At 68.2% G+C, this 113,994-nt stretch carries 96 protein-coding genes and 3 pseudogenes (2 of these 99 cut by a window edge); 50 read left to right on the top strand and 49 right to left on the bottom strand.

Annotation, left to right across the window (positions count from 1 at the left end; all coding sequences use genetic code 11):
• Positions 1–477: the 5' portion of a LysR family transcriptional regulator gene (locus BAU06_RS15795; protein WP_066351570.1), read on the bottom strand. 435 nt of this gene lie to the left of the window's left edge; only the first 477 of its 912 coding nucleotides appear in the window; it begins with the start codon at positions 475–477; its stop codon lies off the left edge, out of view.
• A gap of 174 nt (positions 478–651) precedes the next feature.
• Here BAU06_RS15795 and BAU06_RS15790 point away from each other — a divergent pair, with 174 nt between their 5' ends.
• Positions 652–1,737, top strand: coding sequence for a tartrate dehydrogenase (locus BAU06_RS15790; protein ID WP_066351562.1), 1,086 nt, complete (start codon positions 652–654; stop codon positions 1,735–1,737).
• 42 nt (positions 1,738–1,779) lie between these two features.
• Here BAU06_RS15790 and BAU06_RS15785 read toward each other — a convergent pair whose 3' ends face one another.
• Positions 1,780–2,421 (bottom strand): TetR/AcrR family transcriptional regulator, encoded by a 642-nt coding sequence (locus BAU06_RS15785; protein WP_066351557.1) that lies wholly within the window; start codon positions 2,419–2,421, stop codon positions 1,780–1,782.
• A gap of 149 nt (positions 2,422–2,570) precedes the next feature.
• Here BAU06_RS15785 and BAU06_RS15780 point away from each other — a divergent pair, with 149 nt between their 5' ends.
• Entirely contained in the window at positions 2,571–3,446 is an 876-nt protein-coding gene (locus tag BAU06_RS15780) for an NAD(P)-dependent oxidoreductase (protein ID WP_066351546.1), read from the top strand.
• Between the two features lie 34 nt (positions 3,447–3,480).
• On the opposite strand, the gene BAU06_RS15775 is transcribed toward BAU06_RS15780, so the two are convergent.
• Entirely contained in the window at positions 3,481–4,821 is a 1,341-nt protein-coding gene (locus BAU06_RS15775; protein WP_066351540.1) for an aminotransferase-like domain-containing protein, read from the bottom strand.
• Between the two features lie 139 nt (positions 4,822–4,960).
• Between BAU06_RS15775 and BAU06_RS15770 the strand changes: the two genes are divergently transcribed.
• From BAU06_RS15770 to BAU06_RS15750, 5 genes are all read left to right on the top strand, one after another.
• The gene (locus BAU06_RS15770) at positions 4,961–5,488 is read left to right on the top strand and encodes a PaaI family thioesterase (RefSeq protein ID WP_231933885.1); all 528 of its coding nucleotides are present in this window, start codon (positions 4,961–4,963) and stop codon (positions 5,486–5,488) included.
• Between the two features lie 107 nt (positions 5,489–5,595).
• The gene (locus tag BAU06_RS15765) at positions 5,596–6,186 is read left to right on the top strand and encodes a TetR/AcrR family transcriptional regulator (RefSeq protein ID WP_066351537.1); all 591 of its coding nucleotides are present in this window, start codon (positions 5,596–5,598) and stop codon (positions 6,184–6,186) included.
• Positions 6,187–6,341: 155 nt separating this feature from the next.
• Positions 6,342–6,593, top strand: a complete 252-nt coding sequence (locus BAU06_RS26910; RefSeq protein ID WP_066351532.1) for a molybdopterin-binding protein — start codon at positions 6,342–6,344, stop codon at positions 6,591–6,593.
• 64 nt (positions 6,594–6,657) lie between these two features.
• Entirely contained in the window at positions 6,658–7,254 is a 597-nt protein-coding gene (locus BAU06_RS15755; protein WP_066351529.1) for a hypothetical protein, read from the top strand.
• Positions 7,255–7,376: 122 nt separating this feature from the next.
• Positions 7,377–7,748 (top strand): tRNA-binding protein, encoded by a 372-nt coding sequence (locus tag BAU06_RS15750; RefSeq protein ID WP_066351527.1) that lies wholly within the window; start codon positions 7,377–7,379, stop codon positions 7,746–7,748.
• 18 nt (positions 7,749–7,766) lie between these two features.
• Here the strand turns inward: BAU06_RS15750 and BAU06_RS15745 are convergent, their stop codons facing one another.
• The gene (locus BAU06_RS15745; RefSeq protein WP_066351525.1) at positions 7,767–8,465 is read right to left on the bottom strand and encodes a TetR/AcrR family transcriptional regulator; all 699 of its coding nucleotides are present in this window, start codon (positions 8,463–8,465) and stop codon (positions 7,767–7,769) included.
• Between the two features lie 126 nt (positions 8,466–8,591).
• On the opposite strand from BAU06_RS15745, the gene BAU06_RS15740 reads away from it, so the two are divergent.
• Entirely contained in the window at positions 8,592–9,257 is a 666-nt protein-coding gene (locus tag BAU06_RS15740; protein WP_066351509.1) for an O-methyltransferase, read from the top strand.
• 142 nt (positions 9,258–9,399) lie between these two features.
• Positions 9,400–10,383, top strand: coding sequence for a Bug family tripartite tricarboxylate transporter substrate binding protein (locus BAU06_RS15735; RefSeq protein WP_066351508.1), 984 nt, complete (start codon positions 9,400–9,402; stop codon positions 10,381–10,383).
• 14 nt (positions 10,384–10,397) lie between these two features.
• On the opposite strand, the pseudogene BAU06_RS15730 reads toward BAU06_RS15735, so the two are convergent.
• From BAU06_RS15730 to BAU06_RS15715, 4 genes and pseudogenes are all read right to left on the bottom strand, one after another.
• A pseudogene (locus BAU06_RS15730) lies at positions 10,398–10,661 on the bottom strand (SDR family oxidoreductase); the annotation flags it as partial.
• Between the two features lie 93 nt (positions 10,662–10,754).
• Positions 10,755–11,153: pseudogene (locus BAU06_RS15725) on the bottom strand (peroxiredoxin-like family protein); the annotation flags it as partial.
• Positions 11,154–11,346: 193 nt separating this feature from the next.
• On the bottom strand, positions 11,347–12,246 hold the full coding sequence (locus BAU06_RS15720) for an SDR family oxidoreductase (protein ID WP_066351505.1): 900 nt from the start codon (positions 12,244–12,246) through the stop codon (positions 11,347–11,349).
• A gap of 50 nt (positions 12,247–12,296) precedes the next feature.
• Positions 12,297–13,031: an SDR family oxidoreductase gene (locus BAU06_RS15715; RefSeq protein ID WP_066351502.1), complete on the bottom strand. Its 735-nt coding sequence runs from the start codon at positions 13,029–13,031 to the stop codon at positions 12,297–12,299.
• A 118-nt stretch (positions 13,032–13,149) separates the two neighbouring features.
• On the opposite strand from BAU06_RS15715, the gene BAU06_RS15710 reads away from it, so the two are divergent.
• Together BAU06_RS15710 and BAU06_RS15705 are read left to right on the top strand one after the other, a co-directional pair.
• Complete coding sequence (locus tag BAU06_RS15710; protein WP_066351499.1) at positions 13,150–14,052, top strand: LysR family transcriptional regulator; 903 nt, start codon at positions 13,150–13,152, stop codon at positions 14,050–14,052.
• Between the two features lie 232 nt (positions 14,053–14,284).
• A complete protein-coding gene (locus BAU06_RS15705) occupies positions 14,285–15,241 on the top strand; it encodes an alpha/beta fold hydrolase (RefSeq protein ID WP_066351496.1) in 957 nt (318 codons plus the stop codon).
• Between the two features lie 25 nt (positions 15,242–15,266).
• On the opposite strand, the gene BAU06_RS15700 is transcribed toward BAU06_RS15705, so the two are convergent.
• The 3 genes from BAU06_RS15700 to BAU06_RS15690 all read right to left on the bottom strand — a co-directional run bounded on the left by BAU06_RS15700 (position 15,267) and on the right by BAU06_RS15690 (position 17,972).
• Entirely contained in the window at positions 15,267–16,220 is a 954-nt protein-coding gene (locus BAU06_RS15700; protein WP_066351492.1) for an SDR family oxidoreductase, read from the bottom strand.
• Between the two features lie 73 nt (positions 16,221–16,293).
• Positions 16,294–17,211, bottom strand: coding sequence for a LysR family transcriptional regulator (locus tag BAU06_RS15695; protein ID WP_335617487.1), 918 nt, complete (start codon positions 17,209–17,211; stop codon positions 16,294–16,296).
• Between the two features lie 77 nt (positions 17,212–17,288).
• Positions 17,289–17,972, bottom strand: a complete 684-nt coding sequence (locus BAU06_RS15690; RefSeq protein WP_082993719.1) for a TetR/AcrR family transcriptional regulator — start codon at positions 17,970–17,972, stop codon at positions 17,289–17,291.
• 108 nt (positions 17,973–18,080) lie between these two features.
• Here BAU06_RS15690 and BAU06_RS15685 point away from each other — a divergent pair, with 108 nt between their 5' ends.
• Positions 18,081–19,355, top strand: coding sequence for a glycosyltransferase (locus tag BAU06_RS15685; protein WP_066351475.1), 1,275 nt, complete (start codon positions 18,081–18,083; stop codon positions 19,353–19,355).
• On the opposite strand, the gene BAU06_RS15680 is transcribed toward BAU06_RS15685, so the two are convergent.
• On the bottom strand, positions 19,337–20,233 hold the full coding sequence (locus BAU06_RS15680; RefSeq protein WP_066351472.1) for an AraC family transcriptional regulator: 897 nt from the start codon (positions 20,231–20,233) through the stop codon (positions 19,337–19,339). The genes BAU06_RS15685 and BAU06_RS15680 overlap by 19 nt on opposite strands.
• 98 nt (positions 20,234–20,331) lie before the next feature.
• Here BAU06_RS15680 and BAU06_RS15675 point away from each other — a divergent pair, with 98 nt between their 5' ends.
• Positions 20,332–21,096, top strand: a complete 765-nt coding sequence (locus BAU06_RS15675) for an SDR family oxidoreductase (protein ID WP_066351468.1) — start codon at positions 20,332–20,334, stop codon at positions 21,094–21,096.
• A gap of 56 nt (positions 21,097–21,152) precedes the next feature.
• Here the strand turns inward: BAU06_RS15675 and BAU06_RS15670 are convergent, their stop codons facing one another.
• Both BAU06_RS15670 and BAU06_RS15665 read right to left on the bottom strand, forming a co-directional pair.
• A complete protein-coding gene (locus BAU06_RS15670) occupies positions 21,153–21,623 on the bottom strand; it encodes an SRPBCC family protein (protein ID WP_066351465.1) in 471 nt (156 codons plus the stop codon).
• Positions 21,616–21,948, bottom strand: a complete 333-nt coding sequence (locus tag BAU06_RS15665) for an ArsR/SmtB family transcription factor (RefSeq protein ID WP_066351462.1) — start codon at positions 21,946–21,948, stop codon at positions 21,616–21,618. Before BAU06_RS15665 ends, BAU06_RS15670 begins: the two co-directional genes overlap by 8 nt.
• 114 nt (positions 21,949–22,062) lie before the next feature.
• On the opposite strand from BAU06_RS15665, the gene BAU06_RS15660 reads away from it, so the two are divergent.
• Entirely contained in the window at positions 22,063–22,641 is a 579-nt protein-coding gene (locus BAU06_RS15660; protein WP_066351451.1) for a TetR/AcrR family transcriptional regulator, read from the top strand.
• Between the two features lie 107 nt (positions 22,642–22,748).
• Complete coding sequence (locus BAU06_RS15655; protein WP_066351442.1) at positions 22,749–23,624, top strand: SDR family NAD(P)-dependent oxidoreductase; 876 nt, start codon at positions 22,749–22,751, stop codon at positions 23,622–23,624.
• A 75-nt stretch (positions 23,625–23,699) separates the two neighbouring features.
• Here BAU06_RS15655 and BAU06_RS15650 read toward each other — a convergent pair whose 3' ends face one another.
• The gene (locus tag BAU06_RS15650) at positions 23,700–24,572 is read right to left on the bottom strand and encodes an aldo/keto reductase family oxidoreductase (RefSeq protein WP_066351433.1); all 873 of its coding nucleotides are present in this window, start codon (positions 24,570–24,572) and stop codon (positions 23,700–23,702) included.
• A 98-nt stretch (positions 24,573–24,670) separates the two neighbouring features.
• Here BAU06_RS15650 and BAU06_RS15645 point away from each other — a divergent pair, with 98 nt between their 5' ends.
• The gene (locus BAU06_RS15645; protein WP_066351426.1) at positions 24,671–25,573 is read left to right on the top strand and encodes a LysR family transcriptional regulator; all 903 of its coding nucleotides are present in this window, start codon (positions 24,671–24,673) and stop codon (positions 25,571–25,573) included.
• A gap of 42 nt (positions 25,574–25,615) precedes the next feature.
• Here BAU06_RS15645 and BAU06_RS15640 read toward each other — a convergent pair whose 3' ends face one another.
• Positions 25,616–26,545 carry a LysR family transcriptional regulator gene (locus BAU06_RS15640; protein ID WP_066351420.1) on the bottom strand — a complete coding sequence of 310 codons (930 nt, stop codon included), beginning with the start codon at positions 26,543–26,545 and terminating at the stop codon, positions 25,616–25,618.
• A 191-nt stretch (positions 26,546–26,736) separates the two neighbouring features.
• Here BAU06_RS15640 and BAU06_RS15635 point away from each other — a divergent pair, with 191 nt between their 5' ends.
• On the top strand, positions 26,737–28,032 hold the full coding sequence (locus BAU06_RS15635; protein WP_066359145.1) for a YbfB/YjiJ family MFS transporter: 1,296 nt from the start codon (positions 26,737–26,739) through the stop codon (positions 28,030–28,032).
• A gap of 9 nt (positions 28,033–28,041) precedes the next feature.
• Here the strand turns inward: BAU06_RS15635 and BAU06_RS15630 are convergent, their stop codons facing one another.
• Positions 28,042–28,824, bottom strand: a complete 783-nt coding sequence (locus tag BAU06_RS15630) for an AraC family transcriptional regulator (RefSeq protein ID WP_066351406.1) — start codon at positions 28,822–28,824, stop codon at positions 28,042–28,044.
• Positions 28,825–28,958: 134 nt separating this feature from the next.
• Here BAU06_RS15630 and BAU06_RS15625 point away from each other — a divergent pair, with 134 nt between their 5' ends.
• Entirely contained in the window at positions 28,959–30,161 is a 1,203-nt protein-coding gene (locus tag BAU06_RS15625) for an MFS transporter (RefSeq protein WP_066351397.1), read from the top strand.
• A gap of 45 nt (positions 30,162–30,206) precedes the next feature.
• On the opposite strand, the gene msrA is transcribed toward BAU06_RS15625, so the two are convergent.
• A complete protein-coding gene (gene msrA / locus BAU06_RS15620) occupies positions 30,207–30,725 on the bottom strand; it encodes a peptide-methionine (S)-S-oxide reductase MsrA (RefSeq protein ID WP_066351391.1) in 519 nt (172 codons plus the stop codon).
• Positions 30,722–31,171 carry a peptide-methionine (R)-S-oxide reductase MsrB gene (gene msrB, locus BAU06_RS15615; protein WP_066351385.1) on the bottom strand — a complete coding sequence of 150 codons (450 nt, stop codon included), beginning with the start codon at positions 31,169–31,171 and terminating at the stop codon, positions 30,722–30,724. The genes msrA and msrB overlap by 4 nt, the downstream gene beginning before the upstream one ends.
• Before the next feature lie 425 nt (positions 31,172–31,596).
• Here msrB and BAU06_RS15610 point away from each other — a divergent pair, with 425 nt between their 5' ends.
• The gene (locus BAU06_RS15610; protein ID WP_066351374.1) at positions 31,597–32,421 is read left to right on the top strand and encodes an alpha/beta fold hydrolase; all 825 of its coding nucleotides are present in this window, start codon (positions 31,597–31,599) and stop codon (positions 32,419–32,421) included.
• 52 nt (positions 32,422–32,473) lie between these two features.
• Here BAU06_RS15610 and BAU06_RS15605 read toward each other — a convergent pair whose 3' ends face one another.
• Together BAU06_RS15605 and BAU06_RS15600 are read right to left on the bottom strand one after the other, a co-directional pair.
• Positions 32,474–33,058, bottom strand: coding sequence for a DNA-3-methyladenine glycosylase I (locus tag BAU06_RS15605; RefSeq protein ID WP_066351365.1), 585 nt, complete (start codon positions 33,056–33,058; stop codon positions 32,474–32,476).
• A 75-nt stretch (positions 33,059–33,133) separates the two neighbouring features.
• Complete coding sequence (locus tag BAU06_RS15600; RefSeq protein ID WP_066351356.1) at positions 33,134–33,388, bottom strand: hypothetical protein; 255 nt, start codon at positions 33,386–33,388, stop codon at positions 33,134–33,136.
• 260 nt (positions 33,389–33,648) lie between these two features.
• Between BAU06_RS15600 and BAU06_RS15595 the strand changes: the two genes are divergently transcribed.
• From BAU06_RS15595 to BAU06_RS15585, 3 genes are all read left to right on the top strand, one after another.
• Positions 33,649–35,094 (top strand): MFS transporter, encoded by a 1,446-nt coding sequence (locus BAU06_RS15595; RefSeq protein ID WP_066351345.1) that lies wholly within the window; start codon positions 33,649–33,651, stop codon positions 35,092–35,094.
• Between the two features lie 219 nt (positions 35,095–35,313).
• A complete protein-coding gene (locus BAU06_RS15590) occupies positions 35,314–35,868 on the top strand; it encodes a DUF4232 domain-containing protein (protein WP_066351339.1) in 555 nt (184 codons plus the stop codon).
• Positions 35,869–35,938: 70 nt separating this feature from the next.
• Positions 35,939–36,895 (top strand): tripartite tricarboxylate transporter substrate binding protein, encoded by a 957-nt coding sequence (locus BAU06_RS15585; protein ID WP_231933884.1) that lies wholly within the window; start codon positions 35,939–35,941, stop codon positions 36,893–36,895.
• Here the strand turns inward: BAU06_RS15585 and pdxR are convergent, their stop codons facing one another.
• Positions 36,896–38,311, bottom strand: a complete 1,416-nt coding sequence (gene pdxR / locus BAU06_RS15580) for a MocR-like pyridoxine biosynthesis transcription factor PdxR (protein WP_066359143.1) — start codon at positions 38,309–38,311, stop codon at positions 36,896–36,898.
• A 149-nt stretch (positions 38,312–38,460) separates the two neighbouring features.
• Between pdxR and BAU06_RS15575 the strand changes: the two genes are divergently transcribed.
• From BAU06_RS15575 to BAU06_RS15550, 6 genes are all read left to right on the top strand, one after another.
• Positions 38,461–39,564: an ABC transporter ATP-binding protein gene (locus tag BAU06_RS15575; RefSeq protein WP_066351324.1), complete on the top strand. Its 1,104-nt coding sequence runs from the start codon at positions 38,461–38,463 to the stop codon at positions 39,562–39,564.
• Positions 39,564–40,667: an ABC transporter ATP-binding protein gene (locus BAU06_RS15570; RefSeq protein ID WP_066351319.1), complete on the top strand. Its 1,104-nt coding sequence runs from the start codon at positions 39,564–39,566 to the stop codon at positions 40,665–40,667. Before BAU06_RS15575 ends, BAU06_RS15570 begins: the two co-directional genes overlap by 1 nt.
• On the top strand, positions 40,664–41,554 hold the full coding sequence (locus BAU06_RS15565; RefSeq protein ID WP_066351307.1) for a carbohydrate ABC transporter permease: 891 nt from the start codon (positions 40,664–40,666) through the stop codon (positions 41,552–41,554). The genes BAU06_RS15570 and BAU06_RS15565 overlap by 4 nt, the downstream gene beginning before the upstream one ends.
• On the top strand, positions 41,547–42,359 hold the full coding sequence (locus tag BAU06_RS15560) for a carbohydrate ABC transporter permease (protein ID WP_066351298.1): 813 nt from the start codon (positions 41,547–41,549) through the stop codon (positions 42,357–42,359). The genes BAU06_RS15565 and BAU06_RS15560 overlap by 8 nt, the downstream gene beginning before the upstream one ends.
• Positions 42,360–42,369: 10 nt before the next feature.
• A complete protein-coding gene (locus BAU06_RS15555) occupies positions 42,370–42,678 on the top strand; it encodes a DUF2160 domain-containing protein (RefSeq protein ID WP_066351285.1) in 309 nt (102 codons plus the stop codon).
• A gap of 126 nt (positions 42,679–42,804) precedes the next feature.
• A complete protein-coding gene (locus tag BAU06_RS15550) occupies positions 42,805–44,535 on the top strand; it encodes an ABC transporter substrate-binding protein (protein ID WP_066351278.1) in 1,731 nt (576 codons plus the stop codon).
• A gap of 160 nt (positions 44,536–44,695) precedes the next feature.
• Here the strand turns inward: BAU06_RS15550 and BAU06_RS15545 are convergent.
• Both BAU06_RS15545 and BAU06_RS15540 read right to left on the bottom strand, forming a co-directional pair.
• Positions 44,696–46,144: pseudogene (locus tag BAU06_RS15545) on the bottom strand (short-chain fatty acid transporter).
• A 73-nt stretch (positions 46,145–46,217) separates the two neighbouring features.
• On the bottom strand, positions 46,218–49,658 hold the full coding sequence (locus tag BAU06_RS15540; RefSeq protein ID WP_066351263.1) for a molybdopterin-dependent oxidoreductase: 3,441 nt from the start codon (positions 49,656–49,658) through the stop codon (positions 46,218–46,220).
• 174 nt (positions 49,659–49,832) lie between these two features.
• Between BAU06_RS15540 and BAU06_RS15535 the strand changes: the two genes are divergently transcribed.
• Positions 49,833–50,744, top strand: a complete 912-nt coding sequence (locus BAU06_RS15535; RefSeq protein WP_066351256.1) for a LysR family transcriptional regulator — start codon at positions 49,833–49,835, stop codon at positions 50,742–50,744.
• 12 nt (positions 50,745–50,756) lie between these two features.
• Here the strand turns inward: BAU06_RS15535 and BAU06_RS15530 are convergent, their stop codons facing one another.
• Positions 50,757–51,860 (bottom strand): mandelate racemase/muconate lactonizing enzyme family protein, encoded by a 1,104-nt coding sequence (locus tag BAU06_RS15530; RefSeq protein ID WP_066351246.1) that lies wholly within the window; start codon positions 51,858–51,860, stop codon positions 50,757–50,759.
• A gap of 232 nt (positions 51,861–52,092) precedes the next feature.
• Between BAU06_RS15530 and BAU06_RS15525 the strand changes: the two genes are divergently transcribed.
• From BAU06_RS15525 to BAU06_RS15510, 4 genes are read left to right on the top strand one after another with little or no spacing between them, the layout of a single operon-like run.
• Positions 52,093–52,896, top strand: coding sequence for an SDR family NAD(P)-dependent oxidoreductase (locus BAU06_RS15525; protein ID WP_197509312.1), 804 nt, complete (start codon positions 52,093–52,095; stop codon positions 52,894–52,896).
• A gap of 6 nt (positions 52,897–52,902) precedes the next feature.
• Positions 52,903–55,077: an alpha-ketoacid dehydrogenase subunit alpha/beta gene (locus tag BAU06_RS15520; protein ID WP_066351242.1), complete on the top strand. Its 2,175-nt coding sequence runs from the start codon at positions 52,903–52,905 to the stop codon at positions 55,075–55,077.
• Positions 55,077–56,345, top strand: coding sequence for a 2-oxo acid dehydrogenase subunit E2 (locus BAU06_RS27220; RefSeq protein ID WP_066351233.1), 1,269 nt, complete (start codon positions 55,077–55,079; stop codon positions 56,343–56,345). The genes BAU06_RS15520 and BAU06_RS27220 overlap by 1 nt, the downstream gene beginning before the upstream one ends.
• Positions 56,346–56,392: 47 nt before the next feature.
• A complete protein-coding gene (locus BAU06_RS15510) occupies positions 56,393–57,100 on the top strand; it encodes a FadR/GntR family transcriptional regulator (RefSeq protein WP_197509310.1) in 708 nt (235 codons plus the stop codon).
• Positions 57,101–57,131: 31 nt separating this feature from the next.
• Here BAU06_RS15510 and BAU06_RS15505 read toward each other — a convergent pair whose 3' ends face one another.
• The 5 genes from BAU06_RS15505 to BAU06_RS15485 all read right to left on the bottom strand — a co-directional run bounded on the left by BAU06_RS15505 (position 57,132) and on the right by BAU06_RS15485 (position 62,800).
• Positions 57,132–57,962: an SDR family oxidoreductase gene (locus BAU06_RS15505; RefSeq protein WP_082988268.1), complete on the bottom strand. Its 831-nt coding sequence runs from the start codon at positions 57,960–57,962 to the stop codon at positions 57,132–57,134.
• A gap of 64 nt (positions 57,963–58,026) precedes the next feature.
• On the bottom strand, positions 58,027–58,731 hold the full coding sequence (locus BAU06_RS15500; RefSeq protein ID WP_066351226.1) for an ABC transporter ATP-binding protein: 705 nt from the start codon (positions 58,729–58,731) through the stop codon (positions 58,027–58,029).
• A complete protein-coding gene (locus BAU06_RS15495; RefSeq protein ID WP_066351218.1) occupies positions 58,724–60,616 on the bottom strand; it encodes a branched-chain amino acid ABC transporter ATP-binding protein/permease in 1,893 nt (630 codons plus the stop codon). The genes BAU06_RS15500 and BAU06_RS15495 overlap by 8 nt, the downstream gene beginning before the upstream one ends.
• Before the next feature lie 13 nt (positions 60,617–60,629).
• A complete protein-coding gene (locus tag BAU06_RS15490; RefSeq protein WP_066351209.1) occupies positions 60,630–61,496 on the bottom strand; it encodes a branched-chain amino acid ABC transporter permease in 867 nt (288 codons plus the stop codon).
• A gap of 101 nt (positions 61,497–61,597) precedes the next feature.
• Positions 61,598–62,800 (bottom strand): ABC transporter substrate-binding protein, encoded by a 1,203-nt coding sequence (locus BAU06_RS15485; protein WP_066351200.1) that lies wholly within the window; start codon positions 62,798–62,800, stop codon positions 61,598–61,600.
• A gap of 188 nt (positions 62,801–62,988) precedes the next feature.
• On the opposite strand from BAU06_RS15485, the gene BAU06_RS15480 reads away from it, so the two are divergent.
• The 3 genes from BAU06_RS15480 to kce all read left to right on the top strand — a co-directional run bounded on the left by BAU06_RS15480 (position 62,989) and on the right by kce (position 65,720).
• A complete protein-coding gene (locus tag BAU06_RS15480) occupies positions 62,989–63,771 on the top strand; it encodes an SDR family oxidoreductase (RefSeq protein WP_066351194.1) in 783 nt (260 codons plus the stop codon).
• 79 nt (positions 63,772–63,850) lie between these two features.
• Positions 63,851–64,792: a 3-hydroxyacyl-CoA dehydrogenase gene (locus BAU06_RS15475; RefSeq protein WP_066351189.1), complete on the top strand. Its 942-nt coding sequence runs from the start codon at positions 63,851–63,853 to the stop codon at positions 64,790–64,792.
• Entirely contained in the window at positions 64,785–65,720 is a 936-nt protein-coding gene (gene kce, locus BAU06_RS15470; protein WP_066351183.1) for a 3,5-dioxohexanoate:acetyl-CoA acetone transferase, read from the top strand. The genes BAU06_RS15475 and kce overlap by 8 nt, the downstream gene beginning before the upstream one ends.
• A gap of 1,545 nt (positions 65,721–67,265) precedes the next feature.
• Here the strand turns inward: kce and BAU06_RS15465 are convergent.
• Positions 67,266–67,970 carry a GntR family transcriptional regulator gene (locus BAU06_RS15465; RefSeq protein WP_066351174.1) on the bottom strand — a complete coding sequence of 235 codons (705 nt, stop codon included), beginning with the start codon at positions 67,968–67,970 and terminating at the stop codon, positions 67,266–67,268.
• A 133-nt stretch (positions 67,971–68,103) separates the two neighbouring features.
• On the opposite strand from BAU06_RS15465, the gene BAU06_RS15460 reads away from it, so the two are divergent.
• The 4 genes from BAU06_RS15460 (at position 68,104) to BAU06_RS15445 (ending at position 72,619) form a co-directional block, all read left to right on the top strand.
• Positions 68,104–68,991 (top strand): transketolase, encoded by an 888-nt coding sequence (locus BAU06_RS15460; RefSeq protein ID WP_066351172.1) that lies wholly within the window; start codon positions 68,104–68,106, stop codon positions 68,989–68,991.
• A 56-nt stretch (positions 68,992–69,047) separates the two neighbouring features.
• Positions 69,048–70,049 (top strand): transketolase family protein, encoded by a 1,002-nt coding sequence (locus tag BAU06_RS15455; protein ID WP_066359130.1) that lies wholly within the window; start codon positions 69,048–69,050, stop codon positions 70,047–70,049.
• Positions 70,046–70,846, top strand: coding sequence for a shikimate dehydrogenase family protein (locus BAU06_RS15450; protein ID WP_066351170.1), 801 nt, complete (start codon positions 70,046–70,048; stop codon positions 70,844–70,846). Before BAU06_RS15455 ends, BAU06_RS15450 begins: the two co-directional genes overlap by 4 nt.
• Positions 70,847–71,020: 174 nt before the next feature.
• Positions 71,021–72,619 carry a GMC family oxidoreductase gene (locus BAU06_RS15445; RefSeq protein ID WP_066351167.1) on the top strand — a complete coding sequence of 533 codons (1,599 nt, stop codon included), beginning with the start codon at positions 71,021–71,023 and terminating at the stop codon, positions 72,617–72,619.
• A gap of 77 nt (positions 72,620–72,696) precedes the next feature.
• Here BAU06_RS15445 and BAU06_RS15440 read toward each other — a convergent pair whose 3' ends face one another.
• A complete protein-coding gene (locus BAU06_RS15440; protein WP_066351164.1) occupies positions 72,697–72,927 on the bottom strand; it encodes a hypothetical protein in 231 nt (76 codons plus the stop codon).
• Positions 72,928–73,507: 580 nt separating this feature from the next.
• Between BAU06_RS15440 and BAU06_RS15435 the strand changes: the two genes are divergently transcribed.
• The 3 genes from BAU06_RS15435 to BAU06_RS15425 are packed head-to-tail and all read left to right on the top strand — an operon-like array spanning position 73,508 to position 77,802.
• Positions 73,508–74,242 carry an ABC transporter ATP-binding protein gene (locus BAU06_RS15435; RefSeq protein ID WP_082993717.1) on the top strand — a complete coding sequence of 245 codons (735 nt, stop codon included), beginning with the start codon at positions 73,508–73,510 and terminating at the stop codon, positions 74,240–74,242.
• A gap of 13 nt (positions 74,243–74,255) precedes the next feature.
• Positions 74,256–76,730 (top strand): FtsX-like permease family protein, encoded by a 2,475-nt coding sequence (locus BAU06_RS15430; protein ID WP_066359127.1) that lies wholly within the window; start codon positions 74,256–74,258, stop codon positions 76,728–76,730.
• A complete protein-coding gene (locus BAU06_RS15425; protein ID WP_066351162.1) occupies positions 76,720–77,802 on the top strand; it encodes a lipocalin-like domain-containing protein in 1,083 nt (360 codons plus the stop codon). The genes BAU06_RS15430 and BAU06_RS15425 overlap by 11 nt, the downstream gene beginning before the upstream one ends.
• Positions 77,803–77,905: 103 nt before the next feature.
• Here BAU06_RS15425 and BAU06_RS15420 read toward each other — a convergent pair whose 3' ends face one another.
• The 5 genes from BAU06_RS15420 to BAU06_RS15400 form a co-directional block, all read right to left on the bottom strand.
• Positions 77,906–78,952 carry a Bug family tripartite tricarboxylate transporter substrate binding protein gene (locus BAU06_RS15420; RefSeq protein ID WP_082993716.1) on the bottom strand — a complete coding sequence of 349 codons (1,047 nt, stop codon included), beginning with the start codon at positions 78,950–78,952 and terminating at the stop codon, positions 77,906–77,908.
• 48 nt (positions 78,953–79,000) lie between these two features.
• Complete coding sequence (locus BAU06_RS15415) at positions 79,001–79,684, bottom strand: DUF4286 family protein (RefSeq protein WP_156770248.1); 684 nt, start codon at positions 79,682–79,684, stop codon at positions 79,001–79,003.
• A 15-nt stretch (positions 79,685–79,699) separates the two neighbouring features.
• The gene (locus BAU06_RS15410; protein WP_066351152.1) at positions 79,700–80,677 is read right to left on the bottom strand and encodes a Bug family tripartite tricarboxylate transporter substrate binding protein; all 978 of its coding nucleotides are present in this window, start codon (positions 80,675–80,677) and stop codon (positions 79,700–79,702) included.
• A gap of 89 nt (positions 80,678–80,766) precedes the next feature.
• The gene (locus BAU06_RS15405; RefSeq protein WP_066351145.1) at positions 80,767–82,191 is read right to left on the bottom strand and encodes an MmgE/PrpD family protein; all 1,425 of its coding nucleotides are present in this window, start codon (positions 82,189–82,191) and stop codon (positions 80,767–80,769) included.
• A gap of 5 nt (positions 82,192–82,196) precedes the next feature.
• Positions 82,197–82,967 (bottom strand): SDR family oxidoreductase, encoded by a 771-nt coding sequence (locus BAU06_RS15400; protein WP_066351140.1) that lies wholly within the window; start codon positions 82,965–82,967, stop codon positions 82,197–82,199.
• Between the two features lie 221 nt (positions 82,968–83,188).
• Between BAU06_RS15400 and BAU06_RS15395 the strand changes: the two genes are divergently transcribed.
• Entirely contained in the window at positions 83,189–83,992 is an 804-nt protein-coding gene (locus tag BAU06_RS15395) for an IclR family transcriptional regulator (RefSeq protein WP_066351136.1), read from the top strand.
• A gap of 12 nt (positions 83,993–84,004) precedes the next feature.
• Here the strand turns inward: BAU06_RS15395 and BAU06_RS15390 are convergent, their stop codons facing one another.
• Positions 84,005–84,778, bottom strand: a complete 774-nt coding sequence (locus tag BAU06_RS15390; RefSeq protein ID WP_066351126.1) for an AraC family transcriptional regulator — start codon at positions 84,776–84,778, stop codon at positions 84,005–84,007.
• Positions 84,779–84,968: 190 nt separating this feature from the next.
• Here BAU06_RS15390 and BAU06_RS15385 point away from each other — a divergent pair, with 190 nt between their 5' ends.
• The 6 genes from BAU06_RS15385 to ypfH all read left to right on the top strand — a co-directional run bounded on the left by BAU06_RS15385 (position 84,969) and on the right by ypfH (position 94,419).
• Positions 84,969–85,940: a Bug family tripartite tricarboxylate transporter substrate binding protein gene (locus tag BAU06_RS15385; RefSeq protein ID WP_066351123.1), complete on the top strand. Its 972-nt coding sequence runs from the start codon at positions 84,969–84,971 to the stop codon at positions 85,938–85,940.
• Positions 85,933–86,844 carry a PhzF family phenazine biosynthesis protein gene (locus BAU06_RS15380; protein WP_335617486.1) on the top strand — a complete coding sequence of 304 codons (912 nt, stop codon included), beginning with the start codon at positions 85,933–85,935 and terminating at the stop codon, positions 86,842–86,844. The genes BAU06_RS15385 and BAU06_RS15380 overlap by 8 nt, the downstream gene beginning before the upstream one ends.
• 21 nt (positions 86,845–86,865) lie before the next feature.
• The gene (locus tag BAU06_RS15375; protein ID WP_066351118.1) at positions 86,866–89,658 is read left to right on the top strand and encodes a hypothetical protein; all 2,793 of its coding nucleotides are present in this window, start codon (positions 86,866–86,868) and stop codon (positions 89,656–89,658) included.
• Between the two features lie 213 nt (positions 89,659–89,871).
• Positions 89,872–92,487, top strand: a complete 2,616-nt coding sequence (locus tag BAU06_RS15370; RefSeq protein WP_156770246.1) for a hypothetical protein — start codon at positions 89,872–89,874, stop codon at positions 92,485–92,487.
• 150 nt (positions 92,488–92,637) lie between these two features.
• Positions 92,638–93,651: a zinc-binding alcohol dehydrogenase family protein gene (locus tag BAU06_RS15365; protein WP_066351108.1), complete on the top strand. Its 1,014-nt coding sequence runs from the start codon at positions 92,638–92,640 to the stop codon at positions 93,649–93,651.
• Between the two features lie 66 nt (positions 93,652–93,717).
• Positions 93,718–94,419 (top strand): esterase, encoded by a 702-nt coding sequence (ypfH, locus tag BAU06_RS15360; protein ID WP_066351104.1) that lies wholly within the window; start codon positions 93,718–93,720, stop codon positions 94,417–94,419.
• Between the two features lie 69 nt (positions 94,420–94,488).
• Here the strand turns inward: ypfH and BAU06_RS15355 are convergent, their stop codons facing one another.
• From BAU06_RS15355 to treS, 11 genes are all read right to left on the bottom strand, one after another.
• Positions 94,489–95,943, bottom strand: coding sequence for an efflux transporter outer membrane subunit (locus BAU06_RS15355; RefSeq protein ID WP_066359121.1), 1,455 nt, complete (start codon positions 95,941–95,943; stop codon positions 94,489–94,491).
• A 10-nt stretch (positions 95,944–95,953) separates the two neighbouring features.
• Entirely contained in the window at positions 95,954–96,913 is a 960-nt protein-coding gene (locus BAU06_RS15350) for an efflux RND transporter periplasmic adaptor subunit (protein WP_066351101.1), read from the bottom strand.
• Positions 96,910–97,128 (bottom strand): DUF1656 domain-containing protein, encoded by a 219-nt coding sequence (locus tag BAU06_RS15345; RefSeq protein ID WP_066351095.1) that lies wholly within the window; start codon positions 97,126–97,128, stop codon positions 96,910–96,912. Before BAU06_RS15345 ends, BAU06_RS15350 begins: the two co-directional genes overlap by 4 nt.
• Positions 97,125–99,194, bottom strand: a complete 2,070-nt coding sequence (locus tag BAU06_RS15340) for an FUSC family protein (protein ID WP_066351091.1) — start codon at positions 99,192–99,194, stop codon at positions 97,125–97,127. Before BAU06_RS15340 ends, BAU06_RS15345 begins: the two co-directional genes overlap by 4 nt.
• Entirely contained in the window at positions 99,191–99,673 is a 483-nt protein-coding gene (locus BAU06_RS15335; RefSeq protein ID WP_066351088.1) for a MarR family winged helix-turn-helix transcriptional regulator, read from the bottom strand. Before BAU06_RS15335 ends, BAU06_RS15340 begins: the two co-directional genes overlap by 4 nt.
• A 303-nt stretch (positions 99,674–99,976) precedes the next feature.
• A complete protein-coding gene (treY, locus tag BAU06_RS15330) occupies positions 99,977–102,670 on the bottom strand; it encodes a malto-oligosyltrehalose synthase (protein ID WP_066351086.1) in 2,694 nt (897 codons plus the stop codon).
• Positions 102,667–104,799 (bottom strand): 4-alpha-glucanotransferase, encoded by a 2,133-nt coding sequence (gene malQ / locus BAU06_RS15325; protein WP_066351083.1) that lies wholly within the window; start codon positions 104,797–104,799, stop codon positions 102,667–102,669. The genes treY and malQ overlap by 4 nt, the downstream gene beginning before the upstream one ends.
• A complete protein-coding gene (gene treZ, locus BAU06_RS15320; RefSeq protein WP_082993714.1) occupies positions 104,796–106,637 on the bottom strand; it encodes a malto-oligosyltrehalose trehalohydrolase in 1,842 nt (613 codons plus the stop codon). Before treZ ends, malQ begins: the two co-directional genes overlap by 4 nt.
• The gene (glgX, locus tag BAU06_RS15315; RefSeq protein ID WP_066351079.1) at positions 106,634–108,742 is read right to left on the bottom strand and encodes a glycogen debranching protein GlgX; all 2,109 of its coding nucleotides are present in this window, start codon (positions 108,740–108,742) and stop codon (positions 106,634–106,636) included. Before glgX ends, treZ begins: the two co-directional genes overlap by 4 nt.
• A 7-nt stretch (positions 108,743–108,749) precedes the next feature.
• The gene (glgB, locus tag BAU06_RS15310; RefSeq protein WP_066351073.1) at positions 108,750–110,963 is read right to left on the bottom strand and encodes a 1,4-alpha-glucan branching protein GlgB; all 2,214 of its coding nucleotides are present in this window, start codon (positions 110,961–110,963) and stop codon (positions 108,750–108,752) included.
• Positions 110,964–110,976: 13 nt separating this feature from the next.
• On the bottom strand, positions 110,977–113,994 hold the 3' portion of the coding sequence (treS, locus tag BAU06_RS15305) for a maltose alpha-D-glucosyltransferase (RefSeq protein WP_066351068.1). The gene runs 330 nt beyond the window's last position; the window shows 3,018 of its 3,348 coding nt (coding positions 331–3,348); its start codon lies off the right edge, out of view — the gene reads right to left on this strand; its stop codon occupies positions 110,977–110,979.

Here is a 113,994-nt window from a genome sequence, read left to right as displayed (position 1 = left end):
CGCGATCAGGGTGGGCTCGCTGACGACGCCCACGCGGATGTCCAGGTCGAAGCCTTCTTCCAGCAGGTCCACCGGCCGGTCCAGGAATTCCAGCTGTACCTGTAACGTGGGATAGCGCTGGGCCAGTTCGGAGACGGCCGGGGCCACATGGTTGCGGCCGAAACCGGTGCTGGTGCAGATGCGCAGCAGGCCGCGCGGCGTGGTACGGGACGTGGACACGGCTTCTGTCATTTCTTCCACGTCTTCCAGGATGCGCTGCGTCCATTGGAATACCGCTTCGCCGTGATCCGTGACGGTAATGCGCCGGGTGCTGCGATGGAGCAGCCTGGTCTGCATCACGCCTTCCAGGATGGCGATGCGCTTGCTGACGTAGGCGGGCGAAACGCCCAGCTCCGTGGCCGAGGCCGCGAAGCTGCGCTTGCGCACGACCATGCAGAACAGGCGCAGATCCTCCAGCAGGGGCAGGTTTGTAGTCATGGCCGGGACGTCATCCGGGGGCTGTCGCGGCAGAAAGCGTCCCCGCTGTTCACGATTAGTGTTTTGTCTGTTCACGCCGGGGCCGGTGATGGCCGGCGCCGGCGGTTTTATTCTGCCGGGCACGACACATCTTTGATCCGGCGCGCTTCCCGCGCGCGTTCAGCGAGAGGATACATGAACAAGCATAGAATCGCCGCCATACCGGGAGACGGGATCGGCAAGGAAGTGATGCCCGAGGGCAAGCGGGTGGTGGACGCCGTGGCGCGCCGCATGGGCATCGGCATCGAGTGGGTGGACATCGACTGGGCCAGCTGCGACTACTACGCGAAGCACGGCACCATGATGCCGGACGACTGGTTCGAGCAGTTGCGGGGTTGCGACGCCATTTACTTCGGAGCGGTGGGCTGGCCCGAGACGGTGCCGGACCACATCTCGCTGTGGGGCTCGCTGTTGAAGTTCCGCCGCCATTTCGACGAGTACGTGAACCTGCGCCCGGTGCGCCTGATGCCGGGCGTCCCCGCGCCGCTGGCGGGCCGCAAGCCGGGCGATATCGACTTCTACGTCGTGCGGGAAAACACCGAAGGGGAGTATTCCTCGGTGGGCGGCCGCATGTTCGAAGGCACCGACCAGGAGTTCGTCGTCCAGGAATCGATCTTCACCCGCCGCGGCACCGACCGCATCCTGAAATACGCGTTCGAACTGGCCCGCAGCCGGCCGAAGAAACACCTGACGTCGGCGACCAAGTCCAACGGCATTTCGATCAGCATGCCGTTCTGGGACGAGCGCGTCGAGGCCATGGCCAAGCACTATCCGGATGTGCGCCACGACAAGTACCACATCGACATCCTGACGGCGCGGTTCGTCCTCAGTCCCGAGCGCTTCGACGTGGTGGTAGCCTCCAACCTGTTCGGCGATATCCTGTCCGACCTGGGGCCGGCCTGCACGGGCACCATAGGCATCGCGCCATCGGCCAACCTGAATCCCGAACGCAAATTCCCCTCGCTTTTCGAGCCGGTGCATGGCTCGGCGCCCGACATCTATGGCAGGAACATCGCCAACCCCATCGGCATGATCTGGTCCGGAGCAATGATGCTGGATTTCCTTGGCGACGGCCAGGGCAAGTACCGCGATGCGCACGACGCCATCGTCCGGGCCATCGAGAAAAGCCTGGTGGATGGCGATGTGACGCCGGATCTGGGCGGCAAGGCGTCCACGACCGAGGCCGGCATGGCCATCGCCAAGGCGGTGGAGCAGGGCTGACGCCTCACCCCAGCCTGCGGGATGCGCGCCCAGCCGGGACGGTCAGGCCTGCCGCGGTTTGCGCCCGGATGGGCGCGCCGCGGCCCCGTCCCATAGGCGCATTGCCTGCGAGATGGCGGCATCCATGGCGGCCAGGCCCACGCCGTCCCGCGCCAGTGTGGAAAGTCCCAGCAGGAAGCTGTTGAACAGGGTGGCAAGGGCGGCCACGTCGGTGTCCGCCGGCAAGGCGCCTTCGGCCACCCCGCGTTCGATGCAGGCCTTGATGCCCGTGCGCGTCCGCGCGCGCGAGCGAGCTAGCGGTGCGGTGACCGCGGCGAATTCCGGCGAAGGCGCGCTCATCGTGCCCAGTGCCACCATGCAGCCCTTGGGATGCCTGGGGTCGCATTGCATGCGGGCCGAGCGGCGCAGGGTGGTTTCCAATGCCTGGCGCGGCGGCAAGGTCTTGTCCCACAGGGAGTCGGTCACCTTGGCATGGGTGGACAAGTAACGCTCGGCGCATTCCTGGAATAGCGCCGCCTTGGATCCGAAAGCGGCATAAAAACTGGGCGAGGAGATGCCCCCGCCGATCGCCGCCTTGAGCTGGCTCAGCGAAGTCGACTCATAGCCCTGTTCCCAGAACAGGCGCAATGCCTGCTCGATGGCCGCGTCACGGTCGAAGGTGCGCGGCCTGCCCATTTGCGCCATGCGATGTTCCCTTTGCCTGTACATACATACCGGTCGATATATAAATTATTGACGAGCGCAGCGCGCCCGTCTACATTTGTACTGGTCGATATATATATGGGGCCTGGGAATGTCGCCCGGACGTAAGTGCCCCACACAGGGAGAGGACTATGGAAATCGGATTGATCGGCCTGGGCGCCATGGGTCGGGCGATGGCGGCCAACCTGGTGAAGGCCGGGCATGATGTCAAATGCTGGAACCGCTCCGGCGGCGAAGTCGCCGGCGTGGCGATGGTGGCATCCCCGGACCAGGCATTCCAGGCCGATGCCGTTTTGACCATGCTGTCGGACGATGCGGCGATCCGCGGCGTGCTGCTCGATGGCGGCGCGCTGCGGCAGGCGCGCCAGGGGGTGGTGCACGTGGTCAGTTCGACGATCTCGGTCGCCTTTTCCGAGGAATTGCTCGAGCACCATCGCAAAGCGGGCATTGCCTATGTCGCCGCGCCGGTATTGGGACGGCCTGATGTGGCGGCGCAGGGCGAGTTGAACATCCTTGCGGCCGGAGAAGCGCCAGCGCTGGCGCGCCTGCAGCCGCTATTCGACGCGATAGGCAGGCGCACTTGGCTGCTCGGCGAGCATCCTCCCGGCGCGCACGCGGCCAAGATCGCCTGCAACATGATGATCGCCATGGCCATCGAAGCCATGGCCGAGGCGGTGTCGCTGACCGATGCCCACGGCGTGCGGCGCGCCGATTTCTTCGAATTGATCCTGGGCACCTTGTTCGGCAGCCGTTCGTACCAGGTCTATTCGGCCCTGATCGAACAGGGCAAGTACGAGCCGGGCTTCAAGGCCTCCCTGGGCCTGAAGGATCTGCGCCTTGCACGCGAAGCGGCGCGGGGCTTGCAGGGGCCCTTGCCCATGCTCGCCGCGGTACATGAGCAAATGCGGCTGGCGGTGGAGGACGGTGGCGCGGACCGGGATTGGTCCATCATGGCCGACTTCACGCTGCGCACGACGGGCAAGCCGGAGCGTCGTCAGGCCGGGTGATTTCGCGGGCCTGGCGGGGCGGCCGATATTCCGGCTATATCGGATACATCTCTATCGTCGACCGGACCTCGGCCAGTACGGCGGGCAATCGATCCAGGGGTACCGAGCTCAGGCCCAGCCGCAGGGCCTGGGGCGCATGTCGTGTCGTCGCGTACGCTTCGGCCTTGGAAACCGCGATGTGGCGTTCGGACAGTGCCATGGCGATGCGGTCCATGCGCAGGTCCGGAGGCAGCCGTAGCCAGACGAACGGCCCGCTGGGATGGGCGGTCAGGTCCATGCCGGCGAATGCCTTGCGCGCGATGGCCTGGCGCAGGCGCGCGCCGCGCCGGTGCTCGGACTCCAGCCGTTGCACCGTGCCATCCTGCATCCACCGCGTCGCCATGGCGGTGACCAGGCTCGGCATGCTCCAGAAGCTGGCGCGGATCCGCGCCTTGATGCGCAGCGCCAGGGTCTCCGGGGCCAGTACGTAGCCGAATCGCAGGCCGCTGGCCACGCTCTTGGACAGGCTGGAGACGTAGACCGTGCGTTCGGGCGCCAGCGCCACCAGGGGCGGCGACGCCGTGCCGGCAAGGTAGGCGTACGAGGCGTCTTCGATCAGCATGCAATCGTATCGTCGCGCGATGGCCACCAGCCGCTCGCGCTGGCTGGCGTCCAGCACCCAGCCCAGGGGATTGTGCAGCGTAGGCATGGCATAGATGGCGCGTATCCGGTGACGCAGGCACAGCGCTTCCAGCGCATCCAGGTCGGGCCCGCCGGGGGAGGCGGGGATGGGCCTGAGCGCCAGGTCCCGTGCCTGGGCCAGCATCTTGAAGCCTGGGTACGTCAGGGCATCGGCGGCCACCGTGTCGTGGGCGCGCAGCCATGCACCGGCGGCGATGTCCAGGCCCTGCTGGGCGCCGTTGACCAGGAAGACGCGGGATGCCGTCGCCTGTATGCCGCGTTCCCTGGCCAGGAAGTCCGCCACGATTTGTCTTTCATGCCGCCGTCCGCCGGGCGGTTGCTGATGCATCAGCGCGGCCAGGTCGCCGGATCCGGCCAGCTCGCGCAGCATCGCCCGCAGCAGGTCCGCCTGCCCCGGCCAGGTGGGATGGTTGAAGGACAGGTCCGCCGCATCGGCGCTCAGCCGGGCCTCGTCGCCGCTGTCCCATTCGCGGTGCGCAGGCCGGTCGCGGACGAAGGTGCCGCGGCCGGTTTCACCGATGACCAGGCCCGTGGCCTTGAGCCGCGCGTAAACCTTGCTGGCCGAGGCGATGGCGATGCCGTGGCGGGCGGCAAGCTGGCGGTGTGTGGGCAAGGCCGTGCCCGGCGGCAGCTTGCCGCTGCGGATATCGGCGGCGATCCGGTCGATGACCTGGGATAGCGGTGAGGATGCCATGGACTGTATCTAGGACAATTTTTTGATTGTTCTACTTTAGGCGGTTAGCCTGCGCGCAGGAAGGCCTGGCCGGATCCATCCATCGTCCCGGCCATGTCCGATGGCCCTTTCCCGTGCAAATGAACATGGACCCTGAAACATGAACCCTGCGACCGAGCGGCATCACCCGGCCCCGGCGGCCATGACCGAAGCCGTCGAGCACTTGCCGGTATTGGAGTATCTGCGGCGCCAGCTCGAGGGCACGCTGGACGCAGACGCGACGACCCATATGCGCTATCCCACCGCCATCTCGCGGTTGCTGGACTTTCGTATCGTTGCAATCGGCGAGGCCATGGCCGCCGTCGAACTGGACGCGGACGCGGCGCGCCACGGTAACCAGCAGGGCACGGTCCACGGGGGAATGCTGTGCGAACTGGCGGATGCCGCCATCGGTACCGCGCATTCCACGCTGATACGGCAGGGCGAAAGCTTCACCAGCATCGACTTGAAAGCCACTTTCCTTCGTCCCGTCTGGCAAGCGCGCTTGCGGGCCCATGCCTGGGCCGAGCACCGTGGCCGGACGATCAGCCACTACCGGTGCGACATCCAGCGCGAAGACGGCAAGCTGGTGGCGACCATCGCCAGCGCCGTGCTGACCTTGAGCGGCGAGCAGGCGCGTGGGCGGTGAGTCCTTGCGGCGATACGGGACGGACCGGGCGTGACGCACAAGGCTGTCCATGATCGGCGGCCTGCCGGCGCTTGACGGGCAACCTACTAGTTGGTAGTCTAGCTGCCATGGCAACCTCATCCAGCACCACCTACGACGAGATCCTGCGCTGCGCGCGCGGCCTCATCATTGCCGGCGGATATAACGGCTTCAGCTATGCCGACATTTCGGAAGTCGTGGGCATCCGCAAGGCCAGCATTCATCATCACTTTCCCAGCAAGGTGGATCTGGTCCGGACGCTGCTGGAGCGTTACCGCGAAGAAGCGGAAACCGGCATCGCCGCGCTGCAACGCTACCATCCCGATCCCGTGGACCAGTTGCGCGCCTATATCGGCTATTGGGCGCAGTGCATAGGCGATCCGACCAGCGCCTTCTGCGTGTGCGCCTTGCTTGCGAGCCAGATGCCGGTATTGCCGCCGGAGCTCGTGGTAGAGGTACGGGCGCATTTCCGCCGGCTGTCGGGATGGCTGGCCTCCGTGCTGGAAGAGGGCGCGAAACAGGGCAAGCTCGCGCTTTCGGACAACGCGGCCAACGAGGCCGAGGTCTTCATGGCCGCGGTACATGGCGCGATGCTGTCGGCGCGGGCATACGGCGACGAAAAAGTATTCACCGTGGTGACCGAGCCCTTGGTCCAAAGGTTGGCGATCGCGCGACACTGAAGCGCGGGCCGGGCATCCCCGCGGAAATCGGATGCCAGCTGTTTTCTATCGGCGGTAGCTACCGCCGCTTCCTGATCGGCTCTTGCGGGGCGCGCCGCGATGAGCCATTTATTTCGCGCCAACAAGCTACCTACTAGTAGGTACAAGGAGAGATCATGTCCCATCACGCCATGCGCGGCTTTCTTGCCGCCGCCGTCTCCAGCCTTTCATTGACCGTCGGGGCCGCTGCGCCGGCACACGCCGATGGCGCCAAGGCCGAACCGGTGCGGGTGCGGGTGGAACGGCTGGGCTACAAGCAGGCCAAGTACGTCGAGCGCATCGAGATCGTCGACAGTTTCGCCGGCCTGTGGGGCGGCAACGGCGGTTATTGGGAGGACCGGGGATACGAATGGTATGCCGGGATCTGAAGGAAAGGTCGGCGCCGCATCCCGCGCATGCGCCCGGATCATGTTGAACACGAAAGGAAATCCAATGACGGAACATCGTACGGGCTTCGCCCAGGGCGCCCAGGAGCAATGGCTCAGGTCCTATTACTTCCTCCGGGCCGCTTTTTCCGCGGTCTGGGTGGCCATCGCCTTCACGGCGGGCCGGCAGTCCCCCATGCTGGCGGCGGTCCTGCTGGTGCTGTATCCCGCCTGGGACGCGGCGGCCAATTTCCTGGATGCGGCGCGTAGCGGCGGACTGGGCCGGAACCGGGCGCAGGCGATCAATGTGGCGGTGAGCCTGGCCACCACCTTGGGGGTGATCGTGGCGCTGCGCATGAGCGTCAACGCCGTGCTCGCGGTCTTCGGCGCCTGGGCGATCCTGGCGGGACTGCTGCAGCTGGGTACGGCCATCGGCCGCTGGAAGCGCTTCGGCGCGCAATGGGCAATGATATTGAGCGGCGCCCAATCGGCCGTCGCCGGCACGCTGTTCATCGCGCTGTCTCGCACGCCGGTACCGCCATCCACCTCCATCGCCAAGGTGGCGGGCTATGCGGCGGTGGGCGCCGCGTACTTCCTGGTGTCGGCGATATGGCTCTTGGCGGGCGATATGCGGCGCAAGGCGGCCCGGCCGTCGATCCGCTAAACTGGCCGGCGTTTTGCTGGCCTTGGCCGGGGTTTCCATGGCGTGGCGAAGTGGCCCGTCCCCGGGCCGCGATATCGCTCCCTGGGCCGGCCATGCCAGCCGCCCATGGGAGAAATGACTGTATGCACGCCACGCACGCCTTGGATGCGCCCGCTGCCGCGCCGATCGCCTTTGACGATTTCCTAGCCGTCGATATCCGTGTCGGTACGGTCGTCGCCGCGGAGCCGTTTCCGGAGGCCAGGAAGCCGGCGCTGAAGCTGGTCATCGATTTCGGTCCCGCCATCGGGCGCAAGAAAAGCAGCGCGCAGATCACCGAGCATTATGAACCGCAGGCCTTGCTGGGCCGCCAGGTGGCCGCCGTGGTGAATTTCCCGCCGCGCCAGATAGGCAAGTTCATGTCCGAAGTGCTGACGCTCGGTTTCGCGGATTCGTCGGGGGCCGTCGTGTTGTTCCAACCCGATCGCCCCGTGCCCGACGGCAGCCGCCTTTTCTGACAGGGTCGCGACCGCGCGTTATTGCGCGGCCTGGGACCGGACCCGCGGCCGATTCCGGGACGAAGGGCGCCGGGCCGCCGGGTGGGACTCCGGCTCGATCTTGTCCACGTAGGCGCAGAACATATCTCCCATTGCATTCGCATAGGCCTTGATTTCCGCGGCGCTGCGCGGGCTGCCTGAGAAATGCTTGCCCACCTTGGCGAGCGTCGTCATGATCAAGTCGCCCGCCACCGTGCGGATGGCTCTCCGTGATTCCGGCAGGAGCTCCCGCATGAAAGCCTGCATGGCCTGCTTTCCGGATGCATGCGCCTGCCGCGCCTCCGGCGCATCCCGGTAAAGCGGCGCGGCATCGTGCAAGGCCATGCGCATCCGGGCCTCTTCGCATTCCGAGCGCAGGAAGGCGTGCACCAGGGCGCGCAAGCGCTGCCGCGGCGGCCGCCGGACATCGGCAAGAATGCCCAGCATCATTTCGGTGGTTTGCCGCCATTCGTCCAGCTGCAGGCGGAACAGGATCGCCGCCTTGTTGGGAAAGTACTGATACACCGATCCGACGCTGACGCCGGCCCGCTCGGCGATGCGCGCCGTGGTGAAGCGCGCGGCGCCTTCTTTCTCCAGAACCTGAGCCGCCGCCTGCAGGATGGCGGCGACGAGTTCGGTCGAACGGGCCTGTTGCGGCTGTTTTCGCGAGGAAATCCGCGGCGTTTGGCGATCGGTCATGGCGGTTGGAATGTAGGGAAAGAATGCGAATAGCGGATCGGGTCCCGTCGCCGTATTCTTGAATGCGACGGATTCGTCACATTCTAGATGAGCGCCACCGGGCGCTCCACTACGCGAGAGAACTGTATGTCCACACTGACCACCGCACCCCTGGCGCCCCTGCTGGACCGCCTGTTCAAGGAAACGGCGGACGGCTCCCCCTGGGAGCTTCCCGCATTCGCCGGGCTATCCGAAGACGCGATGCAGCGGCTGATGCATAGCAAGACCGGCTATATGGACTTCTATGGGAACCTGAAGGATTTCGGGCTTCCTGTCTCGCGCCAGACGGGCTTGCTGCTTTATATGCTGGCGCGCGCCACGCGGGCGCGCAGCATCGTCGAGTTCGGAACCTCCTTCGGTATCTCGACCCTGCATCTGGCCGCGGCCCTGCGCGACAACGGCGGCGGCAGGCTGATCACCAGCGAGTTCGAGCCGTCCAAGGTGGCGCGGGCACGCGACAATCTTGCCGCGGGCGGGCTGGACGAACTCGTGGAAATCCGTGTCGGCGATGCCTTGAAGACCCTGAGCGTCGATCTGCCTGCGTCCATCGACCTGCTGCTGCTGGACGGCGCCAAGGCCCTGTACGGCGACATCCTGGCAATGCTCGAAAGCCGGCTTCGGCCGGGTGCGCTGATCGTGGCGGACAACGCCGACTACAGCCCCGACTACCTGGCTCACGTGCGTTCGGTCGCCCATGGCTATCTGTCCGTGCCGTTCGGCGACGACGTGGAGCTTTCCATGCGGCTGGGTTGAGCAGGCGCCACCGCCAGGCAAGGGCATGGCGGTGGCGCCTGGCTCCGAAGATGATGTCACGGCATCCCGCGCCGCTGAAACGGGGCCTGTGCAATCGGGCGGATCGATGGTCTACTTGCTGCTCCGCTCGAGGAGACCAACAATGAAAAAACGCGACTTCCTGTCGTGCAGCCTGGGCGCGCTCGCGCTAGCCCTGGCTCCCGTTCCCGGCCTGGCGCAGGGCCAGGCTTTCCCGCCCTTCAAGACCGCCACCATCGTCGTGGGCTTCGCCGCGGGCGGCGCGTCGGATGCCGCCGCGCGCATCATCGCCAAGAAGCTTTCCGATGACCTGGGCATCAGCGTCGTCGTGGAGAACAAGCCTGGCGCGGGCGGGAATATCGCGCATCAGTACACAGCCCACCAGGCGCCGACCGATGGCAGCACGATACTGCTCGGCTCGGTGGGCCCCTTGGCCATCGCACCGCACTTCATGGCCTTGCAATACGACCCGGTCAAGGACCTGGCGCCCATCACCATGGGCGTGAACTTCCCGAATGTCCTGGTCATCCACAGCGGGCTGCCCATCAAGACATTCGCCGAGTTCATGGCATACGCCAAGGCCAATCCTGGCAAGATCGACTTCGCGTCGACCGGGCACGGGTCGGCGTCGCACATGGCGGGCGAGCTGTTGATCGACATGGCCAAGGTGGACATCGTTCATATCCCCTACAAGGGCGGCGCGCCGGCCTTCCAGGACCTGATGGGCGGCCGCGTGGCTGCCTATTTTTCCACGCTGGCCACCGCCCAGCCGGGCATCGATGCCGGCAAGCTCGTACCGCTGGCGACCACCGGCCTGAAACGCATGGCGGCCTTGCCCGACCTGCCTACGATCGCCGAGACCTATCCCGGCTACAACGCCACCAACTGGTACGCCTTCGTGGCTTCGTCCAAGGTTCCCGCGCCCATCCTGGACGCCTGGAACGCCGCGCTGGTGAAGGTACTGAAGTCGCCCGACGTCGTTGCGGCACTGGAAAAGCACGGCCTGCCGCCGGCGCCGGGTACGCGGCAGGAGCTGGCGGACGAGATCGCCCGCGAATCAGCCATGTGGGGCCGCGTCATCCGCGATCGGAATATCAAGCCGAGTTGACCCACCCGGGTGGGTCAGAACGGCACCCTGCCCAACGATGCACCGCCGTCGACGTGCAAGGTTTGTCCCGTCATAAACCCGGCGTCCTCCGACAGGAGGAACGCGATGGTCGCCGCGACTTCATCGGGCCTTCCGAACCGGCCCATTGGCACGCTGGCAAGATAGCGACGCTCGCCGTCGCCGCCGGGCGGGTTGTTCGCGCGGGACAATTCCGCTTCGGTGGGACCGGGAGAGACCGCGTTGACCGTGATGCCGCTATTCGCCAGCTCCAGCGCCCAGCCAGGTCGATGCCCTTGGTGGCGCCGGTAACGAGGAAAGTACGAGGCATGTGCTCCTTGGCCACCCTGCTCGGGCGGCCGGGCGAAGAGGCGTCAGGCGGCGCGGCCGCTGGCTTGGCGAATGGCGGGCAGCATCTCCGATGGCTCCGGGCGCCGGGTGTAGTCGGGGTTGACCTCGGCATAGACGATGGTGCGGTCCGGCGCGATCACGTAGCGGGCGGGCATCGGCAAGGTCCAGCTGGGATCGGCGTTGAAGGAGGGCAGGTCATTCTTCAATGACTTGTAGAGCTCGACCAGATAGTCCTGCAATTCGAAGCGAAGGCCGAAGGCGGCCGCGACCTCGTTGCGCGGGTCCGAAAGAATGGGAAAAGCCAAGGCGTTCTGACGTTGCGACTTGCGGCTGTTCGGCGCGGTCTGGGGCGAGATCGCCACCAGGCTGGCGCCCGCTTCCTGGATTGCCGGAAGGGCGGCCTGGAGAGCCTGCAGCTCCATGGCGCGGGCGTGCCCGTTTCAGCGGCGCGGAAGGCATACGCGCCGCGGTCCTCGCCCACATGGGCCTGACTATCGCGTCGGATTGGATGTTCGCGCCGGAACTGGAGGACGTCATGGTGCCCCGGGCCATGCGTCGGACGGGCCCGATGGACCAGTGAGCCCGCGTACCAGCGGATGGCCGGGACGGCCGGGCTCACGCGCCGGTCCGCGGGGCAAGCAGGTCGGCCAGGCCGATCTTGTGGAACATCTCGCGGCGCACGCGGTCCCCCACACGGAAGACCTCCTCGGCGCCGTCCTGCGCGGGGTCCACGTATACGCGGTAGGGGCGCTTGCCGAACGGCGCGTCGACGATGTCGGCGATGGCCTCGGCCACGGCCGCGGCATCGGCGTCGGCGGGCTGCAGCGCCGCCAGACCTTGCAAGGCCTGGTCGGCGACGCCGGCATAGGGCCCTTGTTCATAGGCCTGTTGCACCGCCCGGTCCGCGGGCGTACCGGAATGCGCGAAATGGTTGGTTCCCTTGGTGAAGGCGCCGGGAACGACGATGGATGTCTCGATGCCCCAGCGCGCGACTTCACTGGCGTACGAGACGGCCAGCGAGTCCATCGCGGCCTTGGCGGCGAAGTAGGGCGCCAGGAAGGGCGGCGTGCCGCCGCGTGCCGATGAAGAGGAAACCCACAGCAGCAGCCCGCGGCCCTGGCGGCGCATATGCGGCAGCGCCGCCCGGTTCAGGCGCTGGGTGGATAGCACATTGACGTCATAGAGCTGGGCATACTGTTGCGGGGTGAAGGCTTCGGCGGGGCCGAACACCATGTGCCCTGCATTGTGGACGATGACGTCCAGGCGGCCGTTGTCGGCGATGACCTTTTCCACGCCGGCTTGTACGGACGCATCGTCGGTGACATCGATGTCGGCCGTGCGCAGGTCGAGTCCATGCGCCTTGGAATAGGCCGCGATCTCGGCCACGCGGGGCGCATTCCGGCCGGTGGTCTCGCGCATGGATGCATAGACCGTGTGGCCGGCCCGGGCCAGCGCCTTGGCGGAGAGCAGGCCGAAGCCGCTCGATGCGCCGGTGATAAGAATGACTTCTTTCATGATGTGGCTCCTTGGAATGGGATGTCTGGCGGCTTGCGGGACCGCCGGTGTCAGCACATGCCGCCGTTGGCCCGCAGCACCTGGCCGTTGATCCATGCGCCGTCCGGGCCGGCCAGGAAGGCCACCACGCTGGCGATGTCTTCCGGCTGGCCGAGTCGCTCCAGCGGGTTCATCTTGGCCATGCGGTCGATCACTTCGGGACTTTTGCCGTGCAGGAACAGCTCGGTGGCCACCGGTCCCGGCGCGACGGCGTTGACGCTGATACCGCGGCCGCGCATCTCCTGCGCCAGCACCTGCGTCATTGCCTCCACCGCTGCCTTGGTGGCGACGTAAACCGCGTATCCCGGCAAGCGCACGCCAATCACGCTGGTGGAGAAATTGATGATGCGTCCGCCGTCGCGCACCTGGCGAGCGGCCTCGCGGCACACGTTGAACGTGCCTTTGACATTGATGGCCATGCTCTGGTCGAAAGCCTGGTCGTCGAAGCCGGCCAGAGGGGACAGCTTGAGGACGCCGGCGCAATTGACCACGACGTCGACGCCGCCGTAGGCCTTGCGCGCGGCGTCGAAGAGGGCGGCCACGGCCGCCGGGTCGGCGACGTCGGCCTGCACGGCGATGGCTTGGCCACCGTTCGCGACGATGCCGTCCACCACCTCCTGCGCGGCTCCTGCCTGGCCGGCGTAATTGACGACGACCTTGAAGCCCTCGCGGGCCAGGCGTAGTGCGGTCTCGGCGCCGATGCCGCGCGACGAGCCGGTGATGATTGCTACCTTTTCCTGGTTCATGGCCTTGCTCCTTGATGTCCGGCGCCAGATCGTCTGGCGTCTGGAGATACTGTAGGCCGGCCGATGGAATAAAAAAAATGAATTGTGGTAAGAGTCAGAATGACAAATAATATGTCTTATGGCATTCGACGGCAGGTTGCTAGGCGGCATAGGCGTGGTCTCGGCGGTGGTCGAGGCCGGCAGCTTCGCGCGTGCCGGCGAGGCCATCGGGCTGACGCAGCCGGCCGTCAGCCGTGCCGTCGCCCGGCTGGAGGAACGCGTCGGCATCCGCATCTTCCACCGCACGGCCCGGGCGATCTCGCTGACGGACGAAGGCCGGCGCTTCTACGAAGCGATGGCCCCTTTGCTTGCCGGCATCGAAGACGTCGTGGCGGATGCCAACCAGGCCAAGGCCCGGGTCAGGGGACGGTTGCGCATCAACGTCGACGGCACCTTCGGGCACTATGTGCTGGCGCCGCGCATCGGTGAATTCCTGGACCGTTTTCCCGAGCTTTCCGTGGAGGTCAGCGTGCGCGATCGCATGGGCGACCTCGTGGCCGACGGCTTCGACGTCGCGGTGCGTTTCGGCACGCCCGAGCCGTCTTCCTACCGGGCCCTGCTGCTGCTGCGGACGCGCGTCCTGACCTGCGCATCGCCGCAGTACATTGCGCGTCGTGGCGAACCCAGGCGGCCGGAGGACCTGGCAAAGGACCATCAATGCCTGCTTATCCGGGATCCGTCCACGGGACGTCCCTACGGCTGGGAATTCCATCGCGGCAAGCAGGTCGTGCCGCTGCATGCGGCGGGCCAGCTCATGGTCAACGATACGGGTTCCTTGCTGGGCGCCTGCCTGGGTGGCGCGGGCGTCGCGCAATTGCTGGAGCTTTATGCCAAGGACCTGGTCGCCAGCGGCAGGCTGGCGCTTCTGCTGCCCCAGTGGGCGGAGGAGACCTTTCCCCTGTATGCCTATCGCCACAACTCCAGCCTGGTGTCGGCCAAGGTACGCGCATTCCTGGATTTCGTCCGGGAACTGGCCACCTGAGCGCCGGCGCGGCGCGCGGCTTCGGCACCGAAGTCGGGGGGAGCGCATCGGCGCCGGGCCCACGCCGGTTATATCGATCCCATCGATAGGTCGTCCACGGTATTTTTCATTTCCGGTCAGATCCGTTCCCGCATAGCCTTACGTCGCCGCGAGTGACTGGCGGAACACGACGACACGGCCATTGCCGCCCGCGCGGCAAGCGCCACAAGACAAGGACGAAGGAGACGACACGATGGGATCGGAAAATCTGGCGCGCCGGCGCATGCTGAAGCAGTCCACGGTGCTGCTGGCCGCGTGCGCGGCGGCGCAAACAGTCCCCGCCCGCGCCTGGGCGGCGGCCGGCACGGACGCGGTGCGGGACGGCCCCAGGATGCGCACGATCACATCGTCGGCCAGCGACGCGGTGCGCCTGGCGGTGGTCGAGGCCGGCAATCCGGCGGGACCGTCCATCGTCTTCGTCCATGGCTTTTCGCAAAGCCACGAAAGCTGGATCAGGCAACTGCAGGACCCCGGTTTGCTGGAAAAGCACCACCTGGTCGCCTATGATTTGCGCGGCCACGGCAAGTCGGACAAGCCGCTGGCGCCGGAGGCCTATCGCGACCCGCGCAAGTGGGCGGATGACCTGAACTCGGTCGTGCGCGAGACCTGCCGTGACCGCCCCTGCGTGGTGGCCTGGTCGTACGGCGGCCGTGTCATCAACGACTATCTGGGCGTCTACGGCGATGCCGGGCTGCGTGCCATCAATTACGTCGCGGCCACGTCCACCGGCGACCGCAGTACGCTGGGCAGCGCCTACGGGCTGCTCGCGGACATGCTGTCCGACGATCCGGCCACGGCGCGACGAGGCACGGAAGCCTTCTTGCGTGCCTGCTTCGAGCGGCAGCCTTCGGCGACCGCCATGGCCGGGATGGTGCGCTACAACGACGAAACGCCGGTGGCCGTGCGCAAGCTGCTGGGCGGCCGGCCCGCCGACTACGATGCCGTCTTGCGGCAAGTGAAGGTGCCGGTGCTGGTCACGCACGGCGAGCACGACCGGATCTCCGCCGTCGCCATGAGCCGGTACACCGTCGGGAGGATTCCCCAGGCCAGGCTCTCGCTGTACCCGGACGCCGGCCATTCCACGTTTTACGAAGACGCGGCGCGCTTCAACGGCGAGTTGGCAGCATTCATGGGGGCGGTGCATCCCTGATGCCCCGTGCGCCGACGCGACCGGGCTAGAGCGCGCGCCACATCGCCAGCGCCGCCACGGCCAGGGCGCCCAGCTTGAGCAGTTTGCCCGGCCCGCGGACGCCCCGGCGGAAGCCACCGTCGATGGCATGGCCGGTGGAGGGCGCGAACAGGTTGCCGTCCCCCACGGGCGCGGGCTTGGCGGCCTTGAACGCGCCATCCATGACGCGCCGCGTGATGCCGGCGGACAGGTCCGGGGCGACGGTGTGCGCCAGGCGGGCCGGCCACGCCACACTGCCCAGCATGGTCGAGGGACGGGGACGCCGGGCCAGCGCCACCAGCGCCGCCGCGACCTCGCGCGGATCCAGCATGGGGGAAGCGGGCCGCAGATGCTTGCCCGAGTAATTCGCCCCGTGCCGCATGCCCGGCGTGTCGACGAAGGTGGGGTAGAGCTCGCATACCGCCACGTCCGGCACATCGGCGAGCTCGGCACGCAGCGATTCGGTAAAGCCGCGCAGGGCGAACTTGCTGGCGGCATAGGAGGCGGCGTAGGGCGTGGCGGTCCACCCGCCTATGGAGATCATATTGATCAGCACGCCGCGCCGCCGTTGCCGGAAATGCGGCAGCACGGCATGGCAGCCGTAAAGGTGTCCCAGCAGATTGGCCTCGATGACGCGCCGGTGCGCCTGCACGGGCACCTGGTCGAAGCGGCCCACCGCGCCCGTGCCGACATTGTTGATCCACACGTCGATGTGGCCGAACTCGCGGATCGCGGTGTCGGCGAGAGACCGTACCTGCTCCGGGTCGGTGACGTCGGTAGGCACCGCCAGCGCCGGCACCCCGGCATGGCGGCATGCGGCCGCGACGGCCTGCAGCGCCGGCGTGTCGCGGGCGGCAAGCACCAGGGTGGCGCCTTCCCGGGCGTAGGCCAGGGCGGTGCCATGGCCGATACCGCTGGACGCGCCGGTCAGGACGATGACGGAGCCGGAGATCGTTGGCATGGCGGTTTCCTTGTCGCGTATCCCGCGCGATCCGCGGGAGGACCCCTTGCCGCAACCCGCGTGCCCCGAACCGCTAGGGTCGGATCGCCGGATCGGCCGGGGACGGGTTCGCCAGGCCCTTCAATGCGCGATAGGCTTCGTTCAGGCCGCTGTGCAGACGCTTGTCGCGCCTTATGACGACAGCCAGTTTGCGGTATAGCCGGGGGCTGAGCGGGCGCGCCACGACATCGTGCCGCTGCGCCTGCCGGGGTACCGCCATGCCGGGCAGGATGGCGCAGCCCAGGCCGGCGGCGACCAGGCCCTTGATGGCTTCCACGCTGCCCAGCGACATCACGGGACGGAGATCGATGCCGCTTCGGCCGAACCACTCGTCGGCGATGCGGCGGGTGTTGCCGCCGGGCTCGAACAGCAGCACCGGCTTGCGGGACAGGGCCTCCGCCGTGATCCTGGCGGGCAAGGACATGCCGGCCGGCGCAAGGAGCAGGAACTCATCCTTGAGCACCGGCGTGACCTCCAGCGCGCGGCCGGCGGCGGGCATGGTCACCAGGCCGATGTCCAGCACGTTTTCCTCGATGCTCTTGACGATGTCCGGCGTGTTGCCGGTCGCGACGGTGATTTCCAGATTGGGGAACCGTTGCCGCAAGTCCTTCAGCAGGGGCGGAAGCAGGAAGATGCAGGCCGTGGCGCCCGTGCCCAGGCGCACCCGCCCGGTGGGCCCGTGGGCACGCCGGGCCACGGCCTGGACGGCCGCCGCCACGGCGCTTTCGACGCGCGCGGCGTGCGAGAGCAGGTCCGCGCCGGCGGCCGTCGGCCGTGTGCGGCGCCCGACCCGCTCGATCAGCGTGGCACCCAGGCTGCGCTCCAGCTGGCGGATCTGCAGGCTGACCGCCGGCTGGGAAATGTCCAGCCGTTCGGCGGCGGCCGAGAAGCTGCCATGTTCCACGACCAGCACGAAGGTGCGCAGGTAATCCAGGTTGATGTTCTTGGTCAAGATAAGCCTTATGCCTGGCATGGATGGGACAAGGGCGGTCGCCGCGCTCGGTGAATGCGGGCCGCCTTGCGCGGCGGTCACGCCTTTCGCGTACGCCGTGCCGTCTTGCTTCCGGTCGCGCCGGCGGCGGCCGGCCCCGGCGATTCCGGCCTGGCGCCGGCACCTTGCAGGAAAAGCCGGGTGATGGCGGCGAATTCCTTGCGCAGCGCCAGCCCTGGCCGGTGCAGCCACCTGAGCAACGCGCCCAGGTACAGATGATGATAGCTGGAGGCGAGCTGGTCGGCCGGGAAGTCCGTGCGAAGCTCGCCGGCCTGCTGGCCCGCGGCAATGAGCTGGCGCCAGACGATCGCGATATCGCCCGTCTGGCCGTCCCCAGGCCTGGGCTCGCTGCCGATGGCCAGGAACCGATGTTCGAGATAGGCCTTCAGATATGCGGGATGGGCCTCGCACCATTGCGCCGATGCGTCCAGGATGCAGGATACCCGGGACAGGAAGGTGCGGCGCTTGGCGATGTCGTCGCGCAGGCCGGCCAGATCGCGTTCCAGCTGCGCGTCCACCCAGTGTGCCAGCAACGCTTCCTTGGTGGGGAAGTGGTTGTACAGCGTGCGCTTGGCGACATCCGCCTGCGCGGCGATCTGTTCCATGGTCACGGATTCGTAGCCGCGCTCTTCGAACAGGCGCGCGCCGGTGGCCGACAAGTGCGCGAGCATCCACGCGCGTTTGCGGTCCCGGCGTCCGGGCTTATCCGTCAGGCTTGCCATGCCACCTTCTTTACTTGTAGTGTACGATGTGCAAAAGTATACGACGTATACGTTTGTTGGTGCTAGGTTCCGGTTGCGATTGCGTAGCAGATACGGCAAGGGCGTGCGATGAAAATCCTGGTGGTGACGTATGGAACGGAAGGCGACACGCGGCCCCTGGCCGCGCTGTGTCGCGGCTTGCGTGACGCGGGGCACGATGCCAGCCTGCTGGCGGACCGGTCGACGCTGGGCTCCGCCGCGGCGCTGGGCGTGCCCGCGCAGCCATTGTCCGGCGATATGCGCGCGGCCCTGGAGCCCGGCGCGGTGCTGTCTTCCGCCGTCGCGCGAAAGGCGGGCTTCAAGCGCACCGCGCAGGCATTGGCATGGATCGCCAATGCGCATACGCGGGATTGGATGCGGGAAGTCAAGGCGGCTTCGGAGGGCTGCGATGTCCTGGTCTTTTCCGGCCTGGCGGCCTTTGTCGGCGTGTCGGTTGCCGAATACCGCGGCATCAAGGCGATAGGCGCGGGCTTCATTCCCATCACGCCCACCAAGGCGTTTCCTTCGCCCTTCCTGCCGCCCGGCGCCTTGCCGCGCTGGTTGAACCGGCTCAGCCATCGATTCGCCAATGCCATGTTGTGGCGGGTTTTCCGCGACGCCACCAATGCCGCGCGCGCCGAGATCTGCGGGCTGCCGCCCCGGCGCGCGGTATGGACCGCGCATCCTATGCTCTATGGCGTATCGCCCAGCCTGGTGGGACGTCCCGCGGACTGGCCGGCCAACGCCCTGGCCTGCGGCCAATGGAAGATGGCCGATCCCTTATGGACGCCGCCGGCCGCCTTGCAGGCTTTCCTGGACGCTGGAGAGCCGCCCATGTATATCGGCTTCGGCAGCATGGCCGGATTCGATCCCGCCGAGATGGCATCGATGCTGATCGCCGCGGCGGGCGGCCGGCGTGTGCTGTTCTACCCGGGATGGAGCGGCATCGACGCCAGCGGCTTGCCGGGCAATTTCTTCGTCCTGGGCGATACGCCGCACGGCTGGCTTTTTCCGCGCACCTCGCTGGTCGTCCACCATGGGGGCGCGGGCACCACGCACTCGGCAGCGGCCGCGGGCGTACCGGCCGTGGTCGTGCCTTTCGCCGCGGACCAGTTCTTCTGGGCCGACAGGCTATGGCGCCTGGGCGTGGCGGCAAGGCCGCTGCCGGGCGCGCGCCTGAGCAGCGCGGGACTGGCGCGGGCCATTGCCTGCGCCGACGGCGCGGACGTAAAGGCGCGGGCCGGCGCGCTGGGACGGCGGATGGCGCGCGAGCAGGGCGTGGCGGACGCGGTCGCGACGATCGAGCGATGGGTAGCGACGGGTGACGGCGAAGACCCGCTGGGCGTTCAGCCCGCGCGGGCGTAGCGGCTCGGCGATACGCCGACGTGGCGGCTGAAGGCGGTGCTGAACGTGCCGGTCGATCCATAGCCGACCTGTTCCGCGATCGTGCCGATCGCGACGTCGCCCCTGCGCAACATATCCTTCGCGATGGCCATGCGCCACGCCAGCAGGTACTCCATCGGCGGCAATCCCACGGCGCGCCGGAAGCGTTCGAAGAAGGCGGAGCGCGATAGCGCGGCCTTTTTCGCGAGTTCCTGGATGGTCCAGGGGTGCGCGGGGGCGCCGTGTATCAGCCGCAGTGCCTTGGCCAGGCGGGAATCCGCCATGCCGCGAAGCAGGCCGACGGGCGCCGCGCTGCCGGCGGAGGAGCGCAGCGCTTCGATCAGCAGGATTTCCACGAGCCGCACCAGGACATGTTCACGGCCCGGACGCCGTGCCATCGATTCCTCCCTGAGCAATTGCACCAATGTGGATAATCTATCCACGCCGCGCACATGCAGCAGGGCAGGCAATAGCGATACCAGCAAGGCCGCATCGGGCGTATCGAACAGAAAGAACCCGCCCAGCATGCGGACGTCCGGCCGTCCGCCGCGCCGTCCGTGCCGGACCTCTCCTACCGGAGAAGGCGCGGTCTTCGGGTCGACGACGGTCGGCGTCGCCGGCTCGAATCCGCACATGGTGAAGCCCGGCGTCGCGGGCATCAGTACGAAGTCGCCCGACCGCAGCGTAATCGAGGGATGCGCGTCGACCTTGAGCAGGCAGCTGCCTTCCAGGACCGTACAGAAACTGGGCTCCCCGAACGCCGAATAGCGCACGCCCCATCGTCCAGCGCCGCTGATGAGTTTGCTGAATACGGTGCGCGGCCGCAGCAAGGTAATGATCGAGGATAGCGGATCGGCCACGGGTGGACTCTCGCAAAACAAATACGGACGAACGATTGTAGAGAGTCCGTCTGCCAGGGGCTATCGTTCTGCATCGACAAACGCTTGCGGAGAACCCATTGAAGACTGTCTTGATCACCGGCTGCTCGTCCGGCTATGGCGAGGCGATCGCCGCCTATTTCCACTCGCAGGACTGGAATGTGATCGCCACCATGCGCAGCCCGCGCGAGGACATTCCGCGATCGCCGCGGATGACGGTACTGCCCCTGGACGTGACGGATCCCGCCAGTATCGCGGCGGCGGTGCAAGCCTGCGGACCGGTCGATGTGCTGGTCAACAATGCCGGCATCGGCCTGTTCGGCGCTTTCGAGGCGACCCCGATGCGTATCGTGCGCGAAGTCTTCGAAACCAATACCTTCGGCACGATGGCGGTGACCCAGGCGCTGCTGCCGGGCTTCCGGGAACGCAAATCCGGTGCGATCGTCAACGTAACGTCGAGCGCGACCCTGGCGCCGTTTCCATTGGTGGCCGCCTATACGGCCAGCAAGACGGCCATCGAGGGCTTCAGCGCATCCCTCGCGCTGGAGCTGGAAGCGTTCAATATCCGCGTCAAGCTGGTCGAGCCCGGATATGCCCCGTCTACCCGATTCGCCGAGAACGGACAGGCCCGTATGCGGGGATTGGTCACCGAGCCCTATGCCCCGCTGGCGCAGGCTTGCTTTTCGTCGCTGGCCGAGGTCGGCGCGGTGACGCGCGAGATCGACGTGGCGCATGCGGTGTGGCGAGCGGCATCGGACCTATCGAAGGGCCTGCGGTTTCCCGCGGGCGCCGATGCGGTCGCGCTTGCCGCCGAGGATCGAAAGACATATGCCGCACCGGCGTAGCGGGAGCGATTCCCGCGCCATCGCGCCGGGCGCGGCATGGTCGATGGCGCGGCTCGTTAGCGAGCGGCGGACTTCGGATCGGGGTAGGGGTCCCTCAATACCGCCGAGCCGGTTTCCAGCAGCGATTTCAGGTTCGAGATGACCTTGGGCCAGCCGCCGGACACGGCCTCGATAAGCCTGGAAGGGTCACGCTCTATCGTATGCGTAATGGAAAGCTTGACCGCGTCCTCCACGGCTTCCAGCTCCATCGTGCACAGCGACGGGCCCTCGGCCTTGAGCTCCGGACGGAATTCGTTCTGCCAGCGTATCGCCAGGCGTCGTGGCGGATCGGCTTCGACGATTTCGCCCGCATCGAATACCCGGCCATCGCTGGACAGCAGCGTCCAGGGAGACCCCGCGGTCCATGCGCTTTCGCAATGCATGCCGAACCAGTACTGCTCCATGAAGGCCGGGTCGGTCAGCGCCGACCACAGTTTCTCGGGCGTGGTGCGGATATAGGCAACGTAGACAAAGGTGGATCTAGCCATCGGGTCTCTCCAGTCGTCGTTTGAGGTCCGAGATCGCCTTGAGACGCGGCTTCTCGAACTTGGCAATCCAGCGCTCGTAGATTTCCTGCAGCGGTACCGGATTGAGGAAATGCAGTTTTTCGCGGCCTTGCCGCTGCGTGGCGACCAGGTTGGCGGCCTCGAGCAGCGCCAGGTGCTGCGTGACGCCTTGCCGGCTCATGTCCAGGTGTGCGCATAGCTCGTTGAGCGTGCGGCCATCGTGGGCATGCAGCAGGTCCAGCAGCTTGCGGCGGCTGGGGTCGGCCAGGGCCTTGAAAAGCAGGTCGGTGTCGTGGGGCTCCGTCATCTCGAAAGGCAAGTAATCGCTTGCATGAATGATAGGCAAGCAATGGCTTGCATGTCAAGCGTGCGTTGCCGGATAGGGATATGATTGAGTAATCGCTCATTTATCGAGAGGCATATGGCACGTCCGCGCAGCGAGGACAAACGCGATGCGATCCTGGCCGGCGCCGCGCAGGCATTGGCGGCGGAGGGCGAGGCCGCGACGACGGCGCGGATCGCCCGGCTGGCCGGTGTCGCCGAAGGCACGATATTCACCTACTTCGACAGCAAGGATGTCCTGCTGAACGAGCTGTATGTCAGCCTGAAGGCGGGATTGCGCCAGGCGATGCTGGACGGATTCCCGCGCGGGGGCAGCCTGGAGCGCCGCGTCCGCCATGTCTGGGACGCCTATATCGGCTGGGGCCTGGCCAATCCGGACGGGCGCAAGGCCTTGCGGCAGCTGGATGTGAGCGGCCGTATCGATGCGCGGCATCGCGCCGCGGGCGCGGAAGGCTTCGGCGAAATCAGCGCCATGTTGCGCGAGCGCCTGGGCGCGCCCGGGGCCTTGCCCGAAGAAGAGGTCAAGGCCTTTCGCGGTGCGCTCTTCACGTCCCTGGCCGCCACGACGATGGAGTTCATCGCGCGAGACCCCGGCAGCGCCGAGGGATATCGGGAACAGGGTTTCCGGGCATTGTGGGCGGTATTGAAGGCGGGCTAGCCACGCACGGGGCTCGCAGTGGGCGCGGCGGATAGACTAATTAATGAGTGAGTAATCAACCATTTAATCACGGTCGCGTCACGCGGCCTTTTCGCAAGGAGTCGAGCATGTCGAAAGTCTGGCTGGTTACCGGGGCCGCGCGCGGCCTGGGCCGCTTCATCGGCGAGGCGGTATTGGAGGCGGGCCATCGTCTGGTCGCCGGGGTCCGCGATCCGTCGCGCCTGTCCGATCTGGCCGCACGCCATGGCGGTCGCATTCTTCCTGTCGTCCTCGATGTCCAGGACGAGACCGCGGCGCGGCAAGCCGTGAAGGCGGCCGTCGATGCGTACGGGCAGATCGATGTCCTGGTGAACAACGCCGGTTATGGCCATGCCCGGCCGTTCGAGCAAATGTCGTCCGAGGATTTCCGCGGCCAGATCGAGACCAATCTGTACGGGGTGGTCAACCTGACGCGCGCGGTGTTGCCGGTGATGCGGGCGCAGCGGCGCGGCCACATCTTCCAGGTGTCATCCGTGGGGGGGCGCACTTCTACGCCGGGACTGTCCGCCTATCAGGCGGCGAAGTGGGCCGTCGGCGGTTTCAGCGATGTCGTCGCCAAGGAAGTCGCGCATCTGGGGATCAAGGTCTGCACGCTGGAGCCTGGGGGCATGCGGACGGACTGGGCAAGCACGGCGCGGGGAACGACCGATGGCATCCTGCCGGATTACGAGCCGTCGGTCGGGCGCGTGCTGCAATTGCTTGCGGGCTACGCCGGCCAGGAAGTCGGAGATCCGGCCAAGATCGCCCGCTTGATACTCGACCTGTCGAACCGCGAGGATCTTCCTTTGCGCCTGTTGCTGGGCGGCGACGCGCTATACGTCTGCGAGCAGGCCGAGGCGGAGCGCGCGCGCGAGCTGGAGGCGTGGCGGCCGACCACGCTGTCCACCCACTTTCCCGGCGCGGGCCTGCCTGCCGGGCTGGACGCGCTGAAGCGTTTCAAATAACGCGCGTCGGTCCCGGACGGCGGCTGATGGCGGTTGCGATGGAATGCAGCCGCCTCTTCGGCGGCCCGGCCGACCCTAGCGCGTCGCCGCGACCGCGTTCAGCGCCGCCATCGCGTCGTCCGGAAGATGCAGGGTCGCGGCGGCGAGATTCTCGCGCAGGTGGCCAAGGGACGACGTGCCGGGAATCAGCAGGATGTTGGGCGCGCGCCGCAACAGCCAGGCCAGCGCCACCTGCATCGGCGTGGCGTCGAGGCCACGCGCGACATCCGTCAGGATGGACGATTGCAGCGGATTGAAGCCGCCCAGGGGGAAGAAGGGCACATAAGGGATGCCCGCGCGCGCCAGTTCGTCGATCAGCGCATCGTCATCGCGATGTGCCAGGTTGTACTGGTTCTGCACGCAGCCGACGTCGCAGATGCGCCGTGCTTCGGCGATCTGCGCGGCGGTGACGTTGCTCAGGCCGATGTGGCGCACCAGGCCTTGCCGTTGCAGTTCCGCCAGCGCGGCCAGCGGCGCTTCGATGGATCCTTCCGCGGGCCGGTGCACGTCGAACATGATGCGCAGGTTGACCACGTCCAGTACATCGAGTCCCAGGTTGCGCAGGTTATCGTGAACCGCCTGTGTCAGCGCTTCCGGCGAGAACGCCGGCAGCCATGCGCCTTTCTCGTCACGCCGGGCGCCCACCTTCGTGACGATGACCAGGTCTTCCGGATAGGGGGCCAGGGCTTCGCGGATCAACTGGTTGGTGATGTGGGGACCGTAGAAGTCGCTGGTGTCTATGTGGTTCACGCCCGAGGCCAGGGCCTCGCGCAGTACGGCCAGCGCCGCCTCGCGGTCCTTGGGGGGACCGAATACGCCGGGGCCGGCCAGCTGCATGGCGCCGTAGCCCAGCCGGTTGACGGTGCGGCCGGCCAGGGGATGGGCGCCGGCTTTGTCGATCTTGGACATGACGTAATCTCCTTGATGAATCATGCGGACAAGATAGCGGCTGGGGCCGCGCGCGATAATCCCATACAATCCGCACGGGTTGTGCGGAAAACAAAACAATGAAGGTCGACCTGAACGATTTGCATGCCTTCGCCGCGGTGGCGCGAGCCGGGGGTTTTCGCGACGCGGCGCGCCTGGGCGGCACCAGCGCCTCGCGCCTGAGCGAGGCCGTGCGGCGGCTGGAGGCCCAGGTGGGCGTCCGCTTGCTGCATCGGACCACGCGCAGCGTGGCGCCGACCGAAGCGGGCCAGGGTCTGTTGACCCGCCTGGCGCCAGCGCTGGCGGAGATGGAAGCCGCGCTGGATACGGTCAACCGGTTCCGCGACAGGCCGGCGGGCACGCTCAAGCTGAATGTGCCCATGAGCGCGGCGCGCCTGGTTTTGCCGGCCATCGTGCCGTCCTTCCTGGCCGCCTATCCCGATATCCAGCTGGAAGTGGTGGCCGAGGAAAGCTTTGTGGACGTGCTGGCGGCCGGCTGCGACGCGGGCATACGCTACGAGGAACGCCTGGAGCAGGACATGATCGCGGTGCCGATCGGACCGCGCGTGCAGCGCTTTGCCGCGGCGGCCGCGCCCGCCTATCTGGATCGCCATGGCCGGCCCCGGCATCCGCGCGAGCTCATGCGCCATGCCTGCCTGCGTGGCCGCTTCCCCAGCGGAGCGACGCCCGCGTGGGAGTTCGAGCGGGGTGGCGAGGTCGTGCGCATCGAACCCGGCGGGCCGCTGATCGTGCGTATCGGCGGCGCCGTGGACCTGGCCGTGGATGCGGCGATCGCCGGCACCGGCATCGTTTACCTGTTCGAGGATTGGCTGCGCCCGCATCTGGCAAGCGGCGCGCTGGAGCCCGTCCTGTCGTCGTGGTGGCCGAAGTTCTCCGGGCCCTTTCTTTATTACTCCGGAAGACGGCTGATGCCCGCGCCCTTGAAGGCCTTCGTCGATTTCATCAAAGCCCCGCCGCGCTGAAGGCTGTCGTCGATCGCATCAGAGCGCCGGCGCGCAGGCTGCTCAGGCGCGCTTGAGAGGCGCCAGCGTGGAAATGGGCACCGGCGCCCGGTCTTTTTCCGGGACGCGATGGAAGCGTCGCGCAATGTCCAGGAAGGCGGTCAGCGCGCTGGAGACGTAGCCATCCGTGCGGCGGATGAACAAGGTTTCCGCGCGCGCCTGTTCGCGCGGCAGGCGATGCAGCGCGATCCGTCCGGCCTCGAAAGCCGACTGGACCACGCCCCGGGGCAGCAAGGTCACGCCCACACCGGCGGCCGTGCAGCTGAGGATGGCATCGAGCGAGCCGAATTCCAGCGGCCGCGCGACGACGATGCCCATGCCGGCCAGCAGGGTTTCCAGGCGCTGCCGATAGGAGCAGCCGACATTGAAGACGACGGTTTTGAGGTCGGCGACCTTGGCAAGATCCTTCAAGGAGCGGATGGCGGGGCTGGTGGCCAGCACCAGTTCCTCGGTAAAGATGGTCTCCTGGTGGATGTCCGGGTGGTCGACCGGCCCGCTGACGAAGGCGCCGTCCAGCCGGCATTCCACGACGTCGCGCAGCAGGGCGGTGGTGGTGCCCGTGCCCAGCGATAGCGTGACCTGCGGGTAGGCGCGCGCGAACTCGATCAACAGCGGCGAAAGGCGCAACGCCGTGGTGGTTTCCAGGCCGCCCAGCGCCAGGGCGCCCGCGGGCGAGCCGTCGTCCCGGGCCGCCGCGCGCGCTTCGGCCAGCAGTTTGGCGATGCGGCCGACGAAAGGCAGCATGCGCTGTCCCGCGGGGGTGATCGTGACGCCACGCGCGTGGCGCTGGAAAAGCGGTACGCCCAGTTCGTCTTCCAGCGCGCGGATGCGGGCGGTGACATTGGACTGGACGGTATGCAGCTCGCTTGCTGCCTTGTTCATGCTGCCGTGCCTGGCGACGGCGGCAAGGGTTTTGAGATCGGCGACGTCCATGGTTCCCCCCGGAAAACGCGGCATGCCGGCGGGGCGGGCGATGGCCGCCCCGGACCAGTGGCACGCCGGCCAGCGTAGCACATATCACTAGGGCAGATATCCCGTATCTTGTTAATTCGCTTCTTCAGATAGCTGGCCAGGCGTACGCTTGAGTGCGTCAGGCAGACGAGGAGCGCATCATGGACAGGACCATGGACATCGACGGCGGCGAAACCATCAAGCAGGGTGCCGGCGCCCGCTGGGCGACGCTGGCCGGCTTTTGCGCCAGCCTGGTCGGCATCGGGTTGGCCCGTTTTGCCTATACGCCGCTGCTGCCCGCCATCGTCGGCGCGCATTGGTTCGAGGCCTCGGTGGCCGCCTACCTGGGCGCGGCCAATCTGGCGGGCTATCTGGCGGGCGCATTGCTGGGCCGCCCCATCGCGGCACGCTGGCCGGTCGCCGCCACCCTGCGGGCGATGATGGTACTGGCCACCGTCGCGTTCTTCGCCTGCGCCTACCCGCTTTCCTTTGCCTGGTTCTTCGCCTGGCGCTTCCTGGCCGGGCTGGCGGGGGGCGCGCTCATGGTGCTGGCGGCGCCTGCCGTGCTGCCGCTGGTGCCCGCGGCGCGGCGCGGGCTCGCGGGGGGCGTCATTTTCATGGGCGTTGGCGTCGGCGTAGCGGCCTCCGGCACGCTGGTGCCCCTGCTGCTGGCGCAAGGCCTGCGGGATGCCTGGCTGGGCCTGGGCGTCCTGTCCGTGGCCTTGACGGCGATCGCGTGGAAGGGCTGGCCCCGGGACGGGGCAGCCCCGCCAGCCCCTGCCGGGCAGGCGCGGCCGGCCCAGGCGCGGCCGGCTCAGGCGCGGCCGGCTGAGGCGCGGCCGGCCGAGGCGCGGCCCGCCGGGCCGCAAGCGGCCTCCCCGCGGCATCGGACGCCGCGCGTACCGGGGCTGCGGGCGCTGTACGTGGAATACGCCTTGAATGCCGCCGGCTGGGTCCCGCACATGATTTTCCTGGTGGACTTCGTCGCGCGCGGCCTGGGACAGGGCCTGCAGGCCGGCGCGCAATATTGGGTGCTCTTCGGTATCGGCGCCACGGTGGGGCCCGTGCTGGCCGGCGCGTTGGCCGACCGCACGGGTTTCGCGCGCGCCCTGCGGCTGGCCTTCACCTTGCAGGCGTGTGGCGTGCTGGTACCGGCGCTGGGCCTGGGCGCGGGCTGGCTGATGGCGTCCAGCGTGGTGGTGGGCGCTTTCGTGACGGGGACGGTGCCGCTGGTACTGGGACGCGTGCACGAGTTGCTGGCGCATCACCCCGCCCATCGCAATCCGGCCTGGCGGACGGCGACGGTGGGCTTCGCCCTGTTCCAGGCGCTGGCCGCCTATGCCTTGTCCTTCGTCTTCACCCGCAGCGGCGGCGACTATGGCTTGCTGTTCGTCATCGGCACGGGGGCGATGGTGCTGGCCCTGGCGATAGACCTGCTGGCGGGCAAGCGCGCGCGCGCCGCCGCGTGATGGCCGCCTTCATCCTATCGACGCGAAGTATTTGGCCGGCGGCTTGCCCAGCGACTTCTTGAACATGGTGATGAAGGCGGTGACGGACTCGTAGCCCAGTTCCTCGGCCACCCGCTGTACCGTGCGGCCCTCCGCCAGTTGCCGCAGCGCGACGATCAGGTGCAATTGCTGCCGCCAGCGGCCGAAGGTGAGTCCGGTTTCCTGCCGTACCAGCCTGGCCAGGGAGCGCTCGCTCATGGCGACTACCTCGCCCCATTGCGCCAGCGTGCGGCGGTCGGCCGGATTGTCCGATAGCATGGTGGCGATCCTGCGCATGCGCGGCTCGTCGGAGATCGGCAAGTGCAAGCGTTCCACGGGCATGGTGGCGAGTTCCTCCAGCAATACCGCCGCCTTGCGGCCGGTCGGGCTGTCGGCCAGGTAGTCGGCCGCCTGGTCCGCCATGTCCAGGATGAGGGCATGCACCAAGGGCGAGATCGCCAATGTGCAGCAGTCGGCCGGCAGCGGCGCGGCGCCCGGCTGCACATACAGGTAGCAGATTTGCGCGTTGGCGGTGGCGCGAATGCTATGGGGCATCATGCCCGGCACCCATACGGCATAGCGCGGCGGCACCATCCAGATCGCGCCGGAGACTTCGCAGGTGACGCCGCCTTTCATGGCCAGGATCAATTGCCCCTGGCGATGGTGGTGGATGGGGATCTCCGTACCGTGGTCCGCGGCCTGCAGATGCAGGCCGGTTACGGGCCCGGTGGCGAAGTCCAGGTTGAAGTCCAGGGGCAGGCTATCGAGCAGCATGGGGCCAGGGCCGGCAGGCGTGAAGCAACTTTGGCAGTTTTTAGATATTTGTTGGCATAGTAGCTAAATTCATATGCGGAAGATACGGGTAAGGTGACGACATTGCCATCTCTTCCTTATCGGTACTTCCTGCCATGTCTACACAAACGGCCCGCCTTCCCGTCGCAAGGCCACTCCTGCTCATCGCCGGGCTGCTGCTCATTGCGTGCACGCTGCGCGCGCCTGTCACCGGCGTCGCGCCGGTGCTGGACATGATCCAGTCGGCGTACGGGCTGACGCGCGCGCAGGCCGGCTTGCTGACGACGCTTCCCCTGGTCGCCTTCGGCGTGATTTCGCCGTTCGCCGCCTCCATCGCCCGCGCCTACGGTCTGGAGAGGACCTTGTTCGGCGCCTTGGTCCTGGTCATCGCGGGGATGGCGATCCGCTCCGTCGCACCCCTGTGGGGCTTGTTCGCGGGGACCTGCGTCATCGGTTCCGGCATCGCGATCGCCAATGTGCTGCTGCCCAGCCTGGTCAAGCGCGATTTTCCCCACAAGGTGCCCACCGTGACGGGTTTGTCCGCCTTGATGATGGGCGCCATCGCGGCCGGCGCCTCTGCCACCGCGGTGCCGCTGGCCGAGGCCTATGGCTGGCGCGCGGCGCTGGGCGCGCTCGCCGTGCTGCCCCTGGCCGCCATCGTCGCCTGGAGCGCGCAGCTCGGCGCGCATACCGCGCCGGCCAGGAGCACGGCGGCCATGCCGCATGGCGGCCGCGTCTGGCACTCCCCGATCGCCTGGCAGGTCACCTTGTACATGGGAATCAACTCCTTGCTGTACTACGTCCTGGTGGGATGGCTGCCCGCCATATTGATCGACCACGGGTATACCGCGGCGCAGGCGGGCTCGCTGCACGGATTGATGCAGCTGGCCTGCGCCTTGCCGGGACTGGTGCTGGGGTCCATTGTCAGCCGCATGAAAAACCAGGCGGCGATCTCGGCCGCGATGGGCGTGGCGATAGGCGTGTCCCTGGTCGGCTTCCTGTATGCCCCCGGCCTGGCGACGGTGTGGGCGGTGCTTTTCGGCGCCGGCTCGGGCAGCGCGATCATCCTGTCGCTGATGTTCATGAGCCTGCGCGTGGCCAATGCGCACCAGGCGGCGGCGCTGTCGGGCATGGCCCAGGGCGTCGGTTACCTGTTGGCGGCCTGCGGGCCCATCCTGGCCGGCATGGCGCACGACGTGGCCGGCAACTGGCATACGGTGATGGCCGGCGGCATTGTGCTGTCCGCGGTCATGGCGGTGTTCGGGGCGCTGGCGGGCCGGGCCAGGCAGATGGCTGCCCATGGCGGCCCATCCCGCTGAACACAGGAGCGGCCATGGGACAGGGGCCCATGGCCGCGATGCGCCTTAGTCGGCGCCGACGGGCTGCGAGCGCCGCGGCAGCTTCCAATTGGGGCGCACGAAATGGCAGGTATAGCCGTTCGGGATGCGTTCCAGATAGTCCTGGTGTTCCGGTTCGGCTTCCCAGAACGGACCGGCCTGGGCGACTTCGGTGACTACCTTGCCGGGCCACAGGCCTGACGCGTCCACGTCGGCGATCGTGTCTTCGGCCACGCGTTTCTGTTCGGGGCTGGTGTAGTAGATCGCCGAACGGTAGCTGGTGCCGATGTCGTTGCCCTGGCGGTTGCGCGTGGTGGGGTCGTGGATCTGGAAGAAGAATTCCAGCAGTTGCCGGTAGCTGGTCTTGTCCGGGTCGAAAATGATTTCGATCGCCTCGGCATGCGTGCCGTGGTTGCGGTAGGTGGCGTTGGGGACATCGCCGCCCGTGTATCCCACGCGCGTCGAGATGACGCCGTCGAAGCGGCGGATAAGGTCCTGCATCCCCCAGAAGCAGCCCCCGGCGAGTACAGCGCGTTCCTGGCTCATTGGATGTCCTCCACTTGATCGAGATAGGCGCCATAGCCTTCCGCTTCCATCCGGTCGCGCGGAATGAAGCGCAACGACGCCGAATTGATGCAATAGCGCAGGCCGCCGCGGTCGCGCGGCCCGTCCGGAAATACGTGGCCCAGGTGGCTGTCGCCATGCGTGGACCGGACTTCGGTACGGATCATGCCATGCGAGGTGTCGCGCAATTCGTTGATATTGGCGGGCTCTATGGGCTTGGTGAAGCTGGGCCAGCCGCAGCCGGATTCATACTTGTCGGACGAAGCGAACAGCGGTTCGCCGGATACGATGTCGACGTAGATGCCCGGTTCTTTGTTGTCCAGGTATTCCCCGGTGCCTGGCCGTTCGGTGGCGCTTTCCTGGGTGACCCGGTATTGCTCGGGCGTGAGCCGCGCGATGGCCTCCGGATCTTTGCGGTACATGGACATAGTTGCTCCTTGGACGAAGAAGGACCCTATAGGTGGGGCGGGGCCGGCGATATTCAAGGCGGCCGCCCGGGCGCTTTTCATGGCCGGAACGGGCGGCCACTCAGGAAGAAGTATATGTTTCCCCTACGCCCGGCGGGGCGATAACCCGCGCGCGGTCCCGGTTTCCCGGATGCCGGTCTTATCCCTAAGGTTGATCGCGGCGTTTGCGATGGACGATGCGGACCGCCGCGGTATACGCTGCAAGCGCCGGCCGTTCGGCCGGTATTCCCACCGTTGGTCCTGGCCGTGCGCGTCATGACCGTGACATCCTCGCGGTCGACGATGTCCCTTCGCCACGGCAGGGCGTCCGCCGTGTTCCGGGCGCCGCGCGATCCCTGCGTCCCGGCACTGTCCATGCATTCCCACTTAACCGAAGAGGGCTTCCGATGAGCACCATCAAGACGAAAGACGGCACCGAGATTTTCTACAAGGATTGGGGGACGGGCCAGCCCATCGTTTTCCATCACGGCTGGCCGCTCAGCGCGGACGACTGGGATGCGCAGATGCTGTTCTTCCTGCACAAGGGCTATCGGGTGATCGCGCACGACCGGCGCGGCCACGGCCGCTCTTCGCAGACCGCCACGGGCCATGAAATGGATACCTACGCCGCCGACGTCGCCGAACTGGCCGCGGCGCTGGACCTGCGCGACGCGATCCACGTGGGCCATTCGACCGGGGGCGGCGAAGTCACGCGCTACGTCGCGCGGCATGGAAAAGGCCGTGTCGCCAAGGCGGTGCTGATAGGCGCGGTACCGCCCGTCATGGTCAAAAGCGAGAAGAACCCGGGCGGCCTGCCGCTGGAAGTCTTCGACGGTTTTCGCCAGGCGCTGGCGGCCAACCGCGCCCAGTTCTTCCTGGACGTGCCCGGGGGCCCGTTCTATGGCTATAACCGCAGCGGCGCCAAGGTGTCGGAGGGCGTGATCCAGAATTGGTGGCGCCAGGGCATGATGGGCGCGGCCAACGCCCATTACGACTGCATCAAGGCCTTCTCGGAAACCGATTTCACCGAGGACCTGAAGCAGATCGACGTGCCGGTCCTGTTCATGCATGGCGATGACGACCAGATCGTGCCGTTCGAGGATTCGGCGCCGCTGGCGGCCAAGCTGGTGAAGCACGGCACGCTCAAGGTCTACAAGGGCTTTCCGCATGGCATGTGCACCACCCATGCGGACGTGATCAACGAGGACTTGCTGGCCTTCATCCGCGGCTGACCGGGTGTCCGCGGCGCGCTCGCCCCGAGCGAGCGCGCCGGCCGCGCGGTTTTCAGCGAGCGCGGCCGGCGGCGCGCAGGACCTGCGCGCGCCGGAAGCAATCGGCGGCATGGTCGTTGACCATGCCCACGGCCTGCATCCACGCGTAGACGATGGTCGGTCCGACGAACTTGAAGCCGCGGCGCTTCAGCTCCTTGGATATCCGCTCCGAAAGGGGCGACGTCGCCGCCCAGTTTTTGCCATCGTTCTGGATCGGCGCGCCGTCGGTGAAGGACCAGCAGAAGTCGCTGAAGCGCGTGCCCTGGTCCTGCATGTCCAGGTAGATGCGGGCGCCGGCGATGGTGGCCTGGATCTTGGCGCGCGCGCGGATGATGCCGGGGTTGGCCATGAGCCGTTCGATGTCCTTGTCGCCGTAGCGCGCCACGATGGCCGGATCGAAACCGGCGAACGCCTCGCGGAAGGCCTCGCGTTTGCGCAGGACGGTAATCCAGGACAGGCCGGCCTGGAAGCCTTCCAGCATCAGCATTTCCCACAGCATGCGGCTGTCGCGCTGCGGCACGCCCCATTCCTTGTCATGGTAGTCCCGCATCAGGGGATCGTCGGTGGCCCAGCTGCAGCGGTGGAGGGGCGTGGTCATGGCGTGGATCCGGATGAGATGACGCCGGATTGTAGTGGCGCCGGTCATGGATGCGCCGTCCGGTATCGGCCCGGCCTATTCCGTGGCGGGCGGGCGCGGCGCCAGCACGGCGCCATCGCGGCCATGGATCATGAGATCGCCGACCTGCGCGGCATCGGACGCCGCAACGGCCTGGGCAAGCGTGGGCGTGACGTAGCTTTCCAGCCAGTCGCCAACTGCCCCGGCCACCGCCGAGACCGACGGCAGCCAGTCCATCAGGCCGTCCTGGGGAGCGGGCCGCCCGGCGGGCGTGGGCAGCGCGGGCGATGCGCCAATAGAGGTGATGTTCATTGCGGAAACTCCTGCGGTAAACGAGCGAGTCGCGTGAGTGCGGCGCGTCGGGTGAAGGTTCCTGGCCGGGGAGTGCCATGCGGTGCGCCCGGCTCGGCGCGCGGACGCTGACGATGACCTGAAATGACGCGCTCGACCCTCTGCTCAGCAGGGGTTTGTCCCAGGTTTACTGCACCGCAAAATATACTGCGCTCCTCGCATTCATCACCTTATCGCGGCGCGTCCGTCCGTATTCCGGGGGCTGGCGCGCTCGCCGTGCCATGACCGCTCCCTCATCCAACGCGCAACTCGGCCGGGCAGGCCTGTACCTGCTGCTGGCCGGCCAGCTGCTGCCCATGATCGACTTCTCCATCGTCAACGTCGCGCTGGATGCGATGGCGCGATCGCTGCATGCCAGCGAGATGGAGCTGGAACTGATCGTCGCCATCTACGGGGTTGCCTTCGCCGTCTGCCTGGCGATGGGCGGACGCCTGGGCGACAACTACGGCCGCCGCCGCGTGTTCTGGTGGGGCGTGATGCTGTTTACCGTGGCGTCGGTGCTGTGCGGCCTGGCCGGACAGGTATGGGTGTTGCTCGTGGCGCGCGCGCTGCAGGGCGTGGCCGCCGCGCTGGCGGTGCCGCAGATACTGGCGACCATACACGTCAGCCTGCGGGGCCCGGAGCACTCACGGGCCCTGGGCCTGTACGGGGCGATCGGCGGGCTGGCTTTCGTGGTCGGGCAGGTCCTTGGCGGGCTGCTGGTGTCGCTGGACGTGGGCGGCCTGGGCTGGCGCAGCGTATTCCTGATCAACCTGCCCATCGGCCTGGTCGTCATGGCCTATGCGCGCCGGCTGTTGCCCGAGACGCGCGCGTCGCACCCGGCCCGCATCGACTGGCCGGGCACGTGGGTGCTGGCCATTGTGATCCTGTGCCTGCTGATTCCGGTTGCCCTGGGACCGGTGCTGCATTGGCCCTGGTCGTGCCGCATCATGCTGGGCGCCGTGCCCTTCCTGCTGTACGCGCTGTGGAAAATCGAGCTGCGGCAGGAACGCCGCAAGGCCTTCCCGCTGCTGCCGCCTTCGCTGCTGCGGCTTTCCAGTATCCGCTTCGGCGTTTGCATCGCCGTACTGTTTTTCTCCAGCTGGAGCGGCTTCATGTTCGCGATGGCGCTGACCCTGCAGGCCGGCGCCGGCATGTCGGCCTTGTCCTCGGGCAACACCTTCATCGCCATGGGCACCGCGTATTTCATCGGTTCCCTGGTCACCAGCCGCGCGGTGGCGCGTTTCGACAAGGCGCCGGTACTGATCGCCGGTTGCCTGATCCAGATGGCCGGCGTGCTGGCGCTGCTGTTCTCCTTCCGCGCGGTGTGGCCCGATCCCACCGTGTTCAACCTGATGGCGGCGACGGTGCCCATCGGCTTCGGCCAGGCGTTCATCGTGGGCTGCTTCTTCCGCATCGGGCTCTCGGAAGTCCCGCCCGAACATGCCGGCGCGGGCAGCGCGACGCTGTCCACGGTGCAGCAAAGCGCGCTGGGACTGGGACCCGCGATCTCGGGTTCGGTGCTGACGCATTTCCTGACCGAGCCGGGCGGCAATTATCTGCAAGGCGCCAGCGGCGTGCTCGCCATGGAGTTCATCGTGGTGGGCTTGCTTGTGCTCTGCACCTTCGCCTACGAATGGCGCCGCCGCGCCCGCCGGGCGATGCTGGCCGCGGCGGCGGGCGAGTAAGGCGAAGTCGTCCTTGCCGCGCGCCCCGGCCGGCCGTAATTTCATGGCACATAAGGTGTCCGGCGCGGCGGCGGTGCGCCGCGTCCGTGCATAATCCGGGGCAGCGGTCCTGCGTTCCCGGGTCCGTGGCGCGACCGGGCCCGGACACGGGCAAATACCGGGCCGCTGCAACCTGTTCCCGGGCAGTCCGTGTTTTCCGCATAGCAAGGCATTCAGGCAATGAACGAGATCATCCGCTTGCGGGCATCCGTCCTTCCGGTGCTCGGATCGATAGCCCTCGCGGCCACGGCCGTCCTGGGCCCGGCGGCCGCGCGGGCCGAGCCGGCCTGCGATCCGGCCCAGCTGTCCTTCGCCGTCGACCGGGAAGCGGGACAGTTCGATGGCATGTCGCATTCCGGGACGCTGCTGGTGCTGCGCAATCTGGGCCCGGATACCTGCACCGTGCCGGCGCGGCCGGAAGTCCGTTTCCTGGATGCCGGACGGCAGCCGCTGCCCGTGGTGGCGCAGGTGCCGCCCGGCATGCATCCGGGTCCCGTCATCCCGCCCGTCGCCGTGCCGGCCGGCGCGGAACTGACCAGCGAAGCGCGCTGGGTGTCCAGCGATGCCTATGGCGACGGCAATTGCGTCACGGTCGCCTATGCCACGCTGGCCATCGGGCCGCGCGGCTTCGAAGCGCCGTTGCGGACCCGCATGTGCGGTCCCGCCAACAAGTCTCCGACCTACGGCCTGACCTTGCTGCGCCGCGATCCCGTCTACCGTCCCGCGCCACGGTAGGGCAGGGCGCCCTCCCGCGATTTGCCATAATGCGGAATTCGCAAAACTGGCTACACAGGAGGGGGACATCGTGTTCAAACAACTGATCGCGGGTGCGGCATTGGCCGCGGCCGCCGCGGGCGCCCACGCCCAATATCCCGATCGCGCCATCCGCATGATCGTGCCGTTCCCGCCCGGGCAGGCGACGGACATCTTCGCCCGCGCGCTGGCGGAAAAACTGGGCGCGGAGCTCAAGCAGCCCATCATCGTCGATAACCGCGCCGGCGCCGGCAGCAATATCGGCATGGCGCAGGCGGCGCGCGCGCCGGCCGACGGCTACACGCTGGTCATCGCCGGCAGCGCGTCGGCGGTCAACCAGACGCTTTACAAAAAGCTGGACTACAGCCTGGCCAAGGACTACGCCCCCGTGACCGGCGTGTTTTCCGTGCCCTTGATGTTCCTGTCCAATCCCCAATCGGGCATCAAGACGCTGGGCGAGCTCGTGCAGCGGGCGAAGGCGCATCCGGGCGAACTGGCCTACGCCAGCGCCGGCGTGGGCGGGACCCAGCATCTGTCGGCCGAAATGTTCAAGGCGGCCGCCGGGATCGATATCCGCCACATTCCCTACAAGGGCAGCGGCCCGGCCCAGGCGGACTTCCTGGGCAATCAGGTGCCGCTGATGGTGGATTCCGTGACGGCGGGCTTGCCGCATGTGCAAAGCGGCAAGGCGATCGCGCTGGCGGTGACGACGGCCAAGCGCCTGCCCCAGCTGCCCGACGTGCCGACCATCGCGGAATCCGGCTATCCCGGCTTCGAGGCCATCGGCTGGGCGGCCGTGCTGGCGCCCAAGGACACGCCGGCGCCGGTGGTGGATTTTCTCAGCCAGCGCATCGGCGCGATCCTGAATTCGCCCGCCATGCAGGGCTATCTGCGCGAGCGCGGCGCCGAGCCGATGGCGATGACCCCCGCGCGGACCGCGGCCTTCATCGACGGCGAGATCGCCAAATGGGGCGCGGCGGTCAAGGCTTCCGGCGCGGAAGTGGACTGATCAGCCCTTGCCGTGGATCAGCCGCGCCAGCGTGCGGCAATCCGCTTCCACGGTCTGTTCCGACACGTTGCTGACGGCCAGCATCAGGCCGGGCCGGGCCGGCATCGAGACGTACCAGTTCGACAGCGCGCCGGGGGCCATGCCGTGGTCCAGCGCACGCCGGGCGATATCCGTATCGTCCGCGCCGTCGGGCAGGGCCAGGCGCACCGCCAGCCCGGCCATCGCGGGGCTGGCGTGCAAGGGCGAGCGCGCCAGGCAGGCCGTCAGGGCATCGCGGCGCGCGGCATACAGGCGCTTCATGCGGCGCAGGTGCCGCAGGTAGTGGCCCTGGGCGATGAACTCCGCCAGCGCCAGCTGGGGCGCCGAGGCCGGGGCGGGCGCCAGGCAGGCCGCCACTTCCGTGAAATGACGCGCCTTGGCGGCCGGCACGACGATGAATCCCAGCCGCAGCACCGGGCTCAGGGTTTTGCTGAACGTGCCGATATGCAGCACGCGGCCGGCATCGTCCAGCGCCGCCAGCGCGGGCGCGGCGCGGCCGCGTAGCTGCAGCTCGCTCAGGAAGTCGTCCTCCACGATCCATGCGCCCTGGCGTGCGGCCCAATCGAGCAGGGCGCGCCGGCGGGCGGGCGCCATGGTCACGCCAAGCGGCGCCTGCTGGCCGGGCGTGACCACCGCCAGCGCCGCCTCCGGCGCGGCGCGCACGCCTGCTTCCACATCCAATCCCTGCGCGTCGACCGGGACATGGACCAGGCGCATGCCTGCCAGCGCCAGGGCGCGCCGCGTCAAGGGAAAACCCGGGTCCTCCATCCAGGCCGCCTGCCCTTCCAGGCCCAGCGCGCGGATGACGAGGTTGAGCGCGCCGCTATAGCCGGTGGTGATCAGGATCTGCGCCGGCGAACACGCCAGTCCGCGCGCCAGCGCCAGGTAGGCGGCGATCTGTTCGCGAAGCCGTGCCTCGCCACGCGGATCGGGATAGCCCATGGGGCCGGCCGCCGTCTCCCGCGCCGCCTGGGCAAACAGCCGCGACCACACGGTGGCGGGAAAGGTGTCCTGCCCGGGCACGCCCATCTGGAACACCAGGGGTTTGGCGGAGAACCGCTGGATCAGGTCCGGCACGGGCGCGGTGTCGCCGGGAGAGGGCGGTGGCGGGGCCGGTATGCCATGGCGCGAAACGAAGGTCCCGGCCGCACCGGCGGGAACCAGCAACTGCTCGTCGATCAGGCGCTCGTAGGCCGCGCGCACGGTGCCGCGCGCCACGCCCAGCTGCGCGGCAAGGTCGCGCCAGGAGGGCAGGCGCGCGCCGGGCGCCAGCCGCCCTTCGCGGATGGCCTTGCCGATGGCGTTGTGGATTTGTCCGGCCAACGGCACGCGGGCGTCCCGGTCGATGGCGATCTGAAAGCGGTCGGAGGTATCCATGCCGCGATCGTACATAAAATCATCGGCCGCTTGATGACGGGCCTGTTCGCGACACATCGGCCCCGTGGCGTTGTCTTTCTTCCGCGCTTTCTGTACAAACGGAGAAAACAAGATGAAAGCCAACATGCAGCTTTTCGTCAGGAGACGCGATGCGGCTGATGCTGGAGGGCATTGAACGCCAGGCGGGATCACAAGTCCTGCTGTATCCGATGAGCCTTGCCCCGGAACCCGGGGCCATGACGGTGTTGTTGGGTGTGACCCAGGCGGGCAAGACGTCGCTGATGCGGGTCATGGCCGGGCTGGACCGCCCCAGCCGGGGCGCGGTAAAGGTCGATGGCGTGGACGTCACGCGGGTGCCGGTGCGGGACCGCAACGTGGCGATGGTGTACCAGCAGTTCATCAACTATCCGTCGATGAACGTTTTCGACAATATCGCCTCGCCATTGCGGCTGCGGCGCGTGCCGGGCGTGGAAGCCCGCGTGCGGGCGATGGCGGCCAGGCTGCATATCGAGCATCTGCTGGACCGCTATCCCGCCGAGCTCTCCGGCGGCCAGCAGCAGCGCGTGGCGCTGGCCCGTTCGCTGGTCAAGGACGCGCCGCTGATCCTGTTGGACGAGCCGCTGGTCAACCTGGACTACAAGCTGCGCGAGGCGCTGCGCGAAGAACTGACCGAGCTGTTCGAGCAAGGCGGTTCCACCGTGATCTATGCCACCACCGAGCCGGCCGAGGCCCTGCTGCTGGGCGGCCATACGGCGGTGCTGGACGCGGGCGAATTGCTGCAGGTCGGCCCCACGGCGGAAGTCTTCCATCGTCCGCGCTCCATCCGTGTCGCGCGGGTTTTCAGCGATCCGCCGATGAACCTGCTGCCCGCGCGGCGCGACGGGCAGGGCTTCGTGCTGGAAGACGGCCTGCGCGTGCCGCGGGTGTTGCCGGCCGCCGCCGATACCGGCGGCGCCATCACGGCCGGCCTGCGGGCCGGCGCGCTGCACCTGGATGCGCGGCCCGGCTGCGTGGCCGTGCGGGCCACGGTGCGCCTGGCCGAGATATCCGGCTCCGATACCTTCGTGCACACCAGCACGCCGGCGGGCAGCCTGGTGGCCCAGCTGACGGGCGTCCATCGTTTCGCCCTGGGCGAGACCGTCAGCCTGTATTTCGATCCCGCACAGACCTACGCCTTCGATGCGGCGGGAGACCTGCTGGCCGCGCCCGCGCATCGCGTGGCGGCCGCTTCGGCACGCGTGGGGGCACACTGATGGCGAGCATCGAGCTGGACCTGTCGCATTCCTATGTTGCCCATCCCGCCCGCGAAGAAGACTACGCCCTGCTGCCCTTGCAATACACCTTCCGGGACGGCGGCGCCTATGCGCTGCTCGGGCCATCCGGCTGCGGCAAGACGACACTGCTGAATTGCGTGTCCGGCCTGCTGCGGCCTTCCGGCGGCCACATTCTTTTCGACGGCCGCGACGTGACGCAACACAGCCCCCAGCAGCGCAACATCGCCCAGGTATTCCAGTTTCCCGTCGTCTACGACACCATGACGGTGGCCGAGAACCTGGCTTTTCCGCTGCGCAACCGCGGCGTGCCGCCGCAGCGCGTGCGCGAGCGGGTAGGGCGCATCGCCGAGATGCTCGAACTTTCCGCGGTGCTGGACCGGCGCGCCAGCGGGCTGGCGGCCGACGCCAAGCAGAAGATATCCCTGGGCCGGGGGCTGGTGCGCAGCGACGTCTCCGCCATCCTGTTCGACGAACCGCTGACCGTGATCGATCCGCACCTGAAGTGGGCGCTGCGGCGCAAGCTGAAGGAGATCCACCAGGAATTCAAGCTGACGCTGATCTACGTTACGCACGACCAGACCGAGGCCCTGACCTTCGCCGACCAGGTCGTCGTGATGTCGCGCGGCAAGGTGATGCAGGTGGGCACGGCCGACGACCTGTTCCTGCGGCCCGCCCATACCTTCGTCGGCCACTTCATCGGCTCGCCGGGGATGAACTTCCTGCCGGCGCGCTGGGAGCAAGGCAGCGTGCACGTCGGCACGCACGACCTGGGATGGACGCCGCCGGCGACGGAAAGCGCGGACGCCGCCGCCGCGCTGGCGGCCGCGGGAACCTTCACGCTGGGCATACGGCCTGAATTCGCCAGCCTGTGCGCGCCGCGGACGCCGGGCGCCTTGCCCGTCGCCGTCACCCGCATCCAGGACGTCGGCACCTATCTGCTGCTGACCGGCAATTTCGAAGGCCATCCCGTGCGGGCCCGGCTGCCGCTGGATAGCGACGCCGCGGCCGCCGGCACCACCGCGTGGCTTTCCGTGCTGAACGCGCATAGCTGCTTTTACCGCGACGAGGAGCTGATCCGATGAAGCCGATCAACCAGAAAGCCTGGCTGCTGGTCCTGCCGGTGGTGGTCTGCGTGGCGTTTTCCGCCATCCTGCCGCTGATGACCATCGTCAACTACTCGGTGCAGGACATCATCTCGCCGGAACGGCGCGTCTTCGTCGGCACGGAGTGGTTCGCCGCCGTGCTGCAGGATCCCGAGCTGCACAACGCGCTATGGCGGCAGATCGGCTTTTCCCTGGCGGTGCTGCTGGTGGAGATTCCCCTGGGCATCCTGCTGGCGCTGTGCATGCCGGCAAGGGGCTGGCAGGCCTCGGCCGTGCTGGTGGTGGTGGCCCTGTCGCTGCTGATTCCCTGGAACGTCGTGGGGACGATATGGCAGGTGTTCGGCCGCACCGATATCGGCCTGCTGGGCGCCACGCTGTCCTGGATGGGCTTCGACTACAACTACACGGGGGATGACCTGGACGCCTGGCTGACGGTACTCGTCATGGATGTCTGGCACTGGACGCCGCTGGTGGCGCTGCTGTGCTACGCCGGCTTGCGCGCCATTCCGCCCGCCTACTACCAGGCGGCCCGCATCGACGGCGCGTCGCGCATGGCGGTTTTCCGCTACATCGAACTGCCCAAGATGCGCGGCGTGCTGCTGATCGCGGTGCTGCTGCGCTTCATGGACAGCTTCATGATCTATACCGAGCCGTTTGTCCTGACCGGCGGCGGGCCCGGCAACGCGACCACCTTCCTGTCGCAATACCTGACGCAGAAGGCGGTGGGCCAGTTCGACCTGGGGCCGGCGGCGGCGTTCTCCATCGTCTACTTCCTGATCATTCTGCTGCTGTGCTTCATCCTGTATAACTGGATCCAGCGGGCCGGGACGTCCGGCGCCATGGATGAGGAGAACGCCCATGCGTGAAAAACCCATCGTCTGGCGCAGCGCCTTCCTGATCCTTTACCTGCTGTTCGCCATCCTGCCGCTGTACTGGATGCTGAACATGTCGTTCAAGACCAATACCGAAATCGTCGGCGCCCTGACGCTGTGGCCGCGCGAATTCACGCTGCGGCATTACCAGACCATCTTTACCGACCCGGCCTGGTATTCGGGCTACATCAATTCGCTGATCTATGTGGCCATCAACACGGCGATCTCGCTGGCCGTGGCGCTGCCGGCGGCCTATGCGTTCTCGCGCTACAGCTTCATCGGCGACAAGCATGTGTTCTTCTGGCTGTTGACCAACCGGATGACGCCGCCGGCCGTCTTCCTGCTGCCCTTCTTCCAGCTGTATACGTCGCTGGGCCTGATGGACACGCACATCGCGGTGGCGCTGGCGCACCTGGTGTTCAACGTGCCGCTGGCCGTGTGGATACTGGAAGGTTTCATGTCCGGCGTGCCGCGCGAGATCGACGAAACCGCCTATGTGGACGGCTATTCCTTTCCGCGGTTTTTCCTGACCATATTCCTGCCCCTGATCAAGGCCGGCGTGGGCGTGACGGCGTTCTTCTGCTTCATGTTCAGCTGGGTGGAGCTGCTGCTGGCGCGCACGCTGACCTCGGTGAACGCCAAGCCCATCGTGGCGACCATGACGCGCACCGTCTCGGCCGCGGGCATGGATTGGGGCGTGCTGGCCGCTGCCGGCGTGCTGACCATCGTGCCGGGCGCCATCGTGATCTGGTTCGTGCGCCGGTATATCGCCAAGGGCTTCGCCATGGGCCGGGTATAGGGGAAAGGCCATGTTCGACTGGATGGTATGGACGCTGCCCGTCGCCGTGTTCTTCGGCTGCGTGGTGTTGATGCTGGCCGGCATGACGGCGTGGGAGCTGCGTTCCCCGACGCGGTTGCGCAAGGGTTTCCTGCCCATCGCCACCACGCGGGGGGATCGCCTGTTCATCGGCCTGATGTGCGCGGCCTGGATAAATCTGGCTTTTGTGGGACTGGGCGAGCGTTTCATGCAGTGGTTTTCCCTGGATACGCCGCCGTCGGTATGGATCAGTTTCGTCGCGTCGATGCTGATCCTGGCGTGGATCATGCGCAAGGGCTGAGCGCGCGCCGCCCGGGCGGCCGCCTATCGCCGAAAGGGGAAGTACACGGTTTCGAGGACCACGGCCATCGCCTTCCCCGGCCGCGTCCGTAGCACGAAAGCGGGAAGGCTTATGAGGAGACAGGTCATGAAATTGCGTATGCGTGCCGTGGCGGCTGCCATTGCCCTGATTGGCCCGGCCGGCGCCTGGGCGGGGGAGCCCGAGGCGCAGAAATGGATCGATGCGGAATTCCAGCCGTCGACGCTGTCCAGGGACCAGCAAATGGCCGAGCTGAAGTGGTTCATCGACGCGGCGGCCAAGCTCAAGGCCAAGGGGATCAATGAAGTCAACGTGGTGTCCGAGACCATCACCACCCACGAGTACGAGTCCAAGACGCTGGCCCGGGCGTTCACGGAGATCACGGGCATCAAGGTCAACCACGACCTGATCCAGGAAGGCGACGTGGTCGAGAAGCTGCAGACATCCATGCAGTCGGGCAAGTCCATCTATGACGGCTGGATCTCCGACTCCGACCTGATCGGCACGCATTACCGCTATGGCGCCATCCTGCCGCTTTCCGACTACATGAACGGCCCGGGCAAGGAATACACCAATCCCGGCCTGGACCTGAAGGACTTCATCGGCGCGCGCTTTACCACCGCGCCGGACGGCAAGCTGTACCAGCTGCCGGACCAGCAGTTCGCCAACCTGTACTGGTTCCGCGCGGACTGGTTCGCGCGCAAGGACCTGCAGGACAAGTTCAAGGCCAAGTACGGCTACGAGCTGGGCGTGCCCACCAACTGGTCCGCCTACGAGGACATCGCCGATTTCTTCACCAATGACGTGAAGGAGCTGGACGGCAAGCGGGTGTACGGCCACATGGACTACGGCAAGAAAGACCCTTCGCTGGGCTGGCGCTTTACCGACGCGTGGCTGTCCATGGCCGGTACCGCGGACAAGGGCTTGCCCAACGGCATGCCGGTGGACGAATGGGGCATACGGGTGGCCGACGACAAATGCACGCCGGTAGGCGCATCGGTGGAGCGGGGCGGGGCGACCAACAGTCCCGCCGCGGTCTATGCCTTGACCAAGTACGTGGATTGGATGAAGAAGTACGCGCCGCAGCAGGCCACCGGCATGACTTTTTCGGAATCCGGGCCCGTGCCGGCGCAAGGACAGATCGCGCAGCAGATCTTCTGGTACACCGCCTTTACGGCCGATATGACCAAGAAAGGCCTGCCCGTGGTCAATGCGGACGGCACGCCCAAGTGGCGCATGGCGCCTTCCCCGTACGGCCCGTACTGGAAGGACGGCATGCAGAACGGCTACCAGGACGTGGGCTCGTGGACGTTCTTCAAGTCCACCGACCCCAACCGCATGGCGGCGGCCTGGCTGTACGCGCAGTTCGTCACGTCCAAGACGGTATCGCTGAAGAAGTCCATCACCGGCCTGACCTTTATCCGCGACAGCGACATCCACAGCGATTTCTTCACCAAGAACGCCAACAACTACGGCGGCCTGATCGAGTTCTACCGCAGCCCGGCACGCGTGGCCTGGACGCCCACCGGCACCAACGTTCCCGACTACCCCAAGTTGGCGCAGCTGTGGTGGAACAACATCGCCCAGGCCGTAACGGGCGAGAAAACGCCGCAGCAGGCCATGGATAGCCTGGCCAACGAAATGGATCAGGTCATGGCCCGCCTGCAGCGCGCCGGCATGGCCCAATGCGCGCCGAAGCTGAACCCGCGCAGCGATCCGGCGAAGTGGCTCTCGGACCAGCATGCGCCGTGGAAGAAGCTGGCCAACGAGAAGCCCAAGGGCGAGACCATCGCCTATGACAAGCTGCTGCAGGCCTGGAAGGAAGGCAAGGTGCGCTAGAACGGCAAGCGCGGCCGGGTGGCCGCGCGTGTCGACGCGGGAGGTCGGGGCGGGTCGGCCGCCAGGCCGGCCGGGCCATTGCCCCGGCGCCCGCGGGGCCCGGATTCCCCGGACCGCCGCGCCGTACGCGCGGCGGCCAGGCGCGGTGGCGCCATGCGGGTCAGGGCATGACCGGCGGTTTGTATTCCAGCGTCGCGGCCAGCGCCCACAGCATGACGAGGACGATGGGGGTGTGCACGACCAGCTGCGTGAAGGTGAAGCCCACCACGTCGCGGGCCCGCACGCCCAGTACGCCCAATAGCGGCAACATCCAGAACGGGTTGATCAGGTTGGGCAGCGCTTCGGCCGCGTTGTAGACCGTGACCGCCCAGCCCAGGTGCACATGCAGGTCGTTGGCGGCCTGCATCACATAGGGAGCCTCGATGATCCACTTGCCGCCGCCCGAAGGTACGAAAAAGCCCAGCACCGCCGAATAGACCCCCATCAGCGCGGGGAAGGAGGCGTGCGAGGACACCGAGACGAAGAACTCCGACAGCATGTGCGCCAGCGTGTGGCCATCCGCGCCGGCGGCCTTGGTCAGGATGTAGGCCACGCCGCCGTACAGCGGAAACTGGATCAGCACGCCGCCGACCGACGGTACGGATTTGGCGATGGCGTTCAGGAAGCTGCGCGGCCGCCAATGCAGCAGCATGCCCAGCATCAGGAACACGAAGTTGTAGGTGTTCAGGTTGGAGATCGCCAGGATGGGATCCTTGGTGGCGAACTCGTTGAAGATCCAGGTGGCGCCCAGGGCGACCAGCAGGATGGTCAGCAGCGGGCTGTATTCCAGCCAGTCGCCCGGACGGGAGGGCGGGTCCACCTTTTCGACGCTGGCGCCCAGGTCCACGCCCAGGTCTTCCGCCGTCACCGCTTTATCCCCGCGCGGCGCGGAGTAGAAAGCGACGATCATCGACGCGATGGTCAGCACCACCGCGATGGCGAAGGATTGCCACAGGAAAATGGTTTCCGTGAAGGGGATCACACCGGTGATCTTCAGCAGCGCGGGGGGCAGGCTGGCCGGGTTGGCCTGCAGCTGGGCCGCCGATGAGCTCAGCCCCAGGGCCCAGGTGGCGCCCATGCCCAGGTAGGCGGCCGCGCCGGCGGCGCGGTAATCCATGCGCAATTCCTTGCGCCGTGCCAGGGCCCGTACCAGCAGGCCGCTGAAGATCAGGCTGATGGCCTAGTTCAACAGGGACGCCAGGATGCTGATGAGCGCCACATAGCAGATGGCGCCGCGGCCCGTCCGGGGATGGCGCGCCAGCCAGGCGATGAGCCGGGCCGCCGGTGGCGACGCCGCGACGACGTAGCCGGAGATGGCCACGATGGCCATCTGCATCGTGAACGGTATCAATGTCCAGAAGCCGTCGCCGAAGGCCAGCCCGACGCTTTTGGCGGGCGCGCCGATGGCCATGGCGCCCAGCGCGACGACCACCACGGCGATGACCGCGAAGATATAGGCGTCGGGAAACCACTTCTCGGACCAGCGCGTGACCCCGGCCGCGATGCGCTCCAGCGCGCCTTCGTGCTCGGTGGACGCCGGATGCGTCTTCAGCACGGATTCTGCTTTCATTTTCTCTTCCCCTTGTCGAGTCTAGGCAAAAAAAAGCTACACGTTCATTCCTGGCGCGCGTCGGGACGGCGCCTCAGGCATCCAGGACCAGGTCGGTCGTGGGCACGGCCTGGCAAGTCAGGCACACCGTCGGGTCTTCCGGTTCCGCGCCATGCAGGTGGCGCACCTGGCCCTGTACGACGCGCACGGCGCAGCTTTCGCACTGGCCCACCCGGCAGCCGCTGGGCAGCGCCAGGCCCAGGCTTTCCGCGAAGGCCAGCACGCTGCCGCGCGTCGCGGACCAGGTGGCTTCCGTGCCCGAGCGCGCGAAGCGTACCGCGTATTGGCGCGACGGGTCCATATCGACGCGCGCCGGCGAGCGGAACACTTCGCTGAAGATGTCGAAGGCCGGTACCCCGCGCGCCAGCAGGCCGTCGGCGATGCCCTGCGTCATGGGCGCGGGGCCGCACAGATAGAAGCGCGCGCGCGCCTGGATCAATGTATCGGGCACGGCGTCGGCCGTGGCGAAGCGGCCGGCCGATCCGGCGATGCCGGGCGCATCGCTGTAGTAGTGCAGGACACGCAAGTCCGGCAGGCGGGTCGCCAGCTCCGCGATGCGGTCCGCGTAGGCGGTGCTGTCCGGGGTCCGGTTCGCGTAGTGCAGCCATACGGCTGGCATGGTTCTGCGGGAATCCAGCGACTGCGCCGCCAGCGTTTCCAGATAGGCCATGAAGGGCGTGATGCCGATGCCGCCGGCGAACAGGACCACCGGCTGCGGGCAACGCAGCGGCAGGACGAAGTTGCCGGAAGGCGCGCCCAGCTTCACGATATCGCCCACCCTCAGGCGGGTGTGCAGGTGGCCGGATATCCGGCCGCGCCATGCCGTGCCGTCCTGGGCCGTGCCCTGCTGGCGCCGCACCGCGATGGTGTAGCGCTCGCGCAGCGGGTCGTGCGCGGGGCCGACCAGGGAATACGCGCGCGTGGCGGGCAGCGCCGCCGGCGCGGCGCCGTCCGCCGGCGGCGGGTCCAGGTGCAGCGTGATGTGCTGGCCGGGCCGCGGGTCCGGCAGCCCCTTGCCGTCGACCGGCACGAAGGAAATTTCCAGCACGTCCTGGGTGCGCGGCGTGAGCGCGGCCACGCGGAAGGGCCGCGCGCCGGTCCAGGAACGTCGCGCGGGATCGCTGGCCGCATCGCGCGCGATATCGCAGGCGAAGGCGCGCATGGGTACCGATCCGCTGACGGGGTCCGCCGCATCGGCCGCGATCAGCGCGTTGTAGTTGCTGCTATCCGGTCCCTGTGCGGGATAGCCGTCCTGGCCCAGTTCGGGACAGGCCTGCCACCAGCCGTAGTCGGCGACCACGACATCCTCGCGCAGGTCCGGCTGCAGGTCGGCGACGAAGCGGGCCTGCCCCACGCGGGTGCGCACGCGTACCCAGTCGCCCTGGGCGATGCCGCGGCGGGCGGCCAGCGCGGGATGCAGGGCGATGCGGGGCAATGGATCGCGCTTGCGCAGGGAGACCAGCGAGCGATGCTGGCTATGGCAGTAATAGCCGCTCTTGGCGCTGGTCAGGATCAGCGGGTATGGCGCATCCGCGTCGCGCGGCGCTTCCCCCGCCTCGCGGTGGCCGGGCAGGGGGTCGTAGCCGTGGCGCAGCAACTGCTCCGAGTAAAGCTCGACACGGCGCGTTTCGGTGGCGAAGCCGGTGCGCGTGTACTTGCGGTCCTCGTGCACCAGGGGCACGCGCATGCCGCCTTCGGCGCGCCGCAGGTCGGCGACCGTGATGCCCAGCGGCGCCAGCATGTGGTTCCAGCCGCGCTCCAGGCTGCCGCCGAAGAAAGCGTCCGCCATGCCCAGGCGGCAGGCCAGGTCGAAGACGATGTCGTTGTCCGAGCGCGACTCGCCGCGCGGCTCCACCATGCGTGGCCGCAGCTGGATCTGTTCCTGGGCCTGCTGGCTGATCTCGAAGCCCACGCGCAGGCCTTCGCGCTCCCACGGGGTGTTGACCGGCAGCAGGATGTCGGCGTAGCTGGCCGACGGGGTTTCGAACATGTCGCAGTGCACGTGGAACTCCAGGGCCTGCAGGGCCGCCCGGCCCATCTCCACATCGCCCTGGGACACCAGGGGATTGGTACCGAAGGCCATCATGGCGCGCACGCGATAGGGCTGCGCGTCCAGGATGGCGCGATACATATCGCGCGCGGTGATCCATCCCTGCGCGGGCGGGCCCAGCGGACGCTGCTCCAGCCCCAACGCCTTGTCCCGCTGTGCCGGCGCGATCAAGTCCATGCCGTTGACCGCCGCGACCGGATGCCGCGGGTAGATGCGGTTTCCGCCCGGGGCGTCGAAACTTCCCGTCAGGGCGTAGAGCACCGCGACGGCGCGTTCGGTCTGCGTGGCGTTGCCTTGCTGGCCGATGCCGGTCCAGGCGTGATAGGCCACGCTGGGCGCCTCGGCGATGAGGCGCGCGGCCGCCTGCAACAGGTCGGCCGGCACGCCGGTGATGCCGGCGACGCGGTCGGGCGTGTAGGCGGCGCAACGCGCGGCCAGCGCCTGGAATACCGGGCGGCAGCGCACGCGCGTGCCGTCGCGCAGCGTGACGTCGTACTCGCCGCGCAGGGCGTAGCGCCCGCCGCCCTGACCGGCCGCGGGCAGGCGGGTGTCATAGGCCGTGGGCGCCTGCGCATGTTCGTCCCAGGCGGCATACAGGTCCGGGCCCGCGGCGGGCGCCATCGCCAGTTCGTCCATGCGCAGGAAACGGCCCGTGTCGGCGCGGACCAGCAGCGGGGCATTGGTCCACTCGCGCACGAAGGTGCCGTCATAGCCCCGCTGCTCGATCAGCAGATGTGCCAGTCCCAGGGCCAGCGCGGCATCCGTGCCGGGCCGCACCTGCAGCCAGACATCGGCCTGGGCGGCCAGCGCCGTGCGGCGCGGATCCACCACGAGCAGCCGCGCGCCGGCCGCGCGGCCGGTGCCGACGGCATGGGCCTGCGCCAGCCAGGTATTGGCCGGGTTGTGGCCCCACAGCATGATGAGCCCGCTGTTGGCATAGTCGGCCGCCGGCATGCCGACACCGAAGGTGAAGGCGTGGGCGTAGTCCTTGTGCCAGTTGCAGATCTCGGTGGCGTAGCAGATGTTGGGGCTGCCGAAGCCGCGCACGAATCGCTCGATCCAGTCGATGCTGTCCGAGAGCGGCGTGCCGCTGGGCGTGGTCACGCCGAAGGCGACGGCTTCGGGGCCGCTCTCGCGCCGGACGGCGTCGAGCCGCGTGGCGATCTCGGCCAGGGCTTCGTCCCAGCCTATGCGGCGCCAGCCGGGATCGCCGCCGTCCTTGGGCCGGGTGCGGCGCATCGGATACAGCACCCGATGGGGGTTATGCACCAGTTCGGGCGCCGCGCGGCCTTTCATGCACATCGCCTGGCCGGTGGGGTGGGCAGGGTCTGGCGACACGCGAACCAGCATGTCGTCCTGGACGATATTGCGCGTGCCGCAGCGGGAGCGGCAAAGCGTGCAATAACCGCGTTTTTCCTTGAACAAGACATCCCCGTACTGTGTGTCGTGAACGTGGCGCAGAGTCTAGGACGCGGCCGACAATATTGCTAATATAAATTTTTGAAAACGCAATATATAAAAAATCGATTTTGATTGCCCGGCGCGGGTTCGCGCACGGCAGATTCCCGCTACCCATGGCGGCCATGTGAAGGACACGGCATGCAGATCACTCTCCGGCAGTTCGAATACTTCCTGGCGCTGGCCGAGACCGGGCAAGTCTCCAAGGCGGCGCTGCGCTGCAATGTGTCGCAGTCCTCGGTCACCATCGCCTTGCGCAACCTGGAGCAGAGCGTGGGCATGCCGCTGTTCGAACGGCATGCCAAGGGGCTGCGGCTGACGGAAGCGGGGGAGCGTTTCGCGCGTCACGCGCATAACGTGACGGGCGCTTTCACCCGCGCGATGGAGGACATGCGGGCCGAGCGCGACGAGTTGCGCGGCCATCTGCGCCTGGGCGTGACGGAGACCATCTCGGCCTACCTGATGCCGGCGGTCATCTCGGCGGTCGGGCAGCGCTTTCCGAATCTACGGCTGGATGTCATCGAACGCGACCGCGCCGATGTGGAGCAAGATCTGCTGGAGGGCCGCCTGGACCTGGCGCTGGCCATCGTCTCGAATCTGACGCGATTCGACGAGCTGCAATACGACACGATGCTGAAGTCGCCGCGCCGCTTGTGGACGCATCCCGACCATCCCCTGCAGCATGCGCCCAAGGTCAGCCTGGCCGATGTGGCGCAAGCCGACTATGTGCTGCTGGACATGGACGAACACATCGAAACGGTGGGCAAGTACTGGGGCCGCCGTGGGCTGCGGCCCCGCGTGCGCTTCCAGAGCCGCTCGCCGGAGGCCGTGCGCAGCCTGGTCGCGCTGCAGCAGGGCGTGACCATATTGTCGGACCTGGTGTACCGGCCGTGGTCCCTGGAAGGGCGGCGCATCCTGCGCCGAGACCTGGTCGATGACGTGCCGACGATGGATATCGGCCTGGTCTGGCCCAGGCGCGGCGGACTGGCGAAAGGGGGGCAGGCCTTGATCGCGTTCCTGCGCGCGTCCATCAAGGGACTGTCCCATGTTTGAGCCTTGACGGCTTCAGCAGTGCTGCGTGCGGTGCACCTGGTGGCGCGCCAGCTTGTCCCAATCCCAATCTATGCCCAGCCCCGGCTCGGCCGACGGAATGGCTCGGCCGCCCTCCACGCGCATGCCCGTGCCGGTGACCATATCGAGCTGCGGTATGTATTCCAGCCACCGGCTGTTGGGCACGGCGCAGCACAGGCCGACGTGGATTTCCATCAGGAAGTGCGGGCACACCGGGACGTTATAGGCCTCGGCCATATGCGCCACCTTCAGCCACGGGGTGATGCCGCCTATGCGGCCCACATCGACCTGCACGATGGTGCACGCGCCGCTTTGCAGGTAGTCCTTGAATTGCGAAACGCTGTACAGGGATTCGCCGATGGCGATGGGCACCGTGGTCGATGCGCAAAGGCGGCGGTGCGCGTCGACATCGTCGGCATGGATGGGTTCCTCGAACCAGGCGATGTCCAGCGCCTCGAAGCAGCGGGCGCGCCGTATCGCCTCGGCCAGGTTGAAGCCCTGGTTGGCGTCGGTCATGACTTCCCAACCGGGCCCGACCGCGTCGCGCACCGCGGACAGGCGCTCCATGTCCTCGGCTACGTGCGGCCGCCCCACCTTGATCTTGGTCCCGCCGAAGCCCGCCTCTTGCGCCCGCAAGGCCTCTTCGACCAGTTGCGCTTCATCCAGGTGCAGCCAGCCGCCTTCGGTGTAGTACATCGGAATGGCGTCCTTGGCGCCGCCGGCCAGCCGGTGCAAGGGCAGGGCGGCACGGCGCGCGCGCAGGTCCCACAGGGCCGTGTCGATGGCCGCCAGCGCGATGGAAGTGATCGCGCCCACGGTGGTGGCGTGTACGCGGAAGAACAGGTCGCGCCAGAGCATTTCGATGTCGTCGGCCTCGCGCCCCATCAGCATCGGCGCGAGGTGGTCGTCCAGCAGCCGCACGACCGATGAACCGCCGGTGCCTATCGTGTAGCTGTAGCCGGTGCCGACCATGCCATCGGCGTCGCGGATGCGCACCATGGGGGTCTCCTGGCATTCGAAACTCTGGACGGCATCCGTGCGCTTGACCTTGGGGGGCAGGTTGACGAGCAATACCTCTACGGAAACGATGGCGGCCATGCGTGCTCCTGTGTGGGTTGGCGGTGGGCGGAACAGCGGACTGCGTTGCACTGCGGGTCGCTCATTATGGGCTTGGCCGGCGATGCGCGGCACCCTGACGCGCATGCGGAAGTCGGGATATTCATAGGGGTTATTACCTAGTTGTAAGGCAACTTGATAAGCAGATAGGATGCCCTTGCGCCTGCATCGCGCATCGGCGACGCACCGCCCATAACCACAATCAGGAGACACCATGGCCGGTAACGATCCGGCGCAGCCCGCGATGTATCCCGGGTTGCGCGGCAAGGTGGTGATGTGTACCGGCGCGGCCCAGGGCATCGGGCGCGCCATGCTGGATGCCTACGCGCGGCACGGCTGCCCGCTAGCCCTGCTCGACGTCAGCGCCGACGGCCTGGCGGCCGCGCGGGCGCAGTTGCAGGCGCGCTATCCCGATGTCCCGACGCTGTGCCTGCAGGCATCCGTGCGGGACGACGCCGCGGTCGAGAAGGCATATGCCGCGGCGCGCGATCGTTTCGGGCGCGTCGATATCTCGCTGAACAATGCCGGCATCTCGATGAACAAGCCCTCGCTGGAACTCAGCGGCGAAGAATGGCGGCGCGCCATCGATATCGACCTGACCGGCGTGTTCTATTGCTGCCAGTCGGCCGGCCGCATCATGGCGGAACAAGGCGGCGGCGTCATCGTGAATACCGCTTCGATGTACGGCGTGGTCGCCGCGCCGGAACGCGCCGCCTATTGCGCGGCCAAGGCGGGCGTGATCGCACTGACCAAATCGCTGGCCGTGGAATGGGCGCCGCTGGGCATCCGCGTCAACGCGCTGTGCCCGGGCTATATCCGCACGGCGCTGGTCGACGAGCTGATCGGCCGCGGCGCCCTGGATGCCGGGCGCATCGCGGCGCGCGCGCCCATGGGCAGGCTGGGCACCCCGGAAGAAATGGCCGAGGTGGCGCTTTTCCTGGCATCCGATGCCGCGCGCTATACGACCGGGCACGCGATGCTCGCGGATGGCGGGTGGACCGCCAATGGTTATCTTTGAACCGCCATGCCGAATATTCAGATACTAGCCTCGCACGCGCCCTGGGTATCGCTGGCCGCCACGGACGAGGACTGGGCGCGGGCCGATCCCGTCCTGCTGGGTACGCTGCTCTCGCACTGCCACCTGATACGCGGCTTCGAGGAAGCCGTGCTGGAACTGGCCGGCGAAGGGCTGGTGCACGGCCCCGCGCATTCCAGCATCGGCCAGGAGGGCGGCGCCGCCGGCTCCATCGTGGGACTGCGCGCCGACGATGGGGTGAGCGGCTCGCATCGCGGCCATCACCAGTTCCTGTCCAAGTCCCTGGCTTATCTGTGCCCGGACGGCATGGACCCGGTGGCGGACATCGCGCCGGCGGTGCAGGCGCTATTGCAGCGCACGCTGGCGGAGATCCTCGGCCTGGCGCAGGGGTTCTGCAAGGGCCGGGGCGGCTCCATGCACCTGCGCTGGCCCGAGGCCGGCGCGCTGGGTACCAATGCGATCGTCGGCGGCGGCGTGCCCATGGCGGCCGGACAGGCCTGGGCCCATCGGCGCGCGGGCGGCGATGCCGTCATGGTGACCTATTTCGGCGATGGCGCGGTCAACATCGGGTCCGTGCTGGAGACCATGAACCTGGCGGCGGCGTGGAAGCTGCCGCTATGCTTTTTCGTCGAGAACAACCGCTATGCGGTCGCCACCGGCGTGGAGGAAATCACCGCCGAGCCGCGCCTGTCCGCGCGCGGACAGGCCTTTAATATTCCCAGCTGGCATGTGGATGGCATGGATCCGCTGGCGGTGCACCTGGCGATGCAGGCGGCCCTGGCGCATATGCGCGCCGGCAAGGGGCCGACGCTGATCGAGGCCGACGTCTATCGCTATTTCCACCAGAACGGGCCGTTTCCCGGCAGCGCCTTCGGCTATCGCGACAAGGAAGAGGAAAAAGCCTGGCGCGAACGCGATCCCCTGGATCTGCTGGCGCGGCGCATGACGGAGCGGGGCCTGTTGACGCAGGCGCACATCGACGCCCTGCGCGATCGCGTGGCGCGTGCCATGCGGACCGCGGTGGACGCGCTGGTGGAATCCGACACCGGCGCGGGCCCCGGCAAGCGCCGGATACGGCCGGGCTTGTGGCCGTCCGCGGATTTCCGCGATGTCGGGATCCTGGGCGACCTGGCCGGGATGGGGGACGGCGGCGAATTCCACGGCGAGACGGTGCCGCGCAAATTCGTCGACGTGGTGGCCGACGTCATGGATCGCCGCATGGCGCTCGACGACGCCATCGTCGTCATGGGCGAGGACGTGCACCGGCTCAAGGGCGGAACCAATGGCGCGACCCGCGGGCTGGCGCAGCGGTATCCGGGCCGCTGCCTGGGCACGCCCATCAGCGAAAACGCCTTCGTCGGACTGGCCGGCGGCATCGCCCTGGACGGGCGCTACAAGCCGGTGGTGGAGTTCATGTACCCGGACTTCATGTGGGTGGCGGCCGACCAGGTATTCAACCAGATCGGCAAGGTGCGCCATATGTTCGGCGGCGACGATGCCGTGCCGCTGGTACTGCGCACCAAGGTGGCGATGGGCACGGGCTATGGTTCCCAGCATTCCATGGATCCGGCCGGCATCTTCGCCACGTGTCCGGGCTGGCGCATTGTCGCGCCCTCCGACCCTTGCGACTATGTGGGCCTGATGAACGCGGCCCTGCGCTGCAAGGATCCCGTGCTGGTGATCGAGCACGTGGATCTGTACAACACGACCGCGCCGGCGCCGCGCGACGACCTGGATTTCGTGCTGCCGGTGGGGCGCGCGGCGCTGCGGCGCACGGGATCCGCGTTGACGGTGATCGCCTACTTGTCCATGGTCGGCCATGCGATGGAAGCCCTGGACACGCTCGGTCTGGACGCCGATCTGGTGGACCTGCGCTGGCTGGACCGCGCCAGCCTGGACTGGGACACCGTGGGGGCCAGCATACGCAAAACGAACAATGTCCTGATCGTGGAGCAGGGCGCCCGGGGGACTTCCTACGGCGGCTGGCTGGCCGACGAAATCCAGCGGCGCTATTTCGACTGGCTGGACCAGCCCGTGCAACGCGTGACCGGCGGCCTGGCCGCGCCCAGCATCTCCAAGGTCCTCGAACGGGCCGCGATCGCCCGCACGGACGAAGTGGTGGCGGGATTGCGCGAAGTGCTGCGCAACAAGGGGGAAGCCTGATGGCGACGATGGTGTGCATGCCCGCGGTATCGGCCAACGCGCCGGACGCCGTGCTGGTGGAGTGGACGGTGCGCGAAGGCGATGCGGTGCGGGCGGGCGATAGCCTGGGCGGCATTGAAACCGACAAGGCCATGGTCGACCTGGAGGCCGAGCACGACGGCGTGGTGGGCAGACTCCTGGTGGCGCCGGGAAGCCGGGTGGCCGTCGGCGCGCCGCTGGCCCTGCTGCTGCGGCAGGGGGAAACGGCGGAGGATATCGCGGACGCCGCGCGGCGGGCCGACGCGGCGGCGGTCGCCGGTGGGGATGCCGCCGCGATCGCCGGTGACGATGTGGCGGTGTCCTTCGATGCGGATACGCCGGCGGTCGGCAACGGCGATGCCGCGACATCCGCGGGTGGAAACGCCGCGCCCGGCGCGCGCCGGTTCGCCAGTCCGGTGGCGCGGCGGCTCGCGGCCGAAAACGGCCTGGCGCTCGCCACCCTGGCCGGATCGGGTCCGCAGGGCCGTATCGTCAAGCGGGATGTGGAGCAGGCGATGGAGGCGGCCAGCGGCGCGCCGCCCATCGCGACCGAAGACGGTGGATCATCCCCCGCCTACGAGGTCCTGCCGCACAGCTCGATGCGGCGTGCCATTGCCCGCCGCGTGGCCGCGAGCAAGAGCACCATCCCGCATTTCTATCTGCGCGGCCAGTGCCGCGCCGATGCGCTGCTGGGACTGCGCGAACAGCTCAAGACCGTCGTGCCGGGACGGGTGTCCATCAACGATCTGGCGGTACGCGCGGCCGCCTGCGCCTTGCGCGACGTGCCGGACATGAATGTGACCTGGACGGCGGACGCCCTGCGGCGCTATCGCCACGCCGATATCGCCGTTGCCGTCGCCACGCCGAACGGCCTGGTCACGCCCATCGTGCGCGGCGCGGACCAGCTGGGCGTGGCCGCCATCAGCGGCACGATGACCGCCTTGATCGAGCGCGCGCGCGCCGGCCGGCTGGCGCCCGCCGAATACGAGGGCGGCAGCTTCGGCATCAGCAATCTGGGCATGCTGGGGGTGGTGGATTTTGCCGCCATCATCAATCCGCCGCAGTCGGCCATGCTGGCGATCGGCGCCGTCGCCCGCGAAGCCGTCGTGGAAGCGGATACGATACGGGTCGCGTCCGTCATGCGATACACGCTGGCGGTCGACCATCGCGCCATCGACGGCGAACTGGCCGCGCGGTGGCTGGCGCGCTTTACGTGGTACCTGGAACATCCGGTTGCCATGCTGGTCTGAACACAATATCCATGCAGCACGTTCCCATTCCGCCTTGTATTGATACCTTGGACGAACAGCCCATCCTGCGCGGCGAGGGCCTGGCCGCGGGCGTGGCGCAGCGCCTGCGGCATGCCATCGAGCGGCGCGACATCGCCGCGGCGGGCAACCGGCTGCCGTCCGAAGCGGCGCTGGCCAAGGCCTATGGCGTCAGCCGGCCGGTCATCCGCGAAGCCATGTCCTTGTTGAAATCCGAGGGGCTGGTGATCTCGCACCAGGGGCGGGGACAGTTCGTCAACCCGCAGGGCAGCAATGTCTTCCGGCTGGAGCCTCCGCCCGATTCGGAAGAGGGCTTGAGCGAACTGTTCGAGTTCCTGCTGGCGGTGGAGGTTCCCGCCACGCGGCTGGCCGCCCAGCGGCGCAGCCCGGCCGAACTGGACGCCATACGCGGCGCCTACCAGCGCCTGTACCAGGCCACCCGCGACCTGGGCGACGGCACCGATGAAGACGAAGCCTTCCACCGCGCCATCGTGCAGGCCAGCCACAACCAGTATTTCATCGCCTTCGCGGGCTTTCTCGATACGCGCGTGCGGCGGCTGATCCGCACGGCGCGCAAGAACACGCGTAACCGCTCCATGGAGCTGGTGTGGCAGGTGCAGCGCGAGCATGAGGCCATACTGCGCGCCATCGAGGACGGCGACCCGGAACGCGCCAGCACGGCGGCCGCCGCGCACCTGAATAACGCGGCGGCCCGGCTGGTGTTGTACCGTCAATAAAGGCGGGCGGCCATGCGCGCGCCGCACGGCATCAGGTCATCAGCCACCCGCCGGCGATATCTATCGTCTGTCCCGTGATGAAGCGCGCCTGGTCCGAGACCAGGAAGACGCAGGCATCGGCGACTTCCTCCGGCGTGCCCAGGCGACGCAGGGCGGTGACGCCCGCCACCGCGTCGTTGACCGCCTGCGGCACCGTCTTCAGCAGCGGCGTGGCGATGCGTCCGGGCGCCAGGGCGTTGACGGTGATGCCATACTCGCCCAGCTCGCCCGCCCAATGTCGGGTCAGGCCGATCAGGCCGGCCTTGGTGGCGGCGTAGTGGCCGGCGACGATGTCGCAATAGGCCTTGCCCGCGACGGACGACATATTCACGATACGGCCCCAGCCCTGCGCCATCATGTGCGGCGCCGCCAGCCGCGTCAGGTAGAACGCCGCGTTCAGGTTGACCCGCATCACCATGTCCCATTCATCGGGCGGCATCTCCCAGACCTTCAGCGCACGTCCGGCGGTCTTGGGGGAGATGCCGGCATTGTTCACCAGGATGTCGGCGCCCCCCAGCGCGGCGGCGAGTGTGCGGTAGGCCGCTTCGCAGGCGGCGTAGTCCTGGATATCGGCCTGGACGAAGTGGACGGCATGGCCGGCTTGCGAAAGGCGTCTTTGCAACGCGGCGCCCGCCTGGGCGTCGCGGTCGACCAGGCCCACCTTGGCGCCGGCGTCCACCAAGGCCTGCACGATGGCGGCGCCGATGCCCCCCGCGGCGCCGGTGACGATGGCCGTTTTGCCGGCGATGCGCGCGCCGGGGCCGAACGCCCGGCGGTCGCCCGGGGATGATGCATCGGGGGAACTCTGCGATGGCTGCGACATGGCCCGTATCCTGTGTATGCGGGTTCCGTACAACGACACGGCCCGCTCGTTGCCCGCCGGCTTTTCAATGGCCCAGGTAGGCCTTTTTCACGTGCGGGTTGTTCAGCAGTTCCTCGCCGGTGCCGGCCAGTACGATGCCGCCGTTCTCCAGCACGTAGCCGCGATCGGCCAGGCGCAGGGTACGGAAGACGTTCTGCTCCACCAGCAGCACCGTGACGCCGTGCGCCGTAATGCCGCGGATGATGTCGAACATCTGCTGTACAAGCAGCGGCGACAGGCCCAGCGACGGCTCGTCGAACATCAATAGCCTGGGATTCGCCATCAGCCCGCGCGCGATGGCCACCATCTGCTGTTCGCCGCCGGACAGCGAGCCGGCATACTGGCCCAGGCGCTGCTTGACGCGCGGAAAGATCTCCAGCACCTCGTCCATCTTGCGCCGCACCTGCGCCCGCGCCGCTCGCTTGTAGGAGCCCATCAGCAGGTTGTCGCGCACCGTGAAATGCGGGAAGAGCTGGCGCCCTTCGGGCACCATGGTAATGCCGGCATCGACGATGTCGTAGGGCGTGCGGTGGGTCAGCGGCCGGCCTTCGAACTCGATGCTGCCGCCCTGGCAGGGGATGATGCCGCACAGGGTTTTCAGCGTGGTCGTCTTGCCCGCGCCATTGGCGCCGATCAGCGTCACGATCTCGCCGGCGCGCACCTCGAAATCCAGCCCGTTCAGCACCTGGGTCTTGCCGTAGCCGGCGCGCAGCTGCGATACCTTAAGCATCCTGGTACTCCTTGCCCAGATAGGCCTCGATGACGGCGGGGTCCTCCACGACCTCGCGCGGCGCGCCGCTGACCAGCACGCTGCCCTCGTTGATCACGATGATGCGGTCGGACAAGGCCATGGTCGCGCGCATCATGTGCTCGATCAGCAGGATAGAGACCCCGCTGTCCCGTATGCCCCGGATCAGCTGGATGGCGATCTCGATGTCGGTGGGATTCAGGCCCGCCATGACCTCGTCCAGCAGCAGGATGCGCGGCCGCGTCGCCAGCGCGCGGGCGACCTCCAGGCGTTTCATGCCGCCCACGGTCAGATTGCGCGCCTCGGTATGCAGGAAGCGGGTCAGGTGGGTACGCTCGGCCACCTCGCGCGCCACGTGTTCGGCTTCGTCGTGGTCCCGCGTATTGATGTAGGCGCCCAGCATGATGTTCTCCAGCACGCTCAGGCCCGTAAAGGGCTGGGCGATCTGGAAGGTGCGCCCCAGGCCCGCATGGGCGAATTCGTCGGGCGTGTCGCAGCTTGCCCAGGCGCCGTGGGCATCGCGCAGGCGTACGCTGCCGCTGTCGGGCGACAGGAAGCCCGACAGCAGGTTGAAGACGGTCGTCTTGCCGGCGCCGTTCGGCCCGATGATGCCCAGGATCTCATGCTCATGCAGCGTCAGGGAGACGTCATTGGTGGCGCGCAAGCCGCCAAAGCTCTTGTGCAGGTTCTGCGCGGTCAGCACGGGCTGGCCCAGCGGCCTGGGATTGGCCGCCGCTTGCGTGGGGGCCGGCATGGCGCCGACCGCCGGCGTGCTGGCGCGGGCGGGGCCGTCTTGCGGGACGGCGACGGTCATGGGCGCGCCCGGCGCGCCGGGTCCCGCGGTGGCCAGGCGGGCGGCCACGGCACGGTGTTCGCGCGGCCGGCCCAGATAGGGCAGCCGGTCCAGCATGCGTTCGATGGCCGGGCCGAAGGCGCCGGCCAGTCCGCGCGGGATGGTCAGCACCACGGCCACCAGGATCAGGCCGTAGATCAGCCCGTGCATGCCGTTGCCCACGGCGCTCAGCCAGCCGCGCGCCAGTTCGGCGATGGGCAGGACCAGGAAGGTGCCGGCGATGGGCCCGGCGACCGTGCCCAGGCCGCCGATCAGGGCGAACATGGCGATCTGCACCGACAGGTCCAGCGAGAACGCCGACGCGGGATCGATGAAGGTCAGGTAAGTGATGTGGAAGGTGCCGATGATGCTGGTGAGCACGGCCGAGATGACCGCGGCCAGGATCTTCACGCGCGTCGTGTGGATGCCCACGGCGCGCGCGGCGTCTTCGCGCTCGCGGATGGCGATCAGGTAATGTCCCATGCGCGAACGGCGCACCATCCACGATACCCACACCACCAGCACGAACAGCGCGAAGGCGATGATGACGTAGTTCACTTTTTCGCGGAAGACGATCCAGGTCCAGCCGATGTTCAGCGGCAGGCTGATGCCGCTGGAGCCGCCCGTCCAGCTTTCTTCGTGGATGACCAGCAGGCGGAAGACCTCCAGGATGGCGATGCTGGCCAGGGCGAAGAAGGGCCCGCGCAGGCGCAGCGTGGGATAGCTGATGACCACGGCGACCAGGCCCGAAAGCACGGCGCCGGCCACCATGCCTATCCAGGGCGAGATGCCGAAATTCTGGGTCAGCAGGGTCGCGGTGTAGCCGCCTATCCCATAGAAGACGGCGTGTCCCAGGGACAGTTTTCCGGCATAGCCGCCGACAATGTTCCAGGCGACCGACATGGCGCCGAACACGAAGAGCAGGATGAAAAGATTGGTCCAGAAGGGCGTGGCCAGCGCTACCGGCAAGACGAACATGAGCGCCAGCAGAATCAGGCTGACGTAGGCTTTGGGGCTGCGGAAATCGGGAATCACGTCTTGCTCCTTGTTATTCCGTTCCGACGCCGAACAGGCCGCCCGGCCGCAAGACGAGGATCAGCAGGAAGATGCCGAAGTACACGACCTCCTTCAGGTCGGGAGCGATGTAGTAGCCGGCCAGCGAGTCCACCACGCCGATGATCATGGAGCCGGCCACCGCGCCGTACAGGCTGCCCATGCCGCCCAGCACCACGATGACGAAGGCCGTCAGCACGAAGTACGTGCCCACCGTTGGAAAGACGGGATACTGCGGCGCCAGCAGGCCGGCGGCGACGCCCACGAAGGCGGTACCCAGGCCGAAGGCGATCACATAGACCATCTTGACGTTCACGCCCATCAGCATGGCGGCATAGCGGTGCTGCGCCACCGCCCGCAGCGCGCGCCCCAGGTAGGTGCGGTGCATGAACAGGTGCAGCAGCACGGCCAGGGCGATGGCCACCAGGAAGGTGACGAGCTGCCCGCTGACCATGGAATACTTGCCCAGCGCGACCGCGCCCGTACCCAGTTCGGCGGGCGCGCGGAACACATTGGCGCCGAATACCACCAGGGCCAGGTTCAGCAATATGGTGGACACTCCCACGGTGGCGAAAATCTGGATATGTTCATCGGCGTTGAGCAGCGGCTGGATGATGGCGCGCTGCGTGAAGGCGCCCAGCGCGAACATGATGATGGCCACCGGCACCAGGCCGATATACGGGTGGATGCCGAACTGGCTGGCCGCCAGGTAGACCAGGTACATGCCCACCATCAGGAATTCGCCGTGCGCGAAGTTGACCACGCGCACGACGCCGAAAATCAAGGTCAGTCCCAGGCTGATGATGGTGTAGGCGCCGCCCAGCAGCAGCCCGTTGATGATCAGCTGTATGAAGATGTCCATCTTGTCGTCCCGCGTGGGCGCGGGGCCCGGGCGCCCGCGCGCGGCCGGCCGCGGTGCGGCCGGCGTCCGTCGGCGCCGGCGGCGGCCGGCCCCGGCCTGGATTACTTGTTGAAGACCGGCTTGCCGAGCGCGAGATTGGACGGCGCGATGGTGACCAGCTTGCCGTTGTCCTGCCACTGCATCACATAGAATTCAGAGGCATTGTTCTGGCCGTCCTCGCCGAAGTCGAAGCCCCAGCCGTTGGCCGTTTCCCCGGGCTTTTTCTTGTAGGCCAGCACGGCCGCGCGGATCTTGTCCTTGTCGGTGGACTTGGCGTTGGCCATGGCTTCCAGGAAGGCCTTGGCGCCGACGTAGTTCGCCAGGCTGTGGCCCGACTGCGGGTCGCTCTTGTAGGCGGTCTTGTAGGCCTGCAGGAATTTGTCCAGGCCGGGCGCGCCCGCCGGGTTGATCGACGCCTGCGGGAAGTCCAGGTCGAACACGCCGTTCATGTCGGGGCCCACCGCCTTGGCGGTATCCGCCAGCGAATAGCCGCCGCCGGCGCCGATCACGACCTTGGGCGCGAAGCCCGCGGACTTGGCCTGCCGGAAATACAGGATGGCGTCGTTCTGATAGGCCGTCTGCAGCACCACGTTCACATTCGCGCCCTTGAGCCGCAGGATCAGCGAAGACAGGTCCACCGTCTTGGCGGAATAGGGCAGTACCTCGGCGACCTTGTAGCCCAGCTCCTTGGCACGCTGCTGCTCGGTGGCGGCGACGTCGGTACCGTAGGGGCCGTCCTCATGGATGATGCCGATGACGATGTCCTTGGGATTCATGCCCATGCCCGGCGCCACCAGGTCGTGCAGCGCATTGACCACCGCATAGCCGTACTTGCCGGTGTTGGGATTGCTGCGGAACAGGTATTTGTAGCCGCGCTGGGTGATCTTGTGCGCGGTGGCGCCCAGCTCGAAATACGGTATGCCGGCCAGCTCCGTGACCGGCGTGGCCGCATAGGAAATGCCCGAGGCATAGCTGCCGAACACGGCGGCCACGCCCGATGAGGTCAGGCGCTTGGTTTCCGACACGGCCTGGTTGGGATCGACGGCGTCCGCCTTGACGATCTGGATCTTCTCGCCATTGATGCCGCCCGCCGCGTTGACTTCATTGACCGCGATCTCCAGGCCGCGGAAGCTTTCCTGGCCCAGCAGCGCCAGCGCGCCGCTGAAAGGGTATACGGCACCGACCTTGATGTCCGCCGATGCGCCCGCGCTAAGCAGCATTCCGCATGTGCCGACCGCCAAGGCAAACTTGGTGAGTTTGTGCATGTCTCGCTCCGTTTATGTCGTTGTATGGAATCGCTGCATCGGGCCGGCCGGGACAGACATATATGATATATTTTCCGCGCGGACGTTCGAAGGCTGCCCAATTCTGTCGTGGCGCCGGAAGCACGGTAAATGAGGGATTACCCCAGGGCGCGAAGCCATCTTCGTGCGCCGAAAAAGGAGACAAGCGAATGTTCGAAGAGGTCGATTACCGCGGCAGGAAAGTGCTGATCACCGCGGGCGCGGACGGGCTCGGTTGGGAGATGACGCAGTTATTCCACCGGGCCGGCGCCAGCGTGATGATCTGCGACATCAACCAGGACCGCCTTGCGGAGGCCGCCCGCGCGCTGCCCGGGCTGCATGCCGTCGTGGCCGACGTCGCCGACGAGGCCAGCGTCGCCGCGCTGTTCAAGGCGGTGGACGAGAAGCTGGGCGGCCTGGACGTCCTGGTCAACAACGCCGGCATCGCGGGGCCCACGGGCCACGTCGAAACGCTGTCCAAGGCCGACTGGGACCGCACGCTGGCGGTCAATATCACCGGCCAGTTCCTGTGCGCCCGCTTGGCCGTTCCGCTGCTGAAGCAATCGCGGGCCGGCGTCATGATCAACCTGGCCTCCGCGGCCGGCCACCTGGGCTTCCCGGGACGATCGGCCTATGCCGCATCCAAATGGGCGGTGGTGGGGTTCACCAAGACGCTGGCGCTGGAGCTGGGCCCCTATGGCATACGCGTCAATGCGATCCTGCCCGGGGCGGTGGAAGGACCGCGCATCCGCGCCGTCATCGAGGCCAAGGCGCGCGCGCTGGGCCGGCCGGTGGAGGAAATCGCCGGCCAGTACGAAAGCCAGGCGGCGCTGGGCCGCATGGTGACGGCGCGCGACATCGCCAACATGGTCTTGTTCAATGCCAGCGAGGCGGCCGCCAGCATCTCGGGCCAGGCGATCGCCGTGGACGGCTTCACGCAGAAACTCTATTGACGTTCTCCGGGCCCGTCGCCCCTGCGGGCGTCACGCGTGTCGCGCGTAGCCGGCCCGGAACTTAATCAGGAGGCGATCCATGCCTGTCGTGGCGATTGTGGGCGCGGGACTGATCGGGCAGGGCTGGGCCATCGTATTCGCGCGCGCGGGCTGGCGGGTCCGCCTGTACGACGTCGATGCCGGCCGCCTGGCCGAAGGCCGCGATCTGGTGCAACAGCAACTGCACGCCTTGCAGGCGCAAGGCTTGTTGCGCGATGCCGCGGCGGCCGCGGCATGCGTGGAGACCGCCGCCACGCTGGAGGCCGCCCTGGCGGACGCGGTGTACGTACAGGAGAACTCGCCGGAACAGGTGGCCGTCAAACGGGCGCTGTTCCAGACGCTGGATGCGCTGGCGGGACCGGAAACCATACTGGCGAGCTCGACTTCCAGTATTCCGGCCAGCCAGTTCACGGACCATCTGGCGCAACGCCATCGCTGCCTGGTGGCGCATCCGGTCAATCCGCCTTACCTGGTGCCCGTGGTGGAAATCAGTGGCGCCCCCTGGACCGGCGAGCAGGCCATTTCCCGCACCCGCGACATTCTGGCCGCGGTGGGCCAGCGCCCGGTGGTGGTGCGCAAGGAGATCGAAGGCTTCATCCTGAACCGCCTGCAGGGCGCCTTGCTGCAGGAGGCCTTCCGCCTGGTGCGCGACGGCGTCGCCAGCGTGGAGGACATCGATACCACGGTCAAGGACGGCCTGGGCCTGCGCTGGTCGTTCATGGGCCCGCTGGAAACCATAGACCTGAATGCCCCGGGCGGCATCGCCGACTATTGCGCGCGTTACGGCGCGATGTACGCTTCGATAGGCGCCAGCCAGGCGGAGTGCCCGGCCTGGGACGGCACCCTGGTGGACACGCTGTCGCGCGAGCGGCGCGAGGCGTTGCCCGCCGAGGACCTGGCGTCACGCCGCTTCTGGCGCGACGAACAACTGATGCGCTTGATGCGCCACAAGCAACAGCAGAGCGGAGAGACGAATGGCTAAAGCCAAGCAGAAGGTAATCATTACCTGCGCCGTGACGGGTGCGATCCATACGCCCAGCATGTCGCCGCATTTGCCGGTGACGGCCGACGAGATCGCCGAGGCCGCCATCGGCGCGGCGCGGGCGGGCGCGGCGGTGCTGCACCTGCATGCGCGCGATCCCCGGACAGGCAAGCCTTCGCAGGATCCGGCGCTGTTCGAGCCTTTCCTGAAACGGATCAAGAACGAGTCGGACGCGGTGATCAACATCACCACCGGCGGCAGTCCCCACATGACGGTGGAAGAACGCATGCGGCCGGCGGCGACGTTCAAGCCCGAGGTCGCCTCCCTGAATATGGGCTCGATGAATTTCGGCCTGTTCCCGATGCTGGAGCGCTTCAAGGAGTTCAAGCACGATTGGGAACGCGAGCATCTGGAAAACAGCCGGTCGCTGATTTTCCGCAATACGTACCAGGATATCGAGACGATCCTCTCCATCGGCAATGCCAACGGGACGCGCTTCGAGTTCGAATGCTATGACATCAGCCATCTGTACAACCTGAAGCACTTCGTCGACCGCGGCTTGGTGAAATCGCCGCCGTTCATCCAGTCGGTGTTCGGGATACTGGGAGGCATCGGGCCGCATCCGGAGGACCTGATGCATATGAAGCGGACGGCGGATCGCCTGTTCGGGGGCGACTACGAATGGTCGATCCTGGGCGCGGGTCGCAACCAGATTCCCCTGGCCACCATCGGGGCCGCGATGGGATCGAATGTGCGTGTCGGCCTGGAGGATTCCTTGTGGATAGGGCCGGGGCAGCTGGCGGAATCGAACCGGGTGCAGGTGGAGCGGATACGTACGATCCTGGAGGCGCTGAATCTGGAAATCGCTACGCCGGATGATGCGAGGGAGAAGCTGGGGCTGAAGGGTGGGAATGCGGTTGCTTTCTAGACTGCGGGGGTTTTGCTGATGGCGGCTGGTGGATGATGGTGTCGTAGGTGGTCTTGCTTGTGGCGTCCGGTGATGATGCTGTCGTAGGTTGTCTTGCTTGTGGCGTCCGGTGATGATGCTGTCGTAGGTTGTCTTGCTCATGCCGTCCGTCGGGGGTGATGCCTGGCGTGTCCGGCCCGGTCGGGCGGTCCAGCGCCTTCGCGCTGGACTACCGCTGCGTCTTCCTCGTTCGGCGGCCGAACAGGCGTTGGCGTTCTTGCGGCCTTTTTGCCCGGCCGTCCTGCCTTCGGAAGCCCGCGCGCGCCCTCCGACGGGCCGGCCCCGCCAGGCATCACCCCCGCCGGACTCACGGCCTGCCTTAGCGGCGGGTGCTGCGGCGGTCTTGGTTCTTGGCCCTTCGTGGGCAGCGTTGGCGAGTTCGAGAAAGAACTTCCGGTGCCCGTCATTTTTGGGCCGCCCCGCGCGGCCCAAAAATGCCTACGTAGTGGGGCGTGCATCGGTTGCTGGTATGCGGAGGCCGTGGATTCGGAGTGGATGTGCCACGCCCCCAGGGTGGGGGGGACAAGGCGGTGTGGCGGGCCGCCAGCCGGCCCGCCACACCGTAGCACCGTGCCTTGCCACGGACGCTGGCATAGGCGCGGCCCGTCGATAGCGCTGTTGTGGGATAGCGTGTTTCGTTGGTTCGCCAGTGCCCATCGTCGCGCTGGTTTCGCTATAGACCTCTAGTTCGGGTAGCGCCCTTAGTATGGCGCCGATGCTGCCTGATTGCGATAGTGCCACTCGTTGATATCGGCGATGTTGCCTGGCTGTGATAGTGCCACTCGTTGATATTGCGATGCCGCCCGATCGCGATAGCGTCCCTCGCCGATATCCCGAGCCCGCCAAATTTCGATAGCGTCGCCGGTTGATATCGCGGTCCCGCCACGCTTGATAACGCCGGCACCGTCTTATCAAGCTCTGGCGTGCCTATCGCGAACATCCGTGGCAAGGCACGGTGCTACGGTGTGGCGGGCCGGCTGGCGGCCCGCCACACCGCCTTGTTCCCCCCCTCTGCAAGGGCCAGTATCTCGCTTCGATCCCCGCGGATCACATTCGAGCAACCTCCGCACGCAAAGCCGCGTAGGCGTTTTTGGGCCGCGCGGGGCGGCCCGAAAACGACGGGCACCGGAAGTTCTTTCTTGAGCGCGCCAACGCTGCCCACGAAGGGCCAAGAACCAAGACCGCCGCAGCACCCGCCGCTAAGGCAGGCCGTGAGTCCGGCGGGGGTGATGCCTGGCGGGGCCGGCCCGTCGGAGGGCGCGCGCGGGCTTCCGAAGGCAGGACGGCCGGGCAAAAAAGCCGCAAGAACGCCAACGCCTGTTCGGCCGCCGAACGAGGAAGACGCAGCGGTAGTCCAGCGCGAAGGCGCTGGACCGCCCGGCCGGGCCGGACACGCCAGGCATCACCCCCGACGGACGGCATGAGCAAGACAACCTACGACAGCATCCACCGATTTCCCGATGAAAAAGACCTTGGCAGCCTTCCCACTGTATCTCGACGCTGTGATTATTTGCTGGCTGCGGCCGCCAGGGCTTCTTGCTCTTTTTCTTTTTCGACCAGCCAGTCGATCATGATTTTGCCGCCCCAGACCAGATCGGCCTGGATGGCCTTGGCGGCGCCCTCCGGGTCGCGCGCCTTCAATGCCGCCAGGACGGCTTCGTGGCGATGCTGGCCGCCGGAGTAGTCTAGTCCCGCCGTCTTGACGTGAAAGACCTTCAGGATAGGGCCGGTGATCACCCAGAACGACTCCACCGTATTGCGCAGAATCGGCATCCGGCTCGCTTCCAGGATGGCGAAGTGGAACTTGCGATTCAGGTAGCTGGCCCGCTTGGGATCGCTGGAAGTACAGGCGATGAACTCTTCCTGCAGCGCCACCAGCTTGTCCAGCTGCGTCCGCGTGATCTTGGTGGCCGCCTCGGCCGCGCCCATGCCTTCCAGGTGGAAGCGGATCTGCTGGATCTCGCGCAGTTTCTCGGAATTGACGTAGGGCACATACACGGCTGTCGCCGCCTGCATCTCCAGCCCCTGTTCGCTGATCAGCCGGAAGATCGCTTCGCGTACGGGCGTGATGGACACACCCAGTTCCTGTGCCAGCTCGCCGATGATCAGCCGCTCGCCCGGTTCGTACTGCCCGTTGATGAGCGCTTCCCGGATCTCGGTATAGACCCGGACCGAGAGGTTCTCTTTTTTGACGGGCTTGAGGTTGGACATGGGCGTACGGCCGGCCGCTGGTAAGAAAGGACGGAATTCTAGCGTGCGGTGGCATTTTTCCTGTCAGGTGGCTATATTATATATCATATATCCGTAGCCAAAATACGGACCGCGCATACTGGAGACAAACAGCATGGTCGAACCCCACCCAAGCGCGCCACTGCATGCCCGGCAAGGTGCCCGGCCCAGCGAGCAGGAACTTGCCACGCTGCGCGAGAAAGCGCGGTTCATCCGGCTGGAAACCATCCGGCTTATTGAAATCGCCAAAGTCGGACACTACAGCTCCGTCTTCTCCTGCGCGGAAATTTTCGCCTCCCTCTACTACGGCGTCATGCGGCTCAGGCGGGGCGAGCCCGGATGGGAAGGGCGCGACCGTTTTCTCATGGGCAAGGGGCATGCGGCCGTCGGGCTTTTTCCCGTGCTGGCGGACTGGGACTACATCCCGCGGGAAATGCTGGACGGCTACACGCGGCTGGGCAGCCCGCTGGGCGACCATCCCGACATGACCAAGGTTCCTGGCATCGACTTCAGCTCCGGCTCCATTGGCCATGCGCTCTCCAACGGGGCCGGCATCGCCATCGGCGCCCGCATGCGGGGCGCCGATTTCAACGTCTTTGTCATGCTGGGGGACGGCGAAATGCAGGAAGGCCAGGTCTGGGAGGCCGCCTTGTTCGCCGCGCATCACAAGCTCTCGCGCCTGATCGCCATCGTCGACCGCAACGGCTACCAGCTGGACGGCAAAGTCGACGACGTCATCGGCGTCGAGTCCCTGAAAGAGAAATGGTCGGCCTTCGGCTGGCAGGTCCATGAGGTCGACGGGCATGACCTGTCGGCCCTGACGGCCTTGTTGCGCGGCTTGAGGTCCGATGCGGCGCGGTCCGGTCCGGCTTGCGTGATCGCGCGCACCGTCAAGGGCAAGGGCGTCAGCTTCATGGAGACCGAGCCGGGCTGGCACCTGGGCTATCTGGCGCCCGCCGATGCGCGTGTCGCCATCGAGGAAATCATGGCGCGGGAGATCTGAACATGACCGATATCGCGCATACGGGCGCCGGCTCCCGGACGGGCGGCTCCGCGCCGATGGCGGGTGGCCGGCCCCTGTCGCCGGAGTCCTGGCAATACCGCGCCTTGAACGCCGTGACGCCGGGGCTGGCCTGGCTGGCGGACGCGCTGGTCGAACTGACCCGCGCCGGCCATCCCGTGGTGGCGGGATCGGCGGACCTGCAGCATTCCAACGGCCTGGCCCGCTATGCCGCCGCGTATCCGGAGCGGTATATCCAGTTCGGCATCTCCGAGCAGAACATGGTGTCCGCCGCGGCGGGCCTGGCCACGCTGGGCTACACCCCCTTCGTTGCCACCTTCGCCTCGTTCCTGGGCCTGCTGTGCTGCGAGCAGATCCGCATGGACGTCGCCTACACCCGGCTGCCCGTGCGGCTGATCGGCCATCATACGGGCATCAGTTTGGGCTTTTACGGCACTTCCCACCACGCCACGGAGGATATCTCCACCATGCGCGCCATCGCGGGATTGACGGTGGTGTCGCCGGCCGATGGGCCGCAGCTGGCGGCGGCTATCAAGGCGTCGGTGGATTGGCCCGAACCCATTTACTTCCGCATCGGGCGCGGACGCGATCCGCAGGTCTATCCGGTGGACAGGCCTTTCGTCTTCGGCAAGGCCATCGTTCATGCCACCGGCAGCGACGCCACGCTGGTGGCCTGCGGCATCGCCGTGCACGCGGCGATCGAGGCCGCCGCGGCCCTGCGGCAACAGGGCTATTCCGTCGGTGTCATCGACATGCCGACCATCAAGCCGCTGGATCGCGATGCGCTGCTCGCGGCCAGCCGGCAGGCGCCGCTGATGATCACCGTGGAGGAGCACAACGTGCTGGGCGGCCTGGGGTCGGCCGTGGCCGAGGTGCTGGCCGAAGCGGGCACCGGCACCCGGCTGGCGCGGCACGGGATTTATGATGCGTACAGCCTGATCGCGCCGCCGGCGGCCTTGTACGCGCATTACAGGCTGGACGCGGCCGGCATCCGGCAGGTGGTCCTGGAGCAGATCGAGAAAAACGGAGACGAACGATGACGCCCATCAGCGGCAAGACGCGGGTATATGGCATCCTGGCCGACCCCATCCATCACGTGCAGGCACCGCAGCGGCTGAACGAGCATTTCGCCGCCATCGGCTTCGATGGGGTAATGATCCCCATGCACGTCCGGCCCGACAACCTGCCCGCCGTCGTGGCCGGCCTGCGCGGCATGGAGAACCTGGGCGGCGTGGTCGTCACCGTGCCGCACAAAACCGCCATCCTGGCCTTGTGCGACGAGGCCTCCGACGTGACGCGCAAGATCGGCGCGGCCAACGTGGTGCGCCGCGATGCCGATGGCCGTCTCGTCGCGACCATGCTCGATGGCGATGGCTTCGTCGGCGGACTGCGCATGGAAGGCCGGCAGGTGGAAGGCAGGACGGCCTATCTGGCCGGCGCCGGCGGGGCGGCCAATGCCATCGCCTTCTCGCTGGTGGGAGCGGGCGTGGCGCGCCTGACCGTTGCCAACCGGACGCGCGCCAAGGCCGAGGACCTGCGCCAGCGCATCCTGGCCCTGCATCCTTCCGCCGACGTGCGCGTGGGTTCCCAGGACCCCTCCGGCCACGATCTGGTGGTCAATGCCACGTCGCTGGGGATGCGGCAGGGCGATGCGCTGCCGCTGGATGTGTCGCGCCTGGAGCCCCATCAGCTGGTGTGCGAGGTCATCATGCAGCCGCGGGAAACGGCGCTGCTGCTGGCCGCGCGGGAACGTGGCTGCGCCATCCAGTACGGCGCGCCGATGCTGGCCGCCCAGATCGCCCTGATGGCGGATTTCCTGGGGGCGCGGGCCTCCTAGGCGGGCGCGGCCGCCGTGCACGCGCGGGGCGCCACGCGTTCCGCGCGAATGTCTTGCGGACGTCTTCCGGGATGTCTCAAGGATGTCTCAAGGATGCCCTGGGGATGCCCTGCGGATGTCTCGCGGGTCCTGCGGATGTTGCGTTGGCCGCGCGCAAAGGGGATCGGACTATCGATGGACGAGTACGACTACATCATCGCCGGCGGTGGCACTGCCGGCTGCATTCTGGCCAACCGCCTCAGCGCGGACGGCCGCTACCGCGTGCTGATGCTGGAGGCCGGGCGTGACGGCGGCAATATGTGGGTGTCGATACCCGCGGGCTTCAGCAAGCTGCTGGTGGACCCAGTCTACAACTGGCGCTTCCAGACCGAGCCGGAGGAAAACGTATACGGCCGCGTTATCTCCGTGCCGCGCGGCCGGGGGGTAGGGGGCTCCACGCTGATCAACGGCGGGATCTATGTACGCGGGCAGCCGGGCGACTACGACGCCTGGGAGCGGGCCGGCGCGCGCGGCTGGGGATATCGCGACGTCGAACCGTATTTCCGCAAGCTGGAAGACTACCCGCAAGGCGGTCCCTCGCGCGGCAAGGGCGGACCCATGCACGTGGTGCAGGTGCGCGAGCGCTTTGCCTTGTCCGACGCATTCCTGGAGGCGGCGCGCCAGGACGGCCACCGCGACAATCCGGACTACAACGCGGGCGAGCAGGAGGGCTTCGGCTACTACCAGGTGCTGCAGCATCGCGGGCGCCGCTGGACGGTGGTGGACGGTTATCTGGATCCCGTGCGCGGGCGTTCCAATCTGCGCGTCGTCGACGGCGCGCAGGTGACGCGCCTGCTGTTCGAAGGCAGCCGCTGCGTGGGCGTGCAGTACCGCAAGGGCGTGAACGAGACCACGGCACGCGCGCGTGTGGAGACATTGCTCTGCATGGGCGCCGTCCAATCGCCGCAGCTGCTGGAGCTGTCGGGGATCGGCGACCCGGAGCGCCTGCGGGCGCTGGGCATTCCGCTGGTGCATGCGCTGCCGCGGGTGGGGGAAAACTACCAGGAACACTACGCGACCCGCATGAACTGGCGTGTCAAGGACACGGTCACCTTGAACGAGATGTCGCGCGGCTGGCGGCTGATGCAGGAGCTGGGCAAATACTATGCGGCGCGGCGCGGCATCCTGACCCTGGGCACGGGCCTGGTCCATGGTTTCGTCAAGACCGCACCGGGCATGGCCACGCCGGACGCGCAGTATTTTTTCGTGCACGCCAGCTATGCGAACGCGGCCGAACGCATTCTGGATCGTCATCCCGGCATGACGATAGGCGTGGCACAGCTGCGCCCCGAGTCGGTGGGCAGTATCCATATCCGGACGGCAAGTCCTTACGATCCACCGGCAATCCGTCCGAACTTCCTGGATGCGGAGACGGACCGGAATTGCCTGGTCGAAGCCATGCGTATCGCGCGGCGCATCGTGCGGCAGCCGGCTTTGCGGCGTTACGTCGCGCAGGAGACCAGTCCCGGTGAGCAGGTTGAAAGCTACGACGAATGGCTGGATTTTGCCCGCTGGAATGGGCAGACCATCTATCACCCGGTGGGTACCTGCCGCATGGGATCGGACGACGGCGCCGTGACCGATCCCCGGCTGCGCGTGCGGGGGATAGCCGGCTTGCGCGTGGTGGATGCGTCCGTGATGCCGTCCATGGTGTCGGGTAATACACAGGCGGCGGTGATGATGGTGGCGGAGAAGGCGGCCGATATGATCCTGGAGGATGCGCGTCGGGCGTAGCGCGCGGGAATGCCGGGACGATAAGAAGAACGGGATGCCGTGGGCGGCGTGTCGGCGTCCAGGCCGGCTTGGCGATGCTATTTCTTGGCGAGGCTGACGATCCAGGCCTGCAGATAGCGTTCGTAGCCGCGGATCTCGTCTTCCATTCGCGATGCTTCCGCGGCAGTGCGCTGGCAGGCGTCCGCTGCTGCCGATGTGGACGGCACGGCCTTATCGTCGGAGGCCTGCGGAACGGGCGCGCCGAAGAAGCCGGCGAAGTGCGCGAACGTATCGAAGATGCGCTGCCAGATCCCGGGGCGGCGGCACACGGCCGAGCCCGGGGCGGACTCGGAGGACGAGGCGGCGGCGCCTGGAGCAGAGGAAGCGCCTGGAGCGGAGGAAGGGCCGGGAGCGGAGGAAGCGCCAGGAGCGGAGGAAGGGCCAGGAGCGGAGGAAGCGCCAGGAGCGGAGGCCGACGCGGCTGCGGACAGATAGGCGGCGGAAGCGGCCGGGGCGCTGTCCTCCCGTGCGCCGCCGCGCGGGGCGAGCTCGCGGCGCGGCCGCGGCGCGATACGGGATGTCCCGGGAGATGGAGATGCCGGGGCGTCCGAAGTGGAAGGCGCGCCATACGCGCCCAGCATGTCGACGAAGGCGGCTGCATGGCCGGCGATGCCATGCGCGGGTGTGTCGCGGGGGCCGGGGTGGTCCCGGGACGCGCCGGGGTCCAATGGGAGAGGCAGGCGGTGGCCGAGGCTGCTGGGTAGGTTCACGGGTTTCTCCTGAGGTGACCGAGAGCGTCGGCTGAGTGCGGGCCCCCGGGGGAAAGTTCCTGGGCGGTGGCCACGCATATCGCGGTTTACGATAGGCACATGCGGCGCGATACCGCGGTCCGCCTGCAAGGAGTCATGCGTGCTCATCGTCGAGGATCTTCATAAGTCGTTCGCCACCGCGCAGGGCACGCTGCCGGTGCTGCGCGGCGTGGACCTGCGCCTGGGCGCCGGCGAAAGCCTGGCGCTGATGGGCGAATCCGGCAGCGGCAAGAGCACGCTGCTGCATGTGATCGCCGGCCTGGAGACGCCCGATGCCGGCCATGTCCTGGTCGATGGCGCACCCTTGCACGCCCGCGGCGAAACCGGCCTGGCGCGATGGCGCCGCAGCGGAATCGGCCTGGTTTTCCAGCAGTACAACCTGATCGGCAGCCTGGACGTGTCCGCGAACCTGGCCTTCCAGGCCCGCTTGGCGGGCCGCCATGACGCGGCATGGCTGGCGCACCTGACGGAACGCCTGGGCCTGCCGGCCCTGCTATCCCGCTATCCGGAGCAACTGTCCGGCGGGCAGCAGCAGCGCGTGGCGATCGGCCGCGCCCTGGCGGGGCGGCCGCCGCTGGTGCTGGCCGACGAACCAACGGGCAGCCTGGACGAGGCCAGCAGCGATGCCGTGCTGGACTTGCTGCTGGAACTGGTGCGCGACGCGGGCAGCGCGCTGCTCATGGTGACGCACAGCGCGCGCCTGGCCGAGCGCCTGTCGCGCCGGCTGGTCCTGCATCTGGGAAGGGTCTCCATGGATGAGGGCCACACCGCCGGTCCGGCCGACGCGAGCGCCGTCGCCCACGCGGATGGCGCCGCCGCGGCAGCGGCCCGATAAGGATCGCCGGCCGATGAACGTCTTCGTGTCCTGTATGCGCGCCTTGTCGGGGCATTGGCGGCGCCATCCGCTGCAATGCGCCAGCATTGTCTGCGGCCTGTGGCTGGCGACGGCGCTATGGAGCGGCGTGCAGGCCCTGAACGCGCAGGCGCGGCAGGACTACGCGCGCGCCAGCGCGGTATTGGCGGGTCCGGTGCAAGCGCAATGGCTGCCGCGGCAGGGCACGGACCTGGACCAGGACGTCTACGTGCGGCTGCGGCGGGCGGGCTGGCAGGTGTCGCCGGTGCTGGAAGGCCGCCTGCGCTTTCCCGGCGATCCGCCGGTGGCGTTGCGCGTGCTGGGTATAGAGCCGCTGAGCCTGCCCGCCGGCACGGCGGTGGCGGGGCAGGCGGTGTCGGGCTTCGATCTCGCGGGCTTCATCGGCCAGCCCGGGCAGTCCTGGGCCGGACCGGATACGCTGGCGCGGCTGGGCCTGCGGGACGGCGATACGCCGGTCACGCTGGATGGCGAACGTTTGCCGCCGCTGCGCCTGCAGGCCGGCCTGGCGCCGGGCGTCATCGTCATGGATATCGGCCATGCGCAGGCGCTGCTGCATGCGGAGGGCAGGGTGTCCCGCCTGCTGCTGGCGCCCGGCCAGGCGCAGGCGCCGCCCGCGCCGTGGGACCAGGTCCTGATGCTGGCGCGCGCCGAGGACCGCGGCGACCTGGACCGCCTGACCGAGAGCTTCCACCTGAACCTGGCGGCGCTGGGGATGCTCGCCTTCATCGTCGGCCTGTTCATCGTGCACGCCGCCATCGGCCTGGCTTTGGAGCAGCGGCGCGGCTTGCTGCGCACCCTGCGGGCGCTCGGGGTCAGCCTGCCGGCGCTGGTGACCGCGATGGCCTGTGAACTGGGCCTGTTCGCGCTGGTGGGGGGATTGGCCGGTGTCGCCAGCGGCTATCTGCTGGCCGGCCTGCTGCTGGGCGATATGGCGGCCAGCCTGCGCGGCCTGTATGGCGCGGAAGTTGCCGGGCGCCTGAGCCTGCCCGCGTGGTGGTGGCTGGCTGGCGTGGGCATGACCTTGCTGGGCGTGCTGGCCGCCGGCGGCGGCAGCCTGTTGCGCGCGGCGCGCCTGCCGCTGCTGGCGGTGGCGCGCCCGCAAGCCTGGCGGGGCGCGCAGGCCGCGGGGCGACGCCGCCAGGCGGTCGCGGGAGGTCTCCTGCTCTTGCTGGCCGCGGGCTGCGGCGTCTGGGGCGATGGACTGGCCACGGCGTTCGCCATGCAGGCGGCCATCCTGCTGGCGGCCGCCTTGCTGCTGCCTTCCTTATTGGACGGTGCGCTGGCCTGGGGGGCGCGGCGCGCGCAAGGTCCGCTGGCGTCCTGGTTCGTGGCCGACAGCCGGCAGCAATTGCCGGCCTTGAGCCTGGCGCTGATGGCGCTGCTGCTGGCGCTGGGCGCGAGCGTGGGAGTGGGCAGCATGACCGAGGGCTTTCGCAAGACTTTCACAGGCTGGCTGGACCAGCGCCTGTCCGCCGATATCTATGTGACGCCGCGCGACAGCGCGCAGGGCCTGGCGGCCGCGGCGTGGCTGCGCACGCAAGCGGACGTGCAGGCGGTATTGCCGCAATGGCGCGCGGCGACGCAGCTGCATGGCTGGCCGGTGGAGCTGCAGGGCGTGGTCGATCACGCGCAAACCCGGCGCCAATGGCCCTTGCTGGCGCGCACGGACGACGCGTGGGCCCAACTGGAGGCCGGGCGCGGCGTGATGATCAGCGAACAACTGGCGCGGCGCCTGGGCGTGGGCCTGGGCGGCAAGCTGGCGCTGTTCGAGGGCGTTCCGGACGCGCCGCCGCCCTATACCGTGGCCGCCATTTACGCGGATTACGGCAATCCGCGCGGCCATGTCCTGATGGACGCGGCGGTGCTGCGCCGGTTCGAACCCCGGGCGGCGCTGCGCAGCCTGAATGTCTACGCGCCGGCCGGTCGTCTCGCGGCGCTGCGCGCCACGCTGGAGCAACGCTACGGCGGCGACGGCATGCAGGTCGTGGACCAGGCCTCCATCAAGGCCTGGTCCACGCAGATCTTCGAGCGCACGTTCGCCGCCACGGGCGCCCTGAACGCGCTGACGCTGGGCGTGGCCGGCATCGCGCTGTTCATCAGCCTGCTCACCTTGAGCCACAGCCGCCTGGCCCAGCTGGCCCCCTTGTGGGCGCTGGGCGTGCCGCGCGGTCACCTGGCATGGCTGGCGCTGGGCCAGGTGTTGACGCTGTCCGCGATGACCGTGCTATGCGCCATGCCGCTGGGCGTGCTGCTCGCCTGGACGCTGGTGGCCGTGGTCAACGTGCAGGCCTTCGGCTGGCGGCTGCCCTTGCACGTATTTCCCGGCCAGCTGCTGCAACTTGCGGCGATGGGGCTCCTGGCCAGCCTGCTGGCCGCGGCCTGGCCGCTGTGGCAATTGCGGCGGCGGCGGCCGGCGGAACTCCTGAGGCGGTTCGCCGATGAAACCTAGGGCATGGCTTGCATGGCCGGCATTGGCGCTGCTTCTGCTGCTGGGCGCCTGCGACGATGGCAGGACGCCGGAACGCCGCTCCGGCTATGCCGGCCTGGGACAGGACGCCGCCGCTTACGCGCAGGTCGAGCGCGGCCGGCCGCAGCGTTTTCCGGACGATCATGGACCGCATGACGGCTATCGCATCGAATGGTGGTACGTCACCGCCGACCTGCGGGACGAGGACGGCCATGACTGGGGCGCGCAGTGGACGCTGTTTCGCTCGGCGCTGCGGCCCGGGCCGGACCGGGCGGATTGGGAAAGCGCCAATGTGTGGATGGCGCACGCGGCACTGACCGACGCGCGGCAACACCAGTTCGCCGAAAAGATGGCGCGCGGCGGCATCGGCCAGGCGGGCGTGCGCGCCCAACCCTTCCATGCCTGGATAGACGATTGGTCGCTGGAAGGCGCGGACATCGACCACCTGACCATGCGGGCCCACGGCAAGGATTTTTCGTATCGACTCACGCTGGACAGCCAGGGCCCGCTGGTGCTGCATGGCGACGGCGGCTATAGCGAGAAGTCGGGGCAGGGCCAGGCGTCCTATTACTACAGCCAGCCGTTCTATGCGGTCACCGGCGAGGTCGAACGGGCGGGCAAGCGCCACCGCGTTCAGGGCCGGGCCTGGTTGGACCGCGAATGGAGCAGCCAGCCCTTGTCGGCCGACCAGCAAGGCTGGGATTGGTTCTCCCTGCACCTGGCGTCGGGCGCCAAGCTGATGCTGTTCCAGGTCCGGCAGACCGATGGCGCGCCCTATCGCGCGGGGACGTGGATCGGCGCCGATGGCCAGGCCACGCCGCTGCGCGGCGAACAGATCCGCCTCGATCCGCTGGAATGGACGCGGCAGGACAACGGCCGGCGCCTGCCCACGCAGTGGCGCGTTCGGGTGGCGGGACTGCCCGGGGGAGACGTCGACGTCGCCGCGAACGCCCTGCAGCCGCGCGCCTGGATGGGAACGTCTTTTCCCTATTGGGAAGGCCCGGTGCGCCTGTCCCCGGGCGGGACAGGGTATCTGGAAATGACCGGGTACTGAGCCGGATGGCGGGCGATCGAACGACGGCTACAGGGCCGTGGGACGACGCCCGCAAGGCGACGCTTACAAGGCCGTGGAACGACGAATACGAGACGGCGCGTTCCTACTCCGGCTTGATCCCCGCCTCTTGCACGACGCGCTTCCAGCGCGCGGCTTCTTCCGTGACGAGCTTGTCGTAGCCGCTGCTGTCGCGGTAGGCATTTTCGGCGCCCTGGCCCTTCAGCCGTTCCAGCAGCGCCGGATCCTGCATGGCCTTGCGCGCGGCGGCGTCCAGTGTCTGCACGACCTGCGGCGGCGTGCCGGCGGGGGCGTGCAGTCCGACCCAGCCGAATACGGTGGCCTTGGGATAGCCCAGCTCCGCAACGGTGGGCACGTCCGGCAACAGGGCGATGCGCTGCGGGCTGGTCACGGCCAGGGCGCGCAGCTTGCCGGCCTGTACCTGGGGCAGTGCCGCCGGCAGGGATGGCGTTGCGACCTGGGCCTCGCCGCTGACCGCCGCCATCAGGGCCGGGCCGGCGCCCTTGTAGGGGATATGCGTCCACTTCAGGCCCGTTTCCAGGCGCAGGGCTTCGCCGGCCAATTGCAGCGGCGAGCCGATGCCGCCCGAGCTGAAGTTGATCTTGCCCGGTTCCTTCTCGGTAAGCGCGATCAGTGCCTTCAGCGAATCGGCCTTCAGCGAGGGATTGACCACCAGCAGGTGCGGCACCGTGACGAACAGCGCGACCGCCTTCAAGTCCTTGGCCGGATCGAAGGGCATGCTGGGATAAAGGCTGGGCGCGGTGGCGACGCTGGCATCGCTGACCAGCAGGGTATAGCCGTCGGGGGTGGCCCGCGCGACATAGGCCATGGCGGTCTGGCCGCCGGCGCCGGCCTTGTTTTCCACCACGATGGACTGGCCCAGCATGGGGCCCATGGCCTGCGCCAGGTTGCGGGCGATAACGTCCGTGGTGCCGCCGGGCGGATAGGGCACGACCCAGGTGATGGCGCGATCGGGATAGCCGGCGGCGTGGCCCGCCTGCGCGCCGGCGGCCAGAGCGAGCGCGGCGATCCAGCGCAGCGCGCGCGGAAGGCCGGCGCGCGGCGGCCGCATATCGGATGAAAGCGTTTTGCTTCCGCCGTGGGCGGATGCGAAAAGGGCAGCGTGGGTCATGCCTGTCTCCTGCTTGTTCGGCTTGTGTTTTGTTATGGCCGGGGCGCCTCAGCGCCCCGGCTCCGCGACTTCGTACAGCAACGCATAGATGCCATAGGCGTCCTCGGTCCAGCCGGCTTCTTCCAGCGCGGGCGTGGCGAAAAGGTCCTCGCGCAGGGCGCGCAGGTCGCCGGGCCGGGTGGCTTCGATGAAGACCGCGTGCGCCACCTTTGCGTCTTCTACTCCGGTCACGCGCACGGCGTCCATGCGCGCCCGCACTTCCGGCGCCGCCTCCAGGCTATGGGCGCCCACCACCGCGTGGCGCGCCATCGCTTCCCGCAGGCGGTTTTCCAGCCACGCATGCGCGGCCGGCGCATCCTTGCCGGCGGCCGGGCGCAACCGCAGGCTGAGCATCGCCGCGCCCAGGCCGCGGCCCTGCGAAGCGCGCACGCGGAAGGTGTTGCGCGCGACATTGGAGAAACCCGCGCGGATGCGCCGCGACTGCTCGCTGATCTTGCCCACCAGGCTCAGATAGCCCTGGCTGGCGAGCGCATCGGGCGTGTCGGCCTCGAACAGCGTCAGGTATCGCGGCGTCCCTTCCAGGGCCTGGAAGCGGCGCGCGCGGCGATAGCCGCCGATGTCGATGCGCTCGGGCAGGTGCTCGACGATATACCAGGCATCGGTTTCCTTATCCAGGGCAGGATCCACATCTATCCAGAGCGCCAGCGCGCCGGTTCCCATCATTGCTGCCATTGCGATTCCTTGTGTTCAATCGACCTTGATGCCGGCCTTCTTGATCAGCGCGGACCAGCGCGCGTAGTCGTCCCGGATGATGCCGGCGAAGGCAGGCGGCGGGGTGTAGGACGGTTCGGCGCCGACGGCGGCCAATTTCTGCCGGATGCCGGGATCCTCTACCGCCTGCTTCAGCGCCTGCGCCAGTCTGTCGATGACGGGCTGCGGCGTGCCGGCCGGCGCGATGATGCCGTTCCACGTCGTGACCACCACGCCGGGCAGGCCGGATTCCTTGACGGTGGGCACGTCGGGCAGCGCCGTGGAACGCGTGTCGCCGGTGACGGCCAGCGCATGGAGCTTGCCCGCCTTGATCAGCGTCACCGCGGAAGGCAGCGTGGCGAACATGGCGTCGACGTGGCCCCCGGTCAGGTCGACCAGCGCGGGGCCGCCGCCCTTGTAGGGGATGTGCGTGATCTGTACGCCGGCTTCATTCTGATAGAGCTCGGCGGTCAGGTGGTTGGTGCTGCCCAGTCCGGACGAAGCGAAGGTCAGGCTCTTGGGCTTGGCCTTGGCTTGCGAAGTCAGGTCCGCCAATGTGGCGGCCTTGACGGTGGGACCGACCACCAGCACGTTGGGGAATTGCGCGACGATCGCCACCGGCGCGAAATCCTTGGTCGGGTCGTAGGGCAGGGTGCCGTACAGCGTCGGGCTCATGGCGATTTCATTCGTCGTGCCGAGCAGCAGCGTATAGCCGTCCGGCGCGGAATGCGCGACATAGGCGGCCCCGATGGTCCCCGTCGCGCCCCCGCGGTTTTCCACGATGACGGGCTGGCCCAGCGTGGTGGCCAGCTTTTCCGCCACGGGCCGCGCGATGATGTCCGCCACGCCGCCGGGCGGGAAGGGCACGACCAGGTGTATCGGCTTGTCCGGATAGGTTTGCGCCGATGCGGCCAGCGGCCAGAGCAGCGCGGTTGCCAGCCATGCGGCCCGCTTCAATGGTGTCAGTCCCCTCATGTCGTTCTCCTTGGTCGGCGAGCTTGCCGTGTTGCCGTGGTGGAATGTGCCGGCCATATCCCGACGGATGCCGGCGCGCCGCGGCCGGTTCAATCGGGCGCCAGCAGCGGTGTGAATTCGCGCAGGTCGGTGTATTCGTCCAGCCGCAGCACGGCGTCGCGCAGCGCATGTGCGCGCTTCAGGCCCAGTACGGGCTCGGCATAGCCCAGGAACTTGCCGGCCAGCTCTTCGTCGCTCAAGGCCAGCCGCGGATGTCCCGGCGGATAGGGGCACATGCGCCGCAGGACCGTGCCGTTTGCCAGATGCAGCGCGACACCGCCGCCGGCCGCCTGCGGCCAGCGGCTGTCGAGCTCCGGGTCTTCTTGCAGCACGATCTTGCCCAGCAAGTCGCGCAGGGCGGGGTCATGCAGCACCTCGGCGCGGAACTGGGCGTCGCCGCAAGCGCCATCGCGCAGCGCCACCGCGGCGCAGAAATAGAAACTGTGCTGGGCGCTTTCGATGCCGGCGGGATAGCGGCGATCGGGATGGGCCGAGGGCGTGCGCAGCGCGAAGCCGGGCAGGCGCACCTCGATGCGCGCGATGTCGGCGGCGGCCGGCAGGCCCTGGCGGTGCAGCTCGATGGCCGCCCGGACCGGCGCGGACGCGGTGGCCACCACCGGATAGGGTTTGATGCTGGTTTCCAGCAGGCGATAGCGGCCATCCGGCGGCGCCGCCAGGGCCGCCATGTCCAACTGCCCGGGATCCTGGCCGGCCACCGTGCGCGCCCAGCCGTTCTGGCCTTCCAGCAATTCCAGCGGGCCGGTCATCCCATGCGCGGCGAACAGCGCGGCTTCTACCCCGGCCTTGGCGACCCAGGCTTCGGCCGTGGCCTTGATCATGGAGATCGCGCCGCTCTGCAACTGCGCCAGGGTGTTCTGGTGGCTGCCGGCGATGGCCATGGCATGGGCCGTGCCGGTGGCGTCCAGCCCGGCCAGCCGCGCGGCCACCGCCGCGCTGGAGAACTGCGCGTTGGTGCCATGGTGCCAGCCGCGCCGCCACAGCGAGGGTTCGCCGGCATGGTCCGCCAGCCGCAGGTGCAGTTCGTACGCGGCCACCAGCGCGGCGACCAGGGTCTTGCCGTCGCTGCCTTCGCGTTCCGCCATCGCCAGGGCGGGCGCCAGATTGCCGCTGGGATGCGCGGGATCGCGGCCGAAGTAGTAGTCGTTGCAATCCAGGTAGCGCAGCAGGCCGCCGTTGACCAGCGTGGCCAGCGCGACGGACGTCCTGCGTCCGCTGCCGATCAGCGTGGCCTGCGGCGCGCCGCCCAGGTCGTCGGCGTATCGCAGCAGGGCGGTGGCGACATCGCTGTCCATGGCGCCGAAGGCGCAGCCCAGCGTGTCCAGGATCAGGCGCTTGGCGTGGGCGATGACCTCCGCCGGCAACGACTCGTAGCGCACATCGTGGACGAAGGCTGCCAGGTGCTGCAACACGGTGGGTTGCGACGCGGCGGCGGGTGTGGCGGAGTGCGTCGCCATGGCCGTCAGAACGCGAAGCGGCTGGAGCCGCCGTCCACGGGAATCACGGTGCCGGTAACGTAACTGGCTTGCGGCGATGCCAGGAACAGCGCGACCGCGGCGATTTCCTCGGGTTCGCCGAAGCGGCCCACGGGGATTTCCGCCTGGGCGTATTCGCGCTCGCTCTCGGGCGTGGGATAGCGCTTGGCGATCTGTTCGCTATGGATGCGTCCCGGCTGCAGGCAGTTCATCGTGATGCCGAAGGGCGCGACCTCGCGCGAGAGTCCCTTGGACCAGACGTGTACGGCGGCCTTGGCCGTAAAGGCCGCGTTCAGCATGCGCGGCTCCGACGTGCCCGTGAAGGTGACGATGCGGCCCCAGCCGTTCTGCTTCATGCCGGGGACGATGGCGTGGGTCAATTCGCGGATGCGGAAAAAGTTCAGCAGCATGCCTTCATGCCATTGCTCGCGCGTGGCTTCGAAGGGCACGGGGCGGCTGGCGCCGGCCGCGTTCATCAGGATGTCCACGCGGCCCAGCAGGCGCTGGGCTTCGGCCGCCACGCGGTCCGGCGCGTCTTCCTCGTAGAAGTCGGCCTGCAACGGAATGATCTTGCCGCCCTTGCCCTGCCTGGCCACTTGCCCGGCGATCTCCGCCGCGCTTTTCTCCACCAGCTCCACGCGCCGCGCCACGGCGACTACGGTGGCGCCGGAGAGCGCCAGCATGCGGGCGGTGGTGCGGCCTATGCCTTGGCTGGCGCCGGTGACCAGGGCGGTGCGTCCTTCGAAATTCAGTTCCATGTGTCTCTCTGCCTGGGAAGTGGGCCGGCCGGCTGGCCGGCGAGAGCGGGCGTTGCCTGCGTGCCCGCCCGCTGTTATTCTATTTATGTCTCAGTGAATGAGACATATGTCCGGTTGGTGATAATTCTGAGCCGGGCGAGCCGGTTCTGTCAACGCCGGAATTCCCCGGGCGGCCGGCTTTTACAATCCGGGCGGATCGAAACAGGCGGATCGGGAGCGCGATGAAACAAGGAAAAACCGCGGGCGGCGGGGCGGTGCAGGGCGAAGCAAAGGAAACCAGCACCGTCAAGCGCATCCTGCTGTTGCTGCAGTGCCTGGTGGATCATCCGGGCGAGTCGGCGCAGGCCCTGGCCCAGCGGCTGAACCTGCCGCGCAGCACGGTGCACCGGCTGCTCGCAACGCTGCGCGACAACGACTACGCCGGCCACGAGCCCGGCGGCACCTTCGGCCCGGGGCTGGAGATCTACCGCATGGCCGCCAAGCTGGGCGGCCACATGCCGTATCGCCGGCTGGCCGAGCCCTATCTGTCGGCCTTGTCGGAACGCTTCCACGAGACTTCGCTATTGACCTTGCTGGAGCGCCGCCAACTGAAGATGTTCCATGCCGCCAGCGGGTCGCCGGACGATCCCATGCGCTACAACATCGGCCTGAACGTCCTGGAGCCCCTGGTCTGGGGCGCGACGGCGCGCGCGATACTGGCTTACCTGAGCCCGGCCGAAATCGCGACGGCCATTGCGGCCGCCGGGCCCTCGCCGGTACAGGGCTTGACGCCGGACCCGGCGGAGATCGATGCCGCGCTCGCGCGCATCCGCCAGGACGGCCACGCGGTCACGTACTCGCATCGCACGCCCAACACGGTCGGCGTGGGCGCGCCTTTCTTCGACGCGGAAGGGCAGGTGGTGGGCAGCCTGGGTTTCCTGATCCCGACGTTTCGCTGGGAGCAGTCGGATGCGCGGCGCATCGTCGGCGCCTTGCAGGAGGCCGCGGGCGCGCTGTCGGCGCAGCTGGGATACCGCCGCGCCTAGGCGCGGTCCGCATCAAAGAGGCGGTATTTCGGAAGCCGGGACTGCCCTCAGCAGGCGGCCAAGATGGCCGCTGTTGGCAAAGCCCAGTTCCGTACTGACCCATGCCACCGATTCCCCCTGGGCGATGCGGGCGCGTGCCGCGTACGCCACCAGCATGCGGCGCAAGGCGACGGGCGTGCGCCCGTATGTATCCAGGCAGGCGCGCTGCAGCGTGCGGGTCGAGACGCCGAGCCAGCCGGCGGATTCCGCGATGGCCGGTGCCGGCCGGCCGTCGGCCAGCCGCGCGCGTACGCCTTCCAGCCATTGCCGCGCCAGTTTGGCCGGGGCTTCGATGCCGGGACATGCCTGGCGCGCGGTCGCTAGTTGCGCGACGAGGGCGTCCACCAGCCGTGGCAGCGCGCGGCGGGACATCGCCGGCTTCCACAGGGCCTCCAGCATGGCCTGCGCCGCGCCGTCCAGCACGAGCAGGCCGTGGGCGGCGCAATCCCGCAATAGCTCCGGGGCGAAATAGAGTTCGCCGTGCTGCTGCACGGCACTGTCCGAGCACGAGCTGTGCTCCACGTGCGCCGGCACCAGCAGCGCCTGGCCCCGGACCAGCCGTCCGTGCCGGCACCGCTCGCCATCGCCCCAGATGCTGGCCAGCGCGCCGGTGCGCGGCCAGAGCAGCATCGCGCAATCGTGCACATGGCGATGGTGCGCGTATCGGGCCTGCCGGCTGGCGGCGAGCGCGAAGCCGTCCTGGGCGGTCAGGCCCAGCTTGGACGAGAGCGGGGCGGAGCAATCCATGAGCATTGCCGAAGTGAGTCGTGCCGCTGGCCCATACCGGCCAGCGGTATCGGGAATGGGCTTCCAGTATAGGCGGGGGATGGGCGGCCGCGGGGGCCCTGTCGCGTTTCGGATCGCCGCCTGTCGCGTGCCGGTTGGCGCGCGATGCGGCGTGTTCCTAGGATGTCCGCATTCTTATGGAGGCATCCCCATGTTCCGCCCCGCGCCGCTGATCTCCTTCGTTCGCGCCTCGATCCTGGCCATCCTGCCCATCGCCGCATCGGCGCAGCCGAGCTGGCCGGAAAAGCCGATCACCATCATCGTCCCCTTTCCGCCAGGCGGGGGGACCGACCTGGTGGTGCGGGCGTTGCAGCCGGCGCTGGGCAGCCGGCTGCACCAGACCGTCGTCATCCAGAACGCGGGTGGCGCCGGCGGAACCGTGGGCTCCGGCCAGGCAGCCCGCGCCAGACCGGACGGCTATACCGCGCTGGCCGTCACGACCAGCACCACCGCGCTCAGCGCGCATCTGTACAAAAACCTGCCCTTCGATCCGGCGCGGGATTTCGAGTATGTTGGGTTCATCGGGACCTCGCCCTATGTGCTCGTGGCCCGGCCCGCGCTGCCCGCGCAGGACCTGGCGGCGCTGAAGCAGGCCTTGGCGGCGCGCGGAAGCGGATCGTACGCATCGGTCGGCGCGGGGACCGTCTCCCATTTGCTGGGAGAGATGTTCCGCAAGGACGCGGGCTTGAACCTGACCCACGTGCCTTACCGCGGCGCGGCGCCCGCCTATACCGATCTCATCGGTGGACAGGTGGATATCATGTTCGACAACCCCGTGGGGCTGGCGCCCTTCGTGCGCGCCGGCAAGGTGACCGCCGTGGCGACCACGGGCAAGACGCCGATACTTCCCGATGTGCCGACCTTCGCCAGCCTGGGCATGCCCGCCTATACCCAGACGCTTTGGTACGGCCTGGCGTTTCCGAAGGGCACGCCGGCGGATGTCGTCACGCGCATGAATGCCGCGCTGAACGCGGCCCTGCGGGATGCCGGCGTGGCCGCGGATCTCGCCGCCAAGGGCGTGGACGTGCGGCCGGATACGCCGCGGGCCTTATCCGAAACCGTCGTCCATGACACCGCCTTCTGGGGCAAGCTGATCGTATCCACCGGAGTCCGGTTTGACTGACCGCCATCCCATCCCGACCGACGGCCAACCCGTCTCCATGCGTGCGCTGCGGCCGCCGCGCCCCCGCGAGGCCGCGCTGCTGCGTGTCTTCGTCGACCCGGCGATGCCGGACCGGGGCGGCAATCCCGTTCCACTGGTGCTGGACGCAAGCGGCATGACGGCGGCCGACATGCAGGCGCTGGCCGCGCGCCATGGCCATGAATCGGTGTTCGTGCTCGCGGCCGAAGGCGAGGCGGGGCACGACTGGCGTTTCCGATTCTTCGTTCCCGCGCATGAAATGGAAATGTGCGGCCACGCGACGGTGGGCGCGCTCTGGGCCTTGCGCCAGTGGGGATACTGGACCGGCGGCCATGCACGGATCCAGACCCTGAGCGGCAGCGTCGACGCCGAATGGGACGCGGGTCGCGGATGGGCCTGGGTATCCCAACCGGCGGCCGCGATCGTGCCCCTGGCGCATGATCGATGCGAGGCCATCTATCGCGTGCTGCGCGTGGACCCGGGCACGCCGGGCCTGCATGCGGTCAACGCCTGCACGAGCCGGGTCAAGACGCTCGTCCGCCTGCCCGACAGCCATGCCCTGGATGCATTGCGGCCCGATTACGGCGCCATACGCGCGCTGTGCGAGGACATCGATTCCACGGGCATCTATCCCTACGCGCTGTCGGCCGAAGGGGCTTGCGCGCGGCAGTTTCCGAAGTCCTCGGGCTATCCGGAAGACGCCGCCACCGGCATCGCCGCGGCCGCCCTGTGGGGATATCTGCACGCGCAAGGACAGATCCCCGGCGGCGGCATCTATACCGTGCGCCAGGGTGTCGCCATGGGCGCGCCTTCCGCGATCTCGCTGCGCCCGCGCGACGGCATGCCCGGCTGCTGGCTGAGCGGGGAGGTGCGCTGGCAAGCCTGAGCCGGGGAACGGAACTCGCGTATGTCGCGGTTACTCAGCGCCGTGCGCTATCCGCGAGAGGTGGTTTCCATGCCCATTTCCCCGTCCGCCGGCCCGGGCCCGAGCGGGTTCCAGCCGGCGTTCTTCAAGCGCCGCACGCCGGCGCCCGTCCAGGAAGCCGCCGCGCCGGCGCACCCGCGCGGCCCCAGGACCCGCTACCACGCCGATCGTGACGGCTCGCATGCCCGCTTCTGCGAAGGCAGCCGCTTCACGCGCTATCGCGACGAAGTGCGCGAAAACGTGGCCTGCATCGCAGCCCTGTGCGCCGAGCTCGAAATGCCCGACGCGGCGGATATCGAGCAACGCTTCCTGACCTTCTATTCCCGCCGCTTCGAAAAATGCTACTTCGACTATGAGGACTTGCCGCTCATAGACAGCGCGGGCAAGCGGTCCCTGGACAACTTCTGCGCCATGCTGGGCAACCCGCGTTTGCGTGCGCCGCAGAAAGCGGCGGCCATCCGCGACCTGTCGCTGGGCCTGGTCGTCTGTGCTTCCGGCACGACGGCCAACCTGATCGCGGCGGACCGAAACCTGTCGCTTTCCACCGGCAGCCTGCTCGACAGGCTATGGCTGGCCAAGGACGATCTCGTACGCAATGTGCTGCTGGAGGCCGTGTACGCCCGGTACGGCAATGGCAAGCACGCTATCGCGTGGGAGCTGCATCGCGTCTACAACCTATGGAACGGCATTGCCGACGAGTTCGGCTTATGCCGTATACCGCACCATCCGGCGGAAAACGCCGATCCCGAGCTGCTGGTTTCGTGCCGCCAGAAGGTGCTGGAAGCGCTTACGCCGGACAGGATCGTCGCCCCCATCGCCGACGAATGCCTGGCCATGTTCCGCGACCGGGCCCTGGCCGATCCCCAGGCCATTTCGGGACGGTTGGACGAAGGGCGATTGGCCTTCTTCCACGAAGTCCTGGACGACATACGGCGGCATACGGGCCTGTCCACGGACCAGCTGGACCTGCACGTTTTCATCGAGCTCGCCGACGAGGGCGATGGCTACCGGGTGCGCGACGATGCCTCGCTGATCGCGGTGGAATTGCTCCGCATCATGGACACGCACGGCTTGTTGGCCGGCGCGCCGGCCCGTCTGTTCGAGCTTGTCGAACGGGACCGCTGGCGGGTAGAGGTTTTTCTCTACGGAGACCGGATTTCCTGGTGTTTGCACCGTGCGTTGTCCGCTGGCGATGTGGCCTCGTGGCAGGACCATCGCGACGCGGAAGCCCTGGATGCCTCGGTCCTGCACGCGTGGCCCTGGGCGGAGGGACCGGACGCCGCGGCGCCGCCGCGCCCGGCGATACGACAGGCGCTGCGCGGCGACGATCCCCCGGCCGTCATGGCGATACAGGCGCGCTGGCTGGGATCGGCCCAGGACATTCTTGACGCGCTGGGCCGGCTGGACGCCGAGCAGGCCGCCCGGTACCTGGGGCGTAATCTGCCCTACCTGTTGTCGGACTTCCCGGTGGCGGAGCGCGAAGCCCTGATCCGCGGCGTCATGCACCTGGGAGAGCCGGCCTGGGTGCTTGCGCGGGAATGGTATTCGGAGCTCACGCTGGTCACGCATCTTCCCGCCGCGGCGGCGGCCCGCTATCTGCGGGACCATGCGCCGTCGCTGCTGGCGAATGTTTCCGCGGAGCTGCGCGGCGATTGGATGGACAAGGTCATGCATCTGGGGGAAGCGGCGCATGTGCTGGCGCGTGCGTGGTACGCGGATGCCTGGACGCTCCTGACCGAAAAAAGAGACGGGCGGCGTATCACCCGGTGGGAATACTGGATACGCACCGACAATATCGATGCACTGGATTCCGTCCATGCGCTCCTGATGGCGGACTGGCCGGCGTTGGGCGAGGGCAGGGCTCGCGCTGTCCCGGTCGATCCGCCGGAACGCCGCTACGATGCCTGGTGCACGGACCGGGAGGGCCGGCTGGCGCTGTCCAAGAACCCGGATACCGTCCATGCGGCGCACCGCGTCCTGCGCCGGTTGTGTGCCGGCGCCCCCGGGGTCGACGGGCGGCTTGCCGGCCGCCTGGCCCCGTGGTTTCCCTTTCGGCTGGCGCGGCTGCTCGCGGCGGCAGACGCGCCCACGAAAGAGGCCTTCCGTGCCATGCTGGTCGATCCCGCGCTCTTGCCGCACATCGTCGAAGACCTGCCGTTCATCCTGTCGGGGGATGCGCCTTATCGCGGGTATCCGGCATCCCAGGTCCTGGCGGCTGGAGACGCCGCCGTGGTCCGGGCATACGGCGACCTGCTGGCCGACATGGTGGCGGCTTTCCGGGCCGGGCCGTGGCTGGTGGGCCTGCTCCTGGGGAAATGGCCATCCCCGCCAACCTCGGTCAAGGACTTGTTCGGCTCCCGCGATGGCCGGGACAGTTATTCCTTGGCCAATGTCGACGGCGCCGACGTCATCGCGGCCTATCGCGACGTCCTGGTCCATCCCGCGATCCTGCCGCATATCGCGCATGCGCTGCCTGAACTGGTGCTGGGCGCGCCATCGCCCGACGCCAGGCGTGCGTCGAAGCCCTGGCCACGGTTTCAACGCAAGTTGCTGGACCGGCTCTTCGACGCTACGCGACCTGGCCATGCCGCCTATGTCGACATGGCGCGGGATCCGGCTATCCTGCCCCACATCCTGCAAGCCCTGCCGCCGGGATGCAGCGCGATCCAGGCCAGCCTGGCGGGGACGGAATACGCCGCCAACGAGGCTGGCCCTGGGTTCGTGACCGGGCTGCGAAAACGGATGGATCGGCTTTTCCGGCGCGCCGGCGTCTAGGCGGGGAACGGGCGGAAGCGGCGGGGCGAAAGCGGTCCGGCGGAACCGGCGGCCGGGACAGTTACTCAGCGGTGTTTCGTCCCCTGGTGCCCCATGTCGCCTTCCATTTCCGCCGCCTCCGCGATGTCCCCGGCCGCCGGCTTCCTGCCCGGCTTTTTCCAGCCATACCGGCCAGATCCGCCCTCTGTCCCGTCCGCGCCGGGCGCCAGGGCCGTGCCTGGAACGAGCTATCGCCCGCAGCATGACGGCGCGCATGCGGAATTCTGCCGCGGTCCCGCATTCGCACGCTATCGCGACGAGATGCTCGCCAACATCGGCTTCGTCGCCGATCGCGCGCGGCAGTTGGGGATGGCCGATGCCGCGAGCGTGGAAGGCGCTTTTCGCCTGCTGTATCGGCGCCGCTTCGAGGAAGCCTTTTACGATACCCACGCGGAATACATTGACAGTGCCGGAAAGCGCGCCCTGGACAACTTCTGCGACGCGCTGCGTGGCGGGAGCCTGCCGCCGGAAAAACAAAGCACGGCGATCCGCAACCTGGCCACCGGGCTCTCGGTATGCGCGTCCGGCGCGGTGCGCAACCTGATCGACGCGGATCGCGACTTATCCCTGTCCTGTGGCGGCCTGCGGGCCCGGGTGTGGCGGGCAAAAGAGGACATCGTGCGGGCGGTGCTCCTGGAAGCAGTGACCGATCGGCTCGACTTGGCTGTACATATCGGTACGGAGATCCATTTCGTCAACGCCTTGTGGAATCACATGGCCTATGCGCTGGGCCTCGCGGCCGTGCCCGAGCCGATGTCGGCCGCCGTCCTGGACCGCGATTTCCTGGCTTTGTGCGAGGACCGGGTGCTGGCCGCTCTGACGCCGGACCGCATCGCCACGCGCATCGCCGTGGACTGCCTGTCCGAATTCCGTAGCCGTACGCTGTTTGACGCCGCGTCGCCGATGCTGGAGGGCGAGGCGGAATGGTGGAACATCGTCCATGGCGACATCCTGCGCGACCTTGGCCTGACGACTTCCGAGCTCGGCCTGTCGGCCTTCATCGGCAGCGACGAAGCGGGGCTGCGCTATCACGTACTGGACGATCCTTCCCTGATCGCGCTGGCCTTGCTCAAAGCCATGCATGCCGACCGCCTGCTCGCCGATGCGCCCGTGCAAGTCGGTGAAGCACGGGAAAGCGACGGGGAGCTCATCCGGTTGTACTCCTATGGGTCCTGCGTGGCGTGGCGGTTGCGTCAGGCCATGCAGGCTGGCGAGGTCTCCTGGGAGGCCCATGAGGACGTAGAGGTCATCCGTGTCGAAGACCTGCGCGCCTTGTTCCAGGCGCGCAGGGGGAACGCGCTGCAGCCGCATCCGGCCACACTGGCGCGGTTCCTGCGCAGTAGCGATGCGACGGAACTTGCCAGCGTGCCGGCCGCCTGGCTGGGTTCCCGGGACCGCTTGCTGGAGGTGCTGGCTCGCCTGGAGGGCCAGCAGGCCGTCCGTTACCTGGAGGACAACATGGACTGGCTGCTGCGTGATTTTCCGATCCGGGACCGCGCCGCGTTCGTGATGGATATCCTGGACATCGGCGATGTGGGTTACAGACTGGGGCGGGCATGGTACTCGCACTTGTGGCTAGTGCGGCGGATGACGTGGGAGCAGGCCACGCGGTACGTCGAAGACCAGATGCCGGTTCTGCTGACACAGGTGCCGGCCGACCACCGCACGCACTTCATCGACCGGGTCATCCATCTCGGCCCGGCGGCGCGATCGCTGGCGACGTCGTGGTATCCGGACCCGTGGGCCTTCCTGGCCGAAAGGGATGCGACGGAAGACATGACGCGCCTGGAGCGATGGATCCGCAGCGATCATTATCGCGCCATCGAGGCTTTGGCCCAGTACCTGGGCGATTGGTGCGCGGGCACCGCCGGGCGCACGCCGCCGGGCGCCGTGGCCCGTGCGTTTCGGACGCGCGACGGCGCAGGCATGCTCTACGAAGTGGTGCGCCACGGCAGTCCCGACACCGCCGCTGCCATGCAGGGGCTGCTGCGGCAGCTACTGTCCAGCCCTTCCCCCATCAATGAGGAGTTCGCGCGCTACCTGCCGGCAATGTTCGCCGGCGACGGGGGCGCCGGCTTCCTGCCCTTGCTGGTGCGGCGGCGCGCGATGGTCATCCAGGCCGTGCAGCGCATGATGTTCGAGCCGGCGGTCATGCAATGCATCCAGGCGGAGCTGCCACGCATCCTGGTGGGACAGGATCCACGCGGGGCCTATCCCATGTGGAGCATGCTCGTCGGCACGGCCACCGCCCCCGGCATCGCGGCCTATGGCGCATTGCTCGGCGAACTGGCGACATTGCCCTCGATGCAGCCCTGGTTGCCGCAGTTGCTGATGCCTACCTGGGGTGTCCTTGATGCGGCCGACTTCGCCAGGCCCGGCAAGCACATGATCGGACGCTATGCTTTGGTCTCGGCGGTGACCGCGGGCGACAGCGACGCCATCGCGGCCTATCACGCCATCCTGGTGCTGCCGGCCATGCAGCCGTATGTCGCCGATGTCCTGCCGCAACTCGTGGCGGCGCGGCCCGGGACGGCCCGGCGCTGGTCGTCGTTTCAGGCTGGCCTGCTCAAACGCCTGTTCGACGCGCGTCTGCCCGGCTATGCCGCCTACCGTGACATGGTCGGGGATCCGCGTATCCTGCCCTTCGTGCTGCCGGCCTTGCCCCCCGACGCGCACGCCATCCGCGCCGGCTTGCTCGGTGTGAACGAACCTGCACATGATACGAACCGCACCAGGCGCGTTTCCCTGCTGGACTGGGTCGAACGCCTGTTCGCGCGGTTCGGGGCATAGAGCCGCTCCGGACTGGATCGCGCGGACAGCTCGACGAAGCCGGCACGCCTGATTATGCTCGGTCCAGAGCAAGTGTTGTCGCCGGCCGGCGGTTTTTCGGCCCGCGCGCCGCGGAGATAATCGCCGCCTCGATCCCATGCAGAGGTAATCATGAAAGCCATCGTCTACGACCAGGCCGGGCTGGAGCCCGAAGATCCCCGCGCCCTGTACGACGCCGATCTTCCCGTGCCGGCGCCGGGGCCGCGCGACCTGCTGGTCCGCATCCATGCCATCGCCGTCAATCCCGTGGATACCAAGGTGCGGCGCGGCATCGCGCCCGAGGGCCCGCGCATATTGGGCTGGGACGCGGCGGGCGTGGTCACCGCCGTGGGGCCGGAGGTGACGCTGTTCCAGCCGGGCGACGAAGTCTTCTACGCCGGTTCCTTCCTGCGTCCCGGCTGCAATGCGGAGTATGCGCTGGTCGACGAGCGCATCGCCGGCCACAAGCCCGCCACGCTGGACTTCGCCAATGCGGCGGCCATGCCGCTGACGTCGCTGACGGCCTGGGAGCTGTTGTTCGACCGCCTGGGCGTCCCGGAAGGCGGCGGCGAGGGCCAGTCGCTGCTCATCGTGGGCGGGGCGGGCGGCGTGGGCTCCATCCTGACGCAGATCGCCAGCCGGCTGACCCGCATGACGGTCATCGCCACCGCTTCCCGGCCGGAAACCCAGGATTGGGTACGGCAACTGGGCGCGCACCATGTCATCGATCACCATCGCGGCCTGGTGGATGAGCTCAAGCGCGTGGGCGTGCCATCCGTTACCCATGTCGCCAGCCTGACCCACACGGAGTCGCATTACGCGCAGCTGGTAGAAGCCCTGGCCCCGCAAGGGCGGCTGGCGGTCATCGACGACCCGGCCACGCTGGACGCCATGCCATTGAAGTGGAAGTCGCTGTCGCTGCACTGGGAGCTGATGTTCACGCGCTCCTACTACCAGACCGAGGACATGATCCGCCAGCACGAGTACCTGGACCGCGTGGCCCGCCTGGTGGACCAGGGACTGCTGCGCTCGACGCTGGGCGAGCATTTCGGCCGCATCGACGCGGCCAATCTGCGCCGTGCCCATGCGTTGCAGGAAAGCGGCAAGGCGCGCGGCAAGATCGTGCTGGAAGGCTTTGGCGCCTGATGGCCGAACCGGCCTAGAATGACGCTCATGGGCGGCCCGGCCGCCGCTGCCGAACCGGAGCAGCCTATGAGTTTTTCCAGCGATATCGAGTACGTGCCCGTGGAAGAGGCGGTGCGGCAGCTGTTCATTCTGCTGCATGGGGTGGGCGGCACGCCCGCCGACATGCGCGAGCTGGCGGCGGCCGTGCGCCGCGCCTTTCCGCAATCGGCCATCGTGGTTCCCGCGGGCTTCGAGCCCTATGACGGCGTGGGCGATGGCCGCCAGTGGTTCTCCAGCCGGGGCATCGACGAAGACAACCGCCCGGCCCGCGTGGCGCGGGCGCTGCCGGCCCTGGTGGAATACATACGCGCCACGCAGCGCCGCTTCCATCTGCTGCAAAGCGATACCGCGCTGGCGGGATTCTCGCAGGGCGCCATCATGGCGCTGGAAGCCACCGCCGCCCACGACGGGCTGGCGGGGCGCGTGCTGGCCTTTTCCGGCCGCTATGCATCCATGCCGCACAGCCCGCCGCAGTACACCACCATCCACCTGCTGCATGGCGCCGACGACAGCGTCATCCCGGCCGATCATGCGCGGCAGGCCCAGGCCCGCCTGGACGCGCTGCATGGGGACTCCACCATCGACATCGCGACCCACGTCGGCCATGAACTGCATCCCGCCCTGATAGAGCGCGCCGTGGTACGGCTGCAGACCTGCGTGCCGCTGCGCAGCTGGGAGGCCGCCCTGGGGCTGAACCAGTCCGCGCCACCCGGCACGGTGCTGCATTGATCCGGCCGCGCGCCGCGCAAGGGGCGCGGCGCCCGCGGCGGACAGGGCCGCCTTGCGATGGCAGCCCGATCAGCGGCCCGTCTGCCAGCCGCCGCCCAGCGCCAGGAACAGCGTGATCTGGTCATTGGCCAGCTGCGCCTGGGAAGCGGCCAGCGCGCTTTCGTTGCTGGCCAGCGTGCGCTGGGCGTCCAGCACGGTCAGGTAGTCGGTCTTGCCATACCGGTACAGCGTGGTGGCCTGGCTGGCGGCTTCGGCGCTCTGGTCGCGCGCCGCCCGCAGGGCGGCATCGCGATCCAGTTCGCGGGCATAGTTTTCCAGGGCGCTTTCGGTTTCGCGCAGCGCGTTCAGCACGGTGGCGTCGAAGCGGGCGTACGCGGCGCGGGTGCCGGCCTCGGCTTCGGCAATGCGCGCCTGCACCGCGCCGGTGTTCGGCAGCGTCCAGGAAATCAAGGGGCCGATGCTCCAGGAGAAGGTGCCGGCATCGCCGAAGTATTGCGCCGGGCCGGCCGATCCCGCCGACAGGCCCAGCGTGATCTTGGGATACAGGTCCGCCGTCGCCACGCCGATGCGCGCATTGGCGGCCGCCAGGCTGCGCTCGGCCTGGCGGATATCGGCGCGGCGGCGCAGCAGCGATGCGCCGTCGCCCACGGGGATGGGCTGGCGCAGGGCCGGCAGGGCGGCGCAGTTCGCCAGTTGCGGCGGAAACTGCGCCGGGGTGTCGCCCGTCAGGGTCGCCAGTTGGAACAGCGCCGTGCGCCGCTGCGCCTGCAGCGGCGGCAGATTGGCGCGCAGCTGTTCGAGCTGGCTGCGCGCGCGGGTGACATCCAGCGTGGTGCCGCGGCCCAGGCGCTGCAGCCGCTCGGTGGCCCGCAGGGACTCGTTCTGCACATCGACGGAATGCTGGGCGGACGCCAGCTGCATGCCGGCCGCGCACGCGGTGGTGTAGGCGCGCGTGGTCTGCGCGGCGACGGCGGCGCGCGTGGCATCGTAGGCGGCCTGCGCGGCGTCGCGGTCGGCGCCCGCGGCCTCGATGGCGCGGCGGATCTGGCCGACCAGGTCGACCTGATACGAAATGCCGGCACTGCCGCTGTACGACCAGGCATTGGGCGGGCGGTAATCCGGCGCCAGTTCCTGCACGCCGGAGACATGGCCGTAGGTGGGCGACGCATTCACGGTGACGCCTGGCCGGGTCTGCGCGCGTGCCTCCCGCAGGACGGCGTCGGCGCGTTCCAGGTTGGCGGCGGCCACGCGCAGATCGGTATTGGCGTCCAGGGCCTTGGCCACCAGGGCATTCAGCGCCGCATCGTCGTACAAACGCCACCAGTCGCCCGGTACGGCCTGGGCCAGGAAGGTCTTGCCGTCCTGCACGCCCGCGAATGGCGCGGAAGCCTCGGGCCGATTGACCACGGCTTGCGCCGGCACATGGTAATCCGGTCCCACGGTGGTGCAGGCGGCCAGCAATGCGATCGCCGCGGCGGCCAGGGCGGTGCGCAGCGTGCGCGGGGCGTAACGGTTCTTCGACATCATGCCGCCTTCAGAACGCCTGGCCCGCTTTCCGGGTACTCGCGGCCGCCGGGGCCGGTGCCCGCTCGGCCAAGGCCGGCCTGCCCGCCGCCGCGTCGCCGATTACCGACACCGTAGCCGTCTGCCCCGCCACCAGACGCACGCCGTCGGGCACCTCGTCGATGTGCACGCGTACCGGGATGCGTTGCGCCAGCCTTACCCAGTTGAAGTTGGGATTGACGTTGGGCAGCATATTCGCCGACGCGGTGCGGTCGCGGTCGGCGATGCCCAGGGCGATGCTTTCCACATGGCCGCGCAGGACGCGCGGTTCGCCCATCAGCGCGATCGTGACGCCGTCGCCCTCATGGATGCGCGGCAGCTTGGTCTCCTCGAAATAGCCTTCCACATAGAAGCTGCCGGAATCCACCACCGCCATGACGGGGCGCCCCGCGGACGCATAGGCGCCCACGCGCAGGTCCAGGTTGGTGACGCGGCCATCCGTGGCCGCGACCACGCGGCTGCGCGCCAGGTTCAGGCTGGCAATGTCCAGCGATACCTTGGCCTGCGCCAGGGCCGCCTCGGCCTGTTCCACGCGCGTCTGGCTTTGCTCGCGGATTTCCGCCGACACAAGCTGTCCCAGTTCGCGATTGCGCCGCGCGTCGCGGCTGGCCTGTTGCAGCGCCACCGTCTGCGAACCGACGGCGGCCTTGGCCTGGTCATAGGCCAGCTGGAAGCGGGCGCGATCGATCTCGAACAGCACATCGCCGGCCTTCACGTCCTGGTTGTCGTGCACGGGCACCGCCGTGACCAGGCCGGATACGTCCGGCGCGACCTGGACCACATAGGCCTTGACGCGGCCGTCCCGGGTCCAGGGCTCCAGCTCGTAGTGCGCCCATAGATGCCGGCCGGCGATGATGGCGGCGACCACGAGCAGCGCGGTAACGATGAACCGGGCCCATGCAACGGGACCGGGCAGGGTAGGGACCTTCATGAGACTCTCGAGAAAATGTGCGGTGAAATCCAGACCACGCCGTACAACAGCACGACATAGAGCGCCAGGTCGAACAAGGCGGGATGCCATACCAGGCGGTAGATGCCGGTCAGCGCCAGCAGGCGGCGGACGAACCAGGACACGCCCAGCGTAAGCACGGCCAGGACCAGCAGCCAGGGCAGGTAGATGCCGTAGAAACTGACTTCGCCCGTCATGCGCGGCCTCCCGGGTCTTGCGGCGCCGAGGCCGGCGTCGCGCCCGCCAGCACGGGGGCGTAGTCGGATGCCTGGGGGAACAGCCCGCGCCGCAGGCCCACCAGGGCCACGATGGCGCGCTCGCGCGCGGTGCCGGCCGGCGCGGCATTGACGCGCGACAGCGCCTGGTCCAGGCGTGGCAGGAAGACCTCCGGGATCGCGCCGTTTCCGCGGATGCGCGCGCGGAACCAGTCGCCCAGGCAGGTCAGCACGGGACGGATCGCGGCATCGGCCACGGGCAGTTCCCGCCGGGCCCGCTGCAATTCCGCGATCTCGTTGCCGATGCGCAGGTCCAGCAGGGTGTCTTCTTCCACGGGCGCCTCGTCGCGGCCGCGCACGGCCAGCCGGGTATGGAGCAGCCCGATGCGGTCCAGCATGCGCACGGTGTAGCTATTGCCCGCGGGCGGCCGGTCGGCGGAGGCCATGAAGGCGAGCTCGCGCCAGTTGGCGGCCTGGATACGCCGCGCGCTGTACTCGGCGCTGATCCGGCGCAGCAGGGCGGCAACCACGGCGGCGCTGCCCACGCCGATGATCTGCGCGATCATCGTGTCCGCGAAGGACACGATGTCCGCCGTATTCGTGTCGTGCAGGGCCAGGGTGCCCGATATGCCGAAGAACACCGCCATGGCCTTGCCCATATGCGCCGGCCGCGCGATATAGACGCCGCAGACGAAGCACACGGGGAACATCGCCAGCGCCACCATCTCGAAGGAATGGACCGCCGGCAGCACGGCCAGCAGATAAATGGCCGAGATCGGGATCGACACGACGGTGTAGACCAGGAACTGCCGGATGCCGGGCACGGGATCGTCCTGGGTGGCGAAGAAGCAGCTGAAGATGGCCGCCATCATCGCGGCCGTGGCGCCGTTGGTCCAGGCCGTGCCGATCCAGAAAGCGCACACGGCGCCGATGGCCACCGCGGCCGATACCGAAGACAGCAGCGCGATGCCATGATCGTGGTGCAGGGCACGGTTGGAAGTCGCCGCATCGCGCGACATGCGGGCCCGGGCGCCGGACAGGCCGGCCTGGATGTCGCGCCGCAGGGCGAAGCCGCGCTCGCAGTGGCCGATGAGTTCGCGCAGGCGCGCGGACAGGCTGACCAGCAGCAGATCGTGCCAGCTGGCGCCGGCGTCCACGTCCGGCGCCAGCCGCGCCGCCCGCTCGCGCAGCGCCGCGGCCTGCATGCGGTCGCCGCGCGGACCGGCTTCTATCCAGGCCAGGATATCGTCCAGCAGGCCCGGCAGTTCCGCCGGCAGCGGCTGCCCGGAAGCGCGCAGCGCGCGCAGCCGGTCTTCCAGCGACGATATGGTCGGGGTGAGCGCCGCCATGCGGTCCTGCATCGCCATGACCGAACCCGACGTCCAGCGGATATTGCCGGTGTCGTAGGGCACGTGGGAGGAAAGCAGGCGCAGCTGCGTGATGTCGTTGGCCAGGGCGCGACGGTCCTTGGCGCTTTGCGAGGCGGTATCGCCGCGCAGCGCATCCCGTATCCAGACGCGGGCATCGCGCAGCGCCTGGTCCAGTTTGCCGACGACGGCGCCGCCGATGCCGCGCGGCAGGATAAGGATGTGCGCGAGCATGGCGCACAGGATGCCGGCGGTGATTTCCTCCACCCGCGCCAGGCCCGTATCGAACACGGTCTCGGGCGCGGTAACGCTGGGCAGCCCTATCATGGCGGCGGTGTAGCCTGCCAGCATGAAGAGATACGAACGGGGCGTGCGGTCGAGCACCGCCAGGTACAGGCACACGCCTACCCACAGCGACAGGGCCAGCACCATCAGCACCGGATAATTGGCGAGCCGGGGAACCAGGTAGACCACGGCCGCGCAGCCGAAGAACGTACCGCCCAGCCGGAACACCGCCTTGGAACGCACCGCGCCGGCCCAGGGCTGCGACACGATATAGGCGGTGGTGACCGCCCAGAACGGCCGGGGCAGGTCGATCGCCATGGATAGATAAAGCGCCGCCATCGCGCCGATGTAGGCCTTGATGGAAAACAGCGCTTCTTCCGCCGTCGGCAGCTTCATTGCCCACGCTCCTTGCCGGCGCTGACCGGAATGGGCTGGATGTGGGCCAGCGATGCCTTGATGCTTTCGAATACGCGGATGCAGGCTTCCGCATCGGCGGCGTCCACGCCCTGGAAGACCTGGCGGCGCAGGCGCACCAGCATTTCTTCCACCCGCTCGCGCAGCGCGTGGCCCGACCGGGTCAGGTGCAGGGTCTTGGCGCGGCGGTCCAGCGGATCCTCGCGGCGCTCGATCAGTCCGGCGGTTTCCAGCTGGTCGACCACGCGTACCAGCGAGGGGCCTTCCACCCCCATGGCCTCTGCCAGCACGCCCTGGCGCACGCCGTCGCCCAGGCGGCCGACCCAGATGACGGGCCAGGCGGTGGCCTGGGACAGGCCGTAGTCGGCCAGGGCCTTGTCGGCCGCGGCGCGATAGGCGCGGTGTATGACCAGCAGGTGGCCGGTCAGGGCCGCGAGGCGGGCGTCGGAGGGCTTTTTCATGGAAACGATTATAAGCTAATTATTAGGATCCTATCTAATCAGGCGCCCGTGGAAAACTGTTTTCCGGCACCGGGTGGATGCCGCGGCGGCGTGGCGGCGGGGCGCATCGGCGGTCCTCCTTGAAGAGACATCGGTCGTCCTGCTCGATGGAAATCGGTGGCCCGGCCCGAAGCAGCATCATCGGCCCCGTTCGAGAACGCATGAGGACGGCGCGGCGAGACTGGACACCGTCCGCGCGCGGCGATGCCGCATGCGGTCCGGTCCGGACCGCATGCGGCATGCCATGCAGGGGGAAGCGCGGCGTCAGCCGGCGGTCAGCAGCGCGACGGGGTAGTCGGCCAGGGCCTCGGCCAGCGGCAGGATGCTGTCGGCGCCGACACGCCGTTCGCGGCCGCTGAGCGCGTCGCGCAGCAGCGCGCCGGCATAGCGGTGCGGCAACACCACGGCCGTGGTGTCCCAGAAGCCGGGATCGATGCGCGGCAGCCCGGTTGCCGGCGCGGAGGGATCGTCGCCCGCTTCCGTGCGCAGCGCCTGCCCGCACAGCCGCGGCGCCAGCACGAAGACGCAACGGTCGTCCAGGCAACGGACGAAGGCCAGGATGTGCGCCCCGCGCGAGCCCAGGATGGGCAGCGGTACGTAGCCGCCCTGTTCGAAGACGTCCGCATGGTCGCGCCGGGCCTGCAGCGCGCCGCGGACGATGGCCTGCTTCAGCCGCCCATCGCGCCAATTGACCAGCAACTGCTCGGGGTCGGCGGCGTCCGGCGCATCCAGCGCCGCCATGCGCGCCGCGTAGTCGACCGGCGTGCGGTTGTCCGGATCCACCAGGCTGAAATCCCAGAACTCCGTGCCCTGGTAAACGTCGGGCACCCCGGGCACCGTCATGCGCAGCAAGGTCTGCGACAGGCTGTTGACGATGCCGGCCGGCGCGATGCGGGCGGCGAAGGCGGCGATTTCCCGGGCCGGCGCGTCGGCTTCCGCCGCCGGCAGCAGCAGCTTGCGCAGGACGTCCTCGCAGGCGCCTTCGTAGGCCGCGTCCGGTACCACCCAGCTGGTGCGCAGCTTGGCCTCGCGCAGCGCCTTCTGCTGCCAGGCGGATACCCGGTCGCCGAAGGCCTGCAGCCCGCTTTCGTCATCCGGGCGCAGGGTCAGCGGCCAGGCCCCGACCAGGGTCTGCAGCAGCATATACAGGTCGGCGGGATGGGGCGCCAGCGCGCCGTTGCCGTTGTAGGTGGCCGGCACATGGCGGTTCATCCAATCCATGACGGTGTCCGACCAGAGGGCCGGAAATTCGCTCAACGCGGTCAGCCGCGCGCGGGTGTCCTCGCCGCGCTTATGGTCATGCGTCGCCGTGGCGACCATGGCATGGGGAAAGTGCCGGCCGCGCGATGCGCAGCGGCGATGGAAGACATCCGGCGCCATGCTGAACAGCGCCGGATCCGCGCCGACCTCGTTGCGCGACAGGAGCCGTCCATAGCGATAGAAGGCGGTGTCCTCCAGCGATTTGGCCGTCAGCGGCGGCGTCAGCTGCTGGAAGCGGCGGATGGCTTCGCGCCGCGCGGCGCACTCCTCGGCCGGGAAGTTTTCCGGCGCTTCGCCGCCCAGCCAGCCGGACACCAGGTCCAGCAGGGGGCCGTCGTCGCCGTCGCGATCCAGCCGTATGCGCGCGTGGGCCTGCGTGGCCGCGTGGTCGAAGCGGACGCGGTCCATGTGGTGCCAGCCGCGCTCGTCGGCGTAGATGCGATATACGGGGAAGACCGCCAGCAGGTCCCACAGCACGCGCTGGATCGCCGATTCGCCCCAGTCGCGGGTGCGCGGATCGAGCCGCGCCACCCGATGCAGGGCGCGCGCCGCGGCCAGGCGCTCGGCGGGGAAGTGGCGCAGCATCATCAGCTCGCGCGCCTCGCCGGCCACGGCGGAAAACGGCCGTGGATCGCGGGCGATGCTTTCCCACAGTTCCGTCAAGGTCTGCTCGCCGGTGGCATCGTGCAGCACCGCGCCGACCTGGCTCATGAAGTCGTAGCCCGTGGTGCCGTCGACCTGCCAGCGGTCATCCAGCGTTTCGTCGTCGGCCAGGATTTTCTCGATGACCAGGTAGGGATCCTGCCCGCGCAGCTCCGCCGGCCGCTGGCCCACGCGTTCCGCCAGGGCGGCGCGCAGCCGGCTGCAATAGCCGATGGGGTCGCTCAGGCCGTCGACGTGGTCCACGCGCAGGCCGTCTATGAGTCCTTCGGCGTAGAAGCGCAGCACCATCTCGTGCACCGCGTCGAAGACCTTGGCCTGGTCCACGCGCACGCCGATCAGGTCGCTGATCTCGAAGAAGCGGCGCCAGTTGATCTCTTCCGGCGCGGCGCGCCACCATGCCAGCCGGTAGTGCTGCCGTTCCAGCAAGGCGTGCAGCCGCGCACGCCCCGCGTCCGTGGCGGGATCGTAGTCGGCCAGCGCGCCGGGGTCGCCGGGACCGTGCGTGCGCAGGCTTTCCGGGTTCAGCGGATACCGCGTGCCGTAGACCTCCAGATGGAAACGGCCCGCATCGTGGCGCAGCTGGATGGCGCCTTCGGCCAGCGCCTCGCCGTAGGGCTTGCCCAGGAAAGGCGCGAGTACCTTGCCGTGCAGTTCCGGGTCCACGCTGTGCCACGCGATGTCGAACCAGCCGGCATGCGGGCTGGCCTGCCCATGCTCCAGCACGCTGTGCCACCAGGGGTTGTCCGTGCTGGTCGCCATATGGTTGGGCACGATGTCGACGATCAGGCCCAGGCCGGCCTGCCGCGCCGTCGCGGCCAGCTCGCGCAGGGCCGCTTCGCCGCCCAGTTCGGGATTGACCTGGGTATGGTCCACGACGTCGTAGCCGTGCTGCGAGCCTGCCCGCGCGCGGGTGATGGGCGAGAGATAAAGATGGCTGACCCCCAGCCGGGCGAAATAGGAAACCTGGCTGCGTGCGTCGGCCAGGGTGTAGTCCTTGTGCAATTGCAGCCGGACGGTGGCGCGCGGCGCGGTCATGGCGTGCTCCGGGTATCGGCGATGGCGGCGACGCGCTGGCGCACGGCTTCGCTGTCGAACATCTGTCCCGCGTCCGCGCCCAGGCGCCGCCGCCAGTTGGGATGCTGGTCTATGGTGCCCGGCAGGTTGGGTTGTTCGTTCAAGCCCAGCAGGTCTTCCGCCGGCACCAGCATCAGGGGCGATGGGGTATGGGAGACGAAGCGCAGCACGTCGGGGATGGGCGCCTCCTGCGGCGGATCGTGCGGCGCTTCGTGCGGCAGGCATCCGGCCTGCCGCAGGGCATGCCACAGCGCGCCGCGGTCGCGGGCGCGCTGCTCGTGCATGGCGGATTCGGTTTCGTCCTCGCCCAGCAGGCCCAGCCGGGCGCGCCAGCCGATGTCCGTGCCGGTCCACCATCCCGCCACCGTGGGCAGGTCGTGGGTGCTGGTCATGGCGACGGACGAGGCCGGCCAGGACCGCGGGGGCTGGAAGGGCGTAGGATCGCTCCAGCCTTCGCGCTGGAACCAGAGGATGTTCATGCCCAGCATGCCGGCGCGCTCGATGCGTTCATTGAAGCCTTCCGGCACGGTGCCCAGGTTCTCGCCCACGACGATGGCGCGATGGCGCCAGGCCTCCAGCGCCACCAGGCGCAGCATGTCCTCCAGCGGATAGCGCAGGTAGGCCCCGTCCTTGGGCGAGGCCTCGCGCGGCACCAGCCACATGCGCGCCAGCCCCAGCACGTGGTCGATGCGCACGCCGCCGGTGTAGGCCAGCGCCGCGCGCAGCATTTCGCGGAAGGCGGCATAGCCGTTCAGGCGCAGGGAGCGCGGCGAAAACGCCGTCAGGCCCCAGCTCTGCCCGAGCGGGTTGTAGACGTCGGGCGGGGCGCCGGGCGAGAGCTCGGCCAGGATGTCGGCCTGGCGGCTCCAGGCATGGCTGCCGCCGGGATCGGTGCCCACGGCCAGGTCGCCGATCAGGCCGATGCCCATGCCGGCGTCGCGGGCCGTGCGGTGCGCCTGTTCCAGCCCGCGCGCCGCCAGCCATTGCAGGAAGATATGGAAGGCGACGTCCTTGTCGTGCGCATGGGCCCAGGCCCTGACGCCGGCGCCCGCGGGATCGCGCAGGTCGGCCGGCCAGTGCCGCCAGTCCGTGGCGTCGCCCAGCGGCGGCAGGTGGCGCGCGTGCAGGGCCTCGAAGCGGGCGTGGCTCTCCAGCGGTTCGCCGCCGGCGCGGCGGAAAAGATCGAAATCGGCGTGCAGCGCCGGGCTGCCGTCGGTGCGGAATTCATCGTAGAGCCGCCGTAGGAGCTTCATGCGCAGCCTTGCGACGGCGGGCCAGTCCACCAGTGGCAGGTCGTCCAGGCGCATGATTTCGTCGCCCAGGTTCAGCGCGCGCAGGGCGGCGCCGACGGCGGCTTCGCCCAGCAACTGGCAGGGGTCGGCATACAGGCTGTTCAGAAACAGGCGGCTGGACGGCGCGTAGGGACTGTAGCGGCCGGGATCGGCCGCGAACATCGCATGCACGGGGCTGATGGCGATGGCCTGGGCGCCACGGGCCGCCGCCGCGCCGGCCAGCTGGGCCAGCGCGGTGAAGTCGCCCAGTCCGGGCGCGCGGGCCGGCTCGGCGCCGTGCGCGCGGCGCAGGCTGTAGAGCTGGGCCGCCACGCCCCAGGCGCGCGGCGCGGCGCTTTCCAGTACGTCGCCCACGCCCGGGCAGCGCTGCGGCGCCACCGCCAGCGTCCATTCGCGGCCGTCGCCGTGCAGGCGATAGTACCCGGGGGTATCGAGCCCGGGCAGGTGCGCGCCGCTGTCGTCCATGCCGTGCGCAGTCAACCCGCGCGCCTGGCCATCTTCATCGACGAGTTCGAAACGCGTGTCGCGCACCCCCCGCAGGACGATGGGCGCGCCGGCCTCCACGATCCTGAAACCGTCGTGCTCGTCACCCTCGTGCGCGAGGCGCTCCAGGCTTTCGCGGATCTGCGCCACGCCGGCCGCCGGCAGTTCCAGGGCCTGCAGCAGGGAGCGGACGACATCGTCGCGCACCCGCTGCGGGCGTCCTCGCGCGTCGGTCCATTCGACGGCGATGCCGGCCCGGTCGGCCAGCATGGCCAGGGCCTGATGTTCATCCGAGGGGATGGCTGGGCTGTTCATGCCAGTTCCTTCAAGAGGGCCACCGTGACACCGTGCTGCAGCAAGCCATCGTACAGGGCGCGCCCGGCCCCTGTCTCGCTTTCGAAAAGCAGCATCTCCTGGCCGCGGTCCTCCTGCAGCCAGTCCGGCCGCACGTCCACCGATCCCAGGTTCACGTAGATGGAGAGGACGGCGCCGTCGCCCAGCAGCCATTGCGCCACCACGGCGCGCAGCCCCAGGACGTGGGCGCCCAGGGAGTGGGCGCCCTCCAGGTGCGGCACGATCACGCGCTGGCGCAGCTGGAGCAGGGTCTGGTAGTAATCCAGCCAATCCGGGTCGGCCGGCGTCCGGTAGGGGTCGGACTGCGCATAGGTGTCGGGGTCGTTGGGATCGGGGATGCGGTCCCGGGTGGCCGGATGGGCGAAGGCGCAGAAGTTCTCGAACTCCTTGCGCCGGCCGTCGCGCACCGCCTGGGCCAGCTGCGGATCGGCATGGCTGGTGAAGTACAGGAAGGGCGTCGCCGCGCCGCGCTCTTCCCCCATGAATATCAAGGGAATCTGCGGGGAAAGCAGCAGCAGCGCGACGGCCGCGCGCAGCGGCCGGATATCGTTGCGCAGCAGGGCGGTCAGCCGCTCGCCCATGGCGCGGTTGCCGATCTGGTCGTGGTTCTGCAGGAACAGCACGAAGGACGTCGGCGGCAGGTGGGCGCTGGGTTCGCCGCGCGCCACGCCGCCGCGATGCTGCGAAGGCTCGCCCTGGTAGACGAAACCGTCCGTCAGCGCCCGCGTCAGCCGTTGCGCCGGATGCAGGGCGTAATCGCCGTAATAGCCTTCGCTTTCGCCGGTCAGCAGCTGGTGCAGCACGTGGTGGCCATCGTCGTTCCACTGCGCCTGGTAGCCGTGCTCCAGCGGGTGAACCTGGTTATCGTCGTTCTCCAGCACCAGGTGCACGATGCGGTCGCTGGGCAGATGGGCACGCACGAAGCCGGCCATTTCCTCCAGCCAGCCGGTATCGCGGATGGCGTGCACGGCGTCCAGCCGCAAGCCGTCGAAGCGGAATTCGCTCAGCCAATGCAGGGCGCTCTCGGCGAAGAACTGCCGCACCGCGCGGCGCCGGAAGTCGATGGCCACGCCCCACGGCGTGTGGATGTCGGAGCGAAAGAAATCGCCGGCATAGGCGGACAGGTAATTGCCGTCCGGCCCGAAGTGGTTGTAGACCACGTCCAGGAACACCATCATTCCCAGCCCATGCGCGGTGTCTATCATGCGCTTGAGCTCATCCGGCGTGCCGTAGGCACAGTCCGGCGCGTAGGGCAGCACGCCGTCGTAGCCCCAATTGCGCGGGCCGGGAAAATCCGCGATGGGCATGAGTTCGATGGCGGTGATGCCCAGCTCCGCCAGCTCCGGCAGGCGGGCCTCGATGCCCGCATAGCCGCCCGCGATGCCGGCATGGAGCTCGTAGATCACCGTCTCGCGCCAGGGGCGGCCGCGCCACGCCGTGTTGTGCCAGGCGTAGCCGTCCGGCCCGGTGACGACGCTATCGTCGTGCACATCGCCGGCCTGCAGGCGCGATGCCGGATCCGGCACGGCCAGATCCGGCGCGACACGATAGCGGTAACGGGTGCCGGGCGGGCAGGGCGTCTGGATTTCATGGAAGCCATCGCCCACTTCCGTCATGGGCAGGGGATCGCGGCCGGCGATCTCCAGGGTCACGCCGTGCTCGGCGTTGGGCGCCCAGATGCGGAACCGTGTCAGCCCGTTGGGCAGGTGCCAGGCGCCGAAACCGGGCGTGAAGGAAGGGCAGGCGGGTTCGACCCCGGATTTGTCCGTCTGGGCGGACGTATGGGTACTCGTGATCATTCGTGCTCCCTGGTGCGGGGGTATCCGCTCAATAGCGCTATGCCGTGCGCGTGTACGGTCACGTGGTGCCCATGCACGTTGTGCTCGGGCACCTCCGGCCGAGTAGAGTCGGCCAGCATGCGCCACGTCATGTCGTGCGGCAGCGCGAAGGAAACATCGCTGCCGCTGCCGTTCAGCAAGGTCAGCGTGACATCGAAGCCGTCGCGCGTGCCTATCGCCCTACGCAAGCCGAGGGCCCGGCCTTCCGCGTCGTGCCAGGCCGCGCCCGTCATGGGGTGTCCGTTGACGTCGAACCAGGTCACGCCCGCCATGCCGGGGGCCGCTTCCTGATGGGCGTTCATGTACAAGGTGCTGCGCAGGCTGGGGTGGTTGCGCCGGCAGGCCGCGATGCGGGCGACAAAGGAAATCAGGTCGCGGCCTTCCTGGCTGTCGGCCTGGTCCCAGTCCAGCCACGACACCGCGTTGTCCTGGCAATAGGCGTTGTTATTGCCGTCCTGGCTGTTGCCGAACTCGTCGCCCGCCAGCAGCATGGGCGTGCCGTAGGACAGCAGCACGGTGGCCAGCAGCGCGCGCTGGACCCGCCGCCGGACGTGCTGGATCTGCGGGTCGTCGGTAGGGCCTTCGACGCCCCAATTCCGGCTGCAGTTTTCGTTGTGTCCGTCGCGGCCGTCCTCCAGGTTGGCCTCGTTGTGCTTTTCGTTGTAGCTGACCACGTCGCGCACCGTGAAGCCGTCGTGGGCCGCCACGAAATTGATGGAGGCCCAGGGCCGCCGGTGGCGCCGGTCGAACAGGTCGCTGGAGCCGGCCAGCCGCTCGGCCAGGTTGCCGCGCTGGCCCGGATCCCCGCGCCAGAAACGCCGCACGGTATCGCGGAACTTGTCGTTCCATTCCGCGAAGCCGGGCGGGTGCTGCCCCAGCTGGTAGCCGTCCGGGCCGATGTCCCAGGGCTCGGAGATCAGCTTGAGCCGCGACAGCGTCGGGTCCTGCAGGATGGCGTCGAAAAAGCCCGAGCCCGGATCGAATCCCGTGCCCTCGCGCCCCAGCGTCACGCCCAGGTCGAAGCGAAAGCCGTCGATGCGGTAGGACGTTGCCCAGTGGCGCAGCGAATCCAGCACCATCTGCAGCACCCGCGGATGCGACAGGTTCACGGTGTTGCCGCAGCCGGTGTCGTTGATGTAGTAGCGTTCCTCGCCGGGAATCAGGCGGTAGTAGCTGGCGTTGTCCAGGCCGCGCCAGGACAGCGTCGGGCCGAGTTCGTTGCCTTCGCAGGTGTGGTTGTAGACCACGTCCAGGATGACCTCGATGCCGGCCGCCTGCAGGCGGCGGATCGCGATGCGCAGTTCGTTGGGATCGCCCTGCGGCAGATAGGCGGGCTCGGGGGCGAAGTACGACAGCGTGCTGTAGCCCCAATAGTTGCCCAGGCCTTTTTCCACCAGGAACTTATCCTGCAGGAAGGCCTGGACCGGCAATAGCTCGATGGCCGTGACGCCGATCTTGTGCAGGTGGTCGATGAAGCGCGGGTTCGACAGCGCGCTGACCGTGCCGCGCAGATGCGGCCAGATGTCGTCGCGGCGCATCGATACGCCGCGCACGTGGGCCTCGTAGATCAGGGTGTTTTCCCACGGCACGCGGGGCCGGCGCGTTTCACCCCAGTTGAACGTATCGTCGGTAACCACGCCCTTGGGCATGGCGGGCGCGCTGTCGCGCCGGTCCGGCATCAGGTCGCCGCGCGCGTGGCCGACGCGATAGCCGAACAGCGCGTCGGTCCAGCGCAGCGGCCCCAGCAGCTGCCTGGCGTAGGGGTCGAGCAGCAGCTTGTGCGGATTGAAGCGATGGCCGTTCTTGGGATCGTAGGGCCCGTAGGCGCGGTAGCCGTATACCAGGCCCGGCGTGGCGTCCGGCAGGTAGCCGTGCCAGATTTCGTCGGTGCATTCCGGCAGCGGCATGCGGCGGATTTCCTTCCTGCCGCGTGCGTCGAAGATGCACAGGTCGATACGGGTGGCGTTGGCGGAGAAAACGGCGAAGTTGACACCCAGCCCGTCGCTGGTGGCGCCCAGGGGGTAGGGCAGGCCAGGCGAGAGCCGGTCGGGAAGCGGACCAGGCATGGTCGGTCTATCCTTGGTATTCGAGTATCACCGTGCCCAGCGGGGGCAAGATCAGCGACAGCGACTGCGCCTGCCCGTGCGCCGCGATGGCTTCGGTACTGCGTCCGCCGCCGTTGCCGACGCCCGACCCGCCGTAGTCGGCGGCATCGGTGTTAAGACGCTCGCGCCACCAGCCCGGCCGTGGCACGCCGATGCGGTAATCGTGGCGCGGGACGGGCGTGAAGTTGCACACGGCCAGCACATGCCGTTCGCCATCGTTGCGCATGTAGGCGAACACGCTATTGCCCGCATCGTCGCCCACCACCCAGCTGAAGCCGCCGGGATCCGTGTCGTGCCGGTGCAGCGGGGGCAGCTCGCGGTACAGGTTGTTCAGGTCCCGCACCAGTTGCTGCACGCCGCGGTGCAGCGGGTCGTCCAGCGCCGGCCAGTCCACGCTGGCATCGTGGTTCCATTCCGCCGGCTGGGCGATTTCGCCGCCCATGAACAGCAGCTTGCGTCCCGGATGGGTCCACATGAAGCCGAAGTAGGCGCGCAGGTTGGCGAAGCGTTGCCAGCGGTCGCCGGGCATCTTGTTCAGCAGCGAGCCCTTGCCGTGCACCACTTCATCGTGCGACAGCGGCAGGATGAAACGTTCGGAATAGGCGTACACCATGCCGAAGGTCATGTCGTGATGGTGATAGCTGCGGTGGACGGGCTCGTGGTGCATATAGCGCAGCGTGTCGTGCATCCATCCCATATTCCACTTATAGGTAAAGCCCAGGCCGCCGTCTTCCGGCCGCGCCGTCACGCCGGGCCAGGCGGTGGATTCCTCCGCCACGGTGATGGCGCCCGGGCACAGCCGCGTCACGGTGGCGTTCATGTCGCGCAGGAAGTCGACGGCTTCCAGGTTCTCGCGTCCGCCGTAGCGGTTGGGTATCCATTCGCCCGCGTTGCGGCTGTAGTCGCGGTACAGCATGGAGGCGACCGCATCCACGCGCAGCGCGTCCACGTGATATCGCTGCAGCCATTCCAGCGCGCTGGCGATCATGAAGTTGCGCACTTCGGTGCGGCCCAGGTTGTAGATCAGCGTGTTCCAGTCGGGATGGAAACCTTCGCGCGGATCGCTGTATTCGTACAGCGCCGTGCCGTCGAACTCGACGAGACCGTGCGTATCGGTGGGGAAGTGGGCCGGCACCCAGTCCAGGATCACGCCCAGGCCGGCGGCATGGCAGCGGTCCACGAAGCGGGCGAAGTCGGCCGGGGTCCCGTAGCGCGCGGTCGGCGCGAAAACCCCCAGCGGCTGGTAGCCCCACGAGCCGCCGAAGGGGTGCTCCATGATGGGCAGCAGTTCCAGGTGGGTGAAGCCCATGTCCTTCGCATAGGGCACCAGCCGGTCGCCCAGGCGCTGCCAGACGTTTTCCTCGCTGTCGCCATCGCGCGGCAGCCAGGATCCGGCATGCACTTCATAGACCGAGATGGGCGCGTCGTGGGCCTGCCGTGCCGCGCGGGTGGCCATCCATTCGTCGTCGGTCCAGCTGAAGGGCTCCGGCGGCGGCACGACGGACGCCGTGGCGGGCGGCATCTCGGTCTGCCGCGCCAGCGGATCGGCCTTCAGGGGCAGCAGCTGGCCGCCCGCGCCGACGATCTCGTACTTGTAGCGCTCGCCCGCCTGCAGCCGTGGAATGAACAACTCCCAGATGCCGGCGCCGTGCCGCAGCCGCATGGGATGGCGGCGCCCGTCCCAGGCATTGAAGTCGCCCACCACGGAAACGCGGCGCGCGTTGGGCGCCCACACCGCGAAGCGCACGCCTTGCACGCCCTGGACGGTCATCACGTGCGAGCCCAGGCAGTCCGCCAGGGCCTCATGGCGGCCTTCGCCGATCAGGTACAGGTCCAGGTCGCCCAGTAGCGGACCGAAGGCGTAGGGATCTTCCGTTTCCTGTTCGGCGCCGCCCCAGTCGATGCGCAGGCGATAGGCGGACGGCTCGCCCAGGGGCAGATCCCCGGCCTCGCCCATGAAGAACCCGTCGCGGACCTGAGGCAGTTCGGCCGCGCCGGCCGCGCCGTCGCGCACCAGGCTGACGCGCCGCGCATGAGGGGCCAGGACGCGCACCACCGTGCGCGTGTCCTCCCGGTGCGGGCCCAGGATGCGGAAAGGATCGGCATGCCGGCCCGAGAGCAGGGCCTGGATGTCCCCGTCCAGGGCATCGGCAGGCGTGGTGGAGGTGGGAGCAGACGTCATAAAACCGGTATTCCTATTCAGCGGAGGCTGGCCCCACGGCGGTTTCGGGGGCGAGCAGGCGATCGGCCAGCGCGGCCAGGCCGTTCAGCGGGATGCTGACCCAGTCAGGGCGGTGCGCCGCCTCGTACGCGATTTCGTAGGCCGCCTTTTCGATCAGCGAGAGATCGATCAGCGGGTCCTCCTGGCTTTCATCCATCCATCGGGTTTCCGCGTGGCGCGCGACATCGCGGTAGGCGGACAGGAAGGCCCGGTTGGCGACTTCGCGGAAGCGATCGATCAGGTCGCGGCGCCGATGGCGCAATACCGCTTCGGCGGGCTGGACCTCCGTGCCCGCGGCTTCCACGTCGCCGAAGCCGTTGGCCACGGTGGCGGCGGCGTAATCGAAGGAACGCAGCAGCCCGGCCACGTCGCGCGACGCGCTGCTCTTGGCGCGGCGCTCTTCCAGCGGCCGCGCGGGTTCCCCCTCGAAGTCGATGATGTAGGCGTCGCTTTGCGCCACCAGTACCTGGCCCAGATGGAAATCGCCGTGGATGCGGATATGCAGCGTGCCGACCTCGTGGCGCGCCAGTTCCTTGACCGCTTCCACGAGTTCGTCGCGCCGGTCCACCAGGCGCCGCGCCTTGTCGGCGCAGGCCGTCTCCAGCCGGTCGACGTTTTCTTTCAGGAGCTTCAGGCCGCGGTCCAGCATGGCGACGACGTCGGCGGCACGCTTGCGCGCGTCGGCCTCGGTGGCGCGATGCGGCTCGAACGCGGGATCGTCGATGGGTTGCGCCATGGTGGCATGGAGCTCGCCCAGCCGCCTGCCGATGGCGCAGGCGAAAACCGTGTAGCCCTTCAGGTCTTCGTCGTAGTCCTCCACGGTTTCCGCGGTAAGCGCCGCGGCCTCCAGCGTGCGCTTCAGGTACTCCAGGGTCCAGGACCAGGCGTCGCCCTGGTTGGTGATCATGCCGTGCATCAAGGCCAGCGTATGCGGCGTGCCGTCCTCGTTCACGCGCACGATTTCGCCCAGCAGGGGCGCGCTATTGGCGTAGCCGGCTTGCGTCAGGCGGCGCGTCATCTCGGCTTCGGGATGCACGCCGGGCACGACGTGGCGGATCAGCTTGAGCATGGCCACGCCCGCGATGGTCATGGAGCTGTTCGACTGTTCGCCTGTGAACCAGCTGACCTCGGCGTCGGCCGGCAGGTCCAGTTCATCCAGGCCCGGTTCACCCCTGAAGTGCAGCACGCAGGGCGGATGGGCGCGCGGTACCGGCAGCTCCAGCCGTTGGCGCAGGCCGCGCACCAGCGCGTTGATGAAGGAGGGCAGCGTGTAGGCGTCGGTCAGCATGCCCATCTCGGCGCCGCGGCGCACGCGGGCCAGCGCATATTGCTGCGCCATGGGCGGCAGGGTTTCGCTCCAGATCAGCGCCACGGGCAACAGGAAGCGGGCGGGCTCGCCGTCGAAATCCATTTCCAGTTCGGCGATGAAGCACTCGTATTCCGTGTCCTTCAGCTGTATCGCGTAGGCGGCCTGCGCGAAGTTCACCTTGCGGTCCTTCGGGAACCAGCGCTGGCGCGCCAGGTACAGCGGCAGCACATCCTGGCGCAGCGAGCGCACCGCGCCCTCCGTCAGGTCGTAGCCGGTGCGCCCGCGCAGCACCAGGGTGTAGTACTCCGGCATCTGCTCGGGGAAGGTCGCATGCCAGGACGGCGGCGAGGCCACCGCGCTCAGTTCGAACCAATAGAACCCGTAGGGCGGCAGCGTCAGCAGATAGGGCAGTTCGCCGATCGCGGGGAAGGGCGTCCCGCCCAGCAATTCGACCGGCACGCGGCCGTTCATGCTGGACAGGTCCAGCTCCACGGGCTGCGGCGCGCGCGACAGATTCGCCACGCACAGGATGGTCGTGTCCTCGTATTCGCGCAGATAGGCCAGGATCTTGCGGTTGCCGGGAAACAGGAAGCGCAGCGTGCCGCGGCCGAAGGCGCGCGTCTGCCGGCGCGTGGCCAGCATGCGGCGTGTCCAATTCAGCAGCGAATGCGGATCGCGCTGCTGGGCTTCCACATTGACGGCTTCGTAGCCGTACAGCGGCCCCATCAGCGGCGGCAGCGGCAGGCGTTCCGGATCGGCGCGGGAAAAACCGCCGTTGCGGTCCGGCGACCATTGCATGGGGGTGCGCACGCCGTCTCGATCGCCCAGGTGCACGTTATCGCCCATGCCGAGTTCGTCGCCGTAATAGATCACCGGCGTGCCGGGCATGGAGAACAACAGGCTGTTCATCAGCTCGATGCGGCGGCGGTCGCGCTCCATCAGCGGCGCGAGCCGGCGGCGGATGCCCAGGTTCAGCCGCGCGCGGCGGTCCGCCGCATAGACGTCCCACAGATAGTCGCGCTCGCTACTGGTGACCATCTCCAGCGTTAGCTCATCGTGGTTGCGCAGGAAGATGGCCCACTGGCAGTTCTCCGGAATATCCGGGGTCTGCCGCATGATGTCGGTGATGGGAAAGCGGTCTTCCCGCGCGATGGCCATGTACATGCGGGGCATCAGCGGGAAGTGGAAGGACATATGGCATTCGTCGCCCTTGCCGAAGTACTCCTGCGCGTCTTCCGGCCACTGGTTGGCTTCGGCGAGCAGCATGCGGCCGGGGTAGTCGGCGTCCAGCGTGGCACGGATCTTCTTCAGGACGTCATGCGTTTCCGGCAGGTTCTCGTTATTGGTGCCCTCGCGTTCGACCAGGTAGGGCACGGCGTCCAGGCGCAGGCCGTCCACGCCCATGTCCAGCCAGTAGCGCATCACCGCCAGCACTTCCTTCAGGACCTGGGGGTTGTCGTAGTTCAGGTCGGGCTGGTGCGAATAGAAGCGATGCCAGAAATACGCCCCGGCCACCGGATCCCAGGTCCAGTTGGACTTTTCCGTGTCCAGGAAGATGATGCGCGTGCCGGCGTAGGCCTGGTCGTTGTCCGACCAGACGTAGTAGTTGCGGGCCGCCGATCCCGGCTTTGCCTGCCGCGCCCGCTGGAACCAGGGATGCTGGTCCGAGGTGTGGTTGACCAC

Origin of the sequence: Bordetella bronchialis, assembly GCF_001676705.1 — a bacterium.
GTDB classification, from domain to species: Bacteria; Pseudomonadota; Gammaproteobacteria; order Burkholderiales; family Burkholderiaceae_B; genus Bordetella_C; species Bordetella_C bronchialis.
The sequence above is the reverse complement of the archived record's forward strand: the minus strand, read 5'-3'. Positions and strand labels throughout refer to the sequence as shown.

Bases quoted from the DNA above. Each gene is read 5' to 3' on its own strand.
- ypfH (WP_066351104.1), top strand. From the start codon at position 93,718: ATGAGTTTTTCCAGCGATATCGAGTACGTGCCCGTGGAAGAGGCGGTG.
- BAU06_RS15625 (WP_066351397.1), top strand. From the start codon at position 28,959: ATGTCTACACAAACGGCCCGCCTTCCCGTCGCAAGGCCACTCCTGCTC.
- BAU06_RS15560 (WP_066351298.1), top strand. From the start codon at position 41,547: ATGCGTGAAAAACCCATCGTCTGGCGCAGCGCCTTCCTGATCCTTTAC.
- glgB (WP_066351073.1), bottom strand. From the start codon at position 110,963: ATGACGTCTGCTCCCACCTCCACCACGCCTGCCGATGCCCTGGACGGG.
- BAU06_RS15485 (WP_066351200.1), bottom strand. From the start codon at position 62,800: ATGCACAAACTCACCAAGTTTGCCTTGGCGGTCGGCACATGCGGAATG.
- BAU06_RS15500 (WP_066351226.1), bottom strand. From the start codon at position 58,731: ATGCTTAAGGTATCGCAGCTGCGCGCCGGCTACGGCAAGACCCAGGTG.
- BAU06_RS15480 (WP_066351194.1), top strand. From the start codon at position 62,989: ATGTTCGAAGAGGTCGATTACCGCGGCAGGAAAGTGCTGATCACCGCG.
- BAU06_RS15570 (WP_066351319.1), top strand. From the start codon at position 39,564: ATGGCGAGCATCGAGCTGGACCTGTCGCATTCCTATGTTGCCCATCCC.
- BAU06_RS15520 (WP_066351242.1), top strand. From the start codon at position 52,903: ATGCCGAATATTCAGATACTAGCCTCGCACGCGCCCTGGGTATCGCTG.
- BAU06_RS15395 (WP_066351136.1), top strand. From the start codon at position 83,189: ATGAAACAAGGAAAAACCGCGGGCGGCGGGGCGGTGCAGGGCGAAGCA.
- BAU06_RS15605 (WP_066351365.1), bottom strand. From the start codon at position 33,058: ATGACCACGCCCCTCCACCGCTGCAGCTGGGCCACCGACGATCCCCTG.
- BAU06_RS15475 (WP_066351189.1), top strand. From the start codon at position 63,851: ATGCCTGTCGTGGCGATTGTGGGCGCGGGACTGATCGGGCAGGGCTGG.
- BAU06_RS15410 (WP_066351152.1), bottom strand. From the start codon at position 80,677: ATGAGGGGACTGACACCATTGAAGCGGGCCGCATGGCTGGCAACCGCG.
- BAU06_RS15455 (WP_066359130.1), top strand. From the start codon at position 69,048: ATGGCGGGTGGCCGGCCCCTGTCGCCGGAGTCCTGGCAATACCGCGCC.
- BAU06_RS15635 (WP_066359145.1), top strand. From the start codon at position 26,737: ATGGACATCGACGGCGGCGAAACCATCAAGCAGGGTGCCGGCGCCCGC.
- BAU06_RS15390 (WP_066351126.1), bottom strand. From the start codon at position 84,778: ATGGATTGCTCCGCCCCGCTCTCGTCCAAGCTGGGCCTGACCGCCCAG.
- BAU06_RS15375 (WP_066351118.1), top strand. From the start codon at position 86,866: ATGTCGCGGTTACTCAGCGCCGTGCGCTATCCGCGAGAGGTGGTTTCC.
- BAU06_RS15645 (WP_066351426.1), top strand. From the start codon at position 24,671: ATGAAGGTCGACCTGAACGATTTGCATGCCTTCGCCGCGGTGGCGCGA.
- BAU06_RS15690 (WP_082993719.1), bottom strand. From the start codon at position 17,972: ATGGCAAGCCTGACGGATAAGCCCGGACGCCGGGACCGCAAACGCGCG.
- BAU06_RS15670 (WP_066351465.1), bottom strand. From the start codon at position 21,623: ATGGCTAGATCCACCTTTGTCTACGTTGCCTATATCCGCACCACGCCC.
- BAU06_RS15655 (WP_066351442.1), top strand. From the start codon at position 22,749: ATGTCGAAAGTCTGGCTGGTTACCGGGGCCGCGCGCGGCCTGGGCCGC.
- BAU06_RS15355 (WP_066359121.1), bottom strand. From the start codon at position 95,943: ATGTCGAAGAACCGTTACGCCCCGCGCACGCTGCGCACCGCCCTGGCC.
- BAU06_RS15525 (WP_197509312.1), top strand. From the start codon at position 52,093: ATGGCCGGTAACGATCCGGCGCAGCCCGCGATGTATCCCGGGTTGCGC.
- BAU06_RS15415 (WP_156770248.1), bottom strand. From the start codon at position 79,684: ATGGCAGCAATGATGGGAACCGGCGCGCTGGCGCTCTGGATAGATGTG.
- BAU06_RS15365 (WP_066351108.1), top strand. From the start codon at position 92,638: ATGAAAGCCATCGTCTACGACCAGGCCGGGCTGGAGCCCGAAGATCCC.
- msrB (WP_066351385.1), bottom strand. From the start codon at position 31,171: ATGTCCATGTACCGCAAAGATCCGGAGGCCATCGCGCGGCTCACGCCC.
- BAU06_RS15595 (WP_066351345.1), top strand. From the start codon at position 33,649: ATGACCGCTCCCTCATCCAACGCGCAACTCGGCCGGGCAGGCCTGTAC.
- BAU06_RS15665 (WP_066351462.1), bottom strand. From the start codon at position 21,948: ATGACGGAGCCCCACGACACCGACCTGCTTTTCAAGGCCCTGGCCGAC.
- BAU06_RS15600 (WP_066351356.1), bottom strand. From the start codon at position 33,388: ATGAACATCACCTCTATTGGCGCATCGCCCGCGCTGCCCACGCCCGCC.
- BAU06_RS15445 (WP_066351167.1), top strand. From the start codon at position 71,021: ATGGACGAGTACGACTACATCATCGCCGGCGGTGGCACTGCCGGCTGC.
- BAU06_RS15650 (WP_066351433.1), bottom strand. From the start codon at position 24,572: ATGTCCAAGATCGACAAAGCCGGCGCCCATCCCCTGGCCGGCCGCACC.
- BAU06_RS15685 (WP_066351475.1), top strand. From the start codon at position 18,081: ATGAAAATCCTGGTGGTGACGTATGGAACGGAAGGCGACACGCGGCCC.
- BAU06_RS15335 (WP_066351088.1), bottom strand. From the start codon at position 99,673: ATGAAAAAGCCCTCCGACGCCCGCCTCGCGGCCCTGACCGGCCACCTG.
- BAU06_RS15700 (WP_066351492.1), bottom strand. From the start codon at position 16,220: ATGCCAACGATCTCCGGCTCCGTCATCGTCCTGACCGGCGCGTCCAGC.
- BAU06_RS15770 (WP_231933885.1), top strand. From the start codon at position 4,961: ATGAACCCTGCGACCGAGCGGCATCACCCGGCCCCGGCGGCCATGACC.
- BAU06_RS15735 (WP_066351508.1), top strand. From the start codon at position 9,400: ATGAAAAAACGCGACTTCCTGTCGTGCAGCCTGGGCGCGCTCGCGCTA.
- BAU06_RS15430 (WP_066359127.1), top strand. From the start codon at position 74,256: ATGAACGTCTTCGTGTCCTGTATGCGCGCCTTGTCGGGGCATTGGCGG.
- malQ (WP_066351083.1), bottom strand. From the start codon at position 104,799: ATGAACAGCCCAGCCATCCCCTCGGATGAACATCAGGCCCTGGCCATG.
- BAU06_RS15405 (WP_066351145.1), bottom strand. From the start codon at position 82,191: ATGGCGACGCACTCCGCCACACCCGCCGCCGCGTCGCAACCCACCGTG.
- BAU06_RS15535 (WP_066351256.1), top strand. From the start codon at position 49,833: ATGCAGATCACTCTCCGGCAGTTCGAATACTTCCTGGCGCTGGCCGAG.
- BAU06_RS15755 (WP_066351529.1), top strand. From the start codon at position 6,658: ATGACGGAACATCGTACGGGCTTCGCCCAGGGCGCCCAGGAGCAATGG.
- BAU06_RS15420 (WP_082993716.1), bottom strand. From the start codon at position 78,952: ATGACCCACGCTGCCCTTTTCGCATCCGCCCACGGCGGAAGCAAAACG.
- BAU06_RS15705 (WP_066351496.1), top strand. From the start codon at position 14,285: ATGGGATCGGAAAATCTGGCGCGCCGGCGCATGCTGAAGCAGTCCACG.
- BAU06_RS15780 (WP_066351546.1), top strand. From the start codon at position 2,571: ATGGAAATCGGATTGATCGGCCTGGGCGCCATGGGTCGGGCGATGGCG.
- BAU06_RS15550 (WP_066351278.1), top strand. From the start codon at position 42,805: ATGAAATTGCGTATGCGTGCCGTGGCGGCTGCCATTGCCCTGATTGGC.
- BAU06_RS15575 (WP_066351324.1), top strand. From the start codon at position 38,461: ATGCGGCTGATGCTGGAGGGCATTGAACGCCAGGCGGGATCACAAGTC.
- BAU06_RS26910 (WP_066351532.1), top strand. From the start codon at position 6,342: ATGTCCCATCACGCCATGCGCGGCTTTCTTGCCGCCGCCGTCTCCAGC.
- BAU06_RS15750 (WP_066351527.1), top strand. From the start codon at position 7,377: ATGCACGCCACGCACGCCTTGGATGCGCCCGCTGCCGCGCCGATCGCC.
- BAU06_RS15720 (WP_066351505.1), bottom strand. From the start codon at position 12,246: ATGAAAGAAGTCATTCTTATCACCGGCGCATCGAGCGGCTTCGGCCTG.
- BAU06_RS15610 (WP_066351374.1), top strand. From the start codon at position 31,597: ATGAGCACCATCAAGACGAAAGACGGCACCGAGATTTTCTACAAGGAT.
- BAU06_RS15460 (WP_066351172.1), top strand. From the start codon at position 68,104: ATGGTCGAACCCCACCCAAGCGCGCCACTGCATGCCCGGCAAGGTGCC.
- BAU06_RS15765 (WP_066351537.1), top strand. From the start codon at position 5,596: ATGGCAACCTCATCCAGCACCACCTACGACGAGATCCTGCGCTGCGCG.
- BAU06_RS15465 (WP_066351174.1), bottom strand. From the start codon at position 67,970: ATGTCCAACCTCAAGCCCGTCAAAAAAGAGAACCTCTCGGTCCGGGTC.
- BAU06_RS15785 (WP_066351557.1), bottom strand. From the start codon at position 2,421: ATGGCGCAAATGGGCAGGCCGCGCACCTTCGACCGTGACGCGGCCATC.
- BAU06_RS15715 (WP_066351502.1), bottom strand. From the start codon at position 13,031: ATGAACCAGGAAAAGGTAGCAATCATCACCGGCTCGTCGCGCGGCATC.
- BAU06_RS15505 (WP_082988268.1), bottom strand. From the start codon at position 57,962: ATGTCGCAGCCATCGCAGAGTTCCCCCGATGCATCATCCCCGGGCGAC.
- pdxR (WP_066359143.1), bottom strand. From the start codon at position 38,311: ATGGATACCTCCGACCGCTTTCAGATCGCCATCGACCGGGACGCCCGC.
- BAU06_RS15400 (WP_066351140.1), bottom strand. From the start codon at position 82,967: ATGGAACTGAATTTCGAAGGACGCACCGCCCTGGTCACCGGCGCCAGC.
- BAU06_RS15490 (WP_066351209.1), bottom strand. From the start codon at position 61,496: ATGGACATCTTCATACAGCTGATCATCAACGGGCTGCTGCTGGGCGGC.
- treZ (WP_082993714.1), bottom strand. From the start codon at position 106,637: ATGATCACGAGTACCCATACGTCCGCCCAGACGGACAAATCCGGGGTC.
- BAU06_RS15640 (WP_066351420.1), bottom strand. From the start codon at position 26,545: ATGGACGTCGCCGATCTCAAAACCCTTGCCGCCGTCGCCAGGCACGGC.
- BAU06_RS27220 (WP_066351233.1), top strand. From the start codon at position 55,077: ATGGCGACGATGGTGTGCATGCCCGCGGTATCGGCCAACGCGCCGGAC.
- BAU06_RS15745 (WP_066351525.1), bottom strand. From the start codon at position 8,465: ATGACCGATCGCCAAACGCCGCGGATTTCCTCGCGAAAACAGCCGCAA.
- BAU06_RS15350 (WP_066351101.1), bottom strand. From the start codon at position 96,913: ATGAAGGTCCCTACCCTGCCCGGTCCCGTTGCATGGGCCCGGTTCATC.
- BAU06_RS15590 (WP_066351339.1), top strand. From the start codon at position 35,314: ATGAACGAGATCATCCGCTTGCGGGCATCCGTCCTTCCGGTGCTCGGA.
- kce (WP_066351183.1), top strand. From the start codon at position 64,785: ATGGCTAAAGCCAAGCAGAAGGTAATCATTACCTGCGCCGTGACGGGT.
- BAU06_RS15385 (WP_066351123.1), top strand. From the start codon at position 84,969: ATGTTCCGCCCCGCGCCGCTGATCTCCTTCGTTCGCGCCTCGATCCTG.
- BAU06_RS15565 (WP_066351307.1), top strand. From the start codon at position 40,664: ATGAAGCCGATCAACCAGAAAGCCTGGCTGCTGGTCCTGCCGGTGGTG.
- treY (WP_066351086.1), bottom strand. From the start codon at position 102,670: ATGACCGCGCCGCGCGCCACCGTCCGGCTGCAATTGCACAAGGACTAC.
- BAU06_RS15740 (WP_066351509.1), top strand. From the start codon at position 8,592: ATGTCCACACTGACCACCGCACCCCTGGCGCCCCTGCTGGACCGCCTG.
- BAU06_RS15710 (WP_066351499.1), top strand. From the start codon at position 13,150: ATGGCATTCGACGGCAGGTTGCTAGGCGGCATAGGCGTGGTCTCGGCG.
- BAU06_RS15450 (WP_066351170.1), top strand. From the start codon at position 70,046: ATGACGCCCATCAGCGGCAAGACGCGGGTATATGGCATCCTGGCCGAC.
- BAU06_RS15555 (WP_066351285.1), top strand. From the start codon at position 42,370: ATGTTCGACTGGATGGTATGGACGCTGCCCGTCGCCGTGTTCTTCGGC.
- BAU06_RS15660 (WP_066351451.1), top strand. From the start codon at position 22,063: ATGGCACGTCCGCGCAGCGAGGACAAACGCGATGCGATCCTGGCCGGC.
- BAU06_RS15790 (WP_066351562.1), top strand. From the start codon at position 652: ATGAACAAGCATAGAATCGCCGCCATACCGGGAGACGGGATCGGCAAG.
- BAU06_RS15345 (WP_066351095.1), bottom strand. From the start codon at position 97,128: ATGACGGGCGAAGTCAGTTTCTACGGCATCTACCTGCCCTGGCTGCTG.
- BAU06_RS15340 (WP_066351091.1), bottom strand. From the start codon at position 99,194: ATGAAGCTGCCGACGGCGGAAGAAGCGCTGTTTTCCATCAAGGCCTAC.
- BAU06_RS15530 (WP_066351246.1), bottom strand. From the start codon at position 51,860: ATGGCCGCCATCGTTTCCGTAGAGGTATTGCTCGTCAACCTGCCCCCC.
- BAU06_RS15630 (WP_066351406.1), bottom strand. From the start codon at position 28,824: ATGCTGCTCGATAGCCTGCCCCTGGACTTCAACCTGGACTTCGCCACC.
- glgX (WP_066351079.1), bottom strand. From the start codon at position 108,742: ATGCCTGGTCCGCTTCCCGACCGGCTCTCGCCTGGCCTGCCCTACCCC.
- BAU06_RS15775 (WP_066351540.1), bottom strand. From the start codon at position 4,821: ATGGCATCCTCACCGCTATCCCAGGTCATCGACCGGATCGCCGCCGAT.
- msrA (WP_066351391.1), bottom strand. From the start codon at position 30,725: ATGAGCCAGGAACGCGCTGTACTCGCCGGGGGCTGCTTCTGGGGGATG.
- BAU06_RS15425 (WP_066351162.1), top strand. From the start codon at position 76,720: ATGAAACCTAGGGCATGGCTTGCATGGCCGGCATTGGCGCTGCTTCTG.